Source organism: Polaromonas sp. P1_F8, assembly GCF_056405635.1.
Window position 1 is genome coordinate 525,001 of sequence record NZ_JBFUBS010000002.1, and the last position, 115,078, is coordinate 640,078.

Sequence of the window (115,078 nt, forward strand, 5' to 3'; positions counted from 1 at the left end):
TTTCGCGGTAGCTGCAAATCCCGAAGAATTTGTTCGCTGTGTTCAGCAGAGCCATCGACTATAGCACGGTTGTTTTGCGCTTTTCAAGCAGCACTTAAAAAACTTTCTCAACTTACGCGTTGTTCACTATAAGAGGCAGCGAGCGCAAGCGCTTCCCTGTCAGTGCATAGAGGGCATTTCCCAATGCGGGCGCCAATGGCGGCACACCTGGTTCGCCTGCGCCGCCAGGTGTTCTCTCGCTGGGGACAATATGAGTCTGCACAACGGGCGCCTGCGCCAGTCCCACCATGGCGTACTGGGGGAAATTCTTCTGGCGCACGACACCTTCTTCTATATCTATGCGGCCATACAGCGCTGCGGTCAGCGCAAAGATAACGCTCCCCTCCATTTGCTGTGCCACGATGCCCGGGTTCACAACCGTACCGCAATCCACAGCACACACCACGCGGTGGACGCGCGGCATGCCATTGAGCAATGACACCTCCACGACCTGCGCCACGATGGATCCAAATGATTCATGCAGGGCGAGGCCGCGGGCCCGCCCCTCGGGCAAAGCGCCGCCCCAGCCAGCCTTGAGTGCAGCCAGTTCCAGCACGGCCAGATGCCGGGGTGCTTCGTCCAGCAAGGAACGCCGGAAAGCGAGAGGATCCCGTCCAGTCGCCCAAGCCAGCTCATCCAGGAAGCTTTCTGAAAAGAACGCGTTATGCGAATGCCCCACCGAACGCCAGTAGCCGACAGGTACGCCCGAGCGCATGGCCACATGCGACATGGACTGGCTGGCAAAGCCGTAAGGCAGATCGAACAATCCTTCCGCAGCGCTCTTGTCGGGAGTATCAAAGGGCCCGGACAGGGCCGGCAGGTTGCGTTCTAGCCATCTAGGCGTAATGGCGTCGCCGGCAGACTTGATGGACAGGCAGGTGACGTCGCCCTTTTCGTCCAGGGAGGCCCTCAGCCTGGCTACCTGCATGGGCCGGTAAAAGTCGTGCGTGGTGTCTTCTTCGCGCGACCAGATCAGTTGCACAGGCCTGCCCCCACACTCCACGGCAATGCGCACTGCCTGCGCCACGCAGTCGACCTCCAGCCGGCGGCCAAAGCCGCCGCCCAGCAAGGTGACAGTGACATGGACATCTTCCTGAGCCACCCCAGCCACCCGTGCGGCAACGGCCACAGCCATCTGCGGCACCTGGGTGGGCGCCCAGAGCCATACCTTGCCGCCCATGACTTGCGCGGTGCAGTTCATGGGCTCAAGCGTGGCGTGGGCCAGGTAGGGCGCACGATAAAGTGCCTCGATTTTCCGCACAGCGGACGCCTCGGCCTTGCCGGCATCACCTTTTTCATAAAAGACATGGCCTTCTTCACGTGCCAGAGCGGTTTCCAGCGATTGTTCAATCACGCGCGTGTCCAGCGCGCCAGCGGGTCGCTGCTGCCATTCGACCGGCACCATCAAGGCCGCCTGCTGGGCATGCCACCAGGTCTTACCCACCACGGCAAAGCCGGCAGTAGAGCCCGCATAGGCCGGCAGCCGCACCAGGCGCTCCACACCCGGCAAGGCCAGCGCCGTATTGACCTGGATCGCACCCGCTGAACCGCCCAGCATGGGACAAAGCCGGATCGCCGCATACACCATGCCCGGCAACCGGACATCGAGGCCAAAAACAGCCGTGCCATTGACCTTGGCAGGTAAATCCAGCCGCGGGGCGCTGCGCCCTATCAGCTTCCAGTCCCCGCGGCTTTTGAGTGTCACGTCGCCCGGCGGAGTCGCTGCGGCAAATTTCGCCAGTTCACCGTAGTGGGATGAGGGACCTGAAGGGTGCGAAATCACGCCGTTTTTGACTGTGAGCTCATCCACCGGCAATTTCCAGTCCAGCGAGGCGGCCCCCAGCAGGGATGCCCTGGCCGTGGCAGCGGCCAGCCGCACCACGTCCCAGGCATCCGCCAGGCTTGAGGAACCCCCTGTCGCGTTGATGCCGAGCTCACGGGCAACCTTGCCCATCATCCACTCGCCGATCCTGACCGGTGTGGGGCGAACCCTGGGGGCGCCTTCCCTGGCAAAGTCATCGACGTCCAGTGGATGAAACGGCAGGCTGCCCACCAGCATCGCGACATTGCCGTAAATAGCGTCGGATCCCGCCTGCGCCACGGTCACCCGCTGCAACGGCACGTCAAGCTCTTCGGCCACCAGCATGGCCAGCGCCGTGTGCACGCCCTGGCCCATTTCGCTGCGCGGCATGGCCAGTACCACGCTGCCGTCCGCCCGGATCTTGATCCAGCCGTTGAACACCGCGCCGTCCAGCTCGGGAATGCTCGCAGGCCAGGGTTTGGCCGGGCTGCCCAGCCGGGAGCGCGCCGGCAACAGGCTCCAGCCCACCAGCAATGCGCCCGCCGCACCGGTTGCACTGAGCAGCCAGGCCCTTCTTTTCATGTCCGGGCCTTCTGCAGCACGCCTGGCGCCATGCCGGCCGCGCGCTTGATGGCCACCCGGATGCGCTGGTAAGTGCCGCAGCGGCAGATATTGGTCATGGCGGCATCGATGTCCGCATCTGTCGGCTTGGGGATTTTGTCGAGCAGGGCGGCGGCCGCCATCAACATGCCCGACTGGCAATAGCCGCATTGGGGCACCTGCTCGGCAATCCAGGCGGCCTGCAGGGCGTGGGGCTTGCCCGGCGCACCCAGCGCTTCAATGGTCTGAATTCGCTTGCCCATCACGGCGGACACCGGGACGACACAGGACCGCACCGCTTCGCCGTCCACCCGCACTGTGCAAGCGCCACACGCGGCCACGCCGCATCCGAACTTGGTGCCCGTCATGTTCAGCACGTCGCGCAGCAGCCAGAGCAAGGGCATGCCGGGATCGGCGTCGGCCTGAACGGCCCGGCCATTGATTTGCAGTTCCAAGGTCCCTCCTTCAGCGATCGAATCGCCGGAACGGACGACTATATCGGCGAGGCTTGGCAAGCGATAGGGCGCAGATGCGACACCGGCCACTCACGTAATAACTTGTATTTAAGGGATGGCACTTAGGGGGGCGTCATGTGACCAAAGGCGGGCCCTGCAGGGCCGATGAAGGGCCTATATAGACACCGCGTCGCGGCAGGGGCGGATAATCTGCCCCCTTATGGCACTTATTACCTTACTGGACGCCCAACTCGCTTTTGGGCACGTCGCACTGCTGGATCACGCAGATTTTTCCCTTGAAACCAACCAGCGGATCGGCCTGATCGGCCGCAACGGCACGGGCAAGTCATCCCTGCTGAAAATTCTCGCCGGCCTCGAAAAACCCGATGACGGCACGCTGCAGCTGCAGCAGAACCTGCGCATCGCCTATGTGCCGCAAGAGCCCAGCCTGGACCCGCACGCTACTGTTTTTATAGCTGCCAGCGCAGGACTGGCGCGCACCAGGCACGTAGTTGAGCAATATCTCGCGGCCGACGAGCATACCGACCTGGACGCCCTGCAGTCGGAAATCGAGGCGCTGGACGGCTGGACCTGGGAGCAGCGCGTCGAAGAAACCCTGCACCGCCTGCACCTGGACAAAGACGCCATCGTCGGCTCGCTTTCGGGCGGCACCAAAAAACGCGTGGCTCTGGCCCAGGCGCTGGTCGCCAAGCCCGACGTGCTGCTGCTCGACGAGCCGACCAACCACCTGGACCTCGATTCCATCGCCTGGCTGGAGGATTTGCTGGTCAATTTCAACGGAAGCATCATTACCATCACCCATGACCGGGCCTTCCTGGACCAGGTCGCCACCGTCATCGTCGAGCTCGACCGCGGCAAGCTCAACAGTTACCCCGGCAACTTTGCCCAGTACCTGGTGCAAAAAGAAGAGCAGATGGCGCAGGAAGCCGTCATCAATGCCAAGGCCGACAAGCTGCTGGCGCAAGAAGAGGTGTGGATCCGCAAGGGCGTGGAGGCGCGCCGCACCCGCAGCGTGGCCCGCATTGGACGCCTCGAAGCCCTGCGCGACAACCGTGCGGCACGGCGTGATGCGGTGGGCCGCGTCAACCTGGACGTCTCCAGCGGCGAGAAGAGCGGCAAGATCGTCGCCGAGCTCACCGACGTGAGCAAAAGCTTCGGCCACCCGGGCAGCGAAAAAATCATCGTCAACAAGTTCACCGGCACGCTGCTGCGCGGCGACAAGGTCGGCCTGCTCGGCCCGAACGGCGCCGGCAAGACCACGCTGCTCAAGCTCATCCTGGGCGAGTTGCAGCCCGACGTGACAAACCCGCCCGGCAAAATCCGCCAGGGTGCCAACCTGCAGGTCGCGTACTTTGACCAGATGCGCGACAGCCTGGACCTGGACGCCACGCTGGAAGACTTCATCAGCCCCGGCAGCGAGTGGGTCGAAATCAACGGCCAGAAAAAACACGTCAAGAGCTATTTGACGGACTTTCTGTTCTCGCCCCAGCGTGCGAACTCACCCGTGCGCACTTTGTCAGGCGGCGAGCGCAACCGGCTGCTGCTGGCGCGCCTGTTTGCCCGGCCGGCCAATGTGTTGGTGCTGGACGAGCCGACCAACGACCTGGACATCGACACCCTCGAATTGCTGGAAGACCTGCTGCAAAACTACGAAGGCACGGTTTTCCTGGTCAGCCACGACAGGCGCTTCCTGGACAACGTGGTCACCAGCACCATCGCCTATGAGGGCACGCCCGAGAACCCCGGCTTCTGGCGCGAATACGAGGGCGGCGTGACCGACTGGATCACGCAATCCAAGCGCGCAGCGCAGATCACCGGTGCCAACAAGCCCGCCAGCAGCCCCGCCGGCAGCAAAATTTCAAGCAAAACAAGCCCGCAGCCCAATAAGGACGAGCGCGAGCAGCTATCAAAAAAGAAGCTGAGCTACAAAGAGCAGCGCGAGCTCGACGGCCTGCCGGCGCTGATCCAGCAATTGGAGTCGCAGCAAAAAGCCATCGAGCAGGAGCTCTATGACGGCACGCTCTACACCACGAATGCCAAACGGGCGGCGGAACTCAACGCGCGCAACAGCAAGATCGAGGAAGAGCTGATGGCAGCGCTGCAGCGCTGGGAAATCCTGTCGTCATAACCGCGCCCATGCCCGCTGCATACGGGCCGGCTGCGGAAGTGACGCGCAGTCAAGCCGGGCGCCTACAAGAAGAATAGGCGCGGACGCAGGGTCCAGCGGCACCCAATACATCCCCTTACGCTAAAGTGCCTGCACGATGCAGACCACTTCCAGCGCCTTTCCCGGCACCCGTTTTTTCATCCCCCCTGCGGGCTGGCGGGCGTTGCAGGGGCTGGCGCTCGTTTTCGCCGCTCTCTGGGTGACGGGTTGCGCCTCGCTGCCCAGCGAGGTCGACCGCCCGGTGTCCACCGCGCTGGCCAACCCGGCCGAAACGCGCCTGGGCAGCCTGGTGGCGGCCCGTGCGGCCAAGGCCGGCACGCGAAACGATTCGGGGTTTGCGCTGGTCGGCGACGCAGAACTGGCTTTTACCAGCCGCATGACGCTGATCAAGGCAGCGCAAAAGACACTGGATATCCAGTACTACGCGATCTTTGCCGACGAAACCACCGAACGCATGTTTGACGCGCTGCGCGAAGCAGCGGGCCGCGGCGTGCGCATCCGCATCCTGCTGGACGACTTCAACACCTCAGGCAAAAACGCACAGGTGCTGAAGCTGGCTTTTGAGAAAAACATCGAGCTGCGCCTGTTCAACCCCCTGCCGGGCGGCCGCGGCTCCCTGATGTTCCGCATCCTGGGCAACCTCAAGGACACGGCGCGCATGCAGCGGCGCATGCACAACAAGATTTTTGTGGCGGACAACGCCGTGGCCATCACCGGCGGGCGCAACCTGGGCGAAACCTACTTCGGCCAGAGCACCGGCACCAATTTTGTGGACATCGACGTACTGGCGGCCGGCCGCATCGCGCAAGACCTGTCGCGCAGCTTTGACCAGTACTGGAACAACCCGCTGGCCTACCCGGTGCAGTCGCTGATGACCGAAAAGGAAATCGACGCACTCAAGCGCAAGCCGCCGGCCCCTGAAAACCCTTCCGGGCCGGTCGGCACAGCGCAGGCAGCGAACCTTCCGGCAGGTGACGGCACCGTGACGCCCTCGGCCCGGCCGGAACGGGCCACCTCCACACTGCCAACGCTGCCGGATTCGACCGACCTGCGGTTGTTGACCTGGACCTGGGCGCCGTCGGTGTTGCTGGTGGACAAGGCGTCCAAAATCGCCGCCGACGCCGACACGACCGAAGAATCGCAGGACACCACGGTGGACGGCCTGCTGCAGCTGATGTCGCAAGCCAAAAACAACCTGCTGATCGTTTCGCCCTACTTTGTGCCCGGCGAACGCATGATGAAACAGTTTTCCGAGATCCGGCAACGCGGTGTTCGTGTGCGGGTGCTCACCAACTCGCTGGCATCGAACGACGCGCCGGCGGCCCACGTCGGCTACGCCCGCTACCGCAAGGCCTTGCTGGAGATGGGCATCGAGATTTACGAAATGCGCGCCGAACAGGAAGGCTCTTTCAGCAGCTTTGGCTCGGCCGCCATTGCCGGCGGCTCGATCGGGGGATCAACCGGTGGCTCCACCGGCGGGTCGCGCGCCAGCCTACATTCCAAGGTCGTTGTCATGGACGACCGGATGCTGGTCGTGGGGTCCATGAACCTGGACCTGCGCTCGCAGCTGCAAAACAGCGAAGTGGCTATCGTCATCCGCAACCGCAGCATCTCAGCCGAGGCCACACGGCTGATCGAACCCACGCTGGCTTCAGGCGCCTACCGGGTCGAGCTGGAGAACGGCCGGCTGGTCTGGCGTGCGCCGCAGGGCTCGCCCCTCAAGGACTCCCTGATCGAGCCGGATGCCAGCTGGGGACTGCAACTGATGCTCAAGCTGATCGGGCCGTTCGCGCCGGACGAAATGCTTTGAAGATGGGGGCTTTGGCTCATCAAGCGGCCGCCGCGGCCTTTTGAATGGCTTCCCGGTGGGCGCCCGACTCGTCCTGAAACCCTGCTGATTGCTGGTTCACATGGCGCCCCTGCCGCGCAGTGCCCTGTCGGCCGGAACGCAGCGGCGCAGCCGGCCGTGCCGCACCCAGCAGATCGGCCAGGCAACTGGGGCGGCCGCGTGCACCGCTGGCCAGGTAGTCGGCCAGCAGGGCGTTGCGCACATCTGCGCTGGCCAAGCCCCGCACTGCGGTGAGGTGCTCAAACAGAAAATCCACCAGCTTCTCGGGTGCGAACTCATGGGTTTTGCCGGTGCTGGCCCAGAGCCAGTCGCTGAACTTCAGAAAGTGGCCGAACGCCGAGCCGGGGGTCAGCAGCAGCTGGAGCCCCCGCGCAAAACGCCCTGAATTGGCCAGCATTTCCCAATACCGCGCAAAGCGATTGATGCGCTGCATGGTGACAAAGTCGATCGTGGAGTTCTGCAAAATCGTATACGGCGTCTGCGGGTCATACGCCATGGCAAACTCCGCCGTGTGCCGGGTGATGGGTGTGCCGCGCAGGCGCTTCAGGATGCCGAACTGGATTTCATGCGGCGCCAGTTCATGCAGGCGATCAAAACCCTGGGCGAAGCTCTCCAGCGTCTCGCCGGGCAAACCGAAGATCAGGTCTGCGTGCACATGGGCCTGGCTTTCGTTCACCAGCCAGCGCAAGTTGTCCGCGGTCCTGGCGTTGTCCTGCTTGCGCGAAATGCGCTGCTGCACCTCGGGGTTGAAGCTCTGGATACCGACTTCAAACTGAAGCGAACCTGCCGGGAACTGCGCAATCAGCGCTTTGAGCCGGTCGGGCAGGCTGTCGGGCACCACTTCAAAATGCACAAACAGGTCAGGCGCCATCCGGTCCAGGAAAAACTGCAGGATGCGCACCGAGTTCTCGACCTTCAGGTTGAACGTGCGGTCCACAAACTTGAAGTTGCGTGCGCCGCGCCGGTAGAGCGCGTCCATCTCGGCCATAAACGCGTCCAGGTCAAAAGCCCAGGCGGTCTTGTCGAGCGAGCTCAGGCAGAACTCGCACTTGAAGGGGCAGCCGCGCGAGGCTTCGACATACAGCAACCGTTTGGCAAGGTCTTCGTCGGTGTATTCGCCATAAGGCAGGGCCAGCGCCTCCAGTGCCGGCTGCTCCCCCGCAACGACCTTCATCAGCGGTTGCGGGCCCTCGAGCAAGGCACGGCAGAGCTTGGGAAAACTCACATCGCCCCAGCCGGTGACCACATGGTCGGCCAGGCGGCAGATTTCCTGTTCGCCCGTCTCGTAACTGACCTCGGGTCCGCCCAGCACCACCTTGATGCCGGGCCTCAGGGTTTTGAGCAGGCGCACGACCTGGGTGGTTTCCACCACGTTCCATATATAAATGCCGAGGCCGATGACTTCAGGATCGAGCGCCAGCAACTCCTCGACGATCTGCATGGGCCGTTGCTGGATCACGAATTCGCGCAGCAACGTTTGTGCACGAAGGCCGGGGCCGCCATGCAGGTCCATATTGGCCAGCAGGTACCGCAGGCCCAGCGAAGCGTGGATGTACTTCGCGTTGAGGGTGGCGAGGACAATGCGCGGCATGCCCCTATTATCTGGGCTGACTCTGAAAACGGCTGTAATAAGGCAGCGTGAAACCGGACTAACCATCATCGAGCAATGCCCGCACGCTGTCTTGCCCCCTAGCCTTCCAGGAACTAATCTCTGCGCCACCCGCTCACACTTGCACAATGAATGCCCTGCGTTTTCCGTTTGCCAAGCTAGCCGCTACATTTTTGATAGCTGCCTGCGCAATCCCCGTGCCCGCCAGCGCTCAAAAAGCCTTTAGCGACATTCTGGGAAAAGGCACGCAGAGCGCCACCCGTGCGGTGGTCACGACGGAGCAGGTCAGTGCCGAACTGCTGGCCTGGGCGCCGGAAGGCGTGGAGCCCGGCAAGCCGGTCTGGGTGGGGCTGCGGCTCACGCACCAGCCCGAATGGCATACCTACTGGAAAAACTCCGGCGACTCCGGGTTGCCGACGCAGCTCGACTGGCAATTGCCCGCCGGCATCACTGCAGGCGATATCGCCTGGCCGACACCGAAAAAAATCCCGATTGGCACGCTGGCCAACTACGGCTATGAAAAGGCGGTGCTGCTGCCCGTGCCTTTGACCGTGGCGCCCGGTTTCGCCGCCAGGCAGCTGGACGTCAAACTCAAGGCGTCCTGGCTGGTCTGCCGCAAGGAATGCATTCCGCAAGAGGGTGACTTTTCACTGAGCATCCCGGTGCGAAGCTCGACCGCCTCCAGTGGCCAGTTGTTTCAGGACACGTTCGCAGCCACGCCCAAAGCACTGGCGGCCGGCGCCAGCAAAGTGGCCGTCGAAGGCAAGGCGATCAGCATCTCCCTGGCCGGCTTGCCTGCCGCCCTGCAGGGCAAAACACTGGCGCTGTACCCCGAAACCGGTAGCGTGATCGAGCCCGCCGCCCCTTGGCAACAGGCTTGGCAAGGCGCGGTATGGACGGCCCAGGTGCCCCTGTCGGGCCAGCGAACTGAAAGCCCGGCCAGCATGCCGCTGGTGGTGGCCCTGGAGAACACTGCCTATCGCATTGACGCGCCGGTCAAAGGCCCCTGGCCTGCGCCAGCGGCCGCCACCGTCGTGCCGCCCGCACTTGAAGCGGCCTTGCGCGCCAACGCGTCGGCCGGTGCGGCACCCGTGCAAACCAGCGCCCCACCGGTCGGCCTCATCGCCGCCCTGCTGGGTGCATTGCTCGGAGGGCTGATCCTCAACCTCATGCCCTGTGTGTTTCCGGTGCTGGCCATCAAGGTGGTGGGTTTTGTGCAGGTGAAGGACCAGGCCACGCGCCTGACCACCGGCTTGGCTTACACCGTGGGTGTGGTGGTGTCTTTCCTGGCGCTGGGTGCGCTGCTGATGGGTTTGCGCGCAGCGGGCGATCAGCTCGGCTGGGGCTTTCAGCTGCAGAACCCGGCGGTAGTGGCGCTGCTGGCGGCACTGTTCACCTTGCTGGGGCTAAACCTGGCGGGCCTGTTTGAATTCGGCAATGTCCTGCCGGGCCGGCTCGCCGGCTGGCAGGCGAAAAATCCCACCGTCAACGCATTTTTGTCGGGTGTGCTGGCCACCGCCATTGCATCGCCATGCACCGCTCCCTTCATGGGCGCCTCGCTGGGCTATGCGGTGGGGCTTCCGGCGCCTGAAGCTCTCGCGATCTTCGCGGCCATCGGCGTGGGTATGGCGTTGCCGTATCTGGCGGCGAGCGCCATACCGGCCGTGGCAAGAACGCTGCCGCGTCCCGGCCCCTGGATGGTGACCTTCAAGCAGCTGATGGCTTTCCCGATGTTTGCCACGGTCGCCTGGCTGGTCTGGGTGCTGGGCCAGCAAAGCGGCATCGACGGCGCGGGCGCGTTGCTGGCCCTGCTGGTGTTGATGGCGCTGGCGATCTGGGCTTTTACCCTGCGCGGCACGGCGCGCACGCTGTTGGCAACCTTTTCCGTGGCGTTGGGCGCGTTGGGGCTATGGGCCATTGGCCCGAACATCACCAAACCCACGGCCCTGGTGTCGGCAATACCGGCAGCGGGCGGTTGGCAGGCCTGGGAGCCGGGTCGGGTTGACCAGCTCACCGCGCAAGGGCAAAGTGTGTTCGTGGATTTCACCGCCGCCTGGTGCGTGACCTGCCAGTACAACAAAAAGACCACCCTCTCGAATGCGTCGGTACTGGCCGACATCGAAACGAAGAACGTGGCGCTGTTGCGTGCCGACTGGACGCGGCGCGACCCGGCAGTGACAGCGGCACTGAAGCAACTGGGCCGCAACGGTGTACCGGTATATGTGATTTACAAGCCCGGCCGTGCGCCGGTCGTGCTGTCGGAGATTCTGTCGATTGACGACGTGAGGGCCGAACTGGCCAAGCTGTAAAGAACCTGTTGTCGTGTTGTTGATTTCTTCCTGAAGGAGTTCAAGCCATGTTGAATACCCCTCTGAGGCCCGTCCGGGCACTTACCCGCCGCAACTTTTCCGGCGCTCTCGTTGCCGCCCCCTGGCTGGCGTCGGCCGCTTTTTCCGTGCAGGCGGCCACAGCAAGTGTCGGCCAGGCAGCCCCCGACTTTTCGGCCCCCGACACGGCTGGCAAGACCCGCAACCTGGGCGATTACAGCGGCAAGCTGGTGGTGCTGGAATGGACCAATCCGGGCTGCCCTTTTGTGCGCAAGCACTACAGCGGCAACATGCAAGGCCTGCAAAAGGAGTTCACCGCGAAAGGCGTGGTGTGGCTGTCCATCAACTCCACGGAGGCCGAAAGCGGCGACTACCTGGCGCCAGCCAAACTGGCCAGCTGGATGGCCGAAAAACAGGGCCAACCGACTGCGACACTGATGGACGAGTCAGGCAGGATCGGCCAGCTTTACGGCGCCAAGACGACACCGCACATGTACATCATCAGTCCGCAGGGCCAGCTGATTTACGCAGGAGGCATTGACAGCATCCCTTCCGCCCGCGTTGACGATATCAAGACCGCCACCAATTACGTGCGCCAGGGCCTGACCGAAGCGCTGGGCGGCAAGCCCTTGAGCGTAGCGACCAGCCGGGCTTATGGCTGCTCCGTCAAATACAAGGCATAGACCAGCTTAAATAGATAAACAGAGCCTGAACCGTGTCCGGCAACGCCGGTCCAAGCCAGACCAACACAAAGCCCAGCCATGAACCCCTTGCCACCTGCAGAGCGCATGCCGCACATCCTCAACCACTGCCGCACCATCGCGGTAGTGGGCTTGTCGCCCAAGCCCCACCGCGCCAGCTTTGATGTGGCGCGCTACATGCAGGCCAATGGCTACCGCATCATCCCGGTCAACCCGAACGCCGCCGAGGTGCTTGGTGAAAAGGCCTATTCGACGCTGACTGAAGCCGCGCAGCACGAAAAGATCGACCTGGTGAACTGCTTTCGCAACAGCGAAGATATTCCGCCAGTGGTCGACGAAGCCATTGCGATAGGCGCCAAGGCCGTGTGGATGCAGCTCGGAATTTCCAATCCGGCAGCCGCCGCCAAGGCAGAAGCCGCAGGCTTGCTGGTGGTACAGGACCACTGCCTCAAGATTGACCACCGTGTGCTGCTATCCCGCGGACTGTTGCACCCGATTGCCCAAGTGGGCGCGGCTTCCGCCTGAGCTTGCCCCTGCGGCCGGCGGCAGCCCGGGAAAGCCATGCTTGCGCGGCGCGGCGCAGCCGCTGAAAATGCCCCATGTCCCTGCGCACGGCACCCATCTCCCTTCCCGCACCAGCCATTTCTCCTTCCATTTTTTCATTCTTCCGCCCTCCCCTGTTGCTGGCCCTGGCTGCATTGGCCGGCTGCGCCAGCCAGGCGCCCACGCACAAGGGCGAAGCACAGGCCGCCCCGATGGCCGCCAGCGAGATCGGCCAGTCGGACGTGAACCGCATGGCCACCCTGGGCATGCGCGATAACCTGGAGGGTTTGCTGCGCCTGGCCGACAAGCTGTACCGGCGCAACCCGGCGGAATGGCGAAAAACCAGCACGCTCGGACGCGACGCGGCCCTTGCCCAGCTGCGCGTGGCGGTCGACACCCGCACACCCTGGCCCGAACTGCAGGGTAAGCGCGACATCGCCGCGCTGTCGCTGGCGCTGGGCCCCGACTTCAAGGGCGACCGCGTGGCGGCGTTCATTTATGCCAGCGCCGACATGGTGGTCACGGCCCACGGCGGGAAAACAGCGTATTACCTGACCGACAGCCTGGATGCGCAATACATCTACAACGCCGCCCGCAACATTGAAATCGCCGTATGGATGCTGTCCAACCGGCGCAATGCCGCAGGCCAGCCCTTGCTGCTGGCCGACGAAATCACCGAGCGCGAGCGCAACCTGAGCTTTGAACGCGAGTTCGGCAAAATCATTGGCCGGCTGGATCTGTTGTCCTCCGTGTTGACGGAGAAATACCGGCGCGCCGTCATCACGTATGTGCAGAACCTGCTGGGTGGGACGTTTCTCCAGTTCTTGCCCGTCAGGTAGTCTCTTGTCTTAACCAAGTGACAGCACGGAACCGGCTTCGCCGGGCCGTAGATGTCGCCCCCTGAGGGGGAATCCCGCTACACGAAGTGAGCGGAGAAGGGGGAGACACGTCTTAGGGCGGAGACAATAGGCTTTTTGCCAATCGCCTTTCCGGAAGATGCCATGCCCGACAACTATTTGCCCGAAGTCAGAAGCCAGTACGAGGCGCTGCCTTATCCGCCTTGCAATCCGCAGGACGACCACAAGCGCCTGGTGCGGACGTGGCTGGAAGATTTGCCCATGATCAATCACTACTGCTTTGCGGGAAAGCAGTCGTTCCAGAAGGGCTTTCGTGCGCTGGTGGCGGGCGGCGGCACCGGTGACGCCACCATTTTCCTGGCCGAGCAGTTGCGCGACACCGACGCACAAATCGTGCATCTCGACATGAGCGGAGCCAGCATCGCGCTGGCGAAGGAGCGCGCGCAGATTCGCGGGCTGGCAAACATCACCTGGGTTCACGATTCATTGCTGAACCTGCCGGCCCTGGCGGCAGAGCTCGGCATCTTCGACTACATCAATTGCAGCGGCGTGCTGCACCATCTGGCCGATCCCGATCTGGGATTCAAGGCGCTGCGCAGCGTGCTCAAGGACGATGGCGCCATCGGACTCATGGTGTATGCCACCACGGGCCGCACCGGCGTATACCAGATGCAGGAGCTCATGCGCCTGGTCAACGGCGACGAGGCGGATGCACAGCGAAAAATCGCCAACACGCGCGACTTGCTGGCCAGCCTGCCCGCCACCAACTGGTTCAAGCGCAGCGAAGACCTGCACCACGACCACAAGATGGGCGACGCAGGCATCTACGACCTGCTGCTGCATTCGCAGGACCGCTCATACAGCGTGGGCGAGCTGTTTGACTGGCTGGGCGACGAAGCGGATGGCGCAAAGAGCGGACACGGCATGCACCTGGAGTTCACCGATGTACAGCGCGGCCTTTCGCCTTATTTGCCGCACATGGTGCTGGGAAGCAAGCCACCGGCCATGGCCGCGGCATTGCGCAAACTGCCACGGCGCCAACAGTACGAAATGGCCGAACTGATGGCCGGTACCCTCATCACCCATTCGCTATACGTCACGCACGGTGACACTTGCAAGGCGCCCTATGGCGACGCGGAATACGTGCCGTTTTTCTACCACGAGCCCCTGACCGGCGAACTTGCCGCGCAGGTGTTCGGCAGCAACCGGGGCCAGCCCTTCATGCTCAGGCACCAGCATTCAGGCATCGCGGTCATGGTCAATCCCGGGAAATACGGCGCGAAGATTCTTTCGCTGGTGGATGGCCAGAGGAGTTTTGGCGAAATCTTCGACCAGTTCCGCGCTGCATGGCAAGGCAAGGCCGCGGCACCCGACAATGCCACGCTGTTTGCCGACTTCGCCGAATCTTTTGGCACGCTGGCGGCCCTCGACAGACTGCTGCTCAGGCATCCCTCGGCCGGCCCGTTAGCGGCCGGATAAGCATCCCGTCAGGGGTCCGGCCGGGCGGCACTCATGCGGCCGAGCCGGACAATTTGGGTGCCGCCAGGGGCTCTGCAGCCTGCAGATCCACCACCAGCACAAGCTCTCCGCCAAACCGGCCTATGCCCAGGCCACTCATCAGGCGTTGTTCTTCCTCGGCTGTGGCCATGCGCAGGAAGCACAGGGCCTGTTGCTTGCCGGCGTGGGAGGCCGGCAGGATATTGAGCTGGGTGACGGAGCCGAAACGGGAACACATGTTCCTGAGGACCGTTTGCAAAGTGTCGATATCGGGGCATTGCTGCAATTGATCGAGTTCAAGAGGGGGCATTTGTGCTTCGCTGAAGAGGAAAGATCACGGAAATCGGGAGAGCTGAGCAGGCAAGAGCGATAGGTGATGAGAGGTGTTGCAGCATGCAACGCGCTACCGCCAGGTACGGTGAGGCAGCGACAGAGAGCAGCGTAGGACAAATTCGCTTCCGGGTACGCAACAGAACGTTTTGCAACGCTTTATGGTCAACACTTGCAAATCTCACACGTCGCTGACGTCAATTCGCAGCGCTATGCATCAGCATCAAAGGCTGTAGTTTGAAAAGCAGGTGTTGCTCCCGTGTCCGTTTCCACTGTCGATCCAGCGTTTGCGCTGCACGTCCTGCCGCAGGGTGGCGAAGAGCACGATGCCACGCGTCCAACCAACGCCGACCGGCTTACCCGGCTGGCAGCCCGGTCCTGCGCCACGCCGATTGCCATCATGGTGGCGATGGAAAACGGGCAGCCGGCTTTCAGGTCGGGCACCGGCTTCGCTCCGCATGAGCGTGAAGGCCTGGTGACGCTCTGCGCCGCCACACTGGAAAACCCGCCGCGCCAGCCGCTGATACCTGCCCGTTGTGCTCCCGGCATCAACTTTTACCGCGGCGTGCCGCTGGCCGGCGGTGACGGCATTTTGCTGGGCGTACTGGCCGTCATGGACAGGGTTCCGCGGAGTCTGGACGCTGCGCAAGAGGAAGACCAGGACACGCTTGCCGGATTGATCGCTGCGCAACTGAACCTGCAGCAGCATGCGCTGCGAACCGCAGGGGCAGAAGAACACGAGGAACCTGGGGACAGCGCAGCCGGTACGACCGGCCAGCAGACCGAAGAAGACGCCCAGCGGCTGGCCACCCGCCTGGGCATCACGCTGGAAAGCATCACTGAGGGGTTTTACACGCTGGATCCGCAATGGCGCTTTACCTACCTCAACCGGGAAGGTGCGCGGCTGCTCCGCCGGCCCAGCAAGGACCTGCTGGGCAAAAGCATCTGGAAGGAATTTCCGGGCGCCATCAACACCTCGTTTTCCGAGCAGGTCCGGGCCGCGGTTGCGGGCAACTACCAGGTGGAATTTGAAGCCCTCTATGCACCGCTGGACAAATGGTTCGAGATCCGCGCCTACCCGTTTCCGGACGGAGTCGCCATCTACTTTCGTGATATCAGCGAACGACGCAAGGCCAGGGAACAGCTCATGCTGCTGGAGACAAGCATCTCCCGCCTCAACGATATCGTGCTCATCACGGAAGCGGTACCTTCCGGAAAACCGGGCTTGCGCATCATTTTTGTCAACAACGCCTTCGAGCAACATACCGGTTATAGCCCGGAAGAGGCCCTCGGCCATTCGCCGCGCCTGCTGTGCGGGCCGTTAACCCAACGCAGCGAACTGGAGCGCATCAGCGCCGCCTTTCAGAAAGGCGAACCTGTTCAGGCCGAACTCATCACCTACAAGAAAAACGGCAGGCACTTCTGGATGGAAGTCGACATCGTGCCGGTCGCGGATGACGCCGGCGTTTTCTTTACCCATTGGGTTGCGGTGGGGCGCGACATCACGCGCCGCAAGGTGGCGGAGAGTGAAATCAAGCACCTGGCTTTCTACGACCCGCTGACGCAGCTGCCCAATCGCCAGCTGCTGATGGACAGGCTGCAAAAAGCACTCACCCACAACTACAGGCACCCACGCGAAGCCGCGCTGATGTTCATCGACCTGGACAATTTCAAGACGCTCAACGACACCATGGGCCACCAGAAGGGAGACCTGTTGCTGCAACAGGTGGCCAAGCGCCTGGCGGCCTGCCTGGAGCAGCCCGACACGGTGGCACGGCTGGGCGGGGACGAATTTGTGGTCATGCTGGAAGACCTGGGCCAGGATCCTCGCGCAGCGGCCGCAAAAGCTGAAGCGGTGGGCACGCGGATCCTTGCCGCGCTGAGCGAGCCCTACAACCTGGCGGGCTACCAGCACTACAGCACCTGCAGCATCGGCATTACCTCGTTCAACCAGACCCTGGACAACATCGGGGACCTGCTCAAGCAGGCTGACCTGGCCATGTACCAGGCCAAGATGTCGGGGCGCAATACCATCTGCTTTTTCAACCCGGCGATGCAGGCCGCCGTCACCGCCAGCGCCGCGCTGCAGTCGGACTTGCGCCAGGGCCTGCGTGAAAAGCAGTTCCTCCTGTACTACCAGCCGCAGGTGGGGCGTGACGGGCGCATGACGGGCGTCGAGGCGCTGTTGCGCTGGCAGCACGGCGCGCGTGGCCTGGTACAGCCGTCCGAGTTCATTCCGGCGGCGGAGGAGGCCGGGCTGATACTGCCGCTGGGCCAATGGGCGCTCGAGACAGCCTGCCGACAGCTCGCAGCATGGGCCCATCGCCCTGAAACCGCAGCCTTCAGCGTGGCCGTCAACGTGAGCGTGCGGCAATTCCGCCACCCGGAGTTCGTGGACCTTGTCATGGCTGCGCTCAAGGAGACGAAAGTCAGCCCGCACAAGCTCAAACTGGAGCTGACCGAAAGTCTGCTCGCCGAAAACATGGATGTCACCATCACAAAAATGGCCCGGCTCAAGAAGATGGGCGTGACCCTTTCCATTGACGATTTCGGCATGGGCTATTCCTCACTCTCATGCCTGAAGCGCTTGCCGCTGGATCAATTGAAAATCGACAAGTCTTTTGTGGAAGACATCCTGCGCGACCCTAACGACGCCGCCATCGCACGCACCATCATTGGCCTGGCGCAAAGCCTGGGGCTGGGCGTGGTGGCGGAAGGCGTTGAGACCGAAGCCCAGCGCGACTTTCTGTCGCGCCACGGTTGCGACTGCTACCAGGGCTATCTGTTCTGCAAGCCCCTGCCCATCGACGAGCTCGAAGCCTTCATCAAGACACTTCGGATTTAAAGGTGACGGCAGGCAATGGTGCGGCCTTGTGGTGTTCCAGCCGAACGATCACCTCCTTGACGATGCCGTACATCACCGCGCGGTCGCGGTCAGGGTGGTCCGCGAAATGCACCGTCGTAGACCCTAGCGTCACGCCCCCGGCGTCATAGCTCACTGTGATGCCGTAGGCTGTCATCAGTGGCCCGCAGGCACGCCAGTCGCGCGTCCACTGCGGCAAAACCTTGTTACTGTCCCAGAGAGTGCCTGCGCTTTCGTAGCATTCCTCGATGTGCGCATGGCCCAGCAGCTGCGCCAGATGCCGCTCCCTGGCGATGCAGCTGCGGAAATACTCCTGGTCGTTCATGCGCATGAAACACCTCTTTTCGGACCCGGCGGGGTCCATGAGGCCATGGTAAATCCGAACCCGCTCAAGTGCCAGCCCTGCGGATATCCCGCGATGGGAGGGCCCGCCTCACACCTGAGACAATCAGGGCATGTTCGCACCCCTTCAAAACGACACCTTTTTGCGCGCCTGCCTGCGCCAGGCCACCACCCATACTCCCGTCTGGCTGATGCGCCAGGCCGGCCGCTATTTGCCCGAGTACCGCGCCACGCGCGCCCAGGCCGGCAGTTTCATGGGCCTGGCCACCAACACCGACTACGCCACCGAAGTCACGCTGCAGCCGCTTGAGCGTTACCCGCTGGATGCCGCCATCCTGTTCAGCGACATCCTGACCGTGCCCGATGCCATGGGCCTGGGCCTGTCGTTCGCGCTGGGCGAAGGCCCGCGCTTTGCCACGCCGGTACGCGACGAGGCTGCTGTGGCCAGGCTGGAAGTGCCGGACATGAACAAGCTGGGCTATGTGTTTGACGCCGTGACGTCAATCCGCAAGGCCCTGAACGGCCGCGTGCCGCTGATCGGCTTTTCGGGCAGCCCCTGGACGCTGGCCTGCTACATGGTCGAAGGCGCGGGCTCCGACGACTACCGCCTGGTCAAGACCATGCTGTACCAGCGCCCGGACCTGATGCACAAAATGCTTACCGTGAACGCCGACGCGGTTGCCTCCTATCTGAACGCACAGATTGAGGCTGGCGCCCAGGCCGTGATGATTTTTGACAGCTGGGGCGGCGTGCTGGCCGACGCGGCCTTCAAAACCTTCAGCCTGGCCTACACGGCCCGCGTGCTGGCCCAGCTCAAACGTGAGCACGAGGGCGTCAAGATCCCCCGCCTCGTCTTCACCAAAGGCGGCGGCCAGTGGCTCGAAGCCATGGCGCAGCTCGATTGCGAGGTGCTGGGACTGGACTGGACGGTCAACCTGGCCAGGGCGCGCGCGCTGGTCGGTGAAAACGGACCACATGCCAAAGCCTTGCAGGGCAACCTGGACCCCAACGTGCTGTTTGCCAACCCGGCGCAGATAGAAGCCGAGGTGAAAAGCGTGCTGGACAGCTTTGGCAAGCCCCATATTGATGCCCACGAGCCTGGACCGGCCCATATTTTCAACCTGGGGCATGGCATCAGCCAATACACGCCACCCGAAAGTGTGGAAGTGCTGGTGCGCGCAGTACACGCTCACTCTCGCAGCATGCGCGGCGCTGGTACCTAAACTTTCCGCCTACGTCCAGAAAAGGCCACGGGATGAATGATTTCAACCATGGCTAGCACAAAACCGGGCGACGGCGCCCGGACTTATGCACAAAATTCGTGTTGCGGTGCCGCAATGGTGAACCCAGGCAGCATGCTTCGCTATCAAAGCAATAGCGCACGTAAGTTATTGATTTATATAGAGACTTTAAATTGCTTTTTTTCCGGGCAGTTTAAGAAAAGCCTTGATTTACAAGGCTTCGCGACGCGCCAAGGCAAGCTATCAACAAAGTTATCCACAGAAAATCTGGAAATCTGTAAAGCGATGGTAAATCAAGGACTTAGCGCACTATCTGGATGTACTTCTCAAGAAGTAAACACATTTAGTTACTCCAAATGAGCTATTGGCTTCAAGTTGCCGTTGCCGCGCCCGCGCACAGTTCCATCGCCGGGCCACTGACCTACCAGAGTGAATTGCCACTTGCTGTCGGCTCCCTGGTGCGGGTGCCGCTGGGCAAACGCGAAGTCCTTGGGGTGGTGTGGGGAGTGGTACCTGACAGTGGAACGCTGCTGGAAATACAGACGCGTCATGTCACCGGTGTGCTGGAAGGGCTGCAGCCTCTTTCGGCGACCTGGCAAAAACTGGTGACGTTCACCGCCGCTTATTACCAGCGCTCCCTGGGCGAGGTGGCGCTGGCGGCATTGCCGCCGCAACTGCGCGACCTCAGCAATATCCAGCTGGCGCGGCGGCTCAAGCGCCCGGTTGCGGACACCAGCGGCCCGCAGGACACCGCGGCGCTGATGCCGCTCAGTGCGCAGCAGGCCCTTGCCCTGGCTGAATATGACACCGATACCCGGCCCGCGCTGCTGTTCGGCGCCACCGGCAGCGGCAAAACCGAGGTTTACCTGCGCGCCGCGGCCCGCGTGCTGGAGCAGGACCCCACAGCCCAGGTGCTGGTGATGGTGCCCGAGATCAACCTCACGCCCCAGTTGCAGTCGCGCTTTGAAGAACGGTTTGCCCACCTGGGCAAAGAGCGCGTGGTGGCCTTGCACAGCGGCCTGACCCCAGCCCAGCGCCTGAAAAGCTGGCTGGCGGCCCATGCCGGCCATGCGCGCCTGGTGCTGGGCACGCGCATGGCGGTGTTTGCCTCCATGCCGAATCTGCGCCTGCTGGTGGTCGACGAGGAACACGACCCAAGCTACAAGCAACAAGAGGGCGCACGCTATTCCGCCCGCGACCTGGCTGTCTACCGCGCCAAGATCGAAACCGAAGACGCCACGCATGGCCATGGTCCTTGCAGGGTGCTGCTCGGTTCGGCCACGCCATCATTGGAGAGCTGGCAGGCGACACTGGCGGGCCGCTACCAACGCCTCACAATGAGTGAACGCATCGGTGACGTGGCCCCCACGCTTTTCGCTTCGCGTAATGCGCTGCCCCCCGAGGGGGCCAATTTTCCTAGGGGCGGCCCGTCGGAAAATTCCTCAGCGACGAGCTCTTCAGGAGGCCTGCCCACAGTTCGGCGCGTGGACATGAACCACCAGCCCAAGCACTGCGTGATTGCGCCGCCGCTGCTGGATGCCATCGCACAACGCGTGGCGCGCGGCGAGCAGTCGCTGATCTTTTTAAACCGGCGCGGTTATGCACCTGTGCTGGCCTGCCACGACTGCGGCTGGAAAAGCGAGTGCCCGCATTGCAGCGCGTTTCGTGTCTTCCACAAGATAGACCGGACCCTTCGCTGTCACCACTGCGGCTTTACCGAACGCGTGCCGCGCGCCTGCCCGAGCTGTGGCAACATCGACATCGCGCCCGTGGGACGCGGCACCGAACGGCTGGAAGAACATTTGGCCGAATTGCTGGCCGGCGTGAAGCGGCCAGACGGCGAGCCGCCGCGCATTGCCCGCATTGATGCCGACACGACACGGCTCAAAGGCGCGCTCGAATCACAATTGGCCAGCGTGCATGCGGGCGAAGTCGACGTGCTGGTCGGCACGCAGATGATTGCCAAGGGCCACGACTTTCGCCACATCACGCTGGTGGCGGCTATCAACCCCGACGGCGCGCTGTTCTCTAGCGACTTCCGCGCCCCCGAGCGCCTCTTCAGTCTTTTGATGCAGGCCGGCGGCCGCGCAGGCCGTGATGCAAGGCACAGCGACGCCAGCGAGATGTGGGTGCAAACCTTTCATCCCGCCCATCCGCTGTTTGAAGCACTCAAAAAGCACGACTACCCGGGTTTTGCCGACCAGCAGCTGGCAGAACGCGAAGCGGCAGGCATGTCGCCCTTTGGCTTTTCAGCGCTGGTGCGCGCCGAGGCACGCGAGCAGTCCGTCGCACAAGGATTTCTCAACGCGGCAGCCGCCCAGGCCGAGGCGCAGCAACTCACGGGCCACGGGCAAGTCACCGCCTACCCAGCCGTGCCGATGACGATACAGCGCGTGGCCAATATCGAGCGCGCGCAGATGCTGGTCGAAAGCCCGTCACGCGCGGCGCTGCAACGCTTTCTGGCGGCCTGGCAGCCGGTGCTGTTTGAAACGCGCCAGCAGGCTGAATTCAAAAGCCTGATTCGCTGGGCGATTGATGTGGATCCGATTGCGATTTGATCGACACCTGCCAACAGAACGCCTGCCTGGACTGACCAGCTATGCAGAATGTTCACCGCGCTTTCGGTCTTGGAGTTCCGGCTCTAGTTGCAGCTGCCGATGGTTGCGCGCACTTCGCCAGAGCGCAAATGCCAATGCCAACAGGCTTCCACCGCCCCAGACTGAGACAAGCACAAAGGTGCCCCAAACCGAACCAAGCATAGGGGCAGCAGCTACCAGTATCTGCCCGCTCAAGAACGCCAACAAGGCGATCAGCAAAAGCCACCAGCGCCCCGCTGCCGCAAGCGCGACCAATATCCCGCCAACGGCTATTAAGGACCACCCCGCAAAGAAACCCCAGGCTTCGCGCCACGGGTAGGGGTAGACCGCGCCACGAGACATAGGCTTGGTGTCGCCAAGAAGAACGGCTCCAGTCGCCACAGCGTGCTGCACCGCTTGACTCAACCTCAATCCCGCGAAAAGGCAGATACAGGCACCGACTACGACGACAACAACGCGAACTCCGATGCTAGGCATTGAGCCTTGTCTCATTTAAATAGTCTCCCAAGGGAATTCAACATATGAGCCCGCCAATTTCTACCCGGTCATCCGCCAGCAATACGAAAGCCAAATCCTGCTTTGGACAGAGCTCCTCATTGCCCCGCGTCACATGGATGTCCACCATAGACCGATCTCCATTGGCCTGAACGTAGAAAAAGTACTTTGGCGGCGTGCCAGCCTCAAGCGGGAAATGTTCGAGAGACCCGTCGTAGGGCTTTATGTCGATGCTGAAGCGTTCTCCATAGGCCGACAGCGCGTCTCCCAACGTTCGGGCATTCACCAGGAACGGTGGTTCGTCATGCGGCTCGTAGTGGCCCCGTTCGGCACGCCGGTCAACTCGCCTCGGCCAGGAAGGCCCGTACATTGCAATCATGCTTTTACGCTCCAAAATTTTAGATGAAAGGCATTTTCTGGCTTGCCAAGGGACATCAGCTTGATGGAAGGTCAGGCGAACTCACCTGGGCTCGGCGATTGAGCGACTGCATCAACGAGACCTGTGCAACCAGATTGTGTGCATGCGTACCAGCGGCTTTCAGTGAAATGACAGTCTCCGCCCAGGTTGTCTTTGACAAACAAGCAGTCGATAAATCTGCATTCAGTGAAGCTGCAACCTGCAAATGAGGCGCCGCGAAAGACGCACTTTTTGAATTCGACGTTCACAAATGTTGTGGTATTGAACAGGCTCCAGTACCACTCAGATTCCTCGATGACACAGCCAACGAGAACGCCGCCGAAACCGCTACCCTCCATACAAAGTTTGCTGAAGTTGCAGTATTTGAACGCCGCCTCATCCCAACCTTTGGGTAGCGAGTCTTGGTCAAAGTCAGTGCTCTCAATGTAGATGGTCATGGAAAATCGGACAGAAGCGGGTTTTGAGCGAAGTGCCTGACGTAATGTATGCCGCAAAACGCTGCGGCATACATTGGCGGTTTCGACCGTAAAACGGTTGCGAGCAACGGCTTCAGGCGGCGCGTAACGCAGCCCCTACCCGCGCAGGAAATGCATCGCCTTCAGTGACCTGCCGCCAATCCTCCTGCCCCATCCAGTCACGCAGCGCAACCACGCCTTTGGGCGTGATCTCCAGCGCGCGCATGCCCTGGCGGCGCAGCAGCCAGCCGCGCTCCAGGCTGTGCGTGCAGATCAGCGTGCCGAGTTGCCCGGCGACATGGAAGCGGCGTTCGCTCCAGTCCAGGCACGGGCGGCAGTAGGGGCGCTTGGTGTTGATGCTGGTCGGCGACGTTGACATCTCAATCCCCAGACGCGCCAGTACGGCGCCGGCCTTGGCGGTCACATGGCCGGCCTCGCCATCAAACGTGATGGCGCCGTCGGCCACAAGGTGATGGGCAATGGCCACACCGAGGCGGCCGGCGATGTGGTCGTAGCAGCTGCGGGCCATGCGCATGGCAGCGTCTTTGGGGCCGGGCACTACGGAGCGGCGTGGCGCGGGTGCATTTTGTGAGGCCAGTTGCGTGATGCCTTCGAGTACGCGGGCCACGTCGACCGAGGCCAGGCGGTGGTAGCGGTGCCGGCCGTGCTGCTCTACGCACAGCAGGCCGCCTTCGACCATCAGGGCCAGGTGACGGCTGGCGGTTTGTGGCGAGACATTGCCGACGCCCGCCAGTTCGTGGGCGGTGAGCGAGCGGCCGTCCAGCAGCTCCATCAGCATGGCGGTGCGGGCCGGTTCGCCGACCAGCGAGGCGATGTGCGCGATTTGGTTGGTATTCATCATGGTTTAAGACCTTCTGAGTACCAACCTTAGCAGCATCGGGCGGCCCATGCTTCGCTCCGTGACGAAGCATCAAAGTCGGGCTTCGCCGCACCATGAAGGCTATGCAGCAACCGCTGCCGCCCCTCAAGGAGAACTCCATGGAACTGCCAATGACCCCTGCCCTTCAGCCGCCGGCGCCACGCGCGTTTTACGGCGTCACCGTTGTGCGCGCCGCCTTTGTATTGGCCATCTTCGGCTGGGGTATTGGCTTTTACAGCCCGGCGATTTTTCTGCACGCGGTGCTTGCGCGCACCGGATGGGCACTGCCCTTGGTGTCTGCCGCCGTGACGTTTCACTTTTTGTTCGGCGCGGGCGTGGTGGCCTGCATGCCGCGCATCCATGCCCGGCTGGGCGTCGCCGCCACTACCGCTGCGGGTGCCGCCGCGCTGGCACTGGGACTTCTGGGCTGGGCGCTGGCTGCACAGCCCTGGCAACTGTTTGTGGCTGCCATGCTGACGGGCGGCGGCTGGGTCACGATGGGCGCTGCGGGCATCAACGCCATCATCTCGCCGTGGTTTGTGCGCGGCCGCCCCATGGCGCTGGCCAAAGCTTATAACGGCGCCAGCCTGGGCGGTGTGATTTTCTCGCCGCTATGGGGCGCTTTGATCGCGGCGATGGGCTTTACCACCGCCACCCTTTTGGTGGGCGCGGCCATGCTGGCTGTCGTGGGGTGCCTCTGTTTCTACGTGATCGCGCAAACGCCAGAGCGCATGGGCCAGCAGCCTGACGGTGACGCACCGGGCACGCCAGCACGCAGCGTCACCTCTGCGCATGCCAAACCCTTGCCGGGCCGCCTGCTGTGGCGCGACCGCAGCTTTCGTACGCTGGCCGCGGCGATGGCGCTGAGCATGTTTGCCCAGGCCGGCTTGATCACGCATTTGTATTCGCTGCTGGTGTCAGCGCTCAGCACCCAGGGCGCGGGCCTGGCGATGGCGTTGGCCACCGCTTGCGCCATCGGCGGCCGCAACATCGTCGCCAAATGCATGCCGGCCGGTGCCGACCGGCGGCTGGTGGCCAGCATGAGCTACGCCGTGCAGATCGCCGGCTCACTGTTACTGGCCTGCGCGGCAGAACACCAGACCGCGCTGATCCTGCTGGGCGTGGTGCTGTTCGGCATCGGCATCGGCAACGCGACATCGCTGCCGCCGCTGGTGGCGCAGGTGGAGTTCGTCAAGGAAGACGTGGCGCGTGTGGTGGCGCTGATCGTGGCGATGTCGCAGGGTCTTTGGTCGCTGGCGCCAGCCACGTTTGCCCTGTTGCTGGTGACCGGCAACGGGAGCCCGGCGCACCTCGGTGCGGGCACTGGCCTTTACTTTGGCGTGACCGTGCTGCTGCAACTGGCGGCCATCGCCTGCATGCTGGGCGGTCGCAAGCTTGCCGCCTGAAGCGCTTCAGGAAAGGCGCGGCGTGGCGTCGGGCTTGCAGGCCTCGGCGCGTGCCAGCAGCAGCTCACGTTCGCGCAGGTTGCGCGTGAGCGAAGCGGCGCGTTCGAACTCGGCATGGGCTTCGTCCAGCCGGCCGAGCTTAAATAAAAAGTCGGCGCGTACGCTGGGCAGCAGGTGGTAGTTTTTCATCAAGGGCTCGGCCAGCAGCGCATCGGCCACCTCCAGCCCCGTCGCCGGGCCAAAAGCCATGGCCAGCGCGACGGCGCGGTTGAGTTCCACCACCGGCGAGGGCATCAGCTGCGCCAGCGCATCGTAGAGCGCGGCGATGCGGTGCCAGTCGGTGTCGGCGCCGGTGGGAGCACGTGCATGGCACGCGGCAATCGCGGCCTGCAGCGCATACGGCCCCAGCGCGCCGCCCAGCGCCTCGGCGCGCGCCAATGCCGCAAAGCCGCGGCGTATCAGGATATGGTCCCAGCTTGCGCGGTTTTGCTCGAGCAGCAAGATGGGTTCACCCGAAGGCCCGATGCGCGCCTTGGCGCGTGAGGCCTGGATTTCCATGAGGGCGACCAGGCCATGCACTTCGGGCTCCTGTGTCGCCAGCTCAGCCAGCACGCGCCCCAGCCGCAAGGCCTGGTCGCACAGCGCGGGCCGCATCCAGTCGCCACCTGAAGTGGCCGAATAGCCTTCGTTGAAGATCAGGTAGATCACTTCCAGCACCGAGGCCAAGCGTGCGCCGCGCTCTTCGGGGCCGGGCACTTCAAAGGGCACGCGCGCCTCGGCGAGGGTGCGCTTGGCGCGCACGATGCGTTGGGCCACGGTGGGCTCGGGCACCAGGAAGGCGCGTGCGATTTCGTCGGTGCTCAGGCCGCCCAGCAGGCGCAGCGTGAGCGCGATGCGCGCCTCGGTCGACAGCACCGGGTGGCAGGCGGTAAAGATGAGGCGCAGCAGGTCGTCGCCATAGTCGTCGCCGTCGTCCCCGGAGCCGACCTCGTCTATGTCGGCGAAAGCCATTTCCTGCTCCAGCTCGAGTTCATGGCCCAGCTCTTCGTGCTTGAGCGCGAGCAGCTTGCGCCGCCGCAGGTAGTCGATGGCGCGGTGCTTGGCCACCGCCATGAGCCAGGCGCCCGGGTTGTCCGGCACGCCCGTCTTGGGCCAGCGCTCCAGCGCGGTAACCAGCGCGTCCTGCGCGATCTCTTCAGCCAGGCCCACCTCCTGCACCATGCGTGCAACCTTGGCGATGACCTTGGCCGACTCGATGCGCCAGACGGCGTCGATGGCGCGATGGGTTTCATTGGGCGCCATGCGGCTTCAGGCGCCCTTGCCCTTGCTTTTTCCGCTCGGCGCTTGCTGCATCTCAACGAAGCCGGCGGCGGCTTCCTGCACGTCGGGCGGGAAGTCCTCCATCTCCTGCACCTGGCGCACTTCGATGATTTCGTTTTCGCCGCCGGGGCAGCGCGAAGCCCATTGGATGGCTTCTTCACGCGAAGCCACGTTGATCATCCAGTAGCCGCCCAGCACTTCGCGGGCTTCGGCAAAGGGGCCGTCTTTGACATGGGCCTTGCCACCGGGAAAGGTGACGCGAGCACCCATGGAAGGCGGGTGCAGGCCGTCCAGCGCGAGCAGCACGCCGGCTTTTTGCAACTCCTCGTTGTACTTCATCATCGCGGCGACGGCGTCGGCGCTGGGCATGGTGCCTGCGTCGGCGGTTTCGTAGCCTTTGGGGATCATCAGCATCATGAATCGCATTTGAATACTCCTTGAATGTGGGGTGAGTGAGCCGGGCTTACTTTTCTGCAGCAGCCTTCATGTCGGCCAGGCCAGCTTCGAAATCCTTGCCCACCATCTTGTCCATATCAAAGAAGACATGCATGACCCTGGCAATCAAGGGCGCGGGGCCGGACATGTCCCAGCTCACGACGCTGCCGCCGGCTTGCGGCTGGATGGTGAAGACCACCTTGTTGTGGGCTTCAAAAGGTTTGCTGAAGTTCAGGTCTATCCTGACGAGCGAAGACGGTACGGATTCGGTGATCAGCATGTCGCCCGTGCCGACTTCCTTGCTTTCCCAGGCGTAGGCAGAGCCCTTGCCGGTGGCCGGACCGCTGAAGCTGCGCTTCATGGCGGCGTCCTTCTTCTCCCAGGGCGACCAGGCTGCCCACTGTTTGTAGTCGTTGATCAGCGGGAAGATTTTTTCGGGCGGCGCCTGGATGGTGGCCTGGCGCTGCACGCGGAAGGTGTCGGGCTTGTTGGAGGCCAGTATCAGTACGGCCACGATAAAAACCACGATGGCGACGGCTGCAATGATGGCGATGGTCTTGAACATGTTTTATTCCCTTAAGTTGGTGTTCGTTCACTTCGATAAATGGGCGAGCGCCGGGTTTATCGGGCCGGTCCGGCCTCCAAAAAACGTCTGCTCACTGGTACGACGAACGAAAAACGCGAAATCGACATGCCTCGCCAAAAAAATTTCAAATATTTTTGGCCGGAACCCTGAACGCTAAGCCTGTGCGAAATCGGCAGCCTCAAACAACAGCCGAATCTCGACCTCAACCTCTTCCGTATCCCGAAACGGGAACGGATAGGCCAGCGCCCAGTCCACCGCGGCCTTGAGCGACCGCGCCTGAATGATCCAGAAACCGGCCAGCAACTCTTTCGCTTCGGCGAAGGGCCCGTCCATCACGCTGGGTTTGCCCCGGGTGAATTTCATGCGGGATGCGCTGGCGCTGGGCTTAAGCCCTTCGCCCATTAGCAGCACACCGGCCTTGACGGCGTCGTCATTGTGTTGGGCCATACGGCCCAGCCACTGGCTGTCGGGCACGATGCCGGCCTCGGCCCGGTCATTGGCCTTGAGCAAAATCATGAAACGCCGGAAACCCTCGGGCAGCGGCGGCGCGCCTTCCCCAGCAACGCCGCGCAGGCCGCCGGGGCAGCCGCCCTCGCGGATTTCCAGCGAAGTATTGCCATCCGCATCCTCTTGAGGCCAGCGCTTGAGCCATTCCAGTACTTCATCCCTGGAAGCCGCCTCAATCATGGTGAAACCGGCGATCAGCTCTTTGGCTTCGGTGAAGGGGCCATCGATGACCGTGGGCTTGCCACCGGAAAACCGGATGCGCGCGCCCTTTGAGCTTGCCTGCAGGCCTTCGCCGCCCAGCAGCATGCCGGCCCTGGCCAGTGCTTCGTTGTAGGCGCCCATGGCGGCCAGCAGTGCGGGGCTGGGCAGCTCGCCGGCTTCAGTGCTCGCGTCGGATTTGCGCAGGATCATGTATTGCATGTGGATTTCCTTAGGCAGCCCGCGCCGCCGTCCCCGGTTTTTACCTCAAACACGGGGCTGGCGCGTTTCAGCTCTTTGCTTCTACCTGCCGGCGCAGGCGTTCCTCGGCTTCGCGAAGTTCAGGCGTGAATTCGGCGCCGAAATCTTCGGCCGAAAACACCTGACGGATTTCGATTTCGGCTTCGCTCTCAGGCGGTAACGGGCAGCGTTTGACCCATTCAATTGCTTCCTCTTTTGACGAGACCTGCAGCATCCAGAAACCGGCGACCAACTCTTTGGTTTCGGGGAAAGGCCCGTCGATCACGGTGCGCTTGCTGCCGGAAAACCTGACGCGCGCGCCTTTTGAACTGGGGTGCAGCCCCTCGCCCGCCAGCATGACGCCGGCCTTGACCAGCGATTCGTTGAACTTGCCCATGTCGGCCAGCAGTTGTTCGCTGGGCATTTCACCGGCTTCGCTGTGTTTGTCGGCTTTGATGAGGACCATGAATTTCATTTCGGACTCCTTTGGGTTTGCGTTGGGAGCGGAGAGCCCGGACAACCCAGGCAGAAAAATCCTGCTCTTACCGGTACGACGAACGGGAAGAGCGAAATCGACAGCGCGGGGCCATCTTTTTTCATTTTTTTTTGTAACGAGGCCCGAAAAGGCCTGGTACCTGGCTCAGGTCAGCAGGGTCACCGCTGCCGAAAAGCTGAAAAAGGCCAGCACCGTAGACAACAGGATGATGCGGGCGATGCGCCCGTTGTCCGCGCCGAAGCGCTCGGCCAGCAGCGCCACATTGCTGGCGCTGGGCAACGCCGCCACCAGTACGATGACTGTGAGCGCGAAGGGTTGCAGCGGCACGCCCACAGCGATGGCACCCAACCCGACGAGGCCCACCAGTACCGGGTGCACCACCAGTTTGATGAGCGCAACCGGCACATACTCTTTCAGGGGTGTGGCAGCCGTGCTGTTCATCTGCGAACGCGCCAGCACCGCGCCAATGGTAAATAGCGCCACAGGCGAGGCCGCATCGGCCAGCAGCCCGACGGTCTGCATCACCGGCGCGGGCAACATCACACCAAAGCCGGACGACAGCGCGCCCAGCACGATGGCCCACGGCATGGGATTGAGCGCCACGCCCTTGAGCGCATTCTGCGCGGCAACCTCGGCGCCATGAATGTCGGCCGAGTCCAGCCGCGACAGCGCGATGCACAGCGAGCTTGTCACGAGCAAGTCAACCAGGATGGTGACGATGGCCGGGCCGGCGGCCTGCGCGCCCAGCAGTGCCACCAGAAGCGGCACGCCCATGAAGCCGGTGTTGGGGAAGGCCGCCACCAGCGCACCGAAAGATGCGTCGTTCCAGGCAATACGGCCCTTGCGTGTGAGCATCACGGTGAAGGCCACCATCAGCAATGCGCACACCAAATAGACGGCCACCAGGCTCGCGTCCAGCAGCTGGGCAATCGGCGTGCCGGCGCCAAAGCGGTACAGCATGCAGGGCAATGCGAAATACAGCACGAAGGTGTTCAGGCCAGGAATGGCCAGCTGCGGGAGCAGGCCCCGGCGTGCAGCAAGGTAGCCGCACAACACCAGGGCGAAAAAAGGGAAAGTGACGAAAAGAATGCTGAGCACGGCGCTGATTGTCGCCCACGCCCTTGCGTGCGAGTGCGCAATACGATGCCGCTTGCACGCCGATTGAGCATAAAAAATAGCTGCGGCGCAGACAGTGTCTGCGCGAGCAGCTATATTTTTAATAGCAAAAAGTGGCTGGCCAGCTGGTCCGCGTCAGGTGATCCCGATCTGAACCTGCCGGCCTGCCGCCGAACGCATGGAACTCGCTCGGCAGCGTTGCCCTTTAAAAGCTGTGCGCGATACCCGCGTAAATGGTTCTTTGCCCTTGGTTGACCGCCGGATTTCCCGAGATCCCACCGTCCACCCCGAAGTTGGCGCCACTGGAGTTGCTGACGCTACCGAATGACGCGTACAGCAGGGTGCGCTTGGACATGCTGTAGTCCGCACCCACCATGCCCAGCGTGGCCTTGCCGGCCACCCGGTCAGATTTGACGTGGAAGACCGAACCGATCAGCGTGAGCGCCGGCGTTACATCGTAGCGAACGCCAACCCAGGCGTGCTTGAGCTTGGACGCGGCGGTGAGGGCCGCGTCGGGTGCGGTGATGTAGTCGTAGGCCGCATAGAGCTTGGCCGGGCCGAACTTGTAAGTGCCGCCTATGATGGTTTCCTTGGAGGTGCTGAAAACATCCGTGAAGGTGGCGGTAGCATTACGGCGCGCGGAATAAATGGCGCGCAGCATCAGGTCCTGGTTCGCATAGGTCATCGATATGCCTTCGCCGCGGAGTGCCTTGCTGTTGCCAGCCTGTTCGCCGAATGAGATTTGCCCGGTGGCGCTGAAACCGCCAAAATCAGGCGTTGAATACTCCACCACATTGTTGGCACCGGGCCAGCTGCGGCCCCTGACCAGAGTGGCGCTACCCACCCACTGCTGGCCGGTCGGGTCCAGGTCCCATACGTCGTTGCTGATGAACAGGTTCTTGCCGACGCGGAAACTGCCCCAGCTGGCGTTGGACAGACCGACATAGGCGCGGCGGTTGAACAGTCCACTACCGGTCGCCCCGTTTTTAAGTTCAAAACCGCTTTCGAGAAGGAAGTTGGCCGCCAGGCCGCCGCCCAGGTCTTCCTTGCCCTTCATGCCCCACATGCTGGTGCCCCACTGGTTGCTGGCCACCATGGATTTGGAGAAGCTGGCATTGGCCACCGGGTCATACACATGGTCGATATACGCCAGGCCGGATACGGCACGTCCGTACAAGGTAACACTGGACTGGGCCGAGGCCAACTGCGGAGCCAGGGCAGCCGCGCAGGCCACACCGACGTACACACTACGGAAAGCAGCTTTCATGATTTGTCTCTCTTTGCTATGGTTAGGTTGAGTCAGTTAAAAAGTCCGGATATGCCCATTCGCCGGCATGGCTGCCCAGAGCGAACCCGGTTCGGGCGGGGAAAATCTTGGCTGCGGGCTTTCATCGTGCTTTCCAGGCCCGGCCGTTTGGGTATCGTGTTCATTGCGATCAACGGGTCAGCAGGGCCCGGTCCAGATGCACATAGCCGCCATCGGGATGAATCCACTGGCCCGTCGTGTGTGAGGCGCGATCGGACAGCAAGAACACCACCGTGTCGGCAATTTCGCGGTCGGTCGTCATGCGCTGACCGAGGGGAATCCGGGCCGTGATGTCGGCGAGCGCCGCGGCCGGGTCGGCAAAGGTCTTGAGCCACGTTTCATAGAGCGGTGTCATGACTTCGGCCGGCAGCACCGCATTGACCCGCACGCCATGCGCCGCCAGCGCGGCAGCCCATTCGCGTGTCAGCCCCAGCTGGGCCGCCTTGGCCGCGACATAGCCGCTGGTGTTGCCCTGCCCGGTGAGCGCCGTCTTGGAGGAAATGTTGACGATGGCGCCGCGCCTGGCCTTGAGCTGGTCCAGGCACAGGTGCGCCATCAGGTAGTAATGCATCAGGTTGGACTGCAACGAGCGCTGGAAGGCCTCGGGGCCGGCCTCCAGGCCGACGCTGTCGTTGACGCCGGCGTTGTTGACCAGCGCATCAATGCCGCCGAATTCGGCCACGGCACCCTGCACCGCGGTCCGGCAGGCCGATTCGCTTTCAAGTTCGAGCTGGAAAAACCCGTGGCGTGCACCGAGCTCCCGCAAGGCCGCGGAAAATTCCGGCAACAAGGGGCTGCGGCCGAAGATCACCGGCACGGCGCCCTCCCGCGCCAGCTGCAGGCTGATGGCCCCGCCAATTCCGGCGCCCCCGCCGGTGACAATGACAATCTTGTTTTGAAGGTGCAAATTCATCAAGGGCTCCGTTGTCAGACGTTGGTTATGGTCAGGCTCAGCCGAGGGTGTGTAGCGGCCATCAGCCCTTGAAGGCGTACTGCGCCAGCGACTCGCGCTTCATCTCAATCGAATAACCTGGCCGCTGCGGCGGCATGTAGGCGGCATGGCGAATCACGCAGGGATCCACGAAATGCTCGTGCAGGTGGTCCACGTATTCGATCACCCGGCCTTCCTTGGTACCGGCGATGCAGAGGTAATCGATCATCGACAGGTGCTGCACGTATTCGCACAGGCCAACGCCGCCGGCATGCGGACAGACCTTGAGTCCATATTTGGCCGCCATCAACATCACGGCCAGCACCTCGTTGACCCCGCCCAGGCGGCAGGCGTCGATCTGCACCACGTCAATGGCGCCCTGCATGATGAGCTGCTTGAACATGACGCGGTTCTGGCACATCTCGCCGGTGGCGACCTGCATGTCGCCCTTCACCGCCTCGCGGATGCGGCGGTGACCCTCGATGTCGTCGGGGCTGGTAGGCTCCTCGATGAACCAGGGCTTGGCAAAGCCCAGGTGCCCCAGCCACTCAATCGCCTCGTTGACATCCCACACCTGGTTGGCGTCAATCATCAGGGTGCGGTCGGGGCCGAGCACCTCGCGGGCGACGCGCACCCGCCGGATGTCGTCCTGCAGGTCGCGACCCACCTTGAGCTTGATGTGTGAAAAGCCGGCGTCCACCGCCTCCTGGGCCAGGCGCCTGAGCTTTTCGTCGTCATAGCCCAGCCATCCGGCGGAAGTGGTGTAGCAGGCGTAGCCTTCCTGCTCGAGCGTCTTCATGCGCGCGTCCTTGCCGGCGGCCTGGCGCGTCAACAGCGCCAGCGCTTCGGCCGGCGTGATGCAGTCGGTGATGTAGCGGAAGTCGATCAGCCTGACGATCTCTTCCGGGCTCATGCGGGCCACCAGCTTCCACACCGGCAGGCCCTCCTGCTTGGCCCACAGGTCCCACACGGCATTGACCACGGCGGCAGTCGCCAGGTGGATCGCGCCCTTGTCGGGGCCGATCCATCGCAGCTGGCTGTCCGAGGTGATGTAACGCCAGAAGCGGCCCATATCTTCAGTCACCCAGTCCATGTCGAGACCGACCACCAGATGGCGCATGGCTTCGATGGCGGCACAGCAGATTTCATTGCCGCGGCCGATGGTGAAGGTCAGGCCATGGCCTTCAAGCCCCGGCTCGCCGGTTCCCAGCACCACATAGGCGGCCGAATAGTCCGGGTCCGGATTCATCGCGTCCGAGCCGTCGAGATGCCGCGACGTGGGAAAGCGCACATCGATGACGCGCATGGATTGGATAGTGCTCATGAAGGATTGCCTGGGGATTGCTGTTTGACGGGTGAAGAAGCGCTTCAGCGCGTGGTAGCCCTGAGGCCGCCGCACCCATCAGTCATACAGAACCGCAGCGATCTTGGGATCGTTGATGGTGGTCTTGTCGTAGTAGTAAAAGCCGGTGTCGATGACCTTGGGCAGCTTTTCGCCCTTGAGGGACTTGACCGCCGCCTCCACCGTCTTGTAGCCAATGCCGACCGGGTTCTGGGTGATGGCGCCGGCCATCGAGCCATCCATGATGGCGGCCTTTTGCTGCTTGCCGGAGTCGTAGCCGATGATCACCACCTTGCGCTTCATTTCCCTGGCGCCGTTCAGTGCGCCGATGGCCGAGCCTTCGTTCGCGCCGAAAATTCCCTTCAGGTTGGGGTTGGCCTGCAGGATGGACTTGGTGATCTCGGTCGATTTGAGCTGGTCGCCGCCGCCGTACTGCACGCTGACGATCTTGATGTTGGGATAGGTTGACTTGATACGGTTGACAAATCCGTCGGTGCGATCGATGCCGGTGCGGCTGGTCTGGTCGTGCACCACCAGGGCGACATCGCCGCTTTTGCCGATCAGCTCGGCCATCTTGTCGGCGGCGAGGGCCGCGGCGGCCACATTGTTGGTGGTGGTCGTGGTTACCGGAATATCGCTGTCCACACCCGAGTCAAAGGCGATGACTGGAACCTTGGCAGCCTGGGCCTTTTTCAGCAGCGGGATCGACGCCTTGCTGTCCAGCGCGGCAAAGCCGATGGCCGATGGCTTTTTGGCCAGCGCCGCCGCGAACATGTCGATCTGCTTGTCCACCATGCTCTCGCTCTCGGGGCCTTCGAAGGTCACCTTGACCTTGTAGTCCTTGCCGGCCTGCTCGGCGCCGGCCTTGACGGCTTGCCAGAACTGGTGCTGAAAGCCCTTGGAGATCATCGGGATGTAGATCTCATCGGCGGCCATCGCCGTGCTCAAGGCAGACGCCAGGCCGAGGCCCAGTGCGAGGCTCAAAAGTGTGCGTTTCAAAATCATGTTTATCTCCGATCGGTATGGGGTTTGTTATGGGATATCAAAAATCAGACGTTGCATGGATAGGATTTGGGCTTCTCTTTGGCAAGAACTGCACTTGCTTGCATTTACCTGCGCTTTCGCAAAATATCGGCATACACCGCCACGATGATGATCAGGCCGGTCACCACCGTCTGCCACTCCTGGGCCACCGACATGATGCGCAGCCCGTTGGTCAGCACACTCATGATGAACGCGCCGATGATGGTGCCCAGAATCGTGCCGGCCCCGCCGCTGAGCGAAGTGCCTCCGATCACGACGGCGGCAATCGCATCCAGCTCGTAGCCCTGGCCCAGCGCCGGCTGCGCGGAATTCAGGCGCGAGGCGATGAGCAGCCCGGCCACGCCGCAAATCGCGCCGCTGAGCGTGTAGACAATGATCTTCCAGCGGTCCACATTCACGCCCGACAGGCGTACCGCCTCTTCGTTGCTGCCCAGCGCGAAGGTGTAGGTCCCCAGCACCGTCTTGTTCAGGATCAGGCTGGATACCACCGCCACCACAAACAGGATCAGCACCGCATTGGGGATGGGCAGATCGGGCAGGAAATAACCGATCAACGACTCCTGGGAAATGACCGAAAACTCCGGCGTGTCGTTGAAATAGATTGGCTTGGATTGGGTGATGACCAGCGACAGGCCTTTGAGCATGAGCATCATGCCCAGCGTGGCAATGAACGGCGGAATCTTCAGCTTGGCAATCAGCACGCCCGAGGTGAAGCCAGAGAACGCACCGAAGAAAATGGCAGCCAGCACGCCCAGGTAGAAGGGCAGGCCCCAATAGGTCAGCACCACCCCGGCCATGACTGCGCAAAAGGTCATCAGGGTGCCCACCGACAGGTCGATGCCCGAGGTGATGATGACAAAGGTGCAGGCGATGGCCAGCACGCCGTTAACCGCAGTGGCCTGCAAAATGCCCACCATGTTGTCGGTCTGCATGAAGCTGGACGAGGCCATGCTGAAGAAAATCAGCAACCCCAGCAAGCTGGCAAATGCCAACAGCTTTTGACGGGTGTTGCTGCTAAAAGCTGCAGTTTTGAAACCTTGCAGCAACTTGGAGACGGTCATGGGTGATGGTTCCGGTGTTTTTTTAGAATGCAACAGCGGCAACCATGCCGGAAACGGCAGCCGGGGCTTCGCGCTGGGTGGCGAGCTGCATGATTTTTTCCTGGGTCGCATCCCGTGCCGCCAGCTCGCCCGTGATGCGGCCCTCACACATCACCACGATGCGGTGGCTCAGCCGCAGCACCTCGGGCAGTTCGGAGGAGATCATCACGATGGCACGGCCCTGGGCCGCCAGCGCATTGAGCAGCTTGTAGATTTCGCTCTTGGCGCCCACGTCAATGCCGCGCGTAGGCTCGTCAAAAAACAGGATCTCGCAGTCGCGCACCAGCCATTTGGCGACGACGATTTTTTGCTGGTTACCCCCCGACAGCAGCGCCACTTTCTGCAGCGCGCTTGGGGTCTTGATGCCCAGTTGCGCGATCAGCTTTGCAGCCGTGTCCTGTATGGCAGCGGGTTTGAGAAGAAACCCGAAGCTCAAGAACCGCCGCAGGCTCGACAGCACAATGTTGGTCTGCACATCCATGCCGGTGGCCAGACCGAAGTGCTTGCGGTCTTCCGACAGGTAGCCGATGCCGTGCTCAACCGCGTCGGCCGGGCTATGCACCCCGATCTGGCGGCCCCTGACCCAGATCTCCCCTGAATCCCTTTTGTCGGCGCCGAACACGGCACGCGCCACTTCGGTCCGGCCCGCGCCCATCAGGCCGGCAAACCCGAGGATTTCGCCCTTGCGCACGGTGAAACTGACATCCTTGATCGTACGGCCGCGATTGAGCCCGCGCACCTCCAGCACGGTCTCCCGGCCCTGACCGGTTGCCGGCGGCCTCTCGTCTTCAAGCAGCGCGCGCCCGACCATCATGCCGATGATGGTGTCCATGCTGGTGGTGGCAGTCGGCACGGTGCCGATGTACTGGCCGTCGCGCATCACCGTCACGCGGTCCGAGATGCGCTTGAGCTCGTCCATCTTGTGCGAGATGTACACGATGCCAACGCCATGGCGCTTGAGCTGGCCGATGATGCGGAACAAGTCGTCGATTTCGGCATTGTTCAGCGCGGCAGTGGGCTCATCCATGATCAGCACGCGCGAGTCGAACGACAGCGCCTTGGCAATCTCGACCATCTGCTGGCGCGCCACTGTCAGGTCGCAGACCAGCGTGTGCGGTTCCAGGTTCAGGTTCAGGCGGTCGAAAATCGCTTTCGTGTCGCGGGCCATCTTCTCGGTATCGATGAACAGCCCAAGCCGCCCGATCGGCTCGCGTCCGATGAAGATGTTCTGCGCCACGCTCAGATGGCTCATCAGGTTGAGTTCCTGGTGGATGATGCCGATACCCAGTGCCTGGGCAGCGCGCGGGCTGGCAATCTCGACCGCCTGACCGTCGATGCTGATCTCGCCCGCATCCTTCTGGTAGACCCCGGCCAGTATCTTCATCAGGGTCGATTTCCCGGCGCCGTTCTCACCCATCAGCGCGTGCACCTCGCCTGCAGCAATCTCAAGCCGGGCGTTGTGCAATGCGCGCACTCCCGGAAAGGATTTGCACAGGTTGCTGATGCTCACAAGAGGTGTCATGGGCGGTTCCGGGCTGGCGCGGTGCTTGCTCAGATCGGCGCGATGTCGTTGACCGTGGCCAGACGGCCCGCCGACTGGCCCGGAGTGCGCCCCAACCAGGCGCTGCAGCAACGCCCGGAATCACCCGGGGCCCGGCAAACCGGTGTACGGGCCAGGCCGACGCCTTGGGCGGCCGCGCAGATCGATACTGTTTTTCCTTCCAAACTTCCTGGGTGCATGACAAAAACCTTTTTGCGTTGACGGAACCGTTCAATGAGGCGAAGGCACCAAAATCAGGAAACTTATTGTTACAAATGGTTCATTGATGAACAATCTATTCACTTATGGATCGAAGCGGTGTGAATCATAGAAATTTGCTCATCTTTCCAAGCTCCGGACTTTCCCTAGGTCAGGATTTAATTTATTGATGAACATTAAGTGCAAAAGTAAATAAATCTAAAACAATGAAGGCGAAAGTCTTCGCGAGCGCCGCGTGCCATATCAGGAGCGCTGCGTTACATATCAAAATTGCAATGCTTCTGACCTCACCCACCCTGCCGCCATGACACAAAAATATTCCGTTCTCCCGACGAATGACCACAACCCGAACGACGCTGGCGCCACCGCATCCCCGCCTCTTGCCGACGACCGCTACAGAGCACCGGCGCTTGACAAGGGCCTGGACATCCTTGAGTTGCTGGCTCGCCAGCCGCAGGGCCTGACGCGCGCGGAGATCGTCAAGGAAATGGACCGCAACGCGAGCGAGATCTACCGCATGCTGGAGCGGTTGGTGGCACGGCAATATGTCATGCGTTCGCTCTCGGGCGACCGCTATTCGCTGAGCCTGAAACTCTTCACGCTGGCGCACATGCATCCACCGCTCAACCGGCTGGTGACCCAGGCCATTCCCATCATGGAGGCCTTTGCGCACAAGGCTGAGCAGGCCTGCCACATGGGCGTCTATGACCAGGGCAACGTGCTGATCACCGCGCAGGTCAACGGCCCCGGCACCTGGAGCATGACGATCCGCGTGGGCGTGCATGTCGGGCTGGTCGATACCGCTTCGGGCCGGGTATTGCTGGCTTTCGCGGATGCCAGCCAGGCTCAGCAAATGCTGGCCCAACACACCGCACTCGAAGGCGAAGTGCCGATAGGGTCCGATGCATTGGTTGCCGCCCTCGGTGTCATCCGGGAGCAAGGCTATTTCGAGCGCGACAGTCTGCAGTCTTTCGGCGTGGCCGATATTTCCTGCCCCATCTTCGGGCCCGACCACAGCGCCCTGGCCGCGTTGACCTGCCCATACGTGCGGCGCATAGACCGCCACGTCGGCCCCGACCAGAAAACCGTGCGCCTGCTGCTGCAGCAGGCAGCCCAGGCACTGTCGTTGACGCAGGGTGGGTTCGCCCCGGCGAGCCGGAACGCATGAAGCCGAGCCAGATCGATCGCTACTAATTTGATAGCTGCTTGCGCTGGCATGCATTACCCTGCAGGCTTTTATTGCCTGAATCCGCAGTTGAAGCCGGTTCCGTTCGGCTGCGGTTTTTCACCCGGCCAGACCGACCGGCATGAAACCTGCTGCGCGGTCCCGGCCTGCGCTGCAGGCGCCAAAAAGGGCAGCCGCTATGATTTGCCGTTCACCGGCAGTACCTGACAAGGCCGGTCCCGCGCATTTTTCCCCTGGAACCGATTCTTTTTCATGACCCACGGCCTGAACCTCGCCCAACAAGAAGCCGTGAACTACCTGCATGGTCCCTGCCTGGTACTGGCGGGCGCCGGTTCAGGCAAGACGCGGGTGATCACGCACAAGATAGGCCGGCTGATCCAGTCAGGGCTCAGGCCCGAACAGATTGCCGCGATCACCTTCACCAACAAGGCCGCCGCTGAAATGCGCGAGCGGGCCAAGGCGCTGATCGGCAAAAGCGCCAAGGGCGTGCTGGTCTGCACCTTCCACGCACTGGGCGTGCGCATGCTGCGCCAGGACGGCGCGGCGCTGGGCCTCAAACCCCAGTTCTCGATTCTCGACAGCGATGACGTGACCAGCATCATCAAGGACGCTGGCGGCAGCACCGATGCGGCCACGGCGCGGCAATGGCAATGGACCATCAGCCTGTGGAAGAACATGGGCCTCAACGCAGCCGAAGCCCTGGCGCAGGCCAATGGCGACGAAGAGCGTGCCATTGCCCGCGTCATGGCGCACTACGAAGAGCGCCTGACCGCCTACCAGAGCGTCGACTTCGACGACCTGGTCGGCCTGCCGCTCAAGCTGCTGCGCGAGCACGACAGCGTGCGCGAAAAATGGCAGCAGTCGCTGGGCCATGTGCTGGTCGACGAATACCAGGACACCAACGCCACGCAGTACGAAATGCTCAAACTGCTGGTGGGCCCGCGTGGGCGCTTCACCGCCGTGGGCGACGACGACCAGTCGATTTACGGCTGGCGCGGCGCCACGCTGGACAACCTGAAAAAGCTGCCGCAGGACTACCCCAACCTCAAGGTCGTAAAGCTCGAGCAGAACTACCGCTCCACCAGCGCCATCCTGCGCGCGGCCAACAACGTGATCGGCCCCAACCCCAAGCTGTTTCCCAAGACGCTGTTCAGCGAGCTCGGCGAAGGCGAGCCGGTGCGCGTGATCGATTGCGACAGCGAAGAGCACGAAGCCGAACGCGTGGTGGCCCGCATCCAGAGCCTGCGCGCCGAAGGCAGCTTGCAGGCAGAAGGCGGGCAGTACAAGGAGTGGAAAGATTTTTGCGTGCTGTACCGCGCCAACCATCTGGCCAAGCCTTTTGAGAAGGCCTTTCGCAAAGCCAACATTCCGTACAAAGTTTCGGGCGGCCAGAGTTTTTTCGACCGTGCTGAAATCAAGGACCTGTGCTGCTGGATGCGGCTGCTGGTCAACAACAACGACGACCCGGCGTTCATGCGCGCGGTGACCACACCCAAGCGCGGCATCGGCCACACCACGCTGGGCGCACTCGGCACCTTCGCGAGCCAGTCGAAGCAAAGCCTTTTCGAGGCGCTCTTCAGCAACTCGCTGGGCTCGGTGCTGCCGGCCAAGGCGGTCGGTTCGCTGCATGAGTTTGGCCGCTACCTCAACGACCTCGAATACCGCGCCAAGCGCACTGTGGGCGCGGAAGACGCGCGCGTTTTCCTGAACGACTGGCTCAAGGAAATCGACTACGAGAAGCACCTCTACGACGGTGAAGACAGCGAAAAACTCGCGGCCGCGCGCTGGACCAATGTGATGGATTTCTGCGACTGGGTGGCCCAGCGCTGCGGTGGGCAGATCGACGACGCCTCAGGCGCCGTGGTGGCCGCCGAGACCAAAACCATGCTCGAAGTGGTGCAGACCATTGCGCTGCTTTCCACCATCAGCGAACGCGAAGGCGACCAGAACGTGGTCACCCTTTCAACCCTGCACGCCGCCAAAGGCCTGGAATGGCCACACGTGGTACTGGCCGGCGTGAACGAAGGCCTGCTGCCCTTCAAGCTGGAAGACGATGACGGCGTCAACACCGACAGCATCGCATTGCGCCTGCAGGAAGAGCGCCGCCTGATGTACGTGGGCATCACCCGCGCGCAACGCACGCTGGCTGTGAACTGGCTGCGCAAACGCAAGAAGGGCCGCGACATGATTCCCGGCGCGCCCAGCCGCTTCATCGCCGAGATGGCGCTGGACAAGGCCACGGTGAAAGAAGACCCGCGAGAAAAGCTCAAGGCCCTGCGTGCGGAGTTTGCGAAGAAGTCAGCGGACGGGATTGCGGCGGCAGCAGCGGCGGCAGAGACGCGCTAGCGCAGCCCTGTTCCGTGGTTAATTCGGCGCGAGATCAGGTGCCGGGCCGCATGAAGGCGTTTTCAGTGCTGTGGTTACAAACCGTTTCAGGCCGCGGGTTTTTACCGGTGCTTTACCTGATTGAGATCTATTCATGAGATAGTGCGCAAGCTCCACGGCCTGCGCGTTGCATCAACCCCGCACTCGCGTGCCCGAGTTTTCCGTTTCACCCCCTGCACTGCAGCCTTGGCCGCTCCGTCCGCCTTGCTGCCTTGCTACAGCCCGTACCGCACGGCCAGGCCGTGCACTCACTTGTTCATGACTTTGCTTTTTCTTCGACGCGCTCTTTTTTTAATCGCCGCTTGCGCAATATCCGCTAGTGCTACGGCCCAAACGAAACCCGACGCCGCGTGCCCGGCCGCCACGGAGATGAAAGCCGCACAACTCCATGGCCTGTGGGCCGTGCGTTTTGACCGCCCACCTGCCGGCTTGCCGGCCCGCGCCACCATGCTGCTGGAACGGCATGCCGAATTCGCCGAAAGCCTGGCCGGCATCGTGAGCCGCGACCTGGGTCCGGCCGTTGGCTCCAAAGCCATTGCAGGACATGCGGCCAAGGCCGCATTGGCCGGTGACCTGGAGGGTGGCATGTTGCTGCTCGACGAATCCTCCGACAATGTCAGCATCACCGGCACCTGGAACGGTGAAATGGTTGAAGGGTCTTGCGGCAAGGCCTTCAAGGGCACCTGGAAAGACACCAGCAGCAGCGCCCCCGACAATGCACCCGATGTGCCTTTTACGCTGACCCGGCTGCCCTAAACAGCGCAATTTTCAAGACCGAGCCATGCCACTGAAATCTCTCAATCCTGCTGCTGCATCGCTTTGCACGGTGCTTCTGGCCCTCCTGGGTCTTGGCGCCACGGCCGCGGCACATGCACAGGCCGCGCCGGCAAACCGTCCATCCAGCACAGGCTGGCAAACCTGCCAGGCCATGAAGGGCGACCCTGCGGCGCAGCTCACCTGCTTCCAGCAATGGGCCGATGCGCAAACGCCCGCCAACACGCCCGCACCCAGCCTGACCACAGCGCCGGCCAATGCCCAGACCGGCCAGCCGGCTACTCCGGTGCTGCTGTTGCCATCACTGAACACCGAAGCGCCGGACGGCAAGCCGATCGGCTGCAAAAACACCAGGTACTCGGAACTGTCCCGCTTCTGGGAACTGCAGCGCGGCACCGACTGCGACACGTTCTCGCTGCGCGGCTACCGGCCGATCACGCTGGCCGTCTCCACCGCCGACAGCGTGAACACGCAACCCTCATCACCCTCCGCCGGGCATACCGCGCTGACCTCTGTGCCCTATATGCGCACTGAAAACAAGATCCAGCTGTCGGTGCGCACCAAGGTCGCCAAAGGCCTGCTGAAAAGCGGCGACAACGACGACGACGACCATGACTCGGTATGGTTCGGCTACACGCAGCAAAGCTATTGGCAACTGTTCAACGGCAGCATCTCGCGGCCGTTTCGCACCACCGACCACGAGCCCGAGGTGATCTACATCTACCCGCACCAGATCCCTTTGGCCGGTGGCTGGAACTACCGGCTCTCGGGCCTGGGGCTGGTGCACCAGTCCAACGGCCAGTCGCTGCCGCTGTCGCGCAGCTGGAACCGCGTCTACCTGATGGGCGCCGCCGAGAAAACATTGGGCCAGGACTCGGGCCTGATCCTGCAGGGGCGCATCTGGGACCGGCTCAGGGAGTCCTCGGGCAATGACGACAACCCCGGCATCGAAAACTATGTGGGCCGCGCGGAAGTCACGGGCAGCTGGCAGATCAACAAGGCCAACACGGTGGGCGTCACGCTGCGCCACTCGCTGCGCAAGGAAGCCCGCGGCTCGGCCCGGTTTGACTGGATGATGGCGCCGGCCTCGTCGCCCAACTACACCGGCCTGCGTTATCACGTGCAGCTTTTCAGCGGCTACGGTGACAGCCTCGTGGACTACAACCGAAAGCGCAATGTTCTGAGCATCGGCCTGAGCCTGGTGGACTGGTAATTCCGCCGAGTTGCGGCGGCAGCCGCAGGCTCATCTGCTATATTTTTTATAGCTACTAGCGCCCGATTGTATTGGCTCTGAGAGCTTTTTCGCTTAAATCCTGAAGTGCACCCGGCACTCCCGCAGCCGCATGCGGGCCGCGGCCGCGAACAGCCACCTGCGCGCCGCCTTGCTTTAAGCTGTGCGGATGCCCCTCGTCGCCATCTCCACCGGTTCTTGCGCGTGCCTGTCACTGCGCGCACCGGCTGCGCCATGACCGAGCCCACCACCTTCACGCTGGCCTGCATCGTGGCCGGTGCGCTACTGATTGCCATGACCCTGGGCGGCTCTTTCATTGCACGGCTTCCGCTGAGCGCCGCCATGCTCTACCTCGGCGTCGGCGTGGCGATCAGTCCCGTCGGGCTGGGGCTGCTCAAACTCGACGCCCTCAAGAACACGGTGCTGCTGGAGCGCCTCACGGAGGTGGCAGTACTGATTTCGCTGTTCACCGCCGGCATGAAGCTCGAGTTCCGCGTGCGGGATGGCCGCTGGCGGATTCCGGTGCAACTCGCAACCGTGTCGATGGTGGTCACCGTGGCCGCCATCACCGCACTGGGCGTTTATGTGCTGGATCTGCCCGTGGGCGCCGCGGTGCTGCTGGGCGCCATCCTCGCGCCGACCGACCCGGTGCTGGCCTCCGACGTGCAGGTGGCCAACCCGGGCGACCGCGACCGACTGCGTTTCGGCCTCACCGGTGAAGGCGGGCTGAACGACGGCACCGCATTTCCATTTGTGATGCTCGGGCTGGGCCTGCTGGGCCTGCACGAACTCGGCGAAGGCGGCTGGCGCTGGTGGGCCGTCGACGTGCTGTGGGCCGTGGCCGGCGGTCTCGCCCTGGGCTGGCTGCTGGGCACGCTGGTGGGCCGCGCCATCCTCTACCTGCGCATGCGCCACCGCGAAGCACTGGGCTCGGACGAATTCATCGCGCTGGGACTCATCGGGTTGACGTACGGCCTGGCGCTGCTCTTTCAGACTTACGGCTTCCTGGCGGTGTTTGCGGCGGGCCTGGCGCTGCGCCGCATCGACGAGCCCGATGCGCGGCCCGTACCCCAGGCAGCGGCCGCGCCCGACGAAACGCTGAGCCCCGATGACCAGGAAGCCTCGGGCGCAGAAGCGCCCGCCCACATGATGCGCGCAGTAGAGCGCTTTAACAGCCAGCTGGAAAGCTTCGTGGAAGTCGCCATCGTGCTGGCCGTGGGCGTGCTGGTCGCCACCACACGCTTTCGCACTGAAGTGCTGTGGTTTATCCCGGCACTGTTCCTGGTGATCCGGCCGGCGGCGGTTTTTATCGGGCTGCTGGGAACCCCGGTCAGGGGTTCCCAGCGCCGCCTGATGGCCTGGTTCGGCATTCGCGGCATCGGCTCGCTGTATTACCTGCTCTACGCCATCAACCACCACCTCCCGCCCGCGCTCGCGCAGCGGCTGCTTTCCATCACGCTCGCGGTGGTCGTCGCCTCGGTGATTGCCCACGGCATTTCTGTCACGCCACTGATGAAACGCTATGAGGCGCGCAAACCGGGCAAGCAACGCAGGCCCTGAGAAAACGGCCGGTGTGCATCCCGCACAGCCTCACAGAATGTCACCTTATTGATAACGATAACGATTCTCATTTGTATAATCGCGCTTTGACCGATTAACAAAGACACAGGAGTCGTCATGAAACCAGCAATGAAACCCGCCATCCTTGCCGCCCTGGTGGCCCTGCTTGCAGTGCCCGCCATGGCCCAGCCCGCAGCAACGGCGGCCGGTACCGCGCCTGGCACAGTGGCGGCACCAGCCACCACGGCGGCCGCCGTGGCAAAGCATTACGCCCACCTGGTGCAATCAAACTATGACGACACGCTGGCCAGCATGCTCATCCTGCAAAAAGCCGTGCAGGCTTTTACCGACGCGCCTTCGGACGACGGCCTCAAGGCCGCGCGCAAGGCCTGGCTGGACGCGCGCGAGTATTACGGCCAGACCGAGGCCTTCCGTTTTTACGGCGGCCCGATCGATGACAAAAACGGCCCTGAAGGCCGCATCAATGCCTGGCCCATGGACGAGTCCTATGTCGACTACGTGAAGGACGCGCCCAACGCCGGCATCATCAACAACCGCAAGGCCGTGATCAACAAAAAACGGCTGGCCAGCCTGAACGAGCGCAACGGCGAAGAAAACATCGCCACCGGCTGGCACGCGATTGAATTTTTGCTGTGGGGCCAGGACCTGAGCACCACCGGCACGGGCAACCGTTCGTTTGAAGATTTTGTGGACGGCAAGAAACCCAACGCCGACCGCCGCCGCCAATACCTCAAGGTAGTGACCGAACTGCTGGTCGACGACCTCGGCACCCTCACCAAAGCCTGGGCGCCCACATCGACTTCTTACCGCGCGAAGTTCGAGCGCGGCGGCATGGAGTCGGTGCGCAAGATTTTTGTCGGCCTGGGTTCGCTCTCGCGCGGTGAACTCGCCGGTGAGCGCCTCGAAGTCGCCCTGGCCAGCCAGGACCAGGAAGATGAGCACTCGTGCTTTTCCGACAACACGCACCGCGACGTGGTGAACAATGCCAAAGGCATCCAGAACGCCTGGCTGGGCCAGTACAAGCGCGCCGACGGCACGACGCTGGCCGGCCCGTCGCTGCGTGACCTGGTGGCGGTGAAAAACCCGGCGCTGGCAGACCGCACCACCAAGCAGATCGCCGCATCCGTCGCCGCCGCCGAAGGCATCCAGGCGCCGTTTGACCGCGAAATCGTCGGCGCCAAAGACGCACCCGGCCGGCTGCGCGTGCAAAAAACCGTCGACAGCCTGGTGCAGCAAAGCAAGGACCTGGTGGAAGCCGCCAACGCCGCCGGCATCACCAAGCTGACGCTGGTCAAACCTTAATGGCCAAGGCCGCGTCGTCCCGGATGGTCACGCGCCCTGCGCGTGCAGTGCTTGCCTGCGTGGCCGCAGCGGGACTGGCAGGGCTGGCCTTCTGGGCGTCGGCAGGGCCGGGTGCGCAAGCCGGCACGGCGCCCGACGACGAGAAAACCGGCGGCGACACCACGGTGTTTGCCACCGGCCACAACGCGTTTTCATTTCCGCTGGCCAACCTGGGCGATGAGGAACGCACGCGGTTTGTCATCGGCAATTCTTTCTTCAAGCGCAACTGGGTGCAGGCGCCGTCCTCCACCACCGCGCGTGACGGCCTGGGCCCGCACTTCATCGCCCGCTCCTGTGGCGGCTGCCATGTGCAGGACGGGCGCGGCGCACCGCCCGACTTCAACCGCGGCCTGGCCGACCAGCCGGTCGGCCTGCTGCTGCGCCTGTCGGTGCCGGGCAAGGACGCGCACGGCGGCCCCATGCCCGACCCGGTGTACGGCGACCAGTTTTCCAATTTCGCGGTACAGGGCGTGATGCCAGAGGGACAGATATCCCTGCGCTACGACGTGGTGCGCGGCAAGTTCGCCGACGGCACCCCCTACCAGCTGCAAAAGCCCCGCTACGGTTTCAGCAAACTCCACTACGGCCCCATGGTCAAAGATGTGATGGTGAGCCCGCGCATCGCGCCGCAGATGGCCGGCGTGGGTTTGCTCGAAGCGATTCCCGAAGCGGAAATCCTGCGCAATGCGCGCGAGCAGGCCGCATCTGACAGCCCGGTGCGCGGCGTCGTCAACCAGGTGTGGGACGCGCCGACGCAGCAGATGCGCACAGGCCGCTTCGGCTGGAAGGCCAACGTCGCCACCCTGGCGCACCAGACCGCGGGCGCCTTCCTCGGCGACATGGGCATCACCTCGCCGGTCTTTCCGAAAGAGACCTGCACAGCCGCCCAGAAAGACTGCCTGGCGGCGCCGCGCGGCGCACAGGGCAAGGCCAGCGAGATTGACGAAAAAACATTCAACGACGTGGTGTTTTATGAAACCACACTGGCACCGGCGGCGCGCCGCAATCCGCGCGATGCCCAGGTGGTGCGCGGCCAGAAACTGTTTGCCGAAGCACAGTGCGCCGCCTGCCACCGCCCGAGCTACGTCACCGGTGAAAGCCCGTTTCCGCGGCTGGGCAGCAAGGCCGTGCAGGGCCAGACCATCTGGCCCTACACCGACCTGCTGCTGCACGACATGGGCGAAGGCCTGGCCGATGGCCGGCCCGACTTCCTGGCCGATGGCCGCCAATGGCGCACGCCGCCGCTGTGGGGCATCGGCCTGGTGCCCGACGTGAACGGCCACAACCGCCTGCTGCACGACGGCCGCGCGCGCGGTGCGCTGGAAGCCGTGCTCTGGCACGACGGCGAGGCCAAAGCCAGCAAGGACAAAGTCCTGCGGATGAATGCGCAGGAACGCGCCGCGCTGGTGAAATTCCTCGAATCGCTATGAGTGCCATGAAGGTATCGAGTGCCTGACCCAGGCATCGCAAGCGACAACCCACACAAGGGAGCAGCCCGATGAATTCCCTCACCTCTTTGTTGCAGCCGGCCTGGCGCAAGGCCGTGCCGGCCATCGCCGCCGCGCTGCTGCTGGCCGACGGCACGGCGCAGGCGCAAGTGGTCGCACCCAACGTTGCCGTGCCGTTTTACACGGCGGGTGATTTCATGCGCGGCATCCATCGCTTCTGGTATGCGCCGCAAGCCACCGCGTTTGCCGAGCAGGCCGGCGGCTTGCCTGCGGCAATGCAAGCCGTGTGCGACGCAACCGCCACCACCGCACCCGCAAAGCTGGAGCAAGCCAAAGAGCGCTGGAAAACCACTGCGCTCGCCTGGGACCGCCTGAGCGGCGTGCAAATCGGCCCGCTGGTGCAGCGGCGCTCGGCGCGGCAGATCGACTTTTCGCCGGCGCGGCCCGAGCTCATCAAGCGGGCGATTCAGTCAGCGCCGCAAGATGCCACGGCCATGGAAAGCATAGGCTCGCCGGCCAAAGGCTTGCCGGCCCTGGAGTGGCTGCTGTGGAACCAGCCTGTTTCGTCGTTTGCACCCGCCACGCCGGCCTGCCGCTACGCGGTGCAGGTGGCCGCCGACATCCAGCGCGAAGCCGACACGCTGGCGAAGGCTTTCAGCGAACTGGCAGCGCGCCAACCCGGCGAGTCGGAAGAAAGCAATGGGCCGGCGATGAGCGAGCTGGTCAACCAGTGGACCGGTGCGCTGGAACGCCTGCGCTGGGCCGAAATGGAAAAGCCCCGCATGGCCGGGACGCAAGGCAACCGCAATGCCGCCTACGCGCGCAGCGCCAGCGGCCAGACCGCGGCGCGCTGGGCCGCGCAATGGCAGGCGCTGCGCACACTGGGCGCATCGCAGGCGCGTGAAGCCCCTTTGCCCGGTGTCGGCTTGGCGCCGCTGGAAACCTATTTGCGCGGACTGGGCCGCAACGAGCCGGCCAACCAGCTCGCACAAGCGGTGAACAAAACCGACAAAGCCATGCAAAGCGCATCGCCCGCCAACAAAGCCGGCATGGGCAGCGCCGGGCGTTCCTTGGCCGACCTGAAGAAACTCGCCGAAGCCGACATCGCGCCGGCACTGGAAGTGAGCATCGGCTTTTCAGATGCCGACGGCGATTAGGAATTTGCATGAAAAAGGCTGAGGCCCTGACAACACTGCGGCGCCGGCAATGGCTGGCACTGGCAGCGGCTGGCACCAGCGCCTGGCTCAATCCCGCGCTGGCAGCGGCCACCGCTACTAGCCGGCCGCAACAGCTGGCCGCCGCCTGGGAGGCGGCGCACGGCTACCAGGTCGGTGTGCTGGCCTATCGCGGCGCCGCGCTCCAGGTCAGCGCCGCACTCGACGTGCCTACGCGTGCCCACGGCGTGTGGGTCGAGCGCAGCGGCACGCTGCTGGCGGTGGCCCGCCGGCCGGGCGACTGGCTGCTGCGCTGGAAGCCCGAAGGCAACGGCACCGGCCAGGCCATCGCCTGGGGTTGGGCCGAGCCCGACCGCGCCTTCAACGGCCACGTGATCGCCAGCCCCGACGGCAAAACGCTCTACAGCACCGAAACGAATCTCGAAACCGGCGAAGGCCTGGTCGGCCTGCGTGATGCCGCCACGCTGGAGAAATCTGGCGAGTGGCCGACTCACGGCATGGACCCGCATGAACTTTTGCTGGATGACGACGGCAGTTTGGTCGTGGCGAACGGCGGCATCCCCGCGCTGCCTGAAACCGGCCGGCTGAAAATTCACATGGATCGCATGGACGCATCGCTGGTGCGGCTGGACACACGAAGCGGCGCGCTGCTGGGCCAGTGGCGACTGGCCGACAAGCGCCTGAGCCTGCGGCACATGGCGTGGGGCGGCGCACCGGTGGCGGGCGGGGCGCGTGTCCTGGGCATCGCGCTGCAGGCCGAGCATGACGACACCCCGGCCAAAACCGCCGCGCCCGTGTTGGCGCTTTTTGATGGCCAGAAGTTGCAAACCTGCGCCGCTGCCGACGGGCGCGTGCTGGCCGGTTACGGCGGCGACATCGCCTGGGCAGCGGGCAGTTTTGCCGTGGGCTGCCCGCGCGCCAATGGCGTGGCCGCATGGCAGGCCGATGGGCGCTGGACAGGCTTTTTCCCGCTGGAAGAAGCCTGCGCCGTCACTTCGGCTCCGGCCGCGGGACAGGCTGACGCCATGTTGTGGGCCGGCGGACGGCTCGCCGCGCTGACGCGCGACGTCGCGGGCCGCACGGCTTTGCCGGCGCTCAAAAATGTGCGGCTGGACAACCACTGGGCGCCTCTGCCGGGTTAGATAACGGTTGGGTTGGCTGGGGGCATCGATGAATTGCTATATTTTTGATAGCTGCTCGCGCCCGTTGTTATTGGGCTACCGGCACATTTGGCACACAAAAAGGCCCTGAAACCGCATCCTGGCGGGGATTTTTCCGGATTTTTACCGTCCCCGGACAACTAAAAACAGCTATTTTCAAAGCGAAAAACGGCTTTGACCCAAGCAGGACGAGCGCAAGCAGCTATTGTTTTTATAGCAACGTCATGCCCTGCCGATTCGAGCGCAGCTTATTCGGCGCCCTATTCGGCGGACTTCACAGCTTCTTCCATAGCTCGCCATCCCTGGAACGGTAAGTGCCCCCCGTGGCGCAGCAGCCCCCTGCACCGAAGGCGATGCGCCCGAGGGTGACGGTGACGACACCGTTGTCTGCCTGCAGCGACTGCCGTTCGCAATACGTGAAGAAGGGATAGAGATCGGGTTCGAGCACCATCTGCCAGCCGTTCTCGCCGGGCTCCTTGGACGCCTTGGGTATCGCGCGGTAGACCTTGCAGTCATGCACTGCGAGGTGCACCGGCTTGCCGTCCAGCAATCCCTTGAATACGCGCTCCGGCGGTATCGCTGCCATGGGGTCCGGCTCGGCAGGTGACGGAGCAGGGACACTGCCTCCGCCTGCCAACCCAAGTCCAATCCCCAGCCCAACAGCCAGCAGGAGCTGGCCCCACAGCATGTTCCGCTCAGGCCTTGTCGCCGGCGAGAACGCCTGCCACGCCAGCGCAGCAGCAGCCGCGGCCGAAAGCGCTGTGGCGACCCAGACCAGCAGCCCGGCGGCTTCGGTGGCTGGACTGATCGTCCAGCCAACAGCCAGCACGGCCGCATTGACCAGCAACAGCACGAGGCAAGCCCATGGCCGCAGCCGGGAGAACAGGCCTGCAATCAGCAAGAGCACCGCGCACAGCAGCATCGCGGGCAGGACCACCACGCCTGAAAACAGCAGTTCGAACACGCCCAGCAGCCAGCCACCACTGCCCGCCATATTGCCAACGGTGTAAAGGTAAAGCGCCAGACCCAGGCCCGGCAGGGCCAACAGCTGTGCGGCGACAAAGGCAAAGGCGTAAGGTGCGTTGGAGGTTCTCAAGATGAGGGGAATTCTAGAGTGCGGTCGGATACTGTCGTATACGGCCTGCGTGAATCCAGCATGCCCAAATGCAATCGCCCCGGCAGCCAAAGGCTGCCGGGGCGAAAAGCGTCGGGACCGGTCAGGCGCCGGCGCCGTAAAGGCTTATTGCTGGCTGGTCTTCACAGCTTCAGCAGCAGCCTGGGGTGCTGCACCGGCCTTCTCGGCGCGGGGAGCGCCCAGGTTTTGCTGGGCGGTGGCGCCGTTGTAGCTCGAAGCGGAGCCGGCGTTTTGGACCTGCAGCAGGTCGCTTTTTACTTCCGCGCGGGTTTTGGTCGCGGGCGCCTGCATCTGGTCAAACAGATAGGAGTTGAAGGTTTGGGCAGAAGCAGCCACGGAAGTCAGGGCGGCAACAGCAACAACGGAAGCGGCGATAAAGTTCGATTTCATGATGAATATCCTCTCAAAGTTAAGTGACGTTCCGGGCATGGCGGGCTCATCTTCCCGTCTGTCCAGCCTCGGTGAGTCGCCTTGTAGTGGGCTTCGGCTCATCGATGTATGAACTTTATTCCATTCAAATCAATCAAAAAATAGCAATTCCAACAATACATTGCTGTTAAATCAGCAACAATGATGGCTTAATTTAGGGGTAAACCATGGACCGGCTTCAATCAATGCGTGTGTTTCAGCAGGTGGTGGATGACGGGAGTTTTGCGGCGGCCGCGCGCAAATTCGACATGTCTTCCGCCGTGGTGACCCGGCTGGTCGGCGACCTGGAAGATCACCTGGGCGTGCGGCTACTGCAGCGCACCACCCGACGCCTGGCCCTGACGGATGCCGGCGAGGCCTACCTGGCACGGGTGCGCCACATCCTCGATGACATCGACGAAGCGCATGCCGCCGCCCAGGCCCATGCGCAGGAAATGTCCGGCGTCATCCGCATCCTGACCCCGCCGGTATTTGCCGTGCACGTGATTGCGCCCCTGGTGGCGGAGTTCGCGCGGCGCTACCCCAAGGTCGTGCTGGATATCTATGTGGACTCTCCCTTGATGCCGCCCGTGGAAGACTACGACCTCACCCTGCTGGGCGCTGCCGACACCTTTGACGCCAACATCATCGCCCGGCCCATTGCGTCTTCCGCCGGCATTCTCTGTGCCTCGCCAGACTACCTGCGCCGCCACGGCACACCCGCACAACCTGAAGACCTGCCCCATCATCAATGCATGCGCATCAAGGCACAGGCCAACCGCCACCGCAGCTGGCGCTTGTTCAACCCGAAGGAAAACAATCGCGAAGTGGAGGTGCAAATCGAGCCCAGCATGTTGGTGAACCATTCGGACACGCTGATACGCGCCTGTGTGGACGGTGCGGGCATCATGAGCCAATCCATCGACCTGGTGGCCAACCACCTCAACAGCGGCGCGCTACAACGTATTTTGTCGCCCTGGACCACCGGCACCAACACGCTCTATGCAGCGCTGCCCAGCCGCAAATTCATTCCGACACGTACCAGTGTGTTTCTGGAATTCATGACCGAGTACACGCGCGCTGTGATCAGGAAGATGGAAGCCCGGCAGGACTAAAACCTGCGCCGACGCACGGCAAAAGCACTCACCCGGGCGGCCGGTGTGGAAAAGCGGGCTCGCGGCCCCACATAACAATGGCAGCCGCCCTGGTTGCTGTCATAGTTCATGGCATTTCACCCTTCGTGAAACACGTCTCACAAATCGCGAAGAAACGTGGGCGAACTTTTTGAACGCCAAAAAGTTCCAGGACTACACGCCGTTATTGTTCCGGTTTCGACAATTGAATGTTCTGCCAATACGCACTTGTGTATCTGCGCCGCGGAACAAGGTTTGATACATCGGTGAGCCACCTATTCAAAGCGACTCAACGATGAAGGCCTCACGGGCACAACGCCCGTCCCACCTGTTTTCACACTTGTTCTTAAAGGAAATTCACCATGAAATCGACGAAACTTGTTTCCGCATCCGTTCTTGCCCTTGCAGCGCTCGCCTCGGCGAACAGCTTTGCCCAGGACAGCAACTACCCCGGCAATGAAGTGAGCGCCGCCAGCACCTTGAGCCGCGCCGATGTCCGCGCAGAGTTGGCGCAATCACCACGCGCGTCGTACCAGGTCAACAGCGACAGCGGCTATCCCGGAACCGATGCCGCACCCGTTGCGAGCACCAAGACCCGCGCCGAAGTCCGCGCCGAACTGGAGCAGGCACAGCATGAAGGCTACAAGCTGAGCATCGACAACTCCTACCCCAACGACTTCAACGTGCCTGCCGCACACGGCAGGGCACACTCCGCGGGTTAAGCAGCGCCGCACCGCCGGCCAGGCGTGTGCACCTCCCGTTAAATCGCACTGCAGCGTCCAGGAAGCCTCCAGGCTTTCTGGACGTTGGCCTGCGCGCAGCACGGCCCGTCCTTCCCTGTTGTCCTTCCTCGCTTTGCGTGAGGGACATTCAACAAATCAGCGATCAAAATTGCCTTGGCACGCATAGTTGCGAAATCATGTATGATGAGTATCATGCGAAACACCAAAATCAACGCCAGAACGGCCGCCAAGGAGGCCTCCCACGAACGTATCGTCTCCGTGGCCGCGCGGGCAATACGCCGCAGCGGCTATAGCGGCACCGGCGTGGCCGACATCATGAAAGAGGCCGGCCTGACCCATGGTGCGTTTTACGCCCACTTCGCGTCCCGCGAGGCCATGCTGGCCGAAGCCGCAACGCGGGCCTGCGCCGACGCCGCTGCCATTGCTGCAGGCGTGGTCGCCGGCGTGCCCTCAGGGCGGGCACTGGAATCCATGGTGCGCGGCTACCTCTCGCCTGAGCACCTTGAACAGGTTGAAATGGGATGCCCCCTGGTGGCGCTGGGATCGGAAACGGCGCGCCAGACACCCGAAATACGCCGCGCGACCACCCGGCACATCAAAGAAACGATTGATTTTGTCGCCCGCCAGTCACCTGACTGGGGGCAGCACGGTGCTCACGAACGGGCGATGATGACCCTGGCCACCATGGTCGGCACCTTGCTGCTGGCCCGCGCGGTTGACGAACCCACATTGGCAAACAGCCTGTGCGAGGCCGCCATCAAGCACCTGACTCCAGCTGCTGCCCCCGCCTCCGCCTGAACCCGAGACACAGTACCTGCGGCCTTTTCGCTTGCTCACATATATGACAACCATCATTCGAAATCAACACAAGGCCAGCCCAATGAGACCTTCTGTTCGGTCATGCACCTCAAGCCGACCCGTTCCCCGTCCCGTATCTACACCCCGAAGGAAACACCATGGCTACTGAAAACAAAATTGCACTCGTGACGGGCGCCTCCTCAGGCATCGGCAAGGAGACTGCTGAGCGGCTTGCAAAAGCCGGCTACAAGGTCTACGGCACCAGCAGGCGCGGCGGCCAGCCCGGCGGGCAACCGTTCGACATGTTGTCTCTGGACGTGACCCAGGACGAGTCGGTCGAGGCTGCAGTTCAGAAGCTGATTCAGCTGGAAGGCCGCATAGACCTGCTCGTCAACAATGCCGGCTTCGGGGTCGCTCCAGCTGGTGCGGAAGAGAGTTCGATCGCGCAGGCTCAAGCTATCTTCGACACCAACTTCTTCGGGATCGTCCGGATGACGCGCGCCGTCGTGCCGCACATGCGCCGACAGGGCGCGGGACGCATCATCAACATCGGCTCGGTGCTTGGTTTCCTGCCAATGCCGTACGGGGCACTGTATGCGGCGACGAAGCATGCGATCGAAGGCTACTCCGAGTCGCTCGACCATGAGCTACGCACCAGGGGCATCCGGGTCTCGGTCATCGAGCCTGCATACACGAAGACGCCGTTCGACGCGAACTTCCTGGAACCCGACGCTCAGCTCAATGAGTACCGCGAGGTTCGCGCTGCCGTGAGCCAGCGCGTGAAGGAAGTGATGGCAACTGCGGAACAGCCGGGCGTCGTGGCTGACGTCGTGCTGAAAGCTGCCAGTGCCGCTCACCCGAAACTCCGATACACCGCTGGCGGACTCGCGAGTCGCCTGCGATTTCTCCGCACATTTGCGCCTGCGGGTCTGGTGGATGCCGGGATTCGAAAAGATCTGCGGCTCGACGTGATGCCAACAGTGAAAACATCATGAAAGCATTCATCGTTGAACGTTATGGGAAAAAGAGCAGCTTGCGGTTGACGGACATGCCGAGCCCGGAGCTGCGCGATGACGAGGTCCTGGTCCAGGTGCATGCCGCTGGTGTGAACCAGCTGGACTTCAAGATCCGCGACGGCGAGTTCAAACTCATCCTGCCCTATCGCCTGCCTCTCATCCTGGGCCACGACGTTGCCGGAGTGGTCGTCAAGGTTGGCCCGCGCGTGCGGCAATTCAAGCCGGGCGATGAAGTCTATGCGCGGTCCGATGATTTCCGGATTGGCACGTTTGCGGAATTTGTCCCCGTCAAAGAGGCATCCCTGGCGCTCAAGCCTGCGGGGCTCACGATGGAAGAAGCCGCGTCCATCCCGCTGGTGGCCTTAACGGCCTGGCAGGCACTGGTCGAGAAGGCCAAGCTGAAAAAAGGGCAGAAGGTCTTCATCCAGGCTGGCTCAGGAGGCGTTGGCACCTTTGCCATCCAGTTGGCGAAACATCTGGGCGCCACCGTTGCCACGACGACGAGCACGGCCAATGTCGCGCTCGTCAAGAGTCTGGGCGCGGACATCGTGATCGACTACAAGACGCAGGATTTCGAAAATCTCCTGCGCGACTACGACGTCGTGCTGAACAGCCAGGACGGCAAGACGTTGGAAAAGTCACTGCGTGTGCTTAAGCCCGGTGGGAAACTCATCTCCATCTCCGGCCCACCTGATCCCGCATTCGGCAAGGAAAGCAGTGCTCCTGCATTTGTAAAGCTGGTGATGCGCATGCTGAGTTCAGGCATCCGGCGCAGGGCAAAGGGCCGCGGAGTTGACTACGCGTTCCTCTTCATGAAGGCAAGTGGCAGCCAACTGCGCGAGATCACGCGGCTCTTCGATGCTGGAGCCATCCGTCCGGTGATGGACCGGGTCTTTCCGTTCGAAGCAACCAACGAGGCCTTGGCCTACGTCGAGGCGGGCCGTGCAAAAGGCAAGGTCGTCATCAAGGTCAAGTGAGCCTGTTTTTCCTAATCAGCTTTTCCCACCCATTGGAGTTTTCTCATGCAAATCAAAAACGCTGTTGTTCTCGTCACCGGTGCCAATCGCGGCATCGGCCTGGCATTCGCGCGCGAGCTGCTCGCCCGCGGTGCCCGCAAGGTCTACGCGGCCGCGCGAGACCCCGCAACCGTCACCCTGCCCGGAGTGCAGGCCCTGCGGCTCGACGTCAACAGGCCCGAAGACGTGGCGGCCGCCGCCGCACTGGCGCCGGATGTCACGCTGGTAATCAACAACGCGGGCATTGCCCAGCCGGGTGGCTTTCTGGCGGCCGACAGTGAAGACACCACCCGGCGCATCTTCGAGACCAACGTCTACGGCGTGCTGCGCATGAGCAAGGCCTTCGCGCCGGTTCTCAAAGGCAACGGCGGCGGCGCCCTGCTCAACGTGTTGTCGGTGGCCTCGTGGGTGAACGGCGGTGAGCTGGCAGCTTACTCAGCCAGCAAGTCCGCAGCCTGGTCGCTCACCAATGCCTTGCGCAGTGAACTGGCGGCGCAAAAGACGCAGGTGCTGGGGCTGCACATGGCCTATGTAGATACCGACCTCACGCGCGGCTTCGAGGTTCCGAAGTCCAGCCCTGAAGACATCGTCAAGCGTGCGCTCGACGGACTCGAATCGGGGGTTGATGAAGTGCTGGCCGATGAAATCACCCAACATGTCAAAGCCGGGATGACAGCGGTCAGGCCCAGCTACCTTCCGCAGGCATCCTGACTTCGAAGCCTGGCCGGACCATCTGCGCCTGCAGGTTGTGACAGATGCCATCGCCACGCCAACACGCGGGTGGCGACTCCACTTTCTATGGCTGAAAGTGAGGCACGAGGCTGTTGTACAGCCCTGCCAGCCGGTCGGCGCGGTCCTGCATTCGCGTGCGTTCGGCCGCTCGCACCTCGAATACGTCAGTCACCTCTGGTGCACGAAATATTCCCGCCGCTTCGCCCGGGTCGCAGGCCAGCCAGGCCAGCCGGGCGGCGCCCAGTGATGGGCCAACCTCGGCATCCGCATGCCGGACTACCTGCAGGCCGGTAGCGTCGGCCAACATCTGAGCCCAATAGGCATTGCGCGAGCCGCCACCGATCAGGCTGACGCACGCCAGGCCAGGCTGGACCGACTGCAGCGCGGTAATCCCCTGCGCCATGCCCAGGCACACACCCTCGAGCGTGGCGTTCACGATGTCTTCGCGCTGCGTGCCTGCGTGCATGCCGAAGAACACGGCTTTGGCATGCGGATTGTTGTGCGGCGTGCGTTCGCCGTTCAGATAAGGCAGGAACAACGGCGTATCTTCTCGCAGGCCGCGCTGCTCTGCCTGCGCAAGCAGCACGGCCACGTCGCGCTCTCCCAGTAGTCCCGCTGTGAATTCGAGGCACGAGGCGGCCGACAGCATCACGGACATCAGGTGCCAGGCCTGCGGCAGCGCGTGGCAGAAGCTGTGCACCGCCTGCTGCGGATTGGCGACAAAAGAGCCGGTGGCCACGAACACCACACCGGACGTTCCCAGGGACAGCATCGCCTCACCCGGGTTCACCACTCCAGCGCCCAGCGCTCCCGCGGCGTTGTCGCTGGCACCGGCTACCACCGGCACTTCGCGCAAGCCCCAATGCTGCGCGACCTCGGGCAGCAGGGTGCCGGTAACCTCCGGGCCTTCGTGCAACCTGGGCATGTGCGCGGTGGACAGGCCGCAAGCGGCCAGGAGTTCGTCACTCCATTCGCGCCTGCCCACATCCAGCCACAGTGTGCCGGACGCGTCGGACAGGTCGGTCGCATAGTCGCCGGTCAGGCGCCAGCGCAGCCAGTCCTTGGGCAGCAGTACTTGCCGGACCCGGTCGAACACGCCGGGCTCGTGTTTGGATACCCAAAGCAGCTTGGGCGCCGTGAAACCCGGCATCATCAGGTTGCCGGTGATCTGGCGTGACCGCGGCACCGCCCGCTCCAGTTCCGCGCATTCTGCCGCCGCCCGGCCGTCGTTCCAGAGGATGGCCGGCCGCAGAACTTCACCGCGCGCATCCAGCAGGGTCGCGCCGTGCATCTGCCCGGTCAGGCCGATGGCCTCGATCTCGCTGCCTGTGCGGCCGCCGCGCAGCAATTCCTGCAACGCGGCGCCCACGGCTGCATCGCACGCACGCCACCATTCAGCGGGATGCTGCTCACGCCACAAGGGATGGGGTGCATCCACCGTCAGCGGCGCGGAGCCGCTGGCCACCAGGCGGTGGCCACGGTCCAGCACGACCGCCTTGACACTGGAGGTGCCCAGATCAATGCCCATGAACATCGGTCAGTCCTCGAACGGCGTCCACTTGGCCGTACTGGCCGCAGACTGCACCACCTTCTCGATGAACCGCACACCGCGGGCGCCATCTTCGAGGCGGGGATAGTCGGCGTCCAGCGAATCCGGTGTACTGCCAGATTGCAGCGCGCGGATGTGCGCAGCCACTCCCAGGTAGACATTGGCAAAGGCTTCGATAAAGGCCTCGGGGTGCCCCGTGGGCAGTCGTGTCGCGCGGCGAGCCGCCTCACCGAGCCACGGAGAGCCCCGCGTCAACATGCGGGCCGGGCCGTCGATGGGGGCATGCAGCAGCCGGTTAGGCTCCTCCTGGCGCCAATCCAGCGTACCGGTGGTGCCGAACACGCGCAGCCGCAGGTCGTTCTCGCAGCCCACCTCGATCTGGGACGCGATCAGCACGCCCCTGGCGCCGTTCTTGAACCGCAGCAGGACATTGCCGTCGTCGTCAAGGCGCCGGCCCGGCACGAAGATGGTGAGGTCCGCGCAGATGCTTTCCAGCTCCAGCCCCGTCACCGTCGCCACAAGGTTCTCCGCGTGCGAGCCGATGTCGCCGATGGCGCCGGCCACGCCGCTGCGCGCCGGGTCCGTCCGCCAGTCGGCCTGCTTCTGCCCGCTTGCCTCCAGGTGGGTGGCAAGCCAACCCTGGTTGTATTCGACGATGACCTTGCGCACCACGCCGATCGCGCCGCGCGCAACCATGTCACGCGCCTCGCGCACCATGGGATAGCCCGTGTAGTTGTACGTGACACCGAAGATGGAGCCGCTGCGCTTGACAACCCGAACGAGCTCGGCGGCCTCCTCGCAGGTATGGACCAGCGGCTTGTCACACACCACATGGATGCCCGCCTCGGCGAACGCGCGGGCGACGGGGAAATGCACATGGTTGGGCGTGACGATGGAAACGAAATCGATGCGCTCATCCTTGCTGCGCCGCAGTTCGCCTTCCAGCAGGTCTTCCCAGCGGCCGTGGTTGCGTTCATCCCGCAGGCCGAGGTCGCGGCCCGACGCGCGCGCGCGCTCAGCATCCGAGGACAGCGCACCGGCCACCAGCTCCATCTGCCCATCCAGCGCCATGGCCTTGCGGTGCACAGCGCCGATAAAAGCACCCTGCCCGCCGCCCACCATCGCATAGCGCAGTTTTCTCATGAGCCCGCCATCCCACCCTGCTTGGCCTTGTCGAACACGGCGTCGAACGCTCCCGCGGCCGGCTTGAAGTCCAGCCGCTTGCTGTAGGCCGCGCTTTCAGTAGCGCCGTGCACGCGGTCCATGCGGCTGTCCTCCCACTCGACGCTCAGCGGTCCGTTGTAACCCACGTCGTTGAGTGCAACGATGATGGATTCGAAGTCGATCTGTCCCCGCCCGACACTGCGAAAGTCCCAGTGGCGGCGCGCGTCACCGAAATTGGTGTGCCCGCCGAAGACCCCCACGGTGCCGTCGCCCCGGCCCCACCACACGTCCTTCATGTGCACGTGATAGATGCGATCGCCGAATGTCCGGATGAACTTGACGTAGTCCACGCCCTGGTAGCCCAGGTGGCTGGGGTCGAAGTTGAAACCGAAACGCTTGTGACCTCCCACGGCTTCGATGGCGCGCTGCGCCGAAGCGATGTCGAAGGCGATTTCCGTGGGGTGCACTTCCAGCCCGAAATTCACGCCACACTGCTCGAACACATCGAGGATGGGTTTCCACCGGTTGGCAAAGTCGACGAAGCCCTTGTCCCAATACTCCTGCGAAGTGGGCGGAAACGCGTACAGCGAATGCCAGATGGACGAGCCGGTGAAGCCCGTCACCACCTTCACGCCCAGCTTGGCGGCGGCACGCGCGGTGTCCTGCATTTCCCGCGCGGCGCGCTGCCGCACGCCTTCCGGATCGCCGTCCCCCCAGACTTGAGGCGACAGGATGGCCTTGTGCCGCTCGTCGATGAGGTCGCACACCGCCTGGCCCACCAGGTGGTTGCCGATGGCGAAGCAGCGCAGCCCGTGCTGTTCCAGCAGATCGCGCCGGTCCTGCACGTAGCGATCGCTCGCCAGGGCCTCCTGCACATCGAAATGGTCGCCCCAACATGCCAGTTCCAGGCCGTCGTAGCCCATGCTGCGTGCCAGGGGTGCCAGCTCCTTGAGAGGCAGGTCCGCCCATTGCCCGGTAAAAAGAGTGACAGGTCTTGCCATGGCTGCCTCAGAATGGGGAATCGGGGAAGTAGTATTGCTTGGCGTTTTCCCTGGTCACCAGCACCGACGGGATGATGGTGGTGGCAGGCAGTTTCTCACCCTTCACCCGCGCGGCAGCCGTGAGCTTCATCGCATCGGCAATCATGGCGGGCGAGTAGGTGACGTCGGCCGTCACGATCTTGTCGCCGTCCATGACCTTCTTGATGTAGTCCTTGGAACCCGCGCCGCCCAGCACGAGCTTGACATCGGTTCGCTTGGCTTGCGCGATTGCCTTTTGCACGCCGACCGCCATGTCGTCGTCCGAGGCCCAGACGGCGTCGATCTGCTTGAAACGGGTCAGGTAGTCCTGCATCACCTTGAAGGCATCGTCGCGGTTCCAGTTGCCGTGCTTGGCATCCAGAACCTTGATGTCGGGATAGTTCTTCATCACAGCCGTGAACGCGTCCACGCGCTGGTTGTCGATGACCGTGGGAATGCCCCGCAGTACTACGACGTTACCCTTGCCGCCCAGGGCTTTGGCCATGTACTCCGCCGATACCTTGCCGAAGCCGGGGTTGTCGCCGGCAACGTAGGCGTCCTGCGCACTCACATCCGTCAGGCCGCGGTCGACAACCGTGACGTACACGCCTTTGCCCTTGACCTGCGCGACCGGTTGCGTGAGTGGCGCCGACTCGAATGGCAGGATCACGAGGGTGTCGATCTTGTTGGCTGTGTGCAAGTCCTGTACCTGGTTCGCCTGTTCCGAAGCAGACCCGGCCGTCTTGATGGTGACTTTCAGGCCCGGGTACTGCTTTTCCAGCTCGGACTTGGTCCGGTTGGCCCAGTACACGACCCCGCCCGTCCAGCCGTGCGTGGCGGCCGGTATCGAGACGCCGATGTGGGGCTTGCCCTGGGCCATGGCGGAGGGTGCCGCACCCAGCGCCGCGAGAACTGTGGCGCCTGCGGCCATCAGACTTATCAGTGATTTCATGGTTTGTCTCCTTATGTTGTGAGAAACGGCAGCCTTGCCACCTGTGGGGAACCGGTTACTTGCGCCCGCGCTGGAAGAACGCGACGGCGATGATCACGAAGCCCTGCACCGCCGCGTTCAGGTACACACTGATGATGCTGGTCAGGTTGAGGATGTTGCCGATCACCGAGAGCAGCACGGCGCCGATTACGGTGCCGGTGATGCCGCCGGCGCCGCCACGCAAGGCAGTGCCTCCGACGATGACCGCAGCGATGGCTTCCAGCTCCCACAGCAGCCCGGTGCTCGGCGAAGCCGAACCCAGGCGCGGCACATAGAGCACGGTGGCAATACCCACGCAAATGCCCAGCAACATGTATGTGAGAACCTTGACGCGGTCCACCTCGACGGCCGCGTAGCGCGCAACCTGCTCGTTGGAACCGATGGCCTGAACGTAACGGCCAAAGGCAGTGCGGTTGAGAACGAGGCCTCCCAGCAAAGCGACAGCGGCGAATACCCACACGGGCACCGGCACCCCCAGCCAGCTGCCGTAATACACCGGGCTGTAGACATCGACCAGTGCACCGTCGAGCGTGATGGCGCCGCCGTTGGAGAAGTAGGTCAGGTACGCGCGGAAGATGCCCAGCGTTCCCAGCGTCACGATGAAAGGTTCGATGCGGCCCTTGCTGATGAGCAGCCCGTGGCCCAGGCCGAACAGTGCGCCAAGTACGACGGCGAAGGCCATGCCGGTCACCACGGCCGCCATGGGGTTCCAGCCGGCGCCTGCTGTCGCATTCATCAGCAGGATCGTGCTGCCCGCAATCAGCGCGGCCATGGATCCCACCGAAAGATCGATGCCGCCGGAAATGATGACGAAGCACATCCCCACCGCGATGATTCCGATGAAAGCCGTGCGGGTGAGCACGTTCATCGCATTGTCGAGGCTGGCGAAGTTCTCGTTGAGAATCGCACCCGCGATGCACATAAGTGCCAACCCGGCCAGTGGCCCGGCTCCCGTGAAAGAGGGCCATTTGCGCAGTATCGGCCTGGCGACAGGCACAGGAGCGGCGGCGGTATCAGTGGGTTCCAGTTGCATGGGCAATCAACAGTTCTTCGGACAGCTGGTCCTGCGCGAGCTCTGCAGTGAGCCTTCCCTGGCGCATCACAAGGACGCGATGACATAACCCGATCAGCTCGAGCAGCTCGGAGGACACGACGATGATCCCGCGGCCTTCGCTGGCCAGCCGCTGGATCAGGAAATAGATATCGCGCTTGGCGCCGACGTCAACTCCCCGTGTCGGTTCGTCCAGCACCACGACTTTGGGATCGGGGTGTAACACCCGCGCGAGCGCCAGCTTCTGCTGGTTGCCGCCGGACAGTGCGGAAGCCGGTATGTCAGAGCGTTGCGTGCGGATGCCAAATGCCGTGGTCGCGGCCACGAGGGCTGCCTGTTCCCGCTGCGGGTCGAGCAGCGGCTTCGCATAACGCTCCAGCGCCATCAGCGTGAGGTTCTGCGCCAGCCCCATGCGCAGGTGCAGGCCACGCGTCTTGCGGTCCTCGCTGAGATATGTGAGACCCAGCCGTGCGGCCGAACGCGGATTGCGCCGCACCCAGGTTTTGTCTGCTACCTGCACAGATTTCACGCTGGAGGGGCGTAACCCCAGGAGCCCTTCAAACAGCTCGGTCCGGCCCGCACCGACCAGCCCTGCAAAGCCAAGCACCTCCCCGGCGCGCACCTGGAAGCTTGCGTCGTGGCACCACCCGGGCACGGTCAGTCCTTTCACGTCCAGCAGGACGGGCGCGCCGGCCGCCACGGGAAGCCTGCCCGGAAAAAGATCGGCCAGTTCACGCCCCACCATCAGGCTGGCCATCTGTTGGCGTGTCACGCTCTGCGTGGACCGCCGAGCCACGAATCGCCCATCGCGCATGACGACCACCTCGTCGGTGATGCGTTCGACTTCGTCCAGCTTGTGGGAAATATAAAGGATGGTGGAGCCTGCCGCTCTCAGTTGCCCGATGAGGGAAAACAGGCGCTCGGTCTCGGAGGGCGTCAATGTGGCGGTGGGCTCGTCCATCACCAGTACGCGCGCGCGCCGGCTGAGCGCGCGTGCGATCTCCACCAGCTGTTTCTCGGCCACGATGAGGTCGCCCACGCGGCGCGCGGGGCTGCAATTCAGGCCAACCTGACGCAATGCGGCGCCCGCCTCCCTGGCCATCAGGTCTTCGTCCAGCAGCCCGTAACGCTTGCGCTCATGACCGAGGAATATGTTCTGCGCAATGGTGAGGTCATCAGCAAGGTTGAATTCCTGATGGATCATCACCACACCGGCCGCTTCGGCCTCGCGCGGCCCCTTGAAACGCACGACATGCCCGCCCACCTCCACCACGCCCTCACTGGCGGCCTCGTAGCCGGCCAGGATTTTCATCAGCGTCGACTTGCCGGCACCGTTTTCTCCAAGCACCCCGTACACCCGGCCCGGCGCGAGTTCGAAACTGACCCCATGCAGTACCTGCACGGGGCCGAAGCTCTTGCTCACGTCCTTGAAGCCGACCGTCAAACTCACTGAGTGCTCCTGCGTTCGGTTCTTCAGGCCGCGCCAGCGAAGATCGCGGCATTGACCCGGTTTTCCAGCCACTCCTGACGGCCGCTCACAGGCTTGGGTCGAAGATCGTTGACGAAGGCATGTTCGGCGAGCTGGCTGAGGCTCATGTCGCCCGTGATGATGCGCCGCCCCAGTTCACCGTCCCAGTTCGCGTAGCGCTGCTGGCGAAACTGCTCGAGCTCGCGGGACTCCATCAAACGCGCGGCGCTCTTGAGCGCCAGCGCCAGCGCATCGATCGCACCCACATGCCCGTGCAGAATATCAACCGGGTCCATGCTTTGACGCCGCACTTTCGCGTCGAAGTTGAACCCGCCGCTGCCGATTCCACCGGCGCGCAAGACTTCGTAGAGTGCCAGCGTAAGGTCCTCCACGCTGTTGGGAAACTGGTCGGTGTCCCATCCGTTCTGCGGGTCGCCACGGTTGGCATCAATGCTGCCGAAGATTCCGAGGGAGGCGGCGGTTGCGATCTCGTGCTGGAAGCTGTGGCCCGCCAACGTGGCGTGGTTGGCCTCGATGTTGAGCTTGATCTCTTTTTCCAGGCCGAATTCCTTCAGGAAGCCATACACAGTGGCGCTGTCGAAGTCATATTGGTGCTTGGTCGGCTCCAGCGGCTTGGGCTCGATAAGCAGTTGCCCCTTGAAGCCGATCTTGTGTTTGTGGTTCACCACCAATTGCATGAATCGACCCAGCTGCCGGCGCTCGCGCTGCAAATCAGTATTGAGCAGAGTGTCATAGCCTTCACGGCCACCCCACATCACGTAGTTGGCGCCGCCAAGCTGCTGCGTGGCATTGAGTGCGCTGAAAACCTGCGTCGCCGCGTACGCGAAGACGTCGGGGTCGGGGTTACTCGCTGCGCCGGCTGCGTAGCGGGGATGGCTGAACAGGTTGGCAGTCCCCCATAGCAGCGAAATGCCGGTTTCTTTCTGCTTCTGCGCGAGCACGTCCACCATCGCGGACAGATTGCTGCGGTACTCGGCCAGGTTCGCGCCTTCCGGCGCCACATCGGTGTCATGGAAAGTGTAGAACGGGACATCGAGCCGGGAAATCAGGCCAAAGGCCGCATCCGCCTTCTTCCGCGCCATCGTCAACTCGTCACCACCGGTATGCCAGGGCCGTGCAAACGTGCCTTGTCCGAAGACGTCGCTGCCGGGCCACACGAAGGTGTGCCAGTAGCAGACGGCGAGCCGCAAGTGCTGTGCCATCGGCTTGCCCAGCACGATTGCATTGGCGTCATAGTGACGGTAGGCCAACGGCGTCGTGGCCTGCGGACCTTCATATCGTACGGGCGCGATGGATTCGAGAAAGTTCATGTTTGTGGTGGGTAACAGCTTCCAATGGCACCATCCTAGAACCGCGGGCCTCCGCCCGCGATTGCGAAATTTGCGAGGGCGGCTTGCGAAATTGCTTTCTGCAGCGCAGCAATCTGCCCGATATGCCGGTATCCTCATGGTCAACCGACCCGACCATGAAATCGTCAATACGTCAAAGTGGCCCCACTGTGCTGCGCGTGGCACTGCTCTTCCATGCGAGCAAGGTGTACGACCGTGAGATCATCACGGGCATCGGCGACTATGTGAACCACACGCGGGTCGCCTGGGATCTCTTCCTTGAAGAGGATTTCCGCTTTCGGCTTGACGGCATTCACGATTGGGACGGCGACGGGATCATCGCGGACTACGACGATCCGGCCGTGGCGCACGCTCTCACAGGAGTACGCGTACCTGTCGTCGCCGTCGGGGGTTCCTACGAGGATCCCGCGTGCTACCCCGTCAATGTGCCCTACGTTGCGACGGACAACCGCGAACTGGTCTCGCACGCGCTGACCCACCTGGTGGAGTCCGGACTTTCCCGCTTTGCCTGCTATAGCCTGCCGGAATCGCCGCTCAACCGTTGGGCCCAGGAGCGCGAAAAAGCGTTCACCGACCGGCTTGCCCGCGACGGATTGGCTGGTGAGATCCACCGGGGCCTGGCAACCAGCGCGCCCACATGGGGCAGCGCGACAAGGAAACTGCTCTCCTGGCTGCAAAGCCTGCCCAAGCCCGTTGGCATAGTCGCCGTCACGGACGCGCGTGCACGGCAGGTGCTGCAGGCTTGCATCGTCGGTGCAATCGCAGTTCCCGACGAAGTCGCCATCATCGGGATCGATAACGACACACTGGGCCAACACCTGACGAGAATCCAGCTCAGCTCGGTCAGCCAGGGAACCCACGAAATGGGCCATCGCGCGGCGCACCTGTTGCACCAGGCCCTGAGCGGCTCGCCGGTGAACGACGTGCGTGTGGTCGTGCCCCCAGCCGGCGTGCATTCGCGCGCGTCCACCGCGCGCGACGTCGAACACAGCGCAACCGTAATGCGCGCTCTCCATTACATCCGTCAATACGCCTGCCAGGGCATCAAGACGGAGCAGGTTGCCGAAACGGTGGGGCTTTCGCGCTCATCGCTGGAGATGTACTTTCGCCGCGAGTTGAAGCGCTCCGTCCACGACGAAATCCTGCTGTACAAGTTGCAGCGTTGCTTTCAGTTGCTCAGCAACACGCAAATGGGCATCGATGACATCGCGCGGGCGAGCGGCTTTCGTTCCGTCCAGTACCTCAATACAGTGTTCAAACGGGAACTGGGAGCAACGCCGGCTTCGTGGCGGGAAAGCCGTCGGAGCTGAGCCGGCAGTTTCTCCGGTCCGCTACGCCTTGTGCCGGCGATAGAACGCGAGGGCGTTCTTGAACATCACTTTGTCGCGCACGCCGGCACCGAACGGGGCCAGATACGCCTCGGCGACAGCGATCTGGGCTTCGAAAGTCCCGTGCAGGGTGATTACCGGCCAGTTGCTGCCCCAGATCAGGCGGTCCTTGCCGAACGCGGACATCAGCACGTCGAACTGCGGCTTGTACGAAGCGAGGTCGGTGGGAGACGGAAAAACCACGTCGCCGGGAGCGTACATGTCATAGAACGACGAAAACTTCATGTACAGATTCGGGCAGTCGCTGGCGAGGCGACGAACGTCGGACGCCCAGGCGGGGTCCACCGCCGGCCCGGTTGCGCCGCCCAAATGGTCGATGATGACGCGCAGATTGGGCACCGCGGTACAAAGCGCCTGCACCTGGCTCTTCGGGTTCCTGGTCCCCCGGCTGATGATGTCGAGCGTCATACCGCGCGCTGCCAGGTCGCGCAGGCTGGTGAGCTGTGCCGCGCTGAGCGTGATGCCCTCAGCCGGGCCGGTGAGATAGCCGCGGATTCCCACAAAGCGCGGGTCAGCTGCGAAACGCGCGAGGTCAGCGGAAAAGTTCGGCGCGCCAATCTCGAGATTCCCGACGAAGAACGCGTAAAACGGATCGTTCTTGGTGAGATCGAGGACCCACTGGTTGTCCTGAACAATGCCGCTCGCTTCCACGATCCCGGCCGCCACCACGCCCTGGGATCTGGCGAATGCGCTGTACTCCGGCGGCAGCACGTCGCGGAAGATCGGCCCTTCCACTGCTGTGGGCCATGGCACACCGCCGGGCCGCGTCATCTGCCAGAAATGAATATGTGTCTCGACGATGGGCCGTTTGCCGGACGAGGCGTTGCGTTCGGCGGATTCGATCGCAGCCAGCAGCGCCTGATCGACGGCGCCACGCCCCCCGCGCGCCGTTGCGAGCCACGTCATGCCAGCGCCGCCGCTGCTGCCGCACAGTGCCTCAGGCCTTTGCTTACTGTCTCCTTCATGGTCTCCTCCTTGTCGGGTTGATGGGTGTTCCGGAACGAACCCTGTCATACGGTAAGTCAGTGATGGCTGACACAGTGTTGACGCTGATCGAGACGCCATTGGACGGTGACACGTCTCCGGCAGGATCGCAGATCAGGGTAAGACCAATATTACATATGTGTCAATATTGGCCTGACCAACCAACACCGCAGACCCGCGAAGCCCACAGAGATGCAACGATGGATCGGAAATAACCGGCACCTCCCCGGCAAGTGGTTTTCACTCGGTGCAAGCGCCCGAACGCAGTGACCCGGCGAGAAACAGGGACGGCGCCGGCGTCGTAGAGAGCCGCCACCCTCTCTAATCGGTGAAGGCTCGCGCCCGAGGCCAAGTCCACTTTCTTTCCTGCTGGCTTCGCCATGTCGTTTGCAGCGAAGTCTTTTCTCCTCTGAAGCGCACAGCCAGGAGGACAACTCCGGAATCGATATAGGTTGCAACCCATACGAATTCGTGTATGGATCAAGCCCAAAACATGATCGCCAAAGCAGGGCCGGCTTGCTATCATCCGCGCCATTCAGAGGGCCCGAATGCAACCACCTTCTTCCGGACTCCTTCTCGTCACGGGTGCCACCGGCAAGGTGGGCCGCGCGTTCATCCAGCGAGTACTGGAGGACGCCAGTCTCGAGCGCTTCCGCGTGCGGGCGCTCTGCCACAACCGTGTGTTGCAGCCCCGCGAACGCCTGGAGTGCGTGCGGGGCTCCATTCAGGATCGCGCGGACGTGCAGCGCGCGCTCGAAGGCGTGACACACGTGCTGCACCTGGCCACAAGCAAGGAAACGCCGGACGAGGTGATGGATGTCGCCGTCAAGGGCATGTTCTGGTTGCTCGAGGGCTGCCGGACAAGCACCACCTTCCGGCAATTCGTGCTGGTCGGCGGCGACGCCGCTGTCGGGCATTTCCACTACGCGCACCCCGTACCGGTGGTAGAAAGCCAGCCGCATACCGCCTACCCTGGATGCTATGCCCTGTCCAAAGTACTGGAAGAAGTAATGCTCCAGCAGTACCAGGCCCAGTATGACCTGAACGGCTGCTGCCTGCGTGCACCCTGGATCATGGAGAAAGACGATTTCCGCTTCACCTTGTCCTTCGGCGACGACGTGTTCGGAGGCCCGCGCTGGCGGGACCTGGTGACACAGAGCGAAGCGCGCGACCATGTACGCAGCGGCGCCGTCCCGGTGATGCTTGATCCGGATGGGCAACCGGTGAAGCGCAACTTCGTCCATGTATGCGATCTTGTGGATGCCATCTTGCTGGCCCTGGACGCACCACGCGCCCGGCAGCAACTGATGAACGTGTGCATGGACGAGCCACTCGACTATGGCGAGCTTGGCACATACCTGGCACGCACGCGGGGCCTGCCGCTCGTGCCAGTCCGCACACCGTACCACTCCACGTGGCTGGACAACACCAAGGCGAAGTTCCTGCTGGGCTGGCGCCCCCAGTTCGACATGGCCCGGATGGTCGAGTCAGCGTGGACGTACCAACGAGCGCCCGACGACCCTCGCATGGTCTGGTATCCCGGCTGAGTTCAGCCGCCCGCCACAGCACCGGGCGGTCAGTAAGGCAAGAGTGCTGCACCCGATCGAACAGATACGAAGACAGGAGACACAAGATGAACCCGATGAAACGACGCAGCTTTGCCGCCATCATGGCGGCCGCCGGCCTGGCATACGCTTGGGCGACACCGGCCTGGAGCCAGGCGAAAGGCAAGAAGCTGGTGATCGGCTTCGCGCAGACCGGCGCCGAAAGCGAGTGGCGCACAGCCAATACGGACTCCGTCAAGGCCGCTGCCAGCGCGGCCGGCTATGAACTGAAGTTCTCTGACGCGCAGCAAAAGCAGGAGAACCAGATCAAGGCAATCCGGTCCTTCATCGCCCAGAAGGTGGACGTCATCATCCTCGCGCCGCTCGTCACGACGGGCTGGGATACCGTGCTGCGGGAGGCCAAGTCCGCCAAGATCCCCGTCATTCTGGAAAGCCGCAGTGTGGTGGTGAAGGATCCCTCCACCTGGACCACCTTCGTTGGTTCGGACTTTGTCGAGGAAGGCCGGCGCGCCGCGCAATGGTTGCTTGAGCACACCAAGAGCACCACGGGCGACGTGAACATCGTCGAACTGCAGGGCACCGTGGGCTCCGATCCCGCGATCGAACGGAAGAAGGGCTTCGAGGAAGGGCTCAAAGCCAATCCGCGCTACAAGATCATCCGCTCGCAGACCGCCGACTTCACCCGCGCCAAGGGCAAGGAAGTCATGGAGGCCTTCCTCAAGGCTGAAGGCAAGAAGGTCAACGTGCTGTACGCGCACAACGACGACATGGCCATCGGCGCGATTCAGGCCATCGAGGAAGCGGGCCTGAAGCCGGGCAAGGATATCCTCGTAATCGGCGTGGATGCGGTCAAGGGCGCCTTCGAGGCGATGATCGCCGGCAAGATGAATGTCAGCGTGGAGTGCAACCCCCTGCTTGGTCCCCAGCTGATGGAAGCGGCAGCCAAAGCCGCCGCCGGTCAGACGCTGCCGCGCTGGATCAAGTCGATCGAGGGTGTGTTCCCGGCCGAAGTGGCTGCCAAGGAATTCCCGAACCGCAAGTATTGACATTGACAGTCGGGCCTCGCTGCAAGCCACGGCGGCGGGCCCAGCTGCAACTCATCATTCTCAGAGTCGCCGCGACGTCGTGAGCTACACCAGACTGCGTGCCCAGACACCAGACGTCGCCAGGTAGCAGGTGTACAGCGACGTCGTGGCCGTGATGAAGAGGCGGTTACCTCGCTGCCCGCCGAACTCTACATTGGCCACCGGCTCGGGAACGAGGATCCGGCCAAGCAGTTCGCCCTGCGGCGAGAAGCAATGCACGCCGTCTCCGGCGCTGGTCCAGACATTGCCGCGCAGGTCCACGCGAAGGCCATCCGGTATGCCCGCATCCACGGTGGCGAAGACTTCGCCGCCTCGCAGTCGGCCGCCAGCTGCCACTTCAAACACCCGAATGTGTCGCGGCCCTTGCGGATCATGCGATGCCCCGGAATCCGCCACATACAGTCGGGTACCGTCTGGAGAAAACGCCAATCCATTGGGCTGCACGAAGTCCGTGGCGGCGGCTTCCACTCGCCCGCTCGCGGCGTCTACCCGAAACACGTAGCGGCCACCGTACTCGGGGTCGGCCGCATAACCCTCGTAATCGGACAAGATCCCGTAGGTTGGATCGGAGAACCACACGGCGCCATCGGGCGCGACAACTGCGTCATTCGGCGAGTTCAGCCGCCTGCCTTCAAAGGCGTTTGCGATCACGGTGCGCCTGCCATCGAGCTCGGTGCGGCTGATGCAGCGCGTGCCATGCTCGCAGCTGATAAGGCGGCCTTCGCCATCGCGCGTATGGCCGTTGGCGAAGTTGGAGGGCCTGCGGAATTCCACCACGCATCCATCGCCTGGACCGTCGGGCACCCACCGCAGGATGCGATTGTTGGGGATGTCGCTGAACAGCAGGAAGTCACCGGCCGGGAAATACACGGGGCCCTCCGCCCAACGCGTGCCGGTGAAGAGCTTTTCTACAAACCCGTTCGGCGGAACCAGTTCGCGAAAACGCGCATCGTGCAGCAGGAAGTCGCCCCGGATGCCATAGTGGTCAGCCAAGATCACCTCACCCTGGCCGAACGGCCATACAGCAGCAGCATGCACAGGATCAGCGCGCCGTAAATGATCTGACGGCCCGCCTCGGGCATCTGCAACACCGCAAGCACGCTTTGCAGCAGCACGATGAACACTACGCCTGCAACGGTGCCCAGGTAGCTGCCGCGGCCGCCCAGGATGTTGGTGCCGCCCAGCACGACCGCGGCGATCGCGGGCAGCACGTAGGGATCACCCATGGCCTGGTATGCGTTGGCCGAGTAGCCGGCGAGCAATATGCCGGCGAGCGCTGCCAGAGCCCCGCAGGCCACGAAGCACAGCACGATGACTTTGCCGGTGCGCACGCCGGACAGGTAGGCGGCGCGCTCGGTGTTGCCGATGATGTACACGTAGCGGCCGATGGCAGTGCGCGTCAGCACCAGGTAGAACAGCAATGAGACGGCTACCCAGGTCCACACGGCATTGGGCACGCCAAACGTCCTGCCGACGCCCAGTGCACGCATCAGCTCGGTAGCGCCGTGCACCGGTGCATGCCCGCCTGAGTAAAGGACCATCAGGCCCTGCAGCACGGCGTTCGCGCCCAGCGTGAAAATCATCGAAGGGATGCGCAGGATCGCCACCCCCAACCCATTGACCAGGCCGATCAACGCGCCGCAGGCGATGCCTGCGGGGATCGCCCAGCCGGCGCCATAGGTGGCGCCCGCGGCGGCGGCCATCATTGCCCCGGTGGTGATGGTCCAGGGCACCGACAGGTCAATGTGGCCCAACAGGATGACGGCCATGAGCCCGGCGGCTGTGATGCCAAGGAAGGCGGCGATCTGCAGTTGCAGCAGCAGGTAGCCCGGCATCAGGAAGTTGCTGTTGACGACGCTGGCGGCCAGCAGAAGGGCCAGCGAACACAGGGCCACCATGGCCGGCGGATTCAACAGCAGTCGCTGGAACACACGCTTGCTGGTGGCGGAGGAGCGCGGAGTGTCAACGGAGAGGCTGGTCATCAGAACAGGTCCAGGCGGTTTCGCAGGCGAAGCACGTGGAGCGCGCCGACGCACACAGCAGCCAGGAGGATGAGTCCTTCGAACAGCGGCTGCCAAAGCGCAGGTGCATTGAACACGAACAGCAGGTCGCCAATGGTGCGCAACACGAAGGCGCCCAACACCGATCCCACCATGCCCCCTGCGCCCCCATAGAGCGAGGTTCCGCCGATCACGACCGCCGCGATGGAATTGAGGGTGTACAGGCCCGCCTGCGGCGAGCTGGCCTCGCCCGACAGGGAGATCAGCGACAGCAGCAACCCGGCCAGCCCGGAAAGCAGTCCCGCGGCGGTATAGGCGATGAATTTGGCCCGCTGCGATGGAACGCCAGAAAGATAAGCCGCCTGCTCGGACGACCCCACGGCATAACAGGCACGGCCGATGACCGTGCGCCTGAAGGGCATCCAGCCCAGCACGATGACCACGGCCAGCAACACCAGCGTTGTGGGAATCGTGCCGAAGAGACGACCGGTCAGCGCGTCTGACAAGCCCTCGCTGACCTCCCCGCCCGGCGCCGGACGCAGCAGCAAGGCCAGGCCGAAGAACACTGCGCCCGTGGCGAGCGTGACGATGATCGGCTGCAGGCGCCCGAACACGACGATTGCACCATTCAGGGCGCCGGCCGCCGCCCCGGAGGCCAATACCAGCACCACCCCGAGTGCCACTTGCCAAGGCGCACCGTTCACCACGACGGAGGCCAGGCAACTGGTGAGCACCATCACCATCCCCACGGAGAGGTCCAGGCCGCGCGTGATGACGGGCAGGGTCTGGGCCATCGCAACGATGGCCAGCAGCGCCGCCTTGTTCGAGGCCGTGGTGACGATGCCGACCGAGATCGAGCGCGGATGCTCGAGCAGGTACAGCGAAAACATCAGGATGAACACCACCAGCGCACCCAGCGGACCACTGTTGCGGCGCAACGCTCGCAGCCATTCTTCCCTGCTCATGTGACGGCCTCCGGTTCGGTTGAAGCGAGGGATACGTTGAGGGATGAGGCCACAATCGCCTGCTCGGTGATCTCCTCCCCGACAAGCGTGCGCGCGATGCGTCCTTCGTACATGATCAGGACGCGGTCCGCCAGGCCGATCAGCTCTTCGTAGTCGGTGGAGTAGAGCAGGATGGCCACGCCCTGGGAAGCAAGCTGGCGCAACAGGACATAGATTTCCTGCTTGGTGGCCACATCGATGCCGCGTGTGGGATCGTTCAGCAGGAGCACGCGCGGCTGGGTCATCAGCCACTTGGCGATCACCACCTTCTGCTGGTTGCCCCCGGACAAGGTCTGCACCGGGTCTTCCACGGAACCGATCTTGATGCGCAACTTGTCCACCATCTGCGCCACGGCCGCCTGCTCGGCCCCCGGACTGAGAAGACCATAGCGCGTGAGCGCCTCCAGCCGGGCAAGGCTCGCGTTCTCACGGATACTCATGGGCAAGACCAACCCTTCGGTCTTGCGATCCTCCGGGATGAGGGCGATCCCCAGCCCGGCTTGCTTGCATATGTGTGGTGCCAGATTGGCGACCGGTTGATCAAAAACCTCGATTTCGCCGTGCACACCCTTAAGCACGCCGAAAAGCGCCAGCAGCAATTCGCGCTGCCCCTGTCCGTCCAGCCCTCCCAGGCCGATGATCTCGCCTCGCAGAATCTCCAGCGAAATGTCCCGGAGGCTGGGCTCCCAGCTCAAGGACTTGACCGTGACAGCCGGTCGCGCATCCGTGGCCGGACCGGTCTTGGGCGGGTACGACTTGGCGACGTCACGGCCGATCATGAGTTGCACCACTTCAGCGTCGGACCGAGTGCCGTTGGCAAACGTATCGACGCGGCGGCCACTGCGAAAGACCGAACAGGTACCGGCGAGCGCCTTGACCTCGTGCATGCGGTGCGAGATGAACAGCGCTGCGACGCCCTGGTCTCGCAAACTGAAGAGCAGCCGGTACAGGCGTTCCACGTCTTCGCTGCTGAGGGCGGAGGTCGCCTCGTCCAGGATGAGCAGGCGCGGCTGCGCGCCTAGCGCCTTGGCGATCTCGACGACCTGCCGGCGGGATAGCGGCAGGTCGCGCACGCGGTCCATGGGATGAATGTCGCCGCAACCCAACAACGAGAGCAGCTCGGTAGCTCGCTCTTGCTGAGTCTTGGCGTCGATCAGGCCGTACTTCATCGGGGGCCTGGACAGGAAAACGTTGTCACACACGGACAAGTCCGGGACCAGCGACAGTTCCTGGAACACGCAAACGATACCGCGCTCGCGTGCGGCGTTCGGAGAGTCCAGCCGCAGTTCTTTGCCGTCCAGCAAAATGCGGCCCGCGTCGGGCTGAACGACGCCGGCGATGATCTTGATCAAGGTCGACTTGCCGGCACCGTTCTCGCCCAGAACAGCGTGGATTTCACCTGCCGTACAAGCAAAGTCCGCGCTGTCAAGCGCACATACGCCGCCGTAGTGCTTGGTGATGCCCTGGAGTTCGAGCAAGGGTTTCTGGGTCACGGAAAGAAAAGCCTCCAAACAGGAAAAAAGCCGGGCGCGGCCACACAACCCGGCGTTAAAACTCCAAGGCTGATCTCAGGTATTTCCCTCGCTCTGCTTCATGATGTCCGGCGCCGTCAGGTTGATGTTGCAAGGCGGAAACTCGTTGGCCACGTAGAAGGTGTCAGGTAAATCCGGGTAGAAGTTCTTGCCGGGTGCCATGTTCTGGTATTCCACGTAGGGAATGGGTACCGAGATGTACTGCGGCAGCTTTTGACCTTGCAACGCGGCGATGGCCGCCTTCAGGGCCACCGAGACCAGGCCAGGCGACTGCGCGGCCGAAGCGCCTTTGAGGCCGTCCTTATGGTACTGATAGACCATCTTGCGAAAGCCATTTTCACCTTCCGCACCGATGGGCACGAACGGGTGCTTGGCCTCGATCAGCGCACGAATGGTGCCGTTGGATCCAGCCTGCGTGTAGATGCCGTTGAAGCGGCCGTGCACGGCAATCGCGTCGGCCGCTACCTTCTGCGAAGTGCCGTCGTCCCAGTTGCCCACCACTTCGATGATCTGGACCTGCTTGTGCTTGTCCATGATCTCGCGGAAACCGAGATGGCGGTCGCGGTCCACCGAGTTGCCCGGCAAGCCACGGATCTCCAGCACCTTGCCGCTGGTCACACCGTTCTTCTCCAGCCAGCGGCCCATCAGGCGGCCCATTTCCAGCTGGTCTTCGTTGACCTGGATCACCTCGTCGGTGTCGAGCACGTTGTCGAACGGGATCAGCACGACGCCAGCCTCCTTGGCGCGCTTGATCACCGGCTTGAACGAGGTGGGCGACACCGCGATCGTGAGGATGGCGTCGAAGCCCGCATTGATGAAGTTGTCGATGGCGCCCAGCTGCGCAGCCACGTCCGTGCCGGTAGACACGACCTTCAGCTCCTTGATGTGCGGCTTCATTTCCGGCGTTGCTGCATAAGCCTTCAGCGACTTGATCATCTGGATGCGCCAGCTGTTCCCGGCATAACCATTGGCCAGTGCGATGCGGTAAGGTCCCTTCTTGGCCGGATACTGAATGGTCTTCGTGTTACCGGAGAACGGCTTGAAGCAAGCCGGCTCGTAGGTCTGGGCCAACGCCGGCGCGCCCAGGCCGGCCAGTGTCGCGGCCGCACCCGCGGCCAGAATATCTCGTCTCGTTTGCATGCTTGTCTCCTGTTTAGAGTGTGCCGGTCTCTGAAGCCGGCGAGCTGACAACGGCGCAGGATTGCGCGAAGCATTTGGCCAGGCCAAAACTTAACCGATTCATTTTTGGTCTGGTCATATCGGACCGCATCAGGGCTTTCCCTTGACTTGCGCCGCTTCGAAGGCTGCGTCGCCCCTCAGGACCCAAGGTGCCGCAGGCGGGTCAGCCTGCCTGCGTCACCAACACGACGGCGAGCTCCAGGAGCGGGGCAACATGACAGTCCGGAAGTCCTCGACCCTCGCGTTGCGGCTGCCAAGTAACGTGGCTTCGCGCTTGTGAAGCTCAGGATCGAAGAGATTAATGCTGTCGCGGACGATGGAAACGAGGACGTACTTTCCACCGTGGGCGAGGAACCGGAATTCGCGTTCCTTCACAGATCACGTCAGCATGATTGGCCTTGTGCAGGGCTCAGGCCGGTAACGATATATTTGCTAATTTGGACTGACCACTCTCGGCGGCGAGCTTTCGAATCTCGGAAAGACTCCCAGCAGCGGAAGCGGTACTTTCGCAGCCTCTGATACTCCGTTCAAAATTAGTTCCGGCATCTCGCCATCAAACAAGGCCGGCCCGGCCAGGCGGTCGACCCAGTCCAGAAGCTGCATGCCGCAGTACACCACGTGGCGCCCACGGATGGTGATGCGCAGTCCCCGGCGGTGGCGCTGGAAGACGGGCTCCCCCACCGCATCCTCGAAAGCCTTCAGCCGGTGGCTGGCGCCCGACAGGGACAAGTGGCAACGGCGCGCAGCTTCCGACAATGAACCGGACTCGGCGCAAAGCACCACGAGCCGGATCGAAGCAAGGTCGAAGCGTTGAAGGTTGATAAATTTGGTCATGCCAATTTTTTGAATGTACCAATTTTGGTCTGACCAGACAAGGTTTTTCCACCACAACTTACCGGCCATGGCCACGCAGGGGCACCGCCCGACGGTATGATTCTTTCGTTACACCTTCCCCGCCATGAGAGTTATCAAGCCTGCCGAACCCCGTCGCCTGTATCAGCAGATCGCCGATCAGATCAGGGAACTGATCGCCAAAGGATCGTTCCAGGTCGGCGACCGTCTGCCGGCCGAGCGCGAGCTGGCATTGCTCCTGGGCGTGTCCCGCCCTTCGCTGCGCGAGGCATTGATCGCCCTGGACGTCCAGAGCAGTGTCGAGATCCGTGGCGGCTCGGGTGTCTACGTCTGCCCGCAACCCAAACGCACTTCCGGGAAGGCCACACCCGCACTCGGCGAGAGCCCACGGGAACTGATGCAGACGCGCTCCGCCCTGGAGAGCGCGGTGGTGATCCTGGCCTGCGCGCGCGGCACCCCTGAGCAGCTCAAGCAGCTCAGGACGATCGTCACGAGAATGAGGGCTGAAACGGATCGCAACCGCGCCCCGCTGGATCTTGATCGACGCTTTCACATGACGCTTACGCAGATGAGTGGTAATTCCGTTATGGCCCGCATCATCGCCGAGTTGTTCGATGAACGGCACAGCCCGATCTCGGCCAAGCTGTCTTCGAAATACGAGAACCCAAGCACCTGGAAGGCTGCACTGAAGGAACATGAAGCTATTCTCAGCGCTCTGGATGCACGCGATCCGATAGCCGCACAGGCTGCCATGCTCGCCCATCTGCGCGCCTCCGAGCTGCGTTGGGTGGGGGACTGACCCCGTCCCCTGAGGCGTGCATCCATGAGCGCATGATGCGCAGATTGCTATCGCTCACGCCGGAAATTGAATTGGTGCCGGGCCCGAGCCGAGCCTAGCATCGCGCGTGCACCCCCGCCGCTGCACATCGCAATTTAGGAGACGATTCACATGAACATGCAAACCCGCTATCCCAGCCTGAAGGATCGATCCGTCCTCATCACCGGGGGGTCGACCGGCATCGGTGCCACCCTGGTGCGGCAGTTCGCAGCGCAAGATGCGAAGGTCGGGTTCATCGACATCGACGTGGACAACGCGCTCGCCCTTCAGGCAAGTGTGGCGAAGGAGCTCGGCAAACGCGTGCATTTCGTGCGCGGCGACGTCACCGACACTGACGAAATGCGCCAGGCGATCCAAGTGCTTCGCGCCCAGATCGGGCCGATCCGGGTGTTGCTGAACAACGCGGCCAACGACGAGCGACACCTGATCGAGGACACGACACCGCAATACTGGGACGCGGGTGTCGCCGTGAATCTCAAGCACCAGTTCTTCGCGGCACAGGAAGTCGCGCCAGACATGAAAGCGTTGGGCGGCGGCTCCATCGTCAACTTCGGCTCGGTCAGCTGGATGCTCAAGCAAGGCGGCATGCCGGTTTACACCACCTGCAAGGCGGCCGTGCAAGGGCTCACCAGGAGCCTGGCGCGAGACTTCGGCCCCTTCCGCATTCGAGTGAACACCCTGGTGCCGGGTTGGACCATGACGGAAAAACAGTTGCGGCTGTGGGTCACACCCGAGTCCAGGGCAGACCTGGCCCGCGCGCAATGTCTGCCGGGGGATTTGATGCCTGAACATATTGCGAAGGCAGCAATGTTCCTGGCTTCCGATGACAGCGAGATGATGACTGCGCAGGATTTGGTTGTCGATGGGGGGTGGACATGATCGATGGGCCACCCGAAGAATATTGAATACCATCGAAATCTGACATGGGCGGTCCCACCAGGAGGATAGCGACGCCCCAGAACTGAAAAAGCCCCTGAATCCGTTAGGAATCAAGGGCTTACGCGTCTGGTGGCCTGGGGCGGAATCCAAAAATCGTCCGCAGCCCGCATCAGCACTCAACTTCGCCAATTCGTCCTATTTCTGGGTACGCCTGAGGGTACACCAAACTGACCAGCGGCAAATCGGAAATTGGTGCTTCGAACCGCAAGCAATCCGGCTGCCGAACCCGATTATCCGCACTTCTCCAGACTACGCCAAGCCCCAACCTGATGCCTATGAGGCTCGTGCGAGCAGAAGGCCGCGACTTATCAGTCACAGGCGATAGCTCGAGCCTTATCGCACTTGGGCAAAAAGGCATCCGGGGGAAATCCAAGGCGTGGACCGAGGCAGGCATGGCGTCTACAAGAGACTTCGAGCACTACTGCCGTCAAACGTGGCCATCGAGACGTTCCTGGCCAGGCGCAATTTCCGTAGCCTCCGCAACAACGCAAGCCAGAAGAAGGGACGAACGAAAGAGAGTCCATTCTGCGCCATCGTCGGCTCCGCGGAACGGGCGAGATCGCCAGAGGCCTATCTATATAAGCACGGCGGAGCGAAGGGGCGCTGGCGCCTACGGCCTCCTACAATTAGTGGAGGCGGACGCCGATCACAAAGATTGGTGTTGACGCGAATTTAGGCATTAAATAGTATTCCCCTTCAACAACAGGGGGAGTGGACATGTTTTTGCCGCCAGGTTTCCTGACTGACCTTACTACGACTAAAGGAAAGGAAGCCTGGAGCGGGCTCATCACGGAGAAGATAACGGAGGCAATTGCCCAGCGCGACAAGGCCTTGGCGCCGGATCCGTTTCTGGTGACTTCGGACACGAAGGTGACGACCCCGTCAGATGCCATTCAGTGGGCGGGTGAGCCCCGTCGGTTTTTCAAGTACATCAAGGCTCCCCCTCAACAGATTTTGGAGTTCCTCGACTGGACCGGATCTGATGGACTGCAGTACGGGCGCGCTATGACGCACGAGGAGTACCTAGAGTGGCGCACCGTACGTGGCGCGGATGGGCGCATCGCCTCCGTGGAAATGACGTGCGAGTCAATTGAATACTGGTCGGTGTTGGCGCAGTACGAGCCCAGGGCGATGATGGCGCTCGTCGCGCAGTTCACGGGAATCGCCGAGTCGAAGATCAATCTGGTGGACCTATTTGGTACGAGCAAGCCATTTACCGACCCCGATTCGCCCGATGGAATGGCTCGTAGGCTTCGGTTTGTCTCGCGCAACCGTCACACCAACCTCGCCCCGTGCGTCAACAATTACAACAATGGAACGCTAGGCATGCTTCACATGGGTGTTTCGCCCAACGCACTAGCGGCCGCCATCACCCTGGCAGTCTGGGCAGCCTATCCGCTCGAGTTCAATGGACGGGCGATGTCGGGTGAAGAAGCGACGACGACAGGCACGCAGAACGTTCAATCCTGCCGCAGCAGCGATCCCTCCATCGCTGAAAAAATTATTTCCATTGTGCACAAAGGGCGTCGTGTGGGCTTGGCGAACCCTATCGGCATCTACATGGTTCCGTTCCCGCGCGCACTCATTCGACTGGATGGTGCCGACCTGCCTGAAGATTGGCTGGCATATAGCCGCGGGAGCGCACCTCGCCTCGACAGTGGCAACAATCAAACCTACCAGCGACTGGTCATCAAGCCGCCGAAGGGCAGCAAGAAGTCGATCGAAGATCTGGTTGACCAAAATGGAAATCCTGTGCGCGGAGGCGCCCAGCTGGCGCGGTTGCAGAACGTCACGATCTTGAGTCAGACAGGGACCACCGTTGAGCCTGTTGCTCCGCTGAAGCTGCCGATCACTACGCCCTCCAAGTGCGATCAAAAGCATCCAGACGCGGCCACTTTGCAGTCGTATTTCGACTTGTTCAGAAGCCAGACAGCGCCCGGCATCAACATGGCATCTCTTGACGTCATCTCGAGAACTGCATGAATGACGAACTGCCGCTCAGCGTATTCTTCCGAAGCAAGCAGCGTCCGCCACCTTTCTTTCGGTTGGTGACGTTCAATTTCGACGAGGGAATCTCAGGGACGGTAGCCAAGGAAGCCATTAACGCCCTTTGGATCACGCTGGCCGCTTTGCAAGGCGGCATCGTGACCGACCTTGACGAGATCAGACGACCCGGTGAGCCGTTGATCCGGGTTGACGACGGCAATCTTTATTTCAAGATCGGGTACTCGGCGCGGCTCTGGAATTCCACGGTCCACGCGCCTGCGATCGCACGCGACCGGCCGTACGAAATGCCGGTGCTGGAAAAGAACGGCCCGTTCACCAAACTGAAATGGGCGGCAGGTGCTGCACCCGACGCGGGGCAGACCGATTTCATGTTCGCCTTGCATGCTGACTCTGAATTGGCTGTCGCACGTGCGGTCGTGGAAATGGAAAAAACCATTGCCGACGACAAACTCCCCGTGCGGATGGTGTGTTTCTTCTCGGGCCTGCATCGCGACGACGGCCGAAGCTGGATCGACTTCCATGACGGCGTGAACAACATGCAGTCCGGGGAGGAGCGTCGGATTGCCCTCCAAATCGAGCAAGGCGAGCAAGACTGGCTGATTGGCGGGACAAAAATGGCCTTCATGAAGATCGCCGTGGATCTTGCGGGGTGGCGAAAGCTTTCTCGTAGCCAGCAGGAGGTGATGGTGGGCCGAGACAAGCTCACCGGCTGTCCGATCATCGATGCAACCTCGAACGGGAATGACCTGTTCATCACGCTGGACCCGGCCGGCCCCAAGGACCGCCCTATCGAGCTTGGCAATCCTGAAGACGCAGATCTTTTGAGCGCCTCCACGCCGGCCAGCGGGCTTGCTTTGGTTTCGCATATCCATCGTGCCAATCGCTCGCGCATGGCTCCGGACCAGGACGCTGCACGCCGAATCTACAGGCAGGGATATGAATTTGTGGACTCGCCTGCGGGCGGAGGTGTCCGCGTCGGCCTGAACTTCGTTAGCTTTCAGCGCGCCTTCGAATCGATCTCGTCCATCCTTGGGCTCGCGAATTGGATGGGCGACGCAAACTTCGGAGGCCCAGTAGGCGGAACGCCTGCCATCCCTGACTTCGAATTGATGCGCGTGGTGTCGGGCGGCTATTTCGTCATACCGCCTATGAGAGACCTGCCATTTCCCGGCGCATCGATTTTTGTGGAATAGCACCCAATTGCCCGCAGCCGGCCGATTGTTATAGATATCTCAAGGAACGTCACGGCACGTCACCAGACTTCTCCCCCAAATTGGGGATGACGAAACTCGGATAAAGCGAGTACAAGGTGTCCTATGGACGCCACGCGCGTCCATAGGACAGTAGAAATCCGGGTGGGGTGCTTGCGGAGGATTCAGTTCAATTGTTTCAAGAGAGTGCGCAGCTCGTTAGCAGATTGCTCCCTTCTCTCTCACGCATCAATGGCGTATTCGTTCGCCCCGGCAAATATCGACTTGTCAAAACTGGGGATGCTATGGCGGTTTCCATTCAGGCTCTGTTTGTCACTCCGGCATTTGCCGTCGCCCGTCTTGGCGGTAGTAGCACCCCCATGCATGCCTACGATTGGGTAGACAACGGGAATCCCCGGTTCGACGGCGAGACAGATATCGCGCCAAGTTGGACCCTCGCAGTGCAACCCGATGGGTCTGTTGCGCCTTTTTTGCCTCAGGCGGTCACTTTCCGAGATGGCGGGCTCATCCGGCCGGTAGCTCCGTTCTTCGAAGTCTGGGCTCGGCTTGGCGCAGCCGGCAGTAATGCGCAGACTTGGACAGAAGCTCCCCTGACGAGTGAATTGCTAGCAGCAAACGGTCTAGCAGTAGATACACTGCGCCTTAACGTCACTGCGCGCAATCGCAAAGCTGCCCGCCGTTCACTGAATCAGAGCCATGTTTTCGGCAACTGGCAACCGCTTGCGATCCTTGGCAACGACTTTTCCCCACGGACCATCGAGGGACACAGTCCCCCAGATGCTCTAGCGCCCATGATTCCAGAAGGCCGTCACATTCCCCTCGGAACCGTTCAAATGCTGCGCAGTACAGCGCAACCGGCAGATGCGCCTTGGTCAGCAGCAATCCGTGTGGACACCATCAGATTCCGATACACCCCGGCTACCGGAAGCTTCTATGGCCCGCCTGAGGCCGCAAACGCCCGGCCGACCCAAGGGCGCCCCGCCGCTGCCGTTCCACTCATCAACGCCTTTCTCAATCCCAACGCAGGCTGGCAAGGGGCAAGAACCGGCAATCTTGTTGTCCCCCCTGACACCTATGACGTGATAAACCAGGCCCAGGTTACGGGTCCTTCTTTGGGCGTGGTGGATGACACCTGCGAGGTCCACTTTGACGTGTCCGTGGAAGTCAGCGCGGGCCGCACTTTTACTGCTCGCGCAGTCGCATTCGTTGCTCCTCCCGATTTCGCCCCCTCACATCGCCCCTTTCTTTCCGTGGCGGACGAGTTGAACGATCGGGAAAGCACAGCCCAGGAACGCAACGCAGCGCTGACGGGGCCTGCGCTGGCTGCGTGGGTTGAGGACTTGTTCGAGCGAATCTACGAGACAGTTTCACTTTTCAACGTTGATCACTACCGGAGTGAAAGGGGAGCAGAGCTTCCGGCGGACAAACTCCAAGCAGTCGACTTGGATCAAAATGCGCGCTCCGAACCGACGAGTGCAATGGGTGGTCGCGACGCGCTGCGCTCCCCGCTTTACTCGCTGAACGCCCCAACGACTATCGAGCCTCTGCCGTTGAGTCAGCATGCACGAATGCGACACCGGGCGCTTTCGGATATTCAGAACCTGGTCGCATTGGTGGCCAGCGACGCGCTTGTAGGCCGGAACAGGGTCCGTGAGATTGTCCGGGCGCCCTTTGAATGCGAAGCTTTCGAGGATGCCGGCGCCAGTTCAATGCGCATGCCGCCGTTTATGCGACAGTCAAATGCCGGACCACTCACGCTTTCGTTTTGGCAGTACGAATTACTGATGCGTTGGGTCGACGAGGTGCAGCAGCAGGCTCTGGCCGTGCCGGCAGCGGCGGTGCTGGAAGAAGCGGTTGTTGAACTGCGAGCGCTATCTCCTGCAGCAGCTTCGCGACGTTCCGCAGTGCTGTCCCGCATCGACGCGGCAGGATCGCAGTGATGCAGATTCTTCGACGAATCGAAGCGCCAACATCAGCGCCGCTCCACAAGCGGTTCAGATCATCTTTAGGCGAACACTTGTTGGTTCTCCAGCATTCGCGGCTGTTCGACCTGTCGCCAGAGGCCGCCCTTGAGTTCGATGGAAATCCTCAAGAACTGGACCGGCTGGCGCAAGTGCTGGGAGAGACCCGGGCTGACGAAGCTTCGCTCGACTTGGTGATCCAGCCGTCGCCACAAAGCTTGTCGCTCAATGTCAGCTCCACCTGCAACTTGGCCTGTAGCTATTGCTATGCGGACAGGGGAGGTTTCGCCGGAAAACAGGTCGATCGTATGACGCTGGAGACCGCGATTGCAGCTGTAGACGGCCTTTTGAGCAAAGCGGATCGCGCTGCGCCTGTCACCGTTGGATTTCTCGGTGGGGAGCCCCTCTTGAATCGCGCGTTGGTGCATGCAGTAGTAGCCCACGCCGCAGGAAAAGCAACGGAGCTTGGGTTCGACGTGCGGTTTTCCATCACGACGAACGGGACCACTCTTACTCCTCTGGATATCGGACTATTTCGAGCACATCGATTCGCTGTGACGGTCAGCATCGACGGCGGGGCGGATGCGCAGAACGAGCAACGACCGGATAAGAAAGGCCGAGGCAGCTTTTCCCGTCTCGCCGAGCGGATCGCATCGCTGCTCAGCGACCCTGGCTCAGTCCAGGTCGCGGCGCGAATGACAATTAGTGGCCGAAGGTTCGACCTGCTCGACCGACTTGACGCGCTATGGGAGTTGGGGTTTGTCGAAGCCGGCGTCGCCCCACTGCGCACAGCAGCGGATGGTTCAAACGTGGGTGATTCGGACTGGCCAGCCTACTTGGCGGAACTCATCCAGGTGTCTAGGCAAGAGCTGGAGCGCGCCCGGCAAGGCGCGCCGATACGTCTTACCAACTTGGCCGTGGCTCTCAAGCAAATTCATGTAGGCGCAAGCTCGCCGTATCCCTGCGGTGCGGGCGGAGGGTACTTCTCGGTCGCTTCAGATGGGCGCTGGTATGCGTGCCACCGAGCCATCGGTGAGGAAAGTTTCGCTTTGGGCGATTCGAGTGGATTGTCACAGTCGCGGCGCCAAGAGTTCCTTGTTCAGCGCCACGTTCACAGCCAGGCACCGTGCAATACCTGTTGGGCGCGGTACCTCTGTTCGGGGAGCTGCCATCAAGAGGCGCGCAACCGGACAACCGAAGGTTGCGACTTCATTCGAGATTGGCTGGAATTTTGTCTCGTCTCGTATTGCGAACTCATCGCGGATCGACCCACATTCTTCACCTCGAGGAAATCTTCATGAGCGGCTCATACTCGGCCAAGATCGTCACCCGCAACGTTGCCGCGGTGCGCCGCTTCGGCGATGCATCTCGGGTACCGCCGGTCGTCGCAGGTAATCCGGCCGCGACTCGGCTCGAATCGGGCGTTGGAAATTGCTATCCTGGCCTGGAGTGCGATCTGCGCAATCTGGAGCGTCGCTTCTTTCCCTATCTGGAGGTCAACTCGGTCAGCACCCAGACCACCGAATGGATCGAGGTCGCTAGCGTTGATTTAGAAGGCGCGGGACGAGCGCAAGCCGGTGGCGCTATTTCGGCGGCGGATGTCCAGGTGTATCAGCAACTTGCGGCTGACGTAGCGGCTAGCCGCAAGGCTGTCGTCGCAAGAATCTCCGGCACGTTCGGTCCACTGGGGGAGCTGGCGTTCAATCTCGGCCTGCCAGCGATGAACGGGCAACCAGAGGTAGAACCAGAAATCGACCCATTCAGTACTGGCGCTGGAAGACTGCCTGCGGATACGTGGACAGCGATTCGGTTGCTTACCGAGGAGTCCAGCACAACTCTTACATTTCGCCGAGCCAGTTCCGCCCAAGAACTGACGCTGACCGCACCAAGGGCCCGTTACCTCGATGACAACGGCGCTTTGTCGGCTGCTTTCCTGCCAGGGGAGTTGACCCAGTCGCTTTGCAGCCCTTGGACTCACGACTTTCGAGACTGTGGCTGCTTCTACTGGGCTTCGAATCATCCTGACATCGCTCGACCAGTGCTCCCCATCGGAGGCGGTACCGATCAGTCATGGGGCATGGACGTGCCGTGGCAACGTGCAAACCGCACGATCGGACCGACGGCTCCAGCCGCAGCGACCCCAGCGGACCCTCAACCGATTGAACTGCGGCACTACGAGATTAACAATCGGTGGCAGGAACTGCACTTTGTTATCGGTCGGCGAGAAATTGTTGCGCCGTATACCCCCGGAGTATCGGAACAACCTGCGCCGCTGCCTAGCTTAGCGGTGTTGCTGGCGCATTTGCGCTATGCGGCAGGGGTCGAACTTGCCGTCGCCCACGAGTATCTTTGCGCGGCTTACTCGTTGAAGTCTCCCACCGACCCCAGTGTCGCCGGCAATGCTGACCTGCGTGACGATATCCGTGTGAGCTACGACGAGCTAATGCGAATTGCTGTCGGTGAGATGCGCCATGCCAGGGCCGTGAACGACATCATTCGAGGCGTTTCGCCGACCGGAACCTACCAGCCGGCTTTGCAGGTCGCCTCCCAGATTCCTGGCTTGCCTGGACAGATGCGCAACATTCAAATGCGGGCGGCGACGCGCGACGCCATCAACAGCTTTATCGATGTGGAAGCGCCCTCCGCTGGAGTGGATGGGCTCTACACCCGCATTCTCGCCACGTTGGTGACTCCGCCGCCCGACGTGGCGCAGGCTGCTACCGACGAATGGCGTGAGGCGGTGCGCTCCATCATTGCCGAAGGTGAGGACCACTACCAGACGTTCCGTGACATGAAGGAGTGGCTCTCCAATCACCAGGAGTCAGCCTACCTGCGCTCCGACACACCGCCGAAGCCTCCCGCAGGCAACGCCGCGAATGTGGCATTGCAGGAGGCTTACTCTGCCATGCTAATCAAGCTGAGGGACGGTTACCGGAAGGGAAGATTCGGCGGAGCGCCTGAGATCAACGCCGCACGTACGAGCATGAAGATACCCGGCGGGATCGATGACTTGGCTAAAGCCGTAGCGGCACAAGGCTTTCTAGTGACATTTGACGTACCAGCAGGCGCCGAATTTGCACCTATTGGCCCTCCCGCCACGCTGTAGCCCTTCGATACGATGTTGCGACGGCAAAAGACGCCGTCCCCGCTGATCGTGCTGGGGGCGGGGCCAGTCGGGCTCATGGCAGCGCTGCGCGCAAGGCAAATGGGTTTGTCGGTCAAGGTCATCACCGATCGCATCCCAACACTGGAAGACCCTTTCCGGTTGGAAGCGGTACCAGCGCAGTTGATCGCGCTGTTCGTGGAATTTGGTGTACACCCAAAGCTGATCGGCGTCGAGCGGACGCATCAGCATCGATTCACTCAGTGGCAAACCGCGGAGGTGGTTGCGGCGGCTGCGCCAGCGTCCGCCCACGTTACGCGACCGGCTCTCGATGTTGCTCTTCTACATCTTGCTGACCGCGCCGACGTTGCAATAAACGTTGTCGGCAGTTCTGCGCGCTTCGCGGCCGATGAGGCCAGCACTGACGGGCCGGTGATCCTGGATTCCACCGGGCGCTCCGCTGTCACCGCGCGTCACATTTCCCGCCCAGATGTGCCGCTCGTATGCCGTACTTTCACGCAGACCGCGCGCTCTGGAGTGGAGCTGGATGGATTCTCTGTAGCAGCCGGTCCGCAAGGGTACGCATATCGACTTGGCAATGCCCAGCGAATTGCCTTAGGAGTGGTTGGACACGGTGCGCTGTTGCGCGGCAGCGCAGACGTTGTTGTGGCTAATATTCAAACGTTTGCCCCTTGGATTGTCGAAGGAATCGATTGCAGCGAACTGGTATCTGGCTGCGCAGGCGCGGCGTCGCTTCAATGGTGCTCCAGCACCACCCAAGGCGTTCAGCTCATCGGGGATGCACGACTAGCCCGTGACGCGTTGGCGTCTCAGGGAATCGCCCTTGGGATCTCAGATGCCCTGAAGGCAGTCTCTGCTATCGCGGAGACCGGCAGCGTTGAGCTAGCTTCGTTGGTATCCCAGCTAACGCTGCATAGGCACAGGGTCATTGATCTCATTGCAGAGAGCCCTTTCGCCTTCGCCCTTCCGTGGCAGCGCTATGTCGATTTTCTTCGCGCTGAGACACAATTAGTCGACCCAGCGACCATCGCCACCAGACCCAGATAGTAGGCAGCGACAGCATCCTCATAAGTGAATCCGGCGCTGCTGGCGAGTTCGGGTTGCCTGAATGCGGGGGATCGGTTTTGGCCTACTCGTCGCTCACTCGAAATCCGAGCGCTTGAAGCGTGCGATTAATCGAACATGCTCGCGCTGGCGTATGCATGTGGCCAGCACCAATTCCTGGAAGCGATGTGCCACAGCCGAAGGAACCGACTGGCCAATCATGTCGGCCAGGAACGTGTCCATCACGGCGATAACCTTTTCGGCGAGGCCATCGAGCTCGTGCGCTACCAACCGGAAGGGCAGCTTGCACAGATGCCCGAAGTGCGCCCACTCGTACGGCGTCAATGCTTCTTCGCTGAAGGCATCACCGATCGCCATCGCGTAGGTGTTCAAGAAGCCGGCGTCGAGAGCGTCCATGCAAACCATGTCATAGGCCGGCGCCAACCGGAGGCCGCGCCGGTCGCAGAAGAAGGATACATTCTTCCCGTGCGCATCGGTATTGCCGATCAATACTTGGAAAATCGTCCAGCGCAGTAAACGGAGCCGATCAACGGCCGGCAGCGGACTTTGATCGACCAGCGAGAACAACTTGGGAAGGCTCGCACCGTCACGCAGATGGGCGACTTCGGCGGCGTCACCGTAGGCCCGTTCGTATTTCATTGAAACCGCCAAGCCCAACGCCTGGCAGGCGTCGACGATGTGCAAGCGCCTGACACCTGCCTCGGTTTCAACGCGGTCGAAGCGGCGCACCAGCAGCACCGGTTCCGGTACGTACACGAGCCGCGTCTGCGCCGCCTCGAGGCCAACTCGACGCGCCAGCTGCATGCACAGGTGTTCGTTGGCCGGCAGCGTTGCCAGCTGTTTGCGCATGGGCACCGGCTTAACGATCTCCGTAGAGGCGAGCCGGCCGCCGTCGACTAGGAACCACCTGCCCTCGCGTTCGTAGACAGCGATCTTGTCCTGGTAGCCCGCAATTGAGAGCCGCACCTTGCCGTCCCAGACAGAGAACGGAATATCCTCACGCTCGCGAATTCGCTCGGAGAGCTGGGCAGGGGTGATTTCACGCAGGTACTCACCATCGGCAGCGACGGGAGCAGCGTGGTCGTCGTCGGCCAAGGTGACGCGCAAGGCGCCGGCAGTTTCCTTGCCAATGGCGATCAGCAAGCCCACCAAGTTAGAACGCGTCGTGCCGGCCGCCTGCGCCGCGTGATCCAGGGCCTCACCTTCGGGCAGCAGGTTCTCGAAGAACTGCCGTACCTGTGCGCTGTGCTGCTCAGGGGTCTCGCCGGCCGGGCGCTCCAGCGGAAGTAGCGGGCTCAGCGGAAACCCCCCCTCGGCCTGTCGCCACTCGGCAGCGTAGTCGAGGCTGAAACGGTTGGCTTGCGGATCATGGCCCAGCAAGCCCACCAACTCCTCACCCGCCCACACGTTCAGTGTTGCCATGGTCGGCTCACTTACCTAACGGCGAAGCGCTCTGAGCGTCGGAGCCCGGAGTCATGCCGGCGAGCGCCCGGCGAACGCCTTCCCGCTGTCCTCCGGGGACTGCCAAAATAGAGACGCCGAACTCACGGGCGGCACGCAAGGCAGTGTCCAAGCTGACGCTACTCTTGGCAGTCTCGAGGTTCGTGAGCGTCTGCCGCGCCACTCCGAGCAGGAGCGACGCTTCCGTAAGCGTCATGTTGGTTGCGCAGCGGGCAGCACGGATCGATGCGCCGAATGCTTTGCTGTCGGCCACGAATAGGTCCGCTGGAGGGGGAAGGGGTTTGACGCGTTTCATAAAAGACTAGATTTCTAGATTTTATACGCGATTGAGGGTTAGGGTAGCGATTTGTCTAGAAATCTAGTCTTTTCACAGTCAGAAGGGCAAAGAGACCGATTTGCCTAGAATTCTAGGCATTCATTTGGAAAGTACACAAAAAGTACCAGCACCGACCAAGCGCTGGCCCGGTATATATACCGGGCCAGCGCTTGGTCGGGATGAGCCTATTCGCATTACATTCAATGGAGCATCAGCTGGGTATATATACCCAGCTGATGCTCCACGATAAGCACTACGAAAGGCCTCTATGGATGTCGAAGTCTGGATGAGGGTTGCAAAGGCACCGATTCACCGGTATTTCGAACACAGTTTCCAAAAGGTGTTTCAGCAAGTTGACCTGCACCGGCTGTTCGAGCAGCACCGTACGGCTTGGCGACTGTCCGCTGTCAGCCTGAAAGACTTCATGCGCCTGCTGCCAGCGTACTCTAAGTTCCGCCGGCTCGACATCCCCTTTCCCGGCCGCAAGCAGACCTGCTATGTGTGGGGCAATAGCCGGCCGCTCGCCGCTTTGCTCGCGCTCGACCCGAAATCCTACCTCAGCCACCATACGGCGCTGGAGCTGCACCAGCTGGTGACCGATCGGTCGGAAACCGTTTACCTGAATGTTGAACAGACCCACCGCCCCCGGGACGAACTGATAGTGCTCGAGCAAGCCCGCATCGATGGCGCGTTCAAGCGCGCACCGCGCATTTCCAACAGCGTAGTCGACTTCCAGAGCGGGCGGGTGTGCCTGCTCAGCGGAAAGCAAACCGGCATGCTTGGCGTCATCGCCGCGCCCTTCCCCAACGTAGCGCCCGATCAACTGCTGCGTGTTACCGGCTTGGAACGCACGCTCATCGACATCGTCGTGCGCCCCGTCTACAGCGGGGGACCGGAACAGATTATTCGCGCTTACGGGGCGGCCAGATCACGCACATCGATCCCTACGCTGATAGGAATGCTGACCGAGCTGGACTACATCTACCCCTATCACCAAGCAATCGGCTTCTGCCTGGAACGGGCCGGCCACGATGAAGCGGCGCTCGCTCCCTTGCGTCAGTTACCAATGGAGCACGATTTCTACCTCGCGCACCGCATGGGCGTAACAGCCTACATCCCGCGGTGGCGGCTGCATGTGCCTGCCGACCTGGCGTGATGCACAGGTTCTGTCGTGTCAGACTACAAGTTCCCCTGCAGGAACAATGTGTTCACCGCATCGCCATAGAGCCAAGGCCGCGTAAAGGATCAAGGCTGTTTGAGGTTTTGCAACCGGTGGCGATGGCTTACTTGGGGCCCACTTCCTAGGCCATGTCGACGAATCTTTCCGTCAAGTCGTCCTGGAGTGCCTCGGAATTCCACCTATGTAGTCACAGAACCGTTTGAACGAATTTCAGCAGTACAGATCCGAATGGTGGGCGAAGCGCAAAAGGTATTGACCATCAAAAGTGAACGTAGAAAGCGGCGTAAACGTCGCGGCGACGGCGTCAAGGTCCGTACTCAGTGGTCCTATTTCGTTTTCAACATTTATTAGGTGAGCCGGAACATCCGGAGATACTAAGAGGCCTCCGCGACCAGAAAATTCGAATGGCGGTACCGCAAGCACTCCAACTACCTTGAAGTCCCGCACGACCCATTCGTTGTAGTTGTCGAGTGGTCGCAGGGATATGCTCGCCTCCACATCGGCCACTGAGATGTTGCGCTCTTGTTGGACGACCCGAATGCCATCGGGCCCCTCGATCGAGCCGCAATCGGTCGCCGAAACGGCGACCAACGACGTTGGGCTTTTGAGGTCAAGGATAAGGCCAATGCACCCAGTGGCGTTTCGCCGAAACCCCGAGAAAACGTCGCCCGGCTTGACAGTAGAGCAGGACAGCCCGCCCATGGCGTTTCCGGCGATTACATGGAACAAGTCATCTGGATAGAGATGTCCACGCTCCAAGCCAGAGCCCTTTGGAACACCTGAGAAGTGAACGATAACGCTCTTGTGTGCGGCAAGTATTGCGTGCACCTCGGCAATGGTTGGCCTCTTGAATGCTGTCATTTTATTTATGTTTGGCTCATCTTCAATACAGCCAATTCTCTCGCGAGGCGATTCGACAGCGCTCTGAATTCTGACGCTTTTTCTCTTATTGCCTGCTCTGTAATCGTGTCCTGATGCCCTAGCGCGTAAAGCACCAACTGGTCATCCTCGTCGTGAGTCATTGCGATCGTAGTGTCAATAACGAAGGCTCCATGAGCGATCCGATTGCGAAAATCGCTGGCCTCCGAGGCGGCGATGAGTAATTTGTGAAGTGTTGAAAGACCAGAACCTTCGTTATCCGGTGAAGTTTCTCGCTGCAACGCCTTCAACCGTTTGCTCAGAGTTTTTTCCAACCAAGTTTTTGATGGCTTGCGGCCAAGGATCTGGGTCAAGCATGTGTGCGTCATCCCATCAATCTCATTGAGAGCGACAACAATTGTTCCTATGAAAAGGGCCTGATCGCCTCCATCGTGAGTGAACCTATCCAGGGGAAAATGTGCAGCTCTAGGTGCCGCATCACCTTTTCGGCGTAGCCAGCGGACCATTGCCGGTCTTTTTGGGCTTGGGCATGCCAGGCTCGGGCCATCAGCTCGAACGTATTGAGCCGAGCCACCCTATCGCGTTCTGCCTGCTCCCGGCGGGCATCCCTAGGGTCAATGCCCCCGGCGCGCTTTTCGGCCTCATTACGAGCCTTCTTACGCGCCGCGGCCAGGGACACGGTGGGATAGGAACCGAAGCTCAGCTTGGCTTCCCTCCCGGCCTGCTTGTAGCGATAGATCCAGACCTTGCCGTTCGGCCTGACGCGAAGGTACAAGCCTTCCCCGTCCGAAAGCATGTATTCCTTGTCGCGCGGCTGCGCCGCCTTGATCTGTAGCTCGTTGAGCTGACTCATGGTGTACCCCCAGAGAGACTGAATTTAAAAAGCAGTCTGGGGTACACCTAGGGGTACACGCAAGAATGGGACGTTGTGGGATTCAACGATACCGCTTGAGCCGCCTTTTGAAGGCTAAGTCCTTGATTTGCAAGGACTCTGGGCTGACTTGGGATCGTCTGAGAAAAGGGAGTGGTGGCCTGGGGCGGAATCGAACCACCGACACAAGGATTTTCAATCCTCTGCTCTACCGACTGAGCTACCGGGCCTGAGCCTCAGATTATATATCACCCGAAAGGGGTGTCCGGCCCCCTGAGTCTTCAAGGTCAGACGCCGCGTTTGCCTCGGGTCAGATCCACACCGAGTTGCTTGAGCTTTCGGTAGAGGTGGGTACGCTCAAGACCGGTTTTCTCCGCCACGCGGGTCATGGAGCCGCCTTCCTTGGCCAAATGAAATTCGAAGTAGGCTTTTTCAAATTCGTCACGCGCGTCGCGCAATGGTTTTTCCAGCAGAAAACTCTGCGTGGCCTGCGGTCCCAGGTCAACAGGTGTCGGCAAGGTCCCGCCGGTCATCACGGCTTCTACCGTGAGGTCGGCTGCGTGTGCCGCGGGGCTGCTGTTCATTACGGCGGGTTTGCGGGGAGCTGCCTTGGTGAGGCCCTGTTCCACGGCCTTCAGGAGTTTTTGCAGCGTGATGGGTTTCTCAAGAAACGCCATGGCGCCGATCTTGGTAGCCTCGACTGCCGTATCGATCGTGGCGTGACCGCTCATCATGATGACGGGCATGGTCAGCAAGCCACTGGAAGACCACTCCTTGAGCAGCGTCACGCCGTCAGTGTCGGGCATCCAAATGTCCAGCAGCACCAGATCGGGCCTGGAACGTCCGCGGGCGGCACGGGCCTGAGCGGCGTTCTCGGCGAGCTCGACCTGATGCCCTTCGTCATTAAGAATTTCTGAGAGAAGGTCGCGTATGCCCAGCTCGTCGTCGACCACCAGAATATTTGCCATGATTGAATTGCTGCCTGCCTGTTATTGCGAATGCCGTGCGGATATCGAAGTGTTACTGAATGTGTTGTTAAGCCACAACTGCAAATGATAACGACACTTGTGCCCCTTGCACCAAACCGTCCGCTACGCGATTTGAAATATCGATACGGGCACCGTGTTCATCTGCAATTTTTTTGACGACCGCGAGCCCCAGACCCGTGCCCTTTACCTTGGTCGTGACGTAGGGCTCGAACGCGCGTTTGAGGATGTGTTCGGGGAAGCCCGTTCCGTTGTCGCGCACCGTCAGACGCACACGCCTGGACGTTTCAGAGTATTCGGTCTTGAGCGTAACCCGTCCGTCCTCCTTGCCTTCCTGCGCATCCTGGGCGTTCTGCAACAGGTTGTGGATGACCTGGCGCAGCTGCTGGTCGTCGCCCTGAATTTTCGGAGTCTTGGGGTCCAGCTCTGTGACGACCGGAACCGCAGCACTGCCGCTGCGCAGCTCACTGTGACCGTCGCTGAGGTACAGCTGCATCACGTCGTTGATCAATGCATTGAGGTCAACAGGCTTGAGCTCGGCGGCCGGCAGGCGCGCGTAGTCGCGGAATTCATTCACAAGCCGCTTCATTGCGTCGACTTGGTCGACGATAGTCTTGACGGATTTGGTGAGCAACAGCTGCTCGGGTTCGCCGACCTTGCCGGTGAGTTTCATTTCGAGGCGCTCAGCCGACAGCTGAATCGGCGTGAGCGGGTTCTTGATCTCGTGGGCCAGGCGGCGCGCCACCTCGCCCCAGGCCTGCGCGCGTTGGGCCGACACCATTTCGGAAACATCGTCAAACACCAGCAAAAATTCTTCGGTGCCCGGCATCTTGGCGCCACGGGCGATCAGCGTGATGGCGTTGTCGGGCGCACCGGCCACGGCCGCGTTGAGCTCAAAAGATTGCTGCCAATGCTCAAGCCCGTGCGGCGCACCATCGCTGAGGTAATCGGCAAACTGGGCCAGCACATCTTTGGCAAACAGGCCCAGGCCCGGCACTTCGCCCAGTGACTTTCCGTGGTACGCCGCCAGCGGCCCGCGCAAGATGCGGGTGGCCCCAGGGTTGCTGGACTGGATGCGGCCATGCACATCCAGCACGATCACGCCGGCAGTGAGGTTGTCCAGAATGGTCTGCAGGTTGGCGCGCGCAGCGTCAACCTGGCTCATGCTTTGCTGAACCGCCGAGCGGGCGTCGGCCAGTTGCTGCGTCATGTCGGCGAAAGAACGCGTGAGCCCGCCCAACTCGTCCTTGCCCTGCAGCGCAGCCTTGGGTGTCAAGTCGCCCTGGGCCACCTGGCGCACGCCCTCCGCCAGCACCAGCAGCGGCTTGGCCAGCTGGTTGCCCAGCACCACGGCCAGCAGCACCGCGCCGAACACGGCCAGGAACAGGCTGAGCGTGAGTGTGCCTATGTACATTTTGCGCAGGCCGCCACGTGCCAGCGCGCGCTCCTGGTATTCGCGGTTGGCTTCCTGGACGGCAACGGCATTGGCCACCAGACCCTCGGGCAGCAACTGGGTTACCTGCAAAAACCTTGCGTCGCCCAGCACGTTCACATTGGGGTTGTTCACCACGGCAATCGCCTTGACACGCGCAACGGCCCCCGGCGCGGAGCCGGCAGCCCCACCTGCGGCCAGCTCACCGTTGCCGGCAGACACCACCTCATCGAGGCCTTCAATTTGCGTGACGACGCGCTGTGTGCGTGCCGCGCGCAGTTGCTGCACCGAAGGGCGTTCGGGTTTCAGCAGGAATCTCGACTCACCTGCGCTGGCGATCACCTGGCCCGAGGGGCTCCAGAGCACCACATCGCTGGCCTGGAGCTGGTCGCGCAGGCGTTCAAGTGCGAGGCCAGCCATGGCGTCCGGCGTCTCGGAAATCTGGGTGGCGGCCTGGCGTGTCTTGTTGCCAAGGTCGGCGGCCAGGGTGTCCAGCGTGGCCCGGCCCAGGTTCAACCCGGCCGCCAGTGCGCCCTCCACTTCGACGTCAAACCAGCTTTCAATGGACCGCGACACAAACTGATAGGACACCACATAAATCATCAGCCCCGGCATGAGGCCGACCAGCGCAAAGATGGCGGCCAGCTTGACCAGCAGCCGGCTGCCGAAGCGGCCGCGGTACAGCCGCAGGGCAAGGCGCGCCACGATCCATCCGATGACCAGCAGCAGCAAGCCGGCAACGGCCACGTTGAGCACGAAGAGCAGCGCGTAATTCCGCTCGTACAGCTCGCGATTGCCGGTGGCCTGCGTCAGCAGGAACATCAGCACCAGGCCGAGCGCCGCGATGGCCCCCACCCCGACACCGACCGTCCAGCGAAAAGCCTTGCTGCTCTTGAGGGAGCCGCCGCTGACCTGCAGGTTCACTTGACGCCCTCGGCGCTGGAAACCACAGGTGTGGCGGGTTCCAGTTTCAGCCGCTCCCTGACCTGCGCGGAGATATTCCAGTCTTTTTGCCCGGCCACCCCGATCTGGAAGGGACGCGGCAGCTGCGTCAGGTCGAGCCTGAAACTGAAATCAAGCTTGTGGGCGGCGTCGGGGTCGACTTCGGCCGCATCCGCGATTTTCCAGCGCGCCACGCGCTGGATGGCAGACAGGGCCTCGGGAAGGGTTTCGTAATTCTGGTTCAGCGTGGCGCGCAGGCCCGCCGAACTGGTGATGAGGCCCGAAGCGATGTTGACCCGCCAGCGGCGGGTCAATGGCTGGTAAGCCAGGCGAACGGTACGGGCCGCACTGGCCACGCGCGGGTCCGTCCAGTACCAGCGGTCGCGGTAAATGTCGGCTTCGACCACAAAGAACATCGGAATCCCCTTGAGCAGGGCGTCTTCCACCACCGCCGGAAGCTCAAACCGGACTTGCGCAGACAGGTGAACACCGTCGTCACCGCGCTCCACGCGCAGCTGCGTGATCTCGGTGGCCGACGCCAGTCCCGGTGCGGCCATCGCGATGCAAAGGCACAGCCCCGGCAGAAAACGCCCCATGACGCCCACCACACGCCGCCAGCCGTCAGCGGCTGCGCTTTTCAAGGAGGGCGTAATAGAAACCGTCGTGTTCACGCATCAAATTGTCCGGGAAGACCGTCGCTCCGGCGCCACTTTGGGGGAGCAAATGCCCCGGCGAAGGCTTTAATAAGGCGTCGGTGTGGTGCGTAAGAAACGTTTGTATCTGGTTGTCGCCTTCCGCGCGAAAAACTGAACAGGTGCAATACAGCAGGCGCCCGCCGGGCTTGAGCAAAAGCCAGAGTGTTTTCAGCAAATGCGCCTGGATGTCGGCCAATTGGGCGATGTCCGTGGGCCGGCGCAGCCAGCGTACATCCGGGTGACGCCGCACGATGCCCGAAGCCGTACAGGGTGCGTCCAGCAGGATCGCGTCGAATGCCTGCCCATCCCACCAGGAATCAGGCTGGCCGGCATCGCCGACACGGATGTCAGCCTGCAGACCCAGGCGGTGCAGATTCTGCTTCACGCGCTCGCAGCGGCGCGCATCAATATCCAGCGCTGTCACGTCGCAATCGGCCAGTTCAAGCAGGTGAGCGGTTTTGCCGCCCGGTGCAGCACAGGCATCCAGCACTTTCAGCCTCCCGGCTTCACCGCCCTCGGCTTTCAAACCATCCAGAAGCAAAGGCGCAGCCAGCTGCGCCGCGGCGTCCTGAACCGAAAAATGCCCTTCGGCAAAGCCCGGCAGCGAGCTCACGGCCTGCGCGTGAGCGAGGATCACTCCATGCTTTCCCACCGGATCTGCTTCAATATTGATAGCTGCCAGCGCCCGCTGGTATTGGTCTTGAGTCGTTTTTCGTTCATTAATACGCAAGATCAACGGCGCCTGGGTATTGTTGGCCTGCAGTATGGCCTGCCAGTCTCCAGGGTGGTCCTTGCGCACCCGGTCTATCCACCACTGGGGATGGTTCCACACGGCCTGCGGGCTTTTTTCGGTACGCGCCACCAGTTCGTCACGCTCGCGCAAAAACCGGCGCAAGCAGCCGTTGATAAAGCTGGCCTGGTGCTGTGTGGCGTCGCCGCGCTTGGCGGCTTCCACAGCCTGATCAACGAGCGTGTGCGCGGTGTATCTGCCCCCCGCGCTTGTCGCTTCGCGGGCCTTCGGCGGTGCGCTGCCCCATTCAGAAGAAGAAGGGGCTAATTTTCCTGGGGGCGGCCCGTCGGAAAATTGTTCCGGCCGGCTGACATCGATTTCGTTCCAGGCCAAGGCGAGGGCGACACACAGCAACGCATCCGCCTCGGGCGGCGGCGGGCGGCGGGCCAGTTGCTGGCGCAAGGCCTCGGCGCGGCCCAGCCAGCGCAGTGTGTGAAAACCCAGCGCCTGAACGCCGGGCCGCAACGCGGCGTCCACATCTTCCAGCGCGGCGGTCATGGACTGGCCGTCACGAACGGCCATTAACAGGGAGGCAGCCCCTTGCAGCTGGCGCCACAGGGGAACTTGGGTCGGGTTGTCTTGCATCTGTCTCACGTCTGCCGCCCTGAACTGGCGGCCAACCCGTATTAGACCAGTAGCAAGTCCCCGCTGCGCCACTCCGAATTGCAAGCAGGGGCCGCGGGACCGGCTTTGCCGGACCGCAGGCGCAGCGGCCACCTCGGGGGGCAGGGAGTTACGCGAAACGAACGACCGTGGGGCTAACTAAGCGTATCAGCCCAAATATTGCTGGCCCAATTCAGCGCGTAGACGCCTTCGAGTTCGGTAGGACCGGTGCTCACGCCGCCGGATCCGGCAACGGCCTTGAAGGTTTTCTCGGCCACCACGTATTCATGCACGCTGGCCACATGAATCACGTTCTTGTTGTCGACAAAGCTGTAGCAGGTATTGGTGAGCATGGGCGCGGGGTTGACCTCCCAGCCCGAGAGCTGGGCCACGATGGCGGCGGCTGCCACTTTGCCATGGTTGTTGGCCATGTGGCCGCTCTTGGGCATGGCCGGCGCGACCTGAATGGAGTCGCCGAGCACATGCACGTCCTTTGCGGCAGTGGATTCAAACGTCAGGTAGTTCACGCCGCACCAGCGGTTGTTGGCCTGGTTGTTGAGGCCCGCCTGCACTGCGATGGTGCCGGCGCGCATGGCGGGCAGCACATTGAGCACGTTGGCTTTCACGTCGTCCTGCACATCAAATTTGATAATGCCGGCCTTCGCATCGACCGACGTGGCCTTGTGCTGGCCCCGGTACTCGACAATGCCCTTGTATTGCTCGGCCCACACCTTCTTGAAGAGCGGCCCTTTGGATGTGACGTCCGGATTGGCATCAAGGATGAGCACCTTGCTGCGCGGTTTGGCGGCCTTGAAGTAGCCGGCAATAACGCTGGCGCGTTCGTACGGGCCGGGTGGGCAGCGGTATGGCGCTTCGGGAATGGTGATGGCATACACACCGCCATCGGGCATGGCTTCAAGCTGCCGGCGCAGCGCCACGGTTTCCGCGCCGGCCTTCCAGGCCTGCAGGACCTGGCCGGAGGCATTGGCGTCTTTCAGGCCCTCGATGCTGCCGAACATCAGTTCCACACCAGGCGAGACCACCAGCTTGTCGTAGGCGATGGTGGCACCGCCAGCCAGCGTGACCGTTTTCCTGGCGGTGTCGATGGCGCTGGCGTAGTCCTTCACCACGGTGACGCCGTGGTTGCGCGACAGGCCCGCATACGATGTGGTGAGATCCGCAATCTGTTTGCCGCCGCTGAGCACAAGGTTGGAAATAGGGCAGGAAATAAACGCCTCCTGCGGCTCGATCAGCACCACGTCGATCTTGTTGTCCGAGAGCAGGCGCACGTATTTGGCAGCTGTAGCGCCGCCGTAGCCGCCACCTATAACAACCACTTTGGCTTTGGAAGGAATCGAGGTGCTGGCGCAGCCGGCCAGGCCCAGCAAACCCAGGGCAGCGCTTGACTGCAGGAAAGAGCGGCGCTTGAAGCCCGCCAGCGAAACAGTGTGAAGAGGCGTATTCATGGTGTCTGTTCCTTACTTCTTCTGTGCAGCAAAGTAGGTGGCCAGCGATTCGATCTGCGCATCGTTGAAGCCCTTGCTGATCTGGTGCATCACCGTGGCGGGCCGCGTGCCGGCCTTGAAGGCGGTCATCTGCGCAACGATGTAGCTTTTGTCGAGGCCGGCCAGCGAGGTGACCGTGGAGCCGTCGACCACCTTGCCATTGGTGCCGTGGCAGTTGGCGCAGGTGGCGGCCAGGCTTTTGGTATAGAGCGCTTCCTTGCTTTGCGCCTGCGCCAAGGGGCTGAGGGCCAGGCAAAGCAGTGGCAAGGTGAGCCTGGCAAGTCGTGGGATTCTCATGGTTTTTCTCCTGACGGGTTCAAACGTCGGTTGTGTCTTCATCTGGCAATTTAACGCGGTGCCCCCGGTACCCTATAGGGAGTATCCAGTACTTCGGTACGCCGCGTCACACCGGCATTCGAACCATTGGCGATGTACTTAACACCAGCTTATCGTTGGCAGTCTTGTATTCAAAGGATGGCGTCGGGCCGCGTCGCAAGCTCATCCTGCGTAGACAATGCCGCCATGGGCCGGCCGTAGATTTCGCGGATGCGCTCGGCCAATGGCGGATGGCTGGCAAACCAGCGGCCCCGGTCGCGGGCATCGACCAGCAGCATATGCTGCACGGCCGGGTGCAGGCTGCGCGAAGGCGCCGTCCCCTGCTCTTCCTCGCCGGCCACCTTGCGCAGCACGCCGCCCAGTCCTTCCCGGCTGCGTGTGAACTGCACGGCGCGCGCATCGGCCAAAAACTCCCGCTGGCGCGAGATCGCGGCCTTGAGCGCACGCCCCGCCAGCCATCCCAGTGTGCCCGTGACCAGGATGGGAAAACCGGGCAAGGCGAGGAAAGACCGCTGGCCGTTCTCATCACCTTCGCACATGCTGCGGCCCAGGTTGAAGATCATCTCCAGCCCGAACACCATGCCCGCCAGACGCATGTTCAGGCGCGTGTCGCCTTCACGCAGATGGCTCAGTTCGTGGGCCACCAGGCCCTGGAGTTCGTCGCGTGTGAGCTTGTCGAGCGCGCCCTGCGTGACGGCGATAACCGCGTCGTCACCGCCCCAGCCCGCGGCGAAGGCATTGATGGCGTCCAGGCGCGGCAGCACCATGGCCAACGGCGGCTTCATGCTGGCTGCAATGGCCAGCTCGTCCATGATGTTGCAGAGCTTCTGCTCGGCCTCCCGGCTGGCTGGCCAGGCTTCGCGCGCGCCCACACGGCGTGCCAGCGCCTGGCCGCCGCTGCTCAGCGCGGAGGTCTCCAGCCACCAGCCGCCCAGCACAAACAACAGCGTCACCGAAGTGTTGACGGTGAAAAAATAGGCCGGATAACCGCTGAAGCCCGGCGTCACCAGACGCCAAACCAATGCCAGCGCTCCGTTCACTGCCAGCAGCAGGGCGATCAGCGTCAGGCCGAACAGCAGCAGGAGCCGCTGGGTCTGGGCGCGCGCGGTTTCCTGCCGGTCAAAAAATCGCATTCTTGCTCCCCCGGGTCGCTTCCCCCTTCGATACGTCAAGGCGATCGGAGAAGCCTATGGAGGACTCAAACCAGCAGGGGCCGCGGAACCGGCTTCGCCGGGCCACGGGCGCAGCGACCCCCTCGAGGGGCAGCGCATTACACGAAGTGAAAAGCGCGGGGGCCACGTTCACATCTGGATTCGGACGGCCTGGCGTTCGACGGCGCTCTCAGTGGCCTGCAACATGGCCGACGGTGCAAAACCAAACGTGCGGGCAATCAGCAGCGCGGGAAACTGCCCCTGCGCATTGTTGTAGTCCAGCACGGCATCGTTATAAGCCTGCCTGGCAAAGCCGACCTTGTTTTCGGTGCTGGTGAGCTCTTCGCTGAGTTCACGAATGGTCTGGTCGGCCTTGAGTTCGGGGTAGGCCTCGGCTACGGCAAAAAGCCGCCCCAGGCTGCCGTCCAGCGACTGCTCGGCGGCGGCCAGCGCCACAACGGCACCGGCATTGGCAGGGCGGCTGCGCACCGCATCGCTGGCCGTGCGCGCCTGGTTGCGGGCAAGCATGACGGCTTCGAGCGTGCTCTGCTCGTGCTGCAGGTATTTTTTGGCGGCTTCGACCAGATTGGGAATCAGGTCGTAGCGGCGCTTGAGTTGCACGTCGATCTGGCCGAAAGCATTGGCAATGATGTTTTTCAGCCGGACCAGCCGGTTGTAAGCGCCTACGGCCCAAAAAACCAGCAAGGCAAACACGGCAATAAAAACAAGGGTGCTGAGGGGCATCGATAGTCCTTGGTGCAAAAGATGACATACAACTTGCCCGACAGTTGTGCGGGCGGCTGCCGCGAGGTTAACTGGTTTTGGGTCTGCACGGCAAGGTCGCACATGCCAGCTGAAGGTTCGATATGCTATATTTTTTATAGCTGCTCGCGCTCGTCAGTCATGGGGAAAAGCCGTATTTTGTTAAAAATTCCGGGGCAGTGAACCGGCAAGTGCAATCAGCAATCCATAAAAAAGCCCCACACCCTTGCGGGCGTGGGGCCTTGCACCTGTCAGGGCGCGAGTGCGGGGCAGCTTACTCGGAAGCGGAGCTCTCGCCACCAGCTTCTGCTGCAGCGGGCATGGCTTCGAGCTCGGCCGCTTCGGCTTCGGCAATGGCGCGGCGCTCTGCGTCGTCCATCTGGTCCTTGGCTTTGCGTGCCTCGTGGTAGGCCATGCCGGTACCGGCAGGAATCAGGCGGCCGACGATCACGTTTTCTTTCAGGCCGCGCAGCTCGTCGCGCTTGCCCATAATGGCAGCCTCGGTGAGCACGCGCGTGGTTTCCTGGAAGGAAGCCGCGGAAATGAACGAATCGGTCGACAGCGAAGCCTTGGTGATACCGAGCAACAAGTTGCTGAACGTTGCCGGAATCTTGCCGTCAGCGCGCAGGGCGTCGTTGGCATCCAGCATGGCAGAACGCTCGACCTGTTCACCAGCGATGTAGCTGGAATCACCAACATTTTCAACGACCACACGGCGCAGCATCTGGCGAACAATCACTTCGATGTGCTTGTCGTTGATCTTCACGCCCTGCAGGCGGTAAACGTCCTGTACTTCGTCGACGATGTAGCGGGCCAGCTCTTCCATACCCAGCAGGCGCAGGATGTCTTGCGGGTCGGCCGGGCCGTCCACAATGCTTTCGCCCTTGTTGACCACCTGGCCTTCGTGCACCAGGATGTTCTTTTCCTTCGGAACGAGGTCTTCCCAGACCTTGCCTTCGGGATCAGTAATCTGCAGACGAACCTTGCCTTTGGTTTCCTTGCCGAACGACACGGTACCGGTCATTTCGGCCAGCGTACCCTTGTCTTTCGGCGTACGGGCTTCGAAGAGCTCGGCAACACGCGGCAGACCGCCGGTAATGTCGCGGGTCTTCTGGCCTTCGATCGGGATACGGGCCAGCACTTCGCCGGGGCCCACGTCCTGGCCGTCACGCACCTGGACCAGCGCACCCACCTGGAAGCCAATCGTCACCGAGTGATCGGTGCCGGGGATCTTGACTTCGTGGCCGGAGGCGTCGATCAGCTTGACCTGCGGACGGATCACTTTCGTGGCGCCGCGGCGTTTCGGATCGATCACCACCAGGGTGGACAGACCCGTCACATCGTCAACCTGCTTGGCAACTGTCACGCCTTCTTCCACATTCTCAAAGGCCACCTTGCCGGCGAACTCGGTAATGATGGGGCGCGTCAGCGGATCCCAGTTGGCCAGAATGGCGCCGGCCTTGATGGTCTGGTCGGCCTTGACGGTCAGTGTGGCACCGTACGGCACCTTGTGGCGCTCACGCTCGCGGCCGTGTTCATCATGGATGATGATCTCACCGGAACGGGCGATCACGACCAGTTCGCCCTTGCTGTTGGTCACATAGCGCATCGGTGCATTGAAGCCGATCACGCCGTTGGACTTGGCTTCGACGCTGGAGGCAATCGCTGCGCGCGATGCGGCGCCGCCGATGTGGAAGGTACGCATCGTCAGCTGCGTGCCGGGCTCACCGATCGACTGCGCGGCGATGATACCGACCGCTTCGCCGATGTTGATGAGGCCGCCGCGGCCCAGATCTCGGCCATAGCACTTGGCGCACAGGCCGAAACGGGTTTCGCAGGTCAGTGCAGTACGCACTTTCACTTCGTCCACGCCAGCTGCTTCGAGCTCTTCGATCAGGTCTTCGTCCAGCATGATCCCGGCTTTGGCCAGCACCGAGCGGTTTTCCGGGTGCAGGATGTCTTCAACCGCCGTGCGGCCGAGGATACGGTCACGCAGCGACTCGATGACTTCACCGCCCTCGACGATGGCGCGCATGAGGGAACCCTCTTGCGTGCCGCAGTCTTCTTCGGTGACCACCAGATCCTGAACCACGTCGCAAAGGCGGCGGGTCAGGTAGCCGGAGTTGGCCGTTTTCAGCGCCGTATCGGCCAGGCCCTTACGGGCACCGTGGGTGGAGATGAAGTACTCCAGCACGTTCAGGCCTTCACGGAAGTTGGCGGTAATCGGCGTTTCGATGATGGAGCCGTCAGGCTTGGCCATCAAACCGCGCATACCGGCGACCTGGCGAATCTGCGCAGCGGAACCGCGGGCGCCGGAGTCGGCCATCATGTAGATGGAGTTGAAGGATTCCTGCTCGACTTCCTTGCCGTTACGGTCCAGCACTTTCTCTTTCGAAAGCTGGGCCATCATGACCTTGGACACTTCGTCGCCGGACTTGCCCCAGATGTCGACCACCTTGTTGTAGCGCTCGCCGGACGTCACGAGACCCGAGACATACTGCTGCTCGATTTCTTTGACTTCCTTCTGTGCACGCGCAATGATGGCGGGCTTTTCCTTGGGGATCAGCATGTCGTCGATGCAAATCGAGATGCCGGCTTTTGTCGCCAGGCGGAAGCCCGACTGCAGCAGCTTGTCGGCAAACACCACGGTCTCTTTCAATCCGCACTTGCGGAAAGACACGTTGATCAGCTTGGAGATTTCCTTTTTCTTCAACGCCTTGTTGATGTTGGAGAAAGGCAAACCTTTGGGCAGGATCTCGGACAGCAGTGCACGGCCGCCCGTGGTTTCCCACAGCTTGGTCGACGGCACAAATTCGCCTGTGGCCTTGTCTTTGGTGTACTCGGTCAGGCGCACGCTGATGCGGGCGTTCAGGTCAAGCTCACCCGCGTCAAATGCGCGACGCACTTCACCAGTGTCGGAGAACACCAGGCCTTCGCCCTTGCCGTTGGTACGGTCACGGGTCGTGTAGTACAGGCCCAGCACAACGTCCTGCGAAGGAACGATGGACGGCTCGCCGTTGGCAGGGAACAGGATGTTGTTCGAAGCCAGCATCAGGGTGCGGGCTTCCATCTGTGCTTCCACCGACAGCGGCACGTGGACAGCCATCTGGTCACCGTCGAAGTCGGCATTGAAGGCCGAGCAGACGAGCGGGTGCAGCTGGATGGCCTTGCCTTCGATCAGGATAGGCTCAAAGGCCTGAATGCCCAAACGGTGCAGCGTGGGCGCACGGTTCAGCATCACAGGGTGCTCTTTGATGACTTCTTCCAGGATGTCCCACACCACTGGCGTGCCGGATTCGACTTCCTTCTTGGCCGCCTTGATGGTCGTGGCGATGCCGCGCGACTCAAGCTGAGCGAAGATGAAAGGCTTGAACAGTTCCAGCGCCATGAGCTTGGGCAAGCCGCACTGGTGCAGCTTGAGCGTTGGGCCCACAGTAATAACAGAACGGCCCGAGTAGTCGACGCGCTTGCCCAGCAAATTCTGGCGGAAGCGGCCTGACTTGCCCTTGATCATGTCGGCCAGAGACTTCAGTGCGCGCTTGTTGGCGCCCGTCATGGCCTTGCCACGGCGTCCGTTGTCGAGCAACGAGTCCACAGCTTCCTGCAGCATGCGCTTTTCATTGCGGGCAATGATTTCCGGCGCCTTCAGCTCCAGCAAACGGCGCAGGCGGCTGTTGCGGTTGATCACGCGGCGATACAGGTCGTTCAGGTCGGAGGTCGCAAAACGGCCGCCGTCCAGTGGCACCAGCGGACGCAGGTCCGGCGGCAGCACAGGCAGCACGTCGAGCACCATCCAGCCCGGTTTGATGCCGGACTTTTTGAACGCCTCCATCAATTTCAAGCGCTTGGCGTTCTTCTTGATCTTGATTTCGGAACCGGTCAGGTCGTTACGCAGCTTCTCGATTTCAACGTCGAGATCCAGCCCTTCGAGCAGGTCCTTGATGCCTTCGGCGCCCATCTTGGCGGTGTATTCATCACCGTATTCCTTGCGCTTGGCGTCATAGTCGTCTTCCGACATGATGCTGAATTTCTTCAGCGGGGTCATGCCGGGATCAGTAACGACATACGCCTCGAAGTACAGCACGCGTTCGATGTCGCGCAGCGTCATGTCGAGCACCAGGCCCAGGCGCGACGGCAGCGACTTCAGGAACCAGATGTGCGCGCACGGTGCGGCCAGGTCGATGTGACCCATGCGCTCGCGGCGAACCTTGGTTTGTGTGACTTCAACGCCGCACTTTTCGCAGATGACACCGCGGTGTTTCAGGCGCTTGTACTTGCCGCACAGGCATTCGTAGTCCTTGATGGGGCCAAAGATCTTGGCGCAAAAAAGACCGTCGCGCTCTGGCTTGAAGGTACGGTAGTTGATGGTTTCAGGCTTCTTCACTTCGCCGAAAGACCACGAACGGATCTTCTCGGGCGAAGCCATGCCGATCTTGATGGCATCGAAATGCTCATCCGGCGTGAATTGCTTGAACAGGTCGAGTAATGATTTCATGAGTTAAATCCTTTTCTTTCCTGTTGATTAGCTGCGTTCGAGTTCGATGTCGATACCGAGCGAGCGGATTTCCTTGACCAGCACGTTGAACGACTCGGGCATGCCGGCCGTGATCGCGTGCTCGCCCTTGACGATACTTTCGTAGACCTTGGTACGGCCCTGCACGTCGTCCGACTTGACGGTGAGCATTTCCTGCAGCGTGTAGGCGGCGCCGTACGCTTCCAGCGCCCAGACCTCCATCTCGCCGAAACGCTGTCCGCCGAACTGCGCCTTGCCGCCCAGCGGCTGCTGGGTAACGAGCGAGTAAGGACCGGTCGACCGTGCATGCATCTTGTCGTCCACCAGGTGGTGAAGTTTCAGGAAGTGCATGTAGCCCACCGTGGTCGTGCGCTCGAACGCATCACCCGTACGGCCGTCATACAGCTGGGCCTGGGTACGCGTTGCCGTCAGGCCCTTGGCCTTGGCAATGTCGTCCGGATAAGCCAGCTGGAGCATGCCCATGATCTCGGCCTCGGAAGCACCGTCAAACACCGGAGTGGCAAAAGGCACGCCAGTGGTGAGGTTGCCGGCCATCTCGATGATGTCGGTATCCGACAACTTCGCCAGGTCCTCTGCGCGGCCTGACTTGTTGTAGATCGTTTCCATGAACTTGCGGATTTCCTGCACCTTGGCTTCGGCTTGCAGCATGTCCCCGATGCGATGGCCCAGACCCTTGGCGGCCCAGCCCAAATGCACCTCAAGCACCTGGCCCACGTTCATCCGTGAAGGCACGCCCAGCGGGTTCAGCACGATGTCGCACGGTGTGCCATCGGCCATGTGCGGCATGTCTTCAACCGGAACGATCTTGGACACGACACCCTTGTTGCCGTGACGGCCGGCCATTTTGTCGCCAGGCTGGAGGCGGCGCTTGACGGCAAGGTAAACCTTGACCATCTTGAGCACGCCCGCTGGCAACTCGTCGCCCTGCGTGAGTTTTTTGCGCTTTTCTTCGAAAGACAGGTCAAAGCTGTGGCGCGTCTGCTCCATCGAGTTCTTGACGCTTTCGAGCTGCGCAGCCACTTCGTCATCGGCAGGACGAATGTCAAACCAGTGGTACTTCTCGACATCGGCCAGATAGGCCTTGTCGATCTTGGTGCCCTTGGCCAGCTTCTTCGGGCCGCCATTGGCAACTTTGCCGATCAGCAGTTTTTCGATACGGTCGAACGCATCGGCCTCGACGATACGCAGCTGGTCGTTCAGGTCCAGGCGGAAACGCTTGAGTTCGTCGTCGATGATCTGCTGGGCGCGCTTGTCGCGCACGATGCCTTCACGGGTGAAGACCTGCACATCGATCACGGTGCCTTGTGAGCCCTGGCTCACGCGTAGCGAGGTGTCTTTCACATCGCTGGCCTTTTCGCCGAAGATGGCGCGCAACAGCTTTTCTTCCGGCGTCAACGTGGTCTCGCCCTTGGGCGTGACCTTGCCGACCAGCGTATCGCCCGGCTGGACTTCAGCACCGACATAAATAATGCCGGATTCGTCGAGGCGGTTCAGCTGTTGCTCGGACAGGTTGGGGATGTCGCGCGTGATTTCTTCAGCACCCAGCTTGGTGTCACGGGCCATCACGACGAGTTCTTCGATGTGAATCGAGGTATAGCGGTCTTCGGCCACCACGCGCTCGGAAATCAGGATCGAATCCTCGAAGTTGTAGCCGTTCCACGGCATGAACGCGATCAGCATGTTCTGGCCGATGGCGATTTCGCCCAGGTCAGTCGATGCGCCGTCGGCAATCACATCACCCTTGGCCAGTTTGTCGCCGATCTTGACGATAGGACGCTGGTGGATATTGGTGTTCTGATTGGAACGCTGGTACTTGATCAGGTTGTAGATGTCCACACCGACTTCGCCGGCGAGGGCTTCTGCGTCGTTGACGCGCACCACGATACGGGTTGCATCAACGTAGTCAACCACGCCGCCACGGTTGGCGGTCACCACGGTACCGGAGTCAACCGCCGCAACCCGCTCAATACCCGTGCCGACCAGCGGCTTTTCGGGACGCAGTACAGGCACGGCCTGACGGGACATGTTGGCGCCCATCAAAGCACGGTTGGCATCATCGTGCTCCAGGAACGGAACCAGGGAAGCCGCCACCGAGACGATCTGTGCAGGCGACACGTCCATGTACTGGACACGCTCTGCGCCCACCAGGACGGACTCACCGTTTTCCCGGGCGGACACGAGGTCACCGGTCAGCTTGCCGCCGTCGTCCAGGGCCGCATTGGCCTGAGCGATAACGTATTTGCCTTCTTCGATGGCCGACAGGTAGTCGATCTGGTCGGTAATCTTGGCATCCACCACACGGCGATACGGCGTTTCAATGAAACCGTATTCGTTGAGGCGGGCGTACAGGGCCAGCGAGTTGATCAGGCCGATGTTCGGACCTTCGGGGGTTTCAATCGGGCAAACGCGTCCGTAATGGGTCACATGCACGTCGCGCACTTCAAAACCGGCACGTTCGCGGGTCAAACCGCCCGGGCCAAGAGCCGAAACACGGCGCTTGTGGGTGATTTCGGCCAGCGGATTGGTCTGGTCCATGAACTGCGAGAGTTGCGATGCACCGAAGAACTCTTTCAACGCAGCCGAAATCGGCTTGCTGTTGATAAGGTCATGCGGCATCAGCGGCTCTTGCTCGGCCTGGCCAAGGCGCTCTTTCACTGCCTTTTCGATACGTGCCAGACCGGTGCGGTACTGGTTTTCAGCGAGTTCGCCGACACAACGCACACGGCGGTTGCCGAGGTGGTCAATGTCATCGACTTCGCCGTTACCGTTGCGCAGGTCGACCAGGATCTTGACGACAGCCAGGATGTCCTCGTTGGTCATGACCATGGGGCCAGTGGAAGAATCGCGGCCGACGCGGGCGTTGAACTTCATGCGGCCGACCTTGGACAGATCGTAGGTATCCGGGTTGTAGAACAAGCGCTGGAACAGGGCCTGCACGGCATCTTCGGTGGGTGGCTCGCCGGGGCGCATCATGCGGTAGATGGCAACGCGCGCAGCAAACTCGTCTGCGGTTTCGTCGGAGCGCAAAGTCTGGGAAATGTACGAACCCTGGTCGAGTTCATTGGTATACAAAACCTGCAGGTCCTGCACACCGGCAACGCGCAACTTCTTCAGCAGCACTTCGCTCAGTTCATCATTGGCCTTGGCGATGATTTCACCGGTCTCAGCATCAACGATGTTCTTGGCGACCACACGGCCGATCAGGAAATCTTCGGGAACGCTGATTGTCGTGGTGCCGCTTTGCTCCAGCTCGCGGGTATGGCGAACGGTGATGCGCTTGTCTTTCGCGACCACGACCTTGCCGTTTTTGTCGGTAATGTCGAAACGGGCCACTTCACCGCGCATGCGCTCGGCCACAAATTCCATCTGTGCACCGCTATCCATCAGGCGGAAGTTGTCGAACACAAAGAAGTTAGCCAGGATGGATTCCGGGTTCAGGCCAATGGCCTTGAGCAGAATCGTGACGGGCATCTTGCGGCGACGGTCAACGCGGAAGTACAGGATGTCTTTGGGGTCGAACTCGAAGTCGAGCCAGGAACCGCGGTAGGGAATGATGCGGGCCGAAAACAGGAGCTTCCCCGAGCTGTGGGTCTTGCCCTTGTCGTGTTCAAAAAACACGCCAGGCGACCGGTGCAACTGGGACACGATCACGCGTTCGGTCCCGTTGATCACAAAAGAGCCCTTGTCGGTCATGAGCGGCACTTCGCCCATATAAACCTCTTGCTCTTTGACTTCCTTGACCACCTTGGACTGCGATGTGGAGGATTCGCGGTCATAAATGATCAGCTGCACCTTGGCGCGCACGGCCGAGGCGAAAGTGAGACCACGGGTCTGGCATTCACGCACGTCAAACGCCGGCTTGGCCAGGTTGTACTCGATGAATTTCATCTCGACAAAACCATTGTGCGAGACGATGGGGAAGGCGTTTTCAAACGCTGCCTGCAGGCCTTCAACGGTCCGCTTTTGAGGCGCACGGTCGGCTTGCAGGAACGCTGTGTACGCGTCTTTCTGCATTTGCAGCAAATAGGGAACAGTCAACACGCTTTCGCGGTTGCCGAAGCTTTTGCGGATGCGTTTACGTTCGGTGTAGGAATAGGCCATGAGTTCTCCGCGTTGATGGGCTCTGGCGACTCTCGTGCCCGAATACACCACGTATTCAGGCAGCTTGGTGGTTGGCCACTACCAACCATGGCGGACGGTGACGCATTGCACGTCACCCGAACCAAGGCGTTTTCTGCAGTCGGGGTCAGAAAACACTGGAAAAAAGACTGCGGCAATCTTCTTTTCGGTGTGTTCCTTGAAACACGAAAGGCTGGAAGCCCGACTACGGTCTTCCAGCCTTCTCAAACACCAAGAATTACTTGAGTTCGACTTTCGCGCCGGCTTCTTCGAGCTTCTTCTTCGCAGCTTCTGCGTCAGCCTTTGGAGCGCCTTCCTTGACGTTCTTTGGAGCGCCGTCAACCAGGTCCTTGGCTTCTTTCAGGCCCAGACCGGTGATTTCGCGAACGGCCTTGATGACCGACACCTTGTTGGCGCCGGCTTCGAGCAGCACGACATTGAAGTCGGTCTTCTCTTCAGCAGCTGCAGCAGCACCGCCGCCACCGCCAGCAGCGGGAGCAGCCATCGCAGCTGCGCTCACGCCAAATTTCTCTTCGATGGATTTCACCAGTTCGTTGAGTTCGAGGACCGTCATGCTATCCAGCGCGGTCAAAAATGCGTCTTTATCGAATGCCATTTTGAATTTCCTAAAAAGTTGGGTACAAATTACGCTGCTTCAGCTTCAGCTGCTGCGGGAGCATCGGCTGCGCCGCCGCCCTTTTTGGCCGCCAGGGCGCCCAGCACAACGGCCGTACGCGACATAGGCGACATCAGCAAGCCACACAACTGGGCGAGCAACACTTCCTTGGAAGGAATGTTGGCCAGTTGCTTCACGCCGTTCACGTCCAGGGATTTACCGCCAAATGCACCACCGCGAATCACCAATTTGTCATTGGTTTTTGCGAAGTCAGCGACTACTTTTGCAGCAGCCACGGCATCTGTGGAAAAGCCATAGATCAGCGGACCGGTCATCTGGTCGGACACGACTTCGAATGCACTGCCTGCCACGGCACGGCGAGCCAGGGTGTTCTTCAGAACACTCAGGTTCACGCCTTTGTCGCGGGCTTGGCTGCGCAGACGGGTCATGTCAGCGACCGTGATACCACGGTATTCCGCCATCACGAGCGTTTGAGCTTTAGCGGCGAGGCCAGTCACTTCATCAATGACGGCTTGTTTCTCACTGCGGTTGAGACTCAAGGTCTACTCCTTAAAAATGTGTGGTCAGGTTCCAGCGGCTTTCACCACCTTCTACCTTCAACACGCTCATGTTCAGCGACCAACTGTTTCAGATTCTTTGCAAAACCATCTGCAGCGGGACCGCCATCTGCGTTGGCTGTCTTTCGATTAAGCGGCAAGCCCAAAGAGCCTGCCACGCCAACGGTCTTTGATGACCTGCCGGAGCGAACCCCGGCAGCCCACCACATTGAACAACCCCTGCGGGTTGCTCAAATTTCTGCGATTACGCTGCGATGGTTTGCGTGTCGACGCGAACGCCCACACCCATCGTTGACGAAACCGCAACTTTCTTCAAATACACGCCCTTGCTCGAAGCCGGTTTGGCTTTTTGCAACGCGTCGATCAATGCAGCCAGATTACCTTGCAGCTTGGCGGTGTCGAAAGAGCGGCGACCAATCGTGCCGTGAACAATACCGGCCTTGTCGACACGGAACTGAACCTGGCCGGCTTTGGCGTTCTTGACGGCTTGCGCCACGTCAGGCGTCACGGTGCCAACCTTGGGGTTAGGCATCAGACCGCGAGGACCGAGCACCTGGCCCAGCGTACCCACGATGCGCATGGCATCGGGGGAAGCAATCACCACGTCAAAGTCCATCTTGCCTGCCTTGATTTCAGCGGCAAGATCATCCATGCCAACGATGTCAGCGCCGGCAGCCTTGGCTTCTTCAGCCTTGGCGCCCTGGGCGAACACAGCCACGCGCTTGGTCTTGCCGGTGCCGTTTGGCAGCACGACAGCGCCGCGAACGACCTGGTCGGATTTCTTGGCATCGATGCCGAGCTGTACAGCCACGTCGATGGATTCATCGAACTTGGCGACTGCGAATTCCTTCACGAGGCCGAGGGCATCGGAAATGGCGTACAGCTTGTTGCTGTCGATCTTGTCGCCAATGGTCTTCTGGCGTTTAGTCAGTTTGCTCATACAACACCCTCCACCGACACGCCCATGGAGCGGGCCGTACCGGCAATCGTACGAACTGCAGCGTCGAGGTCAGCAGCCGTCATGTCTTTCATTTTGGTCTTGGCGATTTCTTCAAGCTGTGCGCGGGAAATCTTGCCAACCTTCACCGTGTGCGGCGTGGACGAACCCTTGTCGAGCTTGATGGCCTTTTTGATCAGCACGCCTGCAGGAGGCGTCTTGATGACGAAGGTAAAGCTCTTGTCGGCAAATGCCGTGATCACCACAGGCAGCGGCAGACCTGGCTCAACACCTTGGGTCTGCGCATTGAATGCCTTGCAGAATTCCATGATGTTCAGCCCACGCTGACCGAGCGCAGGGCCGATCGGGGGGGACGGGTTGGCCTTACCAGCTGGCACTTGCAGCTTGATGAAGCCGACGATTTTTTTCGCCATACTTTTCTCCTTGCGGGTCATAACGCCTGAACGCTGCCAAGGCAGGTCCGGGCTCCCCGGGGGTTACACAACTCAAAAACAATCCGCAAGGACCGTTTCGCGCCGAGTTGCAAGGCGCGAAATTATTTACCGAATCGAAATTACGTTTTTTCGATCTGACTGAATTCCAGCTCTACCGGCGTTGCACGTCCGAAAATCGTGACCGAAACGCGAACCTTGTTCTTGTCGTAATTGACTTCTTCGACCGTACCGTTGAAGTCGGTGAACGGGCCGTCCTTGACGCGCACGTATTCACCCGTTTCAAACTCGACCTTGTGGCGCGGCTTCTCGGTGCCAACCTGCATCTGACTGACGATCTTCTGAACGTCCTCCTCAGAAATCGGGGCTGGGCGATTCTTGGCGCCACCGACAAAACCCGTCACCTTGTTGGTGTGCTTCACCAGATGCCAGGTCTCATCATCCATGACCATTTCAACCAGCACATAGCCCGGAAAAAACCGGCGCTCGGTCGTCTTCTTCTGACCGTTCTTGATCTCAACCACCTCTTCAGTGGGCACCAGGAAACGACCAAACTTGGCCTGCATGCCCGCACGGTTGATGCGCTCAACGATGTTGCGCTCGACCGCTTTTTCCATGCCGGAATAGGCATGGACGACATACCACTGCATGCCTGGGGTCGGCGTAAGGGACGTTCCCGCCGCCACTTCGCTGACTACCGTGCCGTTCAGATCGCTCATTATTTTTTCCATCCCAGGATCAGGTCGTAAAACACCCATTCGAGCGTTTTGTCCGTAAGCCACAAGAACAAGGCCATGATCACCACAAAACCGAATACATAGGCCGTCATCTGGATGGCTTCTTTACGAGCCGGCCAGACAACTTTCCGGACTTCGCGCCACGAGTCCCGTCCAAAAGCCACAAATTGCTTGCCCGACTCCGAGGTCATGAACACAGCAACCGCCGCCACCAAACCGGCAATCAGGGCACCCCACTGGGCCACTTGACCTTGCTTGGCAAAGAAATAGAAGCCCACCAGCGAGGCCAGCACCAGCGCGACAGCCACACCCAACTTGGCCTTGTCGGCGTTGGTACTGACGGTTTCAACTTGAGAAGAGGCCATGGTCGCCGATTTCCTGTTCAATCTTCATGCGTCTCTGCAGACGCTTAAGCCCACCTGGAGTTTTTGACTCCTGGCGGGCTTGCTTTTTATCTTTTCAAACCACCCTCAGCATCGACACTCATCAAAGCCGGGTGGCAGGGGCAGTAGGAATCGAACCTACAACCTTCGGTTTTGGAGACCGACGCTCTGCCAATTGAGCTATACCCCTCCATCAAACCTTACAAATTACGCAATGATTTTGGCAACGACGCCGGCGCCGACGGTCTTGCCGCCTTCGCGGATGGCAAAGCGCAGGCCTTCTTCCATGGCAATCGGGTTGATCAGCTTGACGGTGATCGACACGTTATCGC

At 61.9% G+C, this 115,078-nt stretch carries 97 protein-coding genes, 2 tRNA genes and 1 pseudogene; 39 read left to right on the top strand and 61 right to left on the bottom strand.

The window, feature by feature from the left end; genetic code table 11:
- Window positions 1-112: 112 nt before the first annotated feature.
- Entirely contained in the window at window positions 113-2,422 is a 2,310-nt protein-coding gene (locus AC1D1J_RS11370; protein ID WP_477694736.1) for a xanthine dehydrogenase family protein molybdopterin-binding subunit, read from the bottom strand.
- Window positions 2,419-2,895, bottom strand: coding sequence for a (2Fe-2S)-binding protein (locus AC1D1J_RS11375; RefSeq protein WP_477694737.1), 477 nt, complete (start codon window positions 2,893-2,895; stop codon window positions 2,419-2,421). Before AC1D1J_RS11375 ends, AC1D1J_RS11370 begins: the two co-directional genes overlap by 4 nt.
- A 220-nt stretch (window positions 2,896-3,115) precedes the next feature.
- Here AC1D1J_RS11375 and AC1D1J_RS11380 point away from each other — a divergent pair, with 220 nt between their 5' ends.
- Window positions 3,116-5,044, top strand: a complete 1,929-nt coding sequence (locus AC1D1J_RS11380; RefSeq protein WP_477694738.1) for an ATP-binding cassette domain-containing protein — start codon at window positions 3,116-3,118, stop codon at window positions 5,042-5,044.
- A 136-nt stretch (window positions 5,045-5,180) separates the two neighbouring features.
- Entirely contained in the window at window positions 5,181-6,893 is a 1,713-nt protein-coding gene (locus tag AC1D1J_RS11385) for a phospholipase D-like domain-containing protein (protein ID WP_477688483.1), read from the top strand.
- A gap of 19 nt (window positions 6,894-6,912) precedes the next feature.
- On the opposite strand, the gene AC1D1J_RS11390 is transcribed toward AC1D1J_RS11385, so the two are convergent.
- Window positions 6,913-8,523: a B12-binding domain-containing radical SAM protein gene (locus tag AC1D1J_RS11390; RefSeq protein ID WP_477688482.1), complete on the bottom strand. Its 1,611-nt coding sequence runs from the start codon at window positions 8,521-8,523 to the stop codon at window positions 6,913-6,915.
- Between the two features lie 146 nt (window positions 8,524-8,669).
- Here AC1D1J_RS11390 and AC1D1J_RS11395 point away from each other — a divergent pair, with 146 nt between their 5' ends.
- From AC1D1J_RS11395 to AC1D1J_RS11415, 5 genes are all read left to right on the top strand, one after another.
- Window positions 8,670-10,850: a protein-disulfide reductase DsbD family protein gene (locus AC1D1J_RS11395; RefSeq protein ID WP_477694739.1), complete on the top strand. Its 2,181-nt coding sequence runs from the start codon at window positions 8,670-8,672 to the stop codon at window positions 10,848-10,850.
- Window positions 10,851-10,897: 47 nt separating this feature from the next.
- On the top strand, window positions 10,898-11,551 hold the full coding sequence (locus AC1D1J_RS11400) for a thioredoxin family protein (protein ID WP_477688480.1): 654 nt from the start codon (window positions 10,898-10,900) through the stop codon (window positions 11,549-11,551).
- A gap of 78 nt (window positions 11,552-11,629) precedes the next feature.
- Window positions 11,630-12,094, top strand: a complete 465-nt coding sequence (locus AC1D1J_RS11405) for a CoA-binding protein (protein WP_477688479.1) — start codon at window positions 11,630-11,632, stop codon at window positions 12,092-12,094.
- 74 nt (window positions 12,095-12,168) lie between these two features.
- Window positions 12,169-12,951 (top strand): hypothetical protein, encoded by a 783-nt coding sequence (locus tag AC1D1J_RS11410; protein WP_477688478.1) that lies wholly within the window; start codon window positions 12,169-12,171, stop codon window positions 12,949-12,951.
- Between the two features lie 162 nt (window positions 12,952-13,113).
- On the top strand, window positions 13,114-14,448 hold the full coding sequence (locus AC1D1J_RS11415) for a class I SAM-dependent methyltransferase (RefSeq protein ID WP_477694740.1): 1,335 nt from the start codon (window positions 13,114-13,116) through the stop codon (window positions 14,446-14,448).
- Between the two features lie 31 nt (window positions 14,449-14,479).
- Here the strand turns inward: AC1D1J_RS11415 and AC1D1J_RS11420 are convergent, their stop codons facing one another.
- Window positions 14,480-14,776, bottom strand: a complete 297-nt coding sequence (locus AC1D1J_RS11420; protein ID WP_477694741.1) for a hypothetical protein — start codon at window positions 14,774-14,776, stop codon at window positions 14,480-14,482.
- Window positions 14,777-15,055: 279 nt separating this feature from the next.
- On the opposite strand from AC1D1J_RS11420, the gene AC1D1J_RS11425 reads away from it, so the two are divergent.
- Entirely contained in the window at window positions 15,056-17,641 is a 2,586-nt protein-coding gene (locus AC1D1J_RS11425; RefSeq protein WP_477694742.1) for a putative bifunctional diguanylate cyclase/phosphodiesterase, read from the top strand.
- Here the strand turns inward: AC1D1J_RS11425 and AC1D1J_RS11430 are convergent.
- The gene (locus AC1D1J_RS11430) at window positions 17,622-17,990 is read right to left on the bottom strand and encodes an aminoacyl-tRNA synthetase (protein ID WP_477688475.1); all 369 of its coding nucleotides are present in this window, start codon (window positions 17,988-17,990) and stop codon (window positions 17,622-17,624) included. The genes AC1D1J_RS11425 and AC1D1J_RS11430 overlap by 20 nt on opposite strands.
- Before the next feature lie 124 nt (window positions 17,991-18,114).
- Here AC1D1J_RS11430 and hemE point away from each other — a divergent pair, with 124 nt between their 5' ends.
- Genes hemE through priA form a run of 3 tightly spaced genes read left to right on the top strand, consistent with a single transcriptional unit; the run spans window position 18,115 to window position 21,800 of the window.
- Complete coding sequence (gene hemE / locus AC1D1J_RS11435; protein ID WP_477694743.1) at window positions 18,115-19,224, top strand: uroporphyrinogen decarboxylase; 1,110 nt, start codon at window positions 18,115-18,117, stop codon at window positions 19,222-19,224.
- 36 nt (window positions 19,225-19,260) lie between these two features.
- Window positions 19,261-19,602: a hypothetical protein gene (locus AC1D1J_RS11440; protein ID WP_477688473.1), complete on the top strand. Its 342-nt coding sequence runs from the start codon at window positions 19,261-19,263 to the stop codon at window positions 19,600-19,602.
- Entirely contained in the window at window positions 19,599-21,800 is a 2,202-nt protein-coding gene (priA, locus tag AC1D1J_RS11445) for a replication restart helicase PriA (RefSeq protein ID WP_477694744.1), read from the top strand. The genes AC1D1J_RS11440 and priA overlap by 4 nt, the downstream gene beginning before the upstream one ends.
- A 553-nt stretch (window positions 21,801-22,353) precedes the next feature.
- Here the strand turns inward: priA and AC1D1J_RS11450 are convergent.
- The 3 genes from AC1D1J_RS11450 to AC1D1J_RS11460 form a co-directional block, all read right to left on the bottom strand.
- Window positions 22,354-22,713, bottom strand: coding sequence for a hypothetical protein (locus tag AC1D1J_RS11450; protein WP_477694745.1), 360 nt, complete (start codon window positions 22,711-22,713; stop codon window positions 22,354-22,356).
- Between the two features lie 71 nt (window positions 22,714-22,784).
- Complete coding sequence (locus AC1D1J_RS11455; protein WP_477688470.1) at window positions 22,785-23,189, bottom strand: pentapeptide repeat-containing protein; 405 nt, start codon at window positions 23,187-23,189, stop codon at window positions 22,785-22,787.
- A 112-nt stretch (window positions 23,190-23,301) separates the two neighbouring features.
- Window positions 23,302-24,066: an ArsR/SmtB family transcription factor gene (locus AC1D1J_RS11460; RefSeq protein WP_477688489.1), complete on the bottom strand. Its 765-nt coding sequence runs from the start codon at window positions 24,064-24,066 to the stop codon at window positions 23,302-23,304.
- A gap of 140 nt (window positions 24,067-24,206) precedes the next feature.
- On the opposite strand from AC1D1J_RS11460, the gene AC1D1J_RS11465 reads away from it, so the two are divergent.
- On the top strand, window positions 24,207-25,493 hold the full coding sequence (locus AC1D1J_RS11465) for an MFS transporter (RefSeq protein WP_477694746.1): 1,287 nt from the start codon (window positions 24,207-24,209) through the stop codon (window positions 25,491-25,493).
- A gap of 6 nt (window positions 25,494-25,499) precedes the next feature.
- Here AC1D1J_RS11465 and AC1D1J_RS11470 read toward each other — a convergent pair whose 3' ends face one another.
- From AC1D1J_RS11470 to AC1D1J_RS11525, 12 genes are all read right to left on the bottom strand, one after another.
- Complete coding sequence (locus tag AC1D1J_RS11470; protein WP_477694747.1) at window positions 25,500-26,795, bottom strand: RNA polymerase sigma factor; 1,296 nt, start codon at window positions 26,793-26,795, stop codon at window positions 25,500-25,502.
- 6 nt (window positions 26,796-26,801) lie between these two features.
- Complete coding sequence (locus AC1D1J_RS11475; protein ID WP_477694748.1) at window positions 26,802-27,239, bottom strand: YciI family protein; 438 nt, start codon at window positions 27,237-27,239, stop codon at window positions 26,802-26,804.
- Between the two features lie 37 nt (window positions 27,240-27,276).
- Window positions 27,277-27,813, bottom strand: a complete 537-nt coding sequence (locus AC1D1J_RS11480) for an SRPBCC family protein (protein ID WP_477694749.1) — start codon at window positions 27,811-27,813, stop codon at window positions 27,277-27,279.
- A gap of 174 nt (window positions 27,814-27,987) precedes the next feature.
- Window positions 27,988-28,761, bottom strand: coding sequence for a YciI family protein (locus AC1D1J_RS11485; protein ID WP_477694750.1), 774 nt, complete (start codon window positions 28,759-28,761; stop codon window positions 27,988-27,990).
- 67 nt (window positions 28,762-28,828) lie between these two features.
- A complete protein-coding gene (locus AC1D1J_RS11490) occupies window positions 28,829-29,254 on the bottom strand; it encodes a YciI family protein (protein WP_477688464.1) in 426 nt (141 codons plus the stop codon).
- Between the two features lie 165 nt (window positions 29,255-29,419).
- The gene (locus tag AC1D1J_RS11495; RefSeq protein ID WP_477694751.1) at window positions 29,420-30,373 is read right to left on the bottom strand and encodes an AEC family transporter; all 954 of its coding nucleotides are present in this window, start codon (window positions 30,371-30,373) and stop codon (window positions 29,420-29,422) included.
- Between the two features lie 223 nt (window positions 30,374-30,596).
- The gene (locus AC1D1J_RS11500) at window positions 30,597-31,658 is read right to left on the bottom strand and encodes a porin (protein WP_477688462.1); all 1,062 of its coding nucleotides are present in this window, start codon (window positions 31,656-31,658) and stop codon (window positions 30,597-30,599) included.
- 169 nt (window positions 31,659-31,827) lie between these two features.
- Window positions 31,828-32,610 carry an L-fucose dehydrogenase gene (locus AC1D1J_RS11505; RefSeq protein WP_477694752.1) on the bottom strand — a complete coding sequence of 261 codons (783 nt, stop codon included), beginning with the start codon at window positions 32,608-32,610 and terminating at the stop codon, window positions 31,828-31,830.
- A gap of 61 nt (window positions 32,611-32,671) precedes the next feature.
- Window positions 32,672-33,952: an L-fuconate dehydratase gene (locus AC1D1J_RS11510; protein WP_477694753.1), complete on the bottom strand. Its 1,281-nt coding sequence runs from the start codon at window positions 33,950-33,952 to the stop codon at window positions 32,672-32,674.
- Between the two features lie 78 nt (window positions 33,953-34,030).
- A complete protein-coding gene (locus tag AC1D1J_RS11515) occupies window positions 34,031-34,972 on the bottom strand; it encodes a substrate-binding domain-containing protein (RefSeq protein WP_477688488.1) in 942 nt (313 codons plus the stop codon).
- Window positions 34,973-35,079: 107 nt separating this feature from the next.
- Window positions 35,080-36,075, bottom strand: a complete 996-nt coding sequence (locus tag AC1D1J_RS11520) for an ABC transporter permease (RefSeq protein WP_477688459.1) — start codon at window positions 36,073-36,075, stop codon at window positions 35,080-35,082.
- A gap of 22 nt (window positions 36,076-36,097) precedes the next feature.
- Window positions 36,098-37,636, bottom strand: coding sequence for a sugar ABC transporter ATP-binding protein (locus AC1D1J_RS11525; RefSeq protein WP_477688458.1), 1,539 nt, complete (start codon window positions 37,634-37,636; stop codon window positions 36,098-36,100).
- Between the two features lie 541 nt (window positions 37,637-38,177).
- On the opposite strand from AC1D1J_RS11525, the gene AC1D1J_RS11530 reads away from it, so the two are divergent.
- The 9 genes from AC1D1J_RS11530 to AC1D1J_RS11570 all read left to right on the top strand — a co-directional run bounded on the left by AC1D1J_RS11530 (window position 38,178) and on the right by AC1D1J_RS11570 (window position 50,136).
- Entirely contained in the window at window positions 38,178-39,041 is an 864-nt protein-coding gene (locus AC1D1J_RS11530) for an IclR family transcriptional regulator (RefSeq protein ID WP_477688457.1), read from the top strand.
- A gap of 270 nt (window positions 39,042-39,311) precedes the next feature.
- Entirely contained in the window at window positions 39,312-41,405 is a 2,094-nt protein-coding gene (locus AC1D1J_RS11535) for an ATP-dependent helicase (RefSeq protein ID WP_477694754.1), read from the top strand.
- A gap of 408 nt (window positions 41,406-41,813) precedes the next feature.
- Window positions 41,814-42,200, top strand: a complete 387-nt coding sequence (locus AC1D1J_RS11540) for a hypothetical protein (protein WP_457282668.1) — start codon at window positions 41,814-41,816, stop codon at window positions 42,198-42,200.
- A gap of 25 nt (window positions 42,201-42,225) precedes the next feature.
- Window positions 42,226-43,431 (top strand): phospholipase A, encoded by a 1,206-nt coding sequence (locus AC1D1J_RS11545; RefSeq protein ID WP_477694755.1) that lies wholly within the window; start codon window positions 42,226-42,228, stop codon window positions 43,429-43,431.
- Window positions 43,432-43,683: 252 nt separating this feature from the next.
- Window positions 43,684-45,009, top strand: coding sequence for a cation:proton antiporter (locus AC1D1J_RS11550; RefSeq protein ID WP_477694756.1), 1,326 nt, complete (start codon window positions 43,684-43,686; stop codon window positions 45,007-45,009).
- 117 nt (window positions 45,010-45,126) lie between these two features.
- The gene (locus AC1D1J_RS11555; protein WP_477694757.1) at window positions 45,127-46,332 is read left to right on the top strand and encodes an imelysin family protein; all 1,206 of its coding nucleotides are present in this window, start codon (window positions 45,127-45,129) and stop codon (window positions 46,330-46,332) included.
- Entirely contained in the window at window positions 46,332-47,801 is a 1,470-nt protein-coding gene (locus AC1D1J_RS11560) for a di-heme oxidoreductase family protein (RefSeq protein ID WP_477694758.1), read from the top strand. Before AC1D1J_RS11555 ends, AC1D1J_RS11560 begins: the two co-directional genes overlap by 1 nt.
- 68 nt (window positions 47,802-47,869) lie before the next feature.
- Window positions 47,870-48,976 carry an imelysin family protein gene (locus tag AC1D1J_RS11565; RefSeq protein WP_477694759.1) on the top strand — a complete coding sequence of 369 codons (1,107 nt, stop codon included), beginning with the start codon at window positions 47,870-47,872 and terminating at the stop codon, window positions 48,974-48,976.
- Window positions 48,977-48,984: 8 nt separating this feature from the next.
- A complete protein-coding gene (locus AC1D1J_RS11570; RefSeq protein ID WP_477694760.1) occupies window positions 48,985-50,136 on the top strand; it encodes a DUF1513 domain-containing protein in 1,152 nt (383 codons plus the stop codon).
- Between the two features lie 292 nt (window positions 50,137-50,428).
- On the opposite strand, the gene AC1D1J_RS11575 is transcribed toward AC1D1J_RS11570, so the two are convergent.
- Window positions 50,429-51,250 carry a hypothetical protein gene (locus tag AC1D1J_RS11575; RefSeq protein WP_477694761.1) on the bottom strand — a complete coding sequence of 274 codons (822 nt, stop codon included), beginning with the start codon at window positions 51,248-51,250 and terminating at the stop codon, window positions 50,429-50,431.
- Between the two features lie 144 nt (window positions 51,251-51,394).
- On the bottom strand, window positions 51,395-51,679 hold the full coding sequence (locus AC1D1J_RS11580) for a DUF4148 domain-containing protein (protein ID WP_477688448.1): 285 nt from the start codon (window positions 51,677-51,679) through the stop codon (window positions 51,395-51,397).
- Between the two features lie 206 nt (window positions 51,680-51,885).
- Here AC1D1J_RS11580 and AC1D1J_RS11585 point away from each other — a divergent pair, with 206 nt between their 5' ends.
- From AC1D1J_RS11585 to AC1D1J_RS11610, 6 genes are all read left to right on the top strand, one after another.
- Window positions 51,886-52,812, top strand: a complete 927-nt coding sequence (locus AC1D1J_RS11585) for a LysR family transcriptional regulator (RefSeq protein ID WP_477688447.1) — start codon at window positions 51,886-51,888, stop codon at window positions 52,810-52,812.
- 380 nt (window positions 52,813-53,192) lie between these two features.
- Window positions 53,193-53,552: a DUF4148 domain-containing protein gene (locus AC1D1J_RS11590; protein ID WP_477688446.1), complete on the top strand. Its 360-nt coding sequence runs from the start codon at window positions 53,193-53,195 to the stop codon at window positions 53,550-53,552.
- 201 nt (window positions 53,553-53,753) lie between these two features.
- Entirely contained in the window at window positions 53,754-54,371 is a 618-nt protein-coding gene (locus tag AC1D1J_RS11595) for a TetR/AcrR family transcriptional regulator (protein WP_477688445.1), read from the top strand.
- 158 nt (window positions 54,372-54,529) lie between these two features.
- Window positions 54,530-55,366, top strand: coding sequence for an oxidoreductase (locus AC1D1J_RS11600; RefSeq protein WP_477688444.1), 837 nt, complete (start codon window positions 54,530-54,532; stop codon window positions 55,364-55,366).
- A complete protein-coding gene (locus tag AC1D1J_RS11605; RefSeq protein ID WP_477688443.1) occupies window positions 55,363-56,364 on the top strand; it encodes an NADP-dependent oxidoreductase in 1,002 nt (333 codons plus the stop codon). The genes AC1D1J_RS11600 and AC1D1J_RS11605 overlap by 4 nt, the downstream gene beginning before the upstream one ends.
- A 45-nt stretch (window positions 56,365-56,409) precedes the next feature.
- A complete protein-coding gene (locus tag AC1D1J_RS11610) occupies window positions 56,410-57,114 on the top strand; it encodes an SDR family oxidoreductase (protein ID WP_477688442.1) in 705 nt (234 codons plus the stop codon).
- A gap of 85 nt (window positions 57,115-57,199) precedes the next feature.
- Here the strand turns inward: AC1D1J_RS11610 and xylB are convergent, their stop codons facing one another.
- Genes xylB through xylA form a run of 7 tightly spaced genes read right to left on the bottom strand, consistent with a single transcriptional unit; the run spans window position 57,200 to window position 65,708 of the window.
- Complete coding sequence (gene xylB / locus AC1D1J_RS11615; RefSeq protein ID WP_477688441.1) at window positions 57,200-58,669, bottom strand: xylulokinase; 1,470 nt, start codon at window positions 58,667-58,669, stop codon at window positions 57,200-57,202.
- Between the two features lie 3 nt (window positions 58,670-58,672).
- Complete coding sequence (locus AC1D1J_RS11620) at window positions 58,673-59,827, bottom strand: Gfo/Idh/MocA family protein (protein WP_477688440.1); 1,155 nt, start codon at window positions 59,825-59,827, stop codon at window positions 58,673-58,675.
- Window positions 59,824-60,849, bottom strand: coding sequence for a sugar phosphate isomerase/epimerase family protein (locus AC1D1J_RS11625; RefSeq protein WP_477688439.1), 1,026 nt, complete (start codon window positions 60,847-60,849; stop codon window positions 59,824-59,826). Before AC1D1J_RS11625 ends, AC1D1J_RS11620 begins: the two co-directional genes overlap by 4 nt.
- 7 nt (window positions 60,850-60,856) lie before the next feature.
- Complete coding sequence (locus AC1D1J_RS11630) at window positions 60,857-61,819, bottom strand: ABC transporter substrate-binding protein (RefSeq protein WP_477688438.1); 963 nt, start codon at window positions 61,817-61,819, stop codon at window positions 60,857-60,859.
- A gap of 55 nt (window positions 61,820-61,874) precedes the next feature.
- Window positions 61,875-62,891 carry an ABC transporter permease gene (locus AC1D1J_RS11635; protein ID WP_477694762.1) on the bottom strand — a complete coding sequence of 339 codons (1,017 nt, stop codon included), beginning with the start codon at window positions 62,889-62,891 and terminating at the stop codon, window positions 61,875-61,877.
- The gene (locus tag AC1D1J_RS11640) at window positions 62,872-64,359 is read right to left on the bottom strand and encodes a sugar ABC transporter ATP-binding protein (protein ID WP_477694763.1); all 1,488 of its coding nucleotides are present in this window, start codon (window positions 64,357-64,359) and stop codon (window positions 62,872-62,874) included. Before AC1D1J_RS11640 ends, AC1D1J_RS11635 begins: the two co-directional genes overlap by 20 nt.
- Window positions 64,360-64,382: 23 nt before the next feature.
- Window positions 64,383-65,708 (bottom strand): xylose isomerase, encoded by a 1,326-nt coding sequence (gene xylA, locus AC1D1J_RS11645; RefSeq protein ID WP_477688436.1) that lies wholly within the window; start codon window positions 65,706-65,708, stop codon window positions 64,383-64,385.
- 155 nt (window positions 65,709-65,863) lie between these two features.
- Between xylA and AC1D1J_RS11650 the strand changes: the two genes are divergently transcribed.
- The gene (locus tag AC1D1J_RS11650; RefSeq protein ID WP_477688435.1) at window positions 65,864-67,057 is read left to right on the top strand and encodes a XylR family transcriptional regulator; all 1,194 of its coding nucleotides are present in this window, start codon (window positions 65,864-65,866) and stop codon (window positions 67,055-67,057) included.
- A 21-nt stretch (window positions 67,058-67,078) separates the two neighbouring features.
- On the opposite strand, the gene AC1D1J_RS11655 is transcribed toward AC1D1J_RS11650, so the two are convergent.
- Window positions 67,079-68,041, bottom strand: a complete 963-nt coding sequence (locus AC1D1J_RS11655) for an amidohydrolase family protein (protein WP_477342354.1) — start codon at window positions 68,039-68,041, stop codon at window positions 67,079-67,081.
- Window positions 68,042-68,667: 626 nt separating this feature from the next.
- Here AC1D1J_RS11655 and AC1D1J_RS11660 point away from each other — a divergent pair.
- Both AC1D1J_RS11660 and AC1D1J_RS11665 read left to right on the top strand, forming a co-directional pair.
- Complete coding sequence (locus AC1D1J_RS11660) at window positions 68,668-69,666, top strand: NAD-dependent epimerase/dehydratase family protein (RefSeq protein WP_457282646.1); 999 nt, start codon at window positions 68,668-68,670, stop codon at window positions 69,664-69,666.
- An 86-nt stretch (window positions 69,667-69,752) separates the two neighbouring features.
- Window positions 69,753-70,730, top strand: a complete 978-nt coding sequence (locus AC1D1J_RS11665) for an ABC transporter substrate-binding protein (RefSeq protein ID WP_477688433.1) — start codon at window positions 69,753-69,755, stop codon at window positions 70,728-70,730.
- Window positions 70,731-70,814: 84 nt separating this feature from the next.
- Here the strand turns inward: AC1D1J_RS11665 and AC1D1J_RS11670 are convergent, their stop codons facing one another.
- From AC1D1J_RS11670 to AC1D1J_RS11700, 7 genes and pseudogenes are all read right to left on the bottom strand, one after another.
- Window positions 70,815-71,762 (bottom strand): SMP-30/gluconolactonase/LRE family protein, encoded by a 948-nt coding sequence (locus tag AC1D1J_RS11670; RefSeq protein ID WP_477694764.1) that lies wholly within the window; start codon window positions 71,760-71,762, stop codon window positions 70,815-70,817.
- Window positions 71,763-71,764: 2 nt separating this feature from the next.
- Complete coding sequence (locus AC1D1J_RS11675) at window positions 71,765-72,751, bottom strand: ABC transporter permease (protein ID WP_457282643.1); 987 nt, start codon at window positions 72,749-72,751, stop codon at window positions 71,765-71,767.
- Window positions 72,751-73,734: an ABC transporter permease gene (locus AC1D1J_RS11680; protein WP_477694765.1), complete on the bottom strand. Its 984-nt coding sequence runs from the start codon at window positions 73,732-73,734 to the stop codon at window positions 72,751-72,753. The genes AC1D1J_RS11675 and AC1D1J_RS11680 overlap by 1 nt, the downstream gene beginning before the upstream one ends.
- On the bottom strand, window positions 73,731-75,266 hold the full coding sequence (locus tag AC1D1J_RS11685) for a sugar ABC transporter ATP-binding protein (protein ID WP_477694766.1): 1,536 nt from the start codon (window positions 75,264-75,266) through the stop codon (window positions 73,731-73,733). The genes AC1D1J_RS11680 and AC1D1J_RS11685 overlap by 4 nt, the downstream gene beginning before the upstream one ends.
- A 75-nt stretch (window positions 75,267-75,341) precedes the next feature.
- On the bottom strand, window positions 75,342-76,445 hold the full coding sequence (locus AC1D1J_RS11690) for a sugar ABC transporter substrate-binding protein (RefSeq protein WP_477688428.1): 1,104 nt from the start codon (window positions 76,443-76,445) through the stop codon (window positions 75,342-75,344).
- Between the two features lie 252 nt (window positions 76,446-76,697).
- A pseudogene (locus AC1D1J_RS11695) lies at window positions 76,698-76,850 on the bottom strand (dehydrogenase); the annotation flags it as partial.
- A gap of 66 nt (window positions 76,851-76,916) precedes the next feature.
- Window positions 76,917-77,318, bottom strand: coding sequence for a helix-turn-helix domain-containing protein (locus AC1D1J_RS11700; RefSeq protein ID WP_477688427.1), 402 nt, complete (start codon window positions 77,316-77,318; stop codon window positions 76,917-76,919).
- Window positions 77,319-77,442: 124 nt separating this feature from the next.
- On the opposite strand from AC1D1J_RS11700, the gene AC1D1J_RS11705 reads away from it, so the two are divergent.
- The 8 genes from AC1D1J_RS11705 to AC1D1J_RS11740 all read left to right on the top strand — a co-directional run bounded on the left by AC1D1J_RS11705 (window position 77,443) and on the right by AC1D1J_RS11740 (window position 88,463).
- Entirely contained in the window at window positions 77,443-78,135 is a 693-nt protein-coding gene (locus AC1D1J_RS11705) for a FadR/GntR family transcriptional regulator (RefSeq protein ID WP_477688426.1), read from the top strand.
- Window positions 78,136-78,285: 150 nt separating this feature from the next.
- The gene (locus AC1D1J_RS11710; protein ID WP_477694767.1) at window positions 78,286-79,053 is read left to right on the top strand and encodes an SDR family NAD(P)-dependent oxidoreductase; all 768 of its coding nucleotides are present in this window, start codon (window positions 78,286-78,288) and stop codon (window positions 79,051-79,053) included.
- 777 nt (window positions 79,054-79,830) lie between these two features.
- Window positions 79,831-81,096, top strand: coding sequence for a hypothetical protein (locus AC1D1J_RS11715; RefSeq protein ID WP_477694768.1), 1,266 nt, complete (start codon window positions 79,831-79,833; stop codon window positions 81,094-81,096).
- Window positions 81,093-82,313: a Dyp-type peroxidase gene (locus AC1D1J_RS11720; protein ID WP_477694769.1), complete on the top strand. Its 1,221-nt coding sequence runs from the start codon at window positions 81,093-81,095 to the stop codon at window positions 82,311-82,313. The genes AC1D1J_RS11715 and AC1D1J_RS11720 overlap by 4 nt, the downstream gene beginning before the upstream one ends.
- A gap of 302 nt (window positions 82,314-82,615) precedes the next feature.
- Window positions 82,616-84,271: a hypothetical protein gene (locus AC1D1J_RS11725; protein ID WP_477694770.1), complete on the top strand. Its 1,656-nt coding sequence runs from the start codon at window positions 82,616-82,618 to the stop codon at window positions 84,269-84,271.
- Window positions 84,271-85,593: a radical SAM protein gene (locus tag AC1D1J_RS11730; protein ID WP_477694771.1), complete on the top strand. Its 1,323-nt coding sequence runs from the start codon at window positions 84,271-84,273 to the stop codon at window positions 85,591-85,593. Before AC1D1J_RS11725 ends, AC1D1J_RS11730 begins: the two co-directional genes overlap by 1 nt.
- A complete protein-coding gene (locus AC1D1J_RS11735; RefSeq protein WP_477694772.1) occupies window positions 85,590-87,398 on the top strand; it encodes a ferritin-like domain-containing protein in 1,809 nt (602 codons plus the stop codon). The genes AC1D1J_RS11730 and AC1D1J_RS11735 overlap by 4 nt, the downstream gene beginning before the upstream one ends.
- 75 nt (window positions 87,399-87,473) lie before the next feature.
- Window positions 87,474-88,463, top strand: coding sequence for a hypothetical protein (locus AC1D1J_RS11740; protein ID WP_477694773.1), 990 nt, complete (start codon window positions 87,474-87,476; stop codon window positions 88,461-88,463).
- Between the two features lie 93 nt (window positions 88,464-88,556).
- Here AC1D1J_RS11740 and AC1D1J_RS11745 read toward each other — a convergent pair whose 3' ends face one another.
- Window positions 88,557-89,903 carry a HipA domain-containing protein gene (locus AC1D1J_RS11745; RefSeq protein ID WP_477694774.1) on the bottom strand — a complete coding sequence of 449 codons (1,347 nt, stop codon included), beginning with the start codon at window positions 89,901-89,903 and terminating at the stop codon, window positions 88,557-88,559.
- 7 nt (window positions 89,904-89,910) lie between these two features.
- Entirely contained in the window at window positions 89,911-90,237 is a 327-nt protein-coding gene (locus AC1D1J_RS11750; protein ID WP_477694775.1) for a helix-turn-helix transcriptional regulator, read from the bottom strand.
- Window positions 90,238-90,526: 289 nt separating this feature from the next.
- On the opposite strand from AC1D1J_RS11750, the gene AC1D1J_RS11755 reads away from it, so the two are divergent.
- Window positions 90,527-91,414, top strand: a complete 888-nt coding sequence (locus AC1D1J_RS11755) for a type IV toxin-antitoxin system AbiEi family antitoxin domain-containing protein (RefSeq protein ID WP_477694776.1) — start codon at window positions 90,527-90,529, stop codon at window positions 91,412-91,414.
- 234 nt (window positions 91,415-91,648) lie between these two features.
- Here AC1D1J_RS11755 and AC1D1J_RS11760 read toward each other — a convergent pair whose 3' ends face one another.
- From AC1D1J_RS11760 to AC1D1J_RS11865, 22 genes are all read right to left on the bottom strand, one after another.
- Complete coding sequence (locus tag AC1D1J_RS11760) at window positions 91,649-92,299, bottom strand: hypothetical protein (protein WP_477694777.1); 651 nt, start codon at window positions 92,297-92,299, stop codon at window positions 91,649-91,651.
- Between the two features lie 5 nt (window positions 92,300-92,304).
- A complete protein-coding gene (locus AC1D1J_RS11765; RefSeq protein ID WP_477694778.1) occupies window positions 92,305-92,670 on the bottom strand; it encodes a hypothetical protein in 366 nt (121 codons plus the stop codon).
- 50 nt (window positions 92,671-92,720) lie between these two features.
- Window positions 92,721-93,170 carry a tyrosine-type recombinase/integrase gene (locus tag AC1D1J_RS11770; protein WP_477694779.1) on the bottom strand — a complete coding sequence of 150 codons (450 nt, stop codon included), beginning with the start codon at window positions 93,168-93,170 and terminating at the stop codon, window positions 92,721-92,723.
- Window positions 93,171-93,342: 172 nt separating this feature from the next.
- Window positions 93,343-93,418, bottom strand: a tRNA-Phe gene (locus AC1D1J_RS11775).
- Window positions 93,419-93,475: 57 nt separating this feature from the next.
- The gene (locus tag AC1D1J_RS11780) at window positions 93,476-94,156 is read right to left on the bottom strand and encodes a response regulator (RefSeq protein ID WP_457282636.1); all 681 of its coding nucleotides are present in this window, start codon (window positions 94,154-94,156) and stop codon (window positions 93,476-93,478) included.
- Between the two features lie 67 nt (window positions 94,157-94,223).
- A complete protein-coding gene (locus tag AC1D1J_RS11785) occupies window positions 94,224-96,530 on the bottom strand; it encodes a sensor histidine kinase (RefSeq protein ID WP_477694780.1) in 2,307 nt (768 codons plus the stop codon).
- Window positions 96,527-97,189 (bottom strand): DUF4390 domain-containing protein, encoded by a 663-nt coding sequence (locus tag AC1D1J_RS11790; protein WP_477688423.1) that lies wholly within the window; start codon window positions 97,187-97,189, stop codon window positions 96,527-96,529. Before AC1D1J_RS11790 ends, AC1D1J_RS11785 begins: the two co-directional genes overlap by 4 nt.
- Window positions 97,170-98,618 carry a 16S rRNA (cytosine(967)-C(5))-methyltransferase RsmB gene (rsmB, locus tag AC1D1J_RS11795; RefSeq protein WP_477694795.1) on the bottom strand — a complete coding sequence of 483 codons (1,449 nt, stop codon included), beginning with the start codon at window positions 98,616-98,618 and terminating at the stop codon, window positions 97,170-97,172. The genes AC1D1J_RS11790 and rsmB overlap by 20 nt, the downstream gene beginning before the upstream one ends.
- Before the next feature lie 173 nt (window positions 98,619-98,791).
- A complete protein-coding gene (locus AC1D1J_RS11800; protein ID WP_477688422.1) occupies window positions 98,792-100,102 on the bottom strand; it encodes an FCSD flavin-binding domain-containing protein in 1,311 nt (436 codons plus the stop codon).
- A gap of 12 nt (window positions 100,103-100,114) precedes the next feature.
- Window positions 100,115-100,438 (bottom strand): c-type cytochrome, encoded by a 324-nt coding sequence (locus tag AC1D1J_RS11805; protein ID WP_477694781.1) that lies wholly within the window; start codon window positions 100,436-100,438, stop codon window positions 100,115-100,117.
- 170 nt (window positions 100,439-100,608) lie between these two features.
- The gene (locus AC1D1J_RS11810; protein WP_477688420.1) at window positions 100,609-101,610 is read right to left on the bottom strand and encodes a M48 family metalloprotease; all 1,002 of its coding nucleotides are present in this window, start codon (window positions 101,608-101,610) and stop codon (window positions 100,609-100,611) included.
- Between the two features lie 168 nt (window positions 101,611-101,778).
- A complete protein-coding gene (locus tag AC1D1J_RS11815) occupies window positions 101,779-102,372 on the bottom strand; it encodes a LemA family protein (RefSeq protein WP_477688419.1) in 594 nt (197 codons plus the stop codon).
- Between the two features lie 292 nt (window positions 102,373-102,664).
- Complete coding sequence (rpoC, locus tag AC1D1J_RS11820) at window positions 102,665-106,885, bottom strand: DNA-directed RNA polymerase subunit beta' (protein ID WP_477688418.1); 4,221 nt, start codon at window positions 106,883-106,885, stop codon at window positions 102,665-102,667.
- 27 nt (window positions 106,886-106,912) lie between these two features.
- The gene (gene rpoB, locus AC1D1J_RS11825; RefSeq protein ID WP_477688417.1) at window positions 106,913-111,025 is read right to left on the bottom strand and encodes a DNA-directed RNA polymerase subunit beta; all 4,113 of its coding nucleotides are present in this window, start codon (window positions 111,023-111,025) and stop codon (window positions 106,913-106,915) included.
- Between the two features lie 256 nt (window positions 111,026-111,281).
- Window positions 111,282-111,659, bottom strand: coding sequence for a 50S ribosomal protein L7/L12 (gene rplL, locus AC1D1J_RS11830; protein WP_431094480.1), 378 nt, complete (start codon window positions 111,657-111,659; stop codon window positions 111,282-111,284).
- 29 nt (window positions 111,660-111,688) lie between these two features.
- On the bottom strand, window positions 111,689-112,219 hold the full coding sequence (gene rplJ / locus AC1D1J_RS11835; RefSeq protein ID WP_477688416.1) for a 50S ribosomal protein L10: 531 nt from the start codon (window positions 112,217-112,219) through the stop codon (window positions 111,689-111,691).
- A gap of 262 nt (window positions 112,220-112,481) precedes the next feature.
- Window positions 112,482-113,177 carry a 50S ribosomal protein L1 gene (gene rplA / locus AC1D1J_RS11840; protein ID WP_457282626.1) on the bottom strand — a complete coding sequence of 232 codons (696 nt, stop codon included), beginning with the start codon at window positions 113,175-113,177 and terminating at the stop codon, window positions 112,482-112,484.
- Complete coding sequence (rplK, locus tag AC1D1J_RS11845; protein ID WP_007871338.1) at window positions 113,174-113,608, bottom strand: 50S ribosomal protein L11; 435 nt, start codon at window positions 113,606-113,608, stop codon at window positions 113,174-113,176. The genes rplA and rplK overlap by 4 nt, the downstream gene beginning before the upstream one ends.
- A gap of 140 nt (window positions 113,609-113,748) precedes the next feature.
- Complete coding sequence (gene nusG / locus AC1D1J_RS11850; RefSeq protein WP_245660946.1) at window positions 113,749-114,276, bottom strand: transcription termination/antitermination protein NusG; 528 nt, start codon at window positions 114,274-114,276, stop codon at window positions 113,749-113,751.
- A 68-nt stretch (window positions 114,277-114,344) separates the two neighbouring features.
- Window positions 114,345-114,728: a preprotein translocase subunit SecE gene (gene secE, locus AC1D1J_RS11855; protein ID WP_477688415.1), complete on the bottom strand. Its 384-nt coding sequence runs from the start codon at window positions 114,726-114,728 to the stop codon at window positions 114,345-114,347.
- A 132-nt stretch (window positions 114,729-114,860) separates the two neighbouring features.
- Window positions 114,861-114,936: transfer RNA gene (locus AC1D1J_RS11860), tRNA-Trp, on the bottom strand.
- Between the two features lie 17 nt (window positions 114,937-114,953).
- Window positions 114,954-115,078, bottom strand: a 125-nt coding sequence (locus AC1D1J_RS11865) for an EF-Tu C-terminal domain-related protein (protein WP_477694796.1), incomplete at its 5' end; no start/stop codon positions are given.

Bases quoted from the DNA above. Each gene is read 5' to 3' on its own strand.
- AC1D1J_RS11370 (WP_477694736.1), bottom strand. From the start codon at position 2,422: ATGAAAAGAAGGGCCTGGCTGCTCAGTGCAACCGGTGCGGCGGGCGCA.
- AC1D1J_RS11380 (WP_477694738.1), top strand. From the start codon at position 3,116: ATGGCACTTATTACCTTACTGGACGCCCAACTCGCTTTTGGGCACGTC.
- AC1D1J_RS11385 (WP_477688483.1), top strand. From the start codon at position 5,181: ATGCAGACCACTTCCAGCGCCTTTCCCGGCACCCGTTTTTTCATCCCC.
- AC1D1J_RS11390 (WP_477688482.1), bottom strand. From the start codon at position 8,523: ATGCCGCGCATTGTCCTCGCCACCCTCAACGCGAAGTACATCCACGCT.
- AC1D1J_RS11395 (WP_477694739.1), top strand. From the start codon at position 8,670: ATGAATGCCCTGCGTTTTCCGTTTGCCAAGCTAGCCGCTACATTTTTG.
- AC1D1J_RS11400 (WP_477688480.1), top strand. From the start codon at position 10,898: ATGTTGAATACCCCTCTGAGGCCCGTCCGGGCACTTACCCGCCGCAAC.
- AC1D1J_RS11405 (WP_477688479.1), top strand. From the start codon at position 11,630: ATGAACCCCTTGCCACCTGCAGAGCGCATGCCGCACATCCTCAACCAC.
- AC1D1J_RS11410 (WP_477688478.1), top strand. From the start codon at position 12,169: ATGTCCCTGCGCACGGCACCCATCTCCCTTCCCGCACCAGCCATTTCT.
- AC1D1J_RS11415 (WP_477694740.1), top strand. From the start codon at position 13,114: ATGCCCGACAACTATTTGCCCGAAGTCAGAAGCCAGTACGAGGCGCTG.
- AC1D1J_RS11420 (WP_477694741.1), bottom strand. From the start codon at position 14,776: ATGCCCCCTCTTGAACTCGATCAATTGCAGCAATGCCCCGATATCGAC.
- AC1D1J_RS11430 (WP_477688475.1), bottom strand. From the start codon at position 17,990: ATGCGCATGAACGACCAGGAGTATTTCCGCAGCTGCATCGCCAGGGAG.
- hemE (WP_477694743.1), top strand. From the start codon at position 18,115: ATGTTCGCACCCCTTCAAAACGACACCTTTTTGCGCGCCTGCCTGCGC.
- AC1D1J_RS11440 (WP_477688473.1), top strand. From the start codon at position 19,261: ATGATTTCAACCATGGCTAGCACAAAACCGGGCGACGGCGCCCGGACT.
- priA (WP_477694744.1), top strand. From the start codon at position 19,599: ATGAGCTATTGGCTTCAAGTTGCCGTTGCCGCGCCCGCGCACAGTTCC.
- AC1D1J_RS11450 (WP_477694745.1), bottom strand. From the start codon at position 22,713: ATGATTGCAATGTACGGGCCTTCCTGGCCGAGGCGAGTTGACCGGCGT.
- AC1D1J_RS11455 (WP_477688470.1), bottom strand. From the start codon at position 23,189: ATGACCATCTACATTGAGAGCACTGACTTTGACCAAGACTCGCTACCC.
- AC1D1J_RS11460 (WP_477688489.1), bottom strand. From the start codon at position 24,066: ATGAATACCAACCAAATCGCGCACATCGCCTCGCTGGTCGGCGAACCG.
- AC1D1J_RS11465 (WP_477694746.1), top strand. From the start codon at position 24,207: ATGGAACTGCCAATGACCCCTGCCCTTCAGCCGCCGGCGCCACGCGCG.
- AC1D1J_RS11470 (WP_477694747.1), bottom strand. From the start codon at position 26,795: ATGGCGCCCAATGAAACCCATCGCGCCATCGACGCCGTCTGGCGCATC.
- AC1D1J_RS11475 (WP_477694748.1), bottom strand. From the start codon at position 27,239: ATGCGATTCATGATGCTGATGATCCCCAAAGGCTACGAAACCGCCGAC.
- AC1D1J_RS11480 (WP_477694749.1), bottom strand. From the start codon at position 27,813: ATGTTCAAGACCATCGCCATCATTGCAGCCGTCGCCATCGTGGTTTTT.
- AC1D1J_RS11485 (WP_477694750.1), bottom strand. From the start codon at position 28,761: ATGCAATACATGATCCTGCGCAAATCCGACGCGAGCACTGAAGCCGGC.
- AC1D1J_RS11490 (WP_477688464.1), bottom strand. From the start codon at position 29,254: ATGAAATTCATGGTCCTCATCAAAGCCGACAAACACAGCGAAGCCGGT.
- AC1D1J_RS11500 (WP_477688462.1), bottom strand. From the start codon at position 31,658: ATGAAAGCTGCTTTCCGTAGTGTGTACGTCGGTGTGGCCTGCGCGGCT.
- AC1D1J_RS11505 (WP_477694752.1), bottom strand. From the start codon at position 32,610: ATGAATTTGCACCTTCAAAACAAGATTGTCATTGTCACCGGCGGGGGC.
- AC1D1J_RS11510 (WP_477694753.1), bottom strand. From the start codon at position 33,952: ATGAGCACTATCCAATCCATGCGCGTCATCGATGTGCGCTTTCCCACG.
- AC1D1J_RS11520 (WP_477688459.1), bottom strand. From the start codon at position 36,075: ATGACCGTCTCCAAGTTGCTGCAAGGTTTCAAAACTGCAGCTTTTAGC.
- AC1D1J_RS11525 (WP_477688458.1), bottom strand. From the start codon at position 37,636: ATGACACCTCTTGTGAGCATCAGCAACCTGTGCAAATCCTTTCCGGGA.
- AC1D1J_RS11530 (WP_477688457.1), top strand. From the start codon at position 38,178: ATGACACAAAAATATTCCGTTCTCCCGACGAATGACCACAACCCGAAC.
- AC1D1J_RS11535 (WP_477694754.1), top strand. From the start codon at position 39,312: ATGACCCACGGCCTGAACCTCGCCCAACAAGAAGCCGTGAACTACCTG.
- AC1D1J_RS11540 (WP_457282668.1), top strand. From the start codon at position 41,814: ATGAAAGCCGCACAACTCCATGGCCTGTGGGCCGTGCGTTTTGACCGC.
- AC1D1J_RS11545 (WP_477694755.1), top strand. From the start codon at position 42,226: ATGCCACTGAAATCTCTCAATCCTGCTGCTGCATCGCTTTGCACGGTG.
- AC1D1J_RS11550 (WP_477694756.1), top strand. From the start codon at position 43,684: ATGACCGAGCCCACCACCTTCACGCTGGCCTGCATCGTGGCCGGTGCG.
- AC1D1J_RS11555 (WP_477694757.1), top strand. From the start codon at position 45,127: ATGAAACCAGCAATGAAACCCGCCATCCTTGCCGCCCTGGTGGCCCTG.
- AC1D1J_RS11560 (WP_477694758.1), top strand. From the start codon at position 46,332: ATGGCCAAGGCCGCGTCGTCCCGGATGGTCACGCGCCCTGCGCGTGCA.
- AC1D1J_RS11565 (WP_477694759.1), top strand. From the start codon at position 47,870: ATGAATTCCCTCACCTCTTTGTTGCAGCCGGCCTGGCGCAAGGCCGTG.
- AC1D1J_RS11570 (WP_477694760.1), top strand. From the start codon at position 48,985: ATGAAAAAGGCTGAGGCCCTGACAACACTGCGGCGCCGGCAATGGCTG.
- AC1D1J_RS11580 (WP_477688448.1), bottom strand. From the start codon at position 51,679: ATGAAATCGAACTTTATCGCCGCTTCCGTTGTTGCTGTTGCCGCCCTG.
- AC1D1J_RS11585 (WP_477688447.1), top strand. From the start codon at position 51,886: ATGGACCGGCTTCAATCAATGCGTGTGTTTCAGCAGGTGGTGGATGAC.
- AC1D1J_RS11590 (WP_477688446.1), top strand. From the start codon at position 53,193: ATGAAATCGACGAAACTTGTTTCCGCATCCGTTCTTGCCCTTGCAGCG.
- AC1D1J_RS11595 (WP_477688445.1), top strand. From the start codon at position 53,754: ATGATGAGTATCATGCGAAACACCAAAATCAACGCCAGAACGGCCGCC.
- AC1D1J_RS11600 (WP_477688444.1), top strand. From the start codon at position 54,530: ATGGCTACTGAAAACAAAATTGCACTCGTGACGGGCGCCTCCTCAGGC.
- AC1D1J_RS11605 (WP_477688443.1), top strand. From the start codon at position 55,363: ATGAAAGCATTCATCGTTGAACGTTATGGGAAAAAGAGCAGCTTGCGG.
- AC1D1J_RS11610 (WP_477688442.1), top strand. From the start codon at position 56,410: ATGCAAATCAAAAACGCTGTTGTTCTCGTCACCGGTGCCAATCGCGGC.
- xylB (WP_477688441.1), bottom strand. From the start codon at position 58,669: ATGTTCATGGGCATTGATCTGGGCACCTCCAGTGTCAAGGCGGTCGTG.
- AC1D1J_RS11620 (WP_477688440.1), bottom strand. From the start codon at position 59,827: ATGAGAAAACTGCGCTATGCGATGGTGGGCGGCGGGCAGGGTGCTTTT.
- AC1D1J_RS11625 (WP_477688439.1), bottom strand. From the start codon at position 60,849: ATGGCAAGACCTGTCACTCTTTTTACCGGGCAATGGGCGGACCTGCCT.
- AC1D1J_RS11630 (WP_477688438.1), bottom strand. From the start codon at position 61,819: ATGAAATCACTGATAAGTCTGATGGCCGCAGGCGCCACAGTTCTCGCG.
- AC1D1J_RS11635 (WP_477694762.1), bottom strand. From the start codon at position 62,891: ATGCAACTGGAACCCACTGATACCGCCGCCGCTCCTGTGCCTGTCGCC.
- xylA (WP_477688436.1), bottom strand. From the start codon at position 65,708: ATGAACTTTCTCGAATCCATCGCGCCCGTACGATATGAAGGTCCGCAG.
- AC1D1J_RS11650 (WP_477688435.1), top strand. From the start codon at position 65,864: ATGAAATCGTCAATACGTCAAAGTGGCCCCACTGTGCTGCGCGTGGCA.
- AC1D1J_RS11655 (WP_477342354.1), bottom strand. From the start codon at position 68,041: ATGACGTGGCTCGCAACGGCGCGCGGGGGGCGTGGCGCCGTCGATCAG.
- AC1D1J_RS11660 (WP_457282646.1), top strand. From the start codon at position 68,668: ATGCAACCACCTTCTTCCGGACTCCTTCTCGTCACGGGTGCCACCGGC.
- AC1D1J_RS11665 (WP_477688433.1), top strand. From the start codon at position 69,753: ATGAACCCGATGAAACGACGCAGCTTTGCCGCCATCATGGCGGCCGCC.
- AC1D1J_RS11675 (WP_457282643.1), bottom strand. From the start codon at position 72,751: ATGACCAGCCTCTCCGTTGACACTCCGCGCTCCTCCGCCACCAGCAAG.
- AC1D1J_RS11680 (WP_477694765.1), bottom strand. From the start codon at position 73,734: ATGAGCAGGGAAGAATGGCTGCGAGCGTTGCGCCGCAACAGTGGTCCG.
- AC1D1J_RS11690 (WP_477688428.1), bottom strand. From the start codon at position 76,445: ATGCAAACGAGACGAGATATTCTGGCCGCGGGTGCGGCCGCGACACTG.
- AC1D1J_RS11700 (WP_477688427.1), bottom strand. From the start codon at position 77,318: ATGACCAAATTTATCAACCTTCAACGCTTCGACCTTGCTTCGATCCGG.
- AC1D1J_RS11705 (WP_477688426.1), top strand. From the start codon at position 77,443: ATGAGAGTTATCAAGCCTGCCGAACCCCGTCGCCTGTATCAGCAGATC.
- AC1D1J_RS11710 (WP_477694767.1), top strand. From the start codon at position 78,286: ATGAACATGCAAACCCGCTATCCCAGCCTGAAGGATCGATCCGTCCTC.
- AC1D1J_RS11715 (WP_477694768.1), top strand. From the start codon at position 79,831: ATGTTTTTGCCGCCAGGTTTCCTGACTGACCTTACTACGACTAAAGGA.
- AC1D1J_RS11720 (WP_477694769.1), top strand. From the start codon at position 81,093: ATGAATGACGAACTGCCGCTCAGCGTATTCTTCCGAAGCAAGCAGCGT.
- AC1D1J_RS11725 (WP_477694770.1), top strand. From the start codon at position 82,616: ATGGCGGTTTCCATTCAGGCTCTGTTTGTCACTCCGGCATTTGCCGTC.
- AC1D1J_RS11730 (WP_477694771.1), top strand. From the start codon at position 84,271: ATGCAGATTCTTCGACGAATCGAAGCGCCAACATCAGCGCCGCTCCAC.
- AC1D1J_RS11735 (WP_477694772.1), top strand. From the start codon at position 85,590: ATGAGCGGCTCATACTCGGCCAAGATCGTCACCCGCAACGTTGCCGCG.
- AC1D1J_RS11740 (WP_477694773.1), top strand. From the start codon at position 87,474: ATGGCAGCGCTGCGCGCAAGGCAAATGGGTTTGTCGGTCAAGGTCATC.
- AC1D1J_RS11745 (WP_477694774.1), bottom strand. From the start codon at position 89,903: ATGGCAACACTGAACGTGTGGGCGGGTGAGGAGTTGGTGGGCTTGCTG.
- AC1D1J_RS11750 (WP_477694775.1), bottom strand. From the start codon at position 90,237: ATGAAACGCGTCAAACCCCTTCCCCCTCCAGCGGACCTATTCGTGGCC.
- AC1D1J_RS11755 (WP_477694776.1), top strand. From the start codon at position 90,527: ATGGATGTCGAAGTCTGGATGAGGGTTGCAAAGGCACCGATTCACCGG.
- AC1D1J_RS11760 (WP_477694777.1), bottom strand. From the start codon at position 92,299: ATGACAGCATTCAAGAGGCCAACCATTGCCGAGGTGCACGCAATACTT.
- AC1D1J_RS11770 (WP_477694779.1), bottom strand. From the start codon at position 93,170: ATGAGTCAGCTCAACGAGCTACAGATCAAGGCGGCGCAGCCGCGCGAC.
- AC1D1J_RS11780 (WP_457282636.1), bottom strand. From the start codon at position 94,156: ATGGCAAATATTCTGGTGGTCGACGACGAGCTGGGCATACGCGACCTT.
- rsmB (WP_477694795.1), bottom strand. From the start codon at position 98,618: ATGCAAGACAACCCGACCCAAGTTCCCCTGTGGCGCCAGCTGCAAGGG.
- AC1D1J_RS11800 (WP_477688422.1), bottom strand. From the start codon at position 100,102: ATGAATACGCCTCTTCACACTGTTTCGCTGGCGGGCTTCAAGCGCCGC.
- AC1D1J_RS11805 (WP_477694781.1), bottom strand. From the start codon at position 100,438: ATGAGAATCCCACGACTTGCCAGGCTCACCTTGCCACTGCTTTGCCTG.
- AC1D1J_RS11810 (WP_477688420.1), bottom strand. From the start codon at position 101,610: ATGCGATTTTTTGACCGGCAGGAAACCGCGCGCGCCCAGACCCAGCGG.
- AC1D1J_RS11815 (WP_477688419.1), bottom strand. From the start codon at position 102,372: ATGCCCCTCAGCACCCTTGTTTTTATTGCCGTGTTTGCCTTGCTGGTT.
- rpoC (WP_477688418.1), bottom strand. From the start codon at position 106,885: ATGAAATCATTACTCGACCTGTTCAAGCAATTCACGCCGGATGAGCAT.
- rpoB (WP_477688417.1), bottom strand. From the start codon at position 111,025: ATGGCCTATTCCTACACCGAACGTAAACGCATCCGCAAAAGCTTCGGC.
- rplL (WP_431094480.1), bottom strand. From the start codon at position 111,659: ATGGCATTCGATAAAGACGCATTTTTGACCGCGCTGGATAGCATGACG.
- rplA (WP_457282626.1), bottom strand. From the start codon at position 113,177: ATGAGCAAACTGACTAAACGCCAGAAGACCATTGGCGACAAGATCGAC.
- rplK (WP_007871338.1), bottom strand. From the start codon at position 113,608: ATGGCGAAAAAAATCGTCGGCTTCATCAAGCTGCAAGTGCCAGCTGGT.
- nusG (WP_245660946.1), bottom strand. From the start codon at position 114,276: ATGCAGTGGTATGTCGTCCATGCCTATTCCGGCATGGAAAAAGCGGTC.
- secE (WP_477688415.1), bottom strand. From the start codon at position 114,728: ATGGCCTCTTCTCAAGTTGAAACCGTCAGTACCAACGCCGACAAGGCC.